A 114,895-nucleotide genomic window follows, 5' to 3' on the forward strand; every position below is an offset into this window, starting at 1 on the left:
TGTTATCCAGCACCAGCACGCTGAAATCCTTGACCTGACCGTGGGAGCACGTCACCACCGGCTCGATCCCGGTGCCCGGTGGCAGGCGATCCAGGCCGCCGCCCTTGAAGTCCACGGCAAAACGGCGCGCCCACACCGGTGGGTAGTGTTCACCTGGTGCCCAACCTTCGGTAAAGCCTCCCATCCCCGAACGAGTAGCGTCGACTTGCGCCAACGGTGTACTTACCGGTGGCAGCGCGCTCCAGTACAGCTTGTAGCCGTAATTGAGCGAGTCGCCGGCCGCCACGGGTTTTTTCGGGGTCCAGAAGGCCACGATGTTGTCGAGGGTTTCGCCGGTTGTAGGAATTTCCAACAGGTCGATGGAGCCTTCGCCCCAGGCAGTGGTCGGTTCGACCCACAGGCTTGGGCGCTTGCTGTACCAGTCCACAGTGTCCTGGTAGCTGGCGAACTCATGGTCGGTCTGCACCAGGCCAAAGCCTTTCGGGTCTTTGTCGGCGAACGCGTTGAATTGCAACTTGGCCGGGTTGTTCAGCGGGCGGCAGATCCACTCGCCGTTGCCGCGCCACATCGCCAGGCGGTCCGAATCGTGGATCTGCGGGTGGATGGTGTCGCACATACGGCGTTCGTGAGTACCGCAGCTGAACATGCTGGTCATTGGTGCGATACCCAGTTGTTCAATGGTGGTACGCGCATTGATGTGCGCGTCGATCGCCATCACCACCTGGTTGGCCTGGCAGTCGATATCGAAGCGGTAGGCGCCGGTAGCGCTCGGCGAATCGAGCAGGGCATAGACCACGAAGCGTGTGGCGTTCTTGTCCGGGGTTTCAAACCAGAACTGCGTGAAGTCGGGAAACTCCTCGCGTTTTTTTGCGTAGGTGTCGATGGCCAGGCCACGGGCGGAAAGGCCGTACTGCCCGGTACTGTCCACCGCGCGGAAGTAGCTGGCGCCGAGAAACGACAGCACGTCATGACGGTCCAGCTCCGGCGCCTTGAACAGCTTGAAGCCGGAAAAGCCCAGGTCGCCAGTCAGTTGCTGGGTGTCGACGGTGGTCTTTTCATAGTTGAACAGCGACGGCCGGAAATGTACCTCTCGCGCTTCGCGGGTCTTGGGGTCAACACTGTGCATGCGCACCGGGGTCTTGAAGCCCATGCCGACGTGGAAGAACTGCACGTCCAATTGGCCGTTCAATTCCTTCCACAGCGAATGGTTACCGTCGTAGCCGATGGCGTTGAAATTCTGGGGCGTCATGGTCGCCAGTGTCGGCGGCAGTACCTGTTTGGTGTCCTTGTAAGCGGTCCCGGCGAGTTGTTTGGCCTGGGCCTTGAGCGATTCGAAGTCGAACGCCACGGCCTTGCCATCGGCAGCACGGTTCCCCGCCCAGGCTTGGGCGGCGAGCAGGCCGCTGGCCGACAAACCGGTGTAAGCCGCAATGGCCATGGACGCTTTGAGCAAATTCCTGCGGTGCATAGAGACAACCTGTCGTGAGCAAATCCCGCGCCGTTCCTGGCACGTGCTGGATCAGAAATTACGGTTCGGACATGCCTTCGACCAAACGCAACGGACATTAAACAGACGCTGGATAGCTTAAGCGGTTCGATGACGTAGGAAAATTGATTGATGGCGGGGTGATGGCGTTGCAAGTGAAACAAGGTGTTGCAGGGGGGGCGAGCGAACACACTCCTCAGGAAAGAAGACGACCCCATGTAGGAGCGGGCTTGCCTGCGATGGCATCAGCTCGGTCAGACTGGAGGCCGAGTCGACCGCATCGCAGGCAAGCCCGCTCCCGCATTGGGTTCAGGCGTCAGGTCACGTTCAGGCCACTTCGCCCGCTGCCCTGTACGCCTCATCAATCGCCGCATGGGCATACGCACTCCACGCCGCATCCGAGTTAGCGATACTCACATGCCCCACCGGCTTTTTCGCCAGCTTCATCAACGCTTCGCTTTCATCGGCATCATCGAACAAGCTGTTGGAGAAGGTCGCATAACCGTGTGACCAGCGGTTGACAGTGATCGCCAGGATGTCGGTCTCATGGTTGAACCCACCCGGCCCGAGCATACGTTGCAACTGATCGCGCAACTGCGCCTCCAACTGCTCGAACGTCTGCCCATACAGTTTGCCCCGCCCGGCACGGGCCTGGTCGCGGGCGTTCATGCCGCTGTTGGGGCTGGTGGGCACGTAGACCATGTGCAAGCCGATCGGCTGTGTCGGGTCGCGCGGGTGGTCGTAGCCTCCCATGCTCACCGGGTAGTCCAACTTGATGCGGCTGTAAGGCTGGGTCGCCGCGTAGATCTCATGCACGCCCAGTGTCTGGAACGACTGCCAATTACGGATCACCACCTTGGTGTACACCAGCGGGTATTTTACGTTCTGGCTCAGGGCATGGGCCTGCGGCGCCGGCAGATCCTTCAACAGGTACGGGATCATCATGTTGTAGCAGGCCAGGATGCAGCGTTTGCCGCGCACCTGTGCGAGTTGTCCGCCACGGCTGTAGCCGATATGCACGCCGTTGTCGACGTTACGCACGCTGACCGCCGTGCTGTTCAAGCGCAATCGCACGGCTGCCTTGGGCTGGTCGAGCTTGGCGTAGTCGAACGTCGCCAGCACGATATCGTCCATGGTATGCCCTGGCGCCACGCCCGGGATCAGGCTGCGCACCAGCAAGCGCGCCACCGAGGCATTTCCATCGGGGAAGTGGTAGATGTAGGGCTCTTCCATTTCCGCTGCCGCTTCTTCGCTGATGGGCGCCAGGTTCATCCCGGCAAAGCCTGGGAAACCCACGCTGTAGGCGTCAGCCGAAGCGACGGCATCAATGCTCAACGCCATGAAGTCATTGGTGCGGCTCTGGAAATACTTCACCGCGCCTTCCGATAATCCTACGTTCTTGAGCAGAAAGTCGCGGTAGCTGGTTGCTGCCAAGTAGTCGGCCTTTTCTTCGGCAGTCTTGCCCGGCAGGTAATCCTTGGGCGCCATGTGCAGCTCGATCAGGGCCTGGCGGTCTGCCGCTGGCAATGGGAAGTCATTGATGAAATCGCGGATGGCGCGGGCATTCAGCTGGCCTGGTGCAACATCGTCAGCCACCATCGGGGTCGGGTCGCCGGTCACCAGTTTGTCTTCGCCGAAGTTTTCCTTGTCGAAGAACACCCCGCGCGAGAGCCCCAGGCCTGGGTAGAACTGGCGATCGAAGGCGGTTTCAAAGCGCTTTATATTCACCCCGAGCGTTTTCAACAGCCCGTTCACTTCCTTGCTGTACAGGTGGTTGGGCGACTGGAAAGCCTCGCTCCCGCCGTAGCCGATGATCATGCGGCCACCGGCCTGGAATTCGTTGCGCTTGGCGTGGCCGCCGAAGTCGTCGTGGTTTTCCAGGATCAGGATCTTCGCCTTGGGGTGTTTTTCGCGGTAGAACCACGCCGCCGACAAACCACTCAAGCCACCACCGACCACCACCAGGTCGTAATCCTCGGTGATCGGCAGTTTGTCGGTGTCGAACACCTTCTTTTCCCAGCCCATTTGGTGCGCCACTTCGAACGAGCCGGCATGGCTGCCGCGCAGGCCGGTGAGGGCAGGTGGGTAGTAACGGCCATCGGGGGCGGCTTGCAGGATTTGCAGCGGGGTCATGCCAGCGGCAATCGTGATGGCGACGCCGTTGAGGAAGTCGCGGCGGGTGATATCCATGGGAGATCCTGAAAATTATTGTTATAGGTTCCCGGCATCCAGAACGGATGCCGGGTTAAATCGTCAGTGCTTGAACATCACATGGCGCACGCTGGTGTAGTCCTCCAACCCATACATGGACATGTCCTTGCCATACCCGGACAGTTTCTGACCGCCGTGGGGCATTTCGCTGACGAGCATGAAGTGGGTATTCACCCACGTGCAGCCGTACTGCAGGCGTGCGGCCAAGCGGTGGGCGCGTCCTACATCGGCGGTCCACACGGACGACGCCAGGCCGTAGTCCGAATCGTTGGCCCAACCGAGCACCTGCGCTTCATCAGTGAACCGGGTCACCGATACCACCGGCCCGAACACTTCGCGGCGCACGATCTCATCGTCCTGCTGCGCGTCGGCCAGCACGGTCGGTTCAAAGAAGAAGCCATTGCCTTCCACCGCCTTGCCGCCGGTGACCAGGCGAATGTGCGACTGCGCCACGGCGCGTTCGACGAAACCTGCGACACGGTCGCGATGCTGCGCGGTAATCAATGGGCCCAGCTCGGTGGCCGGGTCATCCTGCAAGCCGTACTTGATGCTGGCGACCGCCGCGCCGAGTTTCTCGACAAACTGCTCGTAGATCTCCGCTTGCGCGTAAATCCGACAGGCTGCGGTGCAATCCTGACCGGCGTTATAGAAGCCGAAGGTGCGGATGCCTTCCACGGCGGCGTCGATGTCCGCGTCGCTGAAGATGATCACTGGCGCCTTGCCACCCAGCTCCATGTGCATGCGCTTCACGCTGTCGGCGGTGCTGGAGATGATGTTTGCGCCGGTGGCGATGGAGCCGGTCAGCGACACCATGCGCACTTTCGGGTGGTTCACCAGCGGGCTGCCGACGGTTGGCCCGCGGCCGAACACCAGGTTGAGCACACCGGCCGGGAAGAGGTCAGCGGCCAGTTCGACCATGCGCAGGGCCGTCAGCGGGGTTTGTTCCGACGGCTTGAGCACCACGGTATTGCCGGCGGCGAGGGCCGGGGCGATTTTCCAGGCAACCATCATCAGTGGGTAGTTCCACGGTGCGATGGACGCAATCACGCCCACCGGGTCGCGGCGGATCATCGAGGTGTGGCCGGGCAGGTATTCACCGCCTGCCGAACCGCTCATGCAACGGCTGGCGCCGGCAAAGAAACGGAATACATCGGCAATCGCCGGGATCTCATCATTCAAGGCGGCGCTGTAGGGCTTGCCGCAGTTGTCCGATTCCAGCTGGGCCAGCTCTTCGCCGTGGGCTTCGATCACGTCCGCCAGTTTCAGCAGCAACAGCGAGCGGTCTTTGGGTGCGGTTTGCGACCAGCTTTCGAACGCCGCATCGGCTGCGCGCACGGCGGCGTCGACCTGGGCTTCGCTGGCTTCGTTGATTTCCACCAGCACGCGGCCGAGCGCCGGGTTGAATACAGCCTGGGCCGGGCCTTCGCCTTCTACCAGTTGGCCGTTGATCAGCAGTTTGGTTTGCATGGTTCAGCTCTCCTAAAACGAGTGTTTACCCCTGAGCAAATGCGGTTCAAATGTGGGCGCTGGCTTGCCCGCGACAGCGGTGGATCAGCCAGCCGATTCATCAACTGACAGCCTGCGATCGCAGGCAAGCCAGCTCCCACACTGATCCGTGTTTCTTCAGTGGCAGGGTCTTGTCAGTTATTTACCGCCACTCCCCGCCACGCTTTCACCGCCGCGGGTCAGGTAATAGGCACCGAGAATCGGGAACATCGTCACCAGCATCACCAGCATGGCGACCACGTTGGTCACCGGCACATCCCGTGGGCGGCTGAGCTGGTTGAGCAGCCACAAGGGCAAGGTGCGCTCGTGGCCGGCGGTGAAGGTGGTGACGATGATTTCGTCGAACGACAGCGCAAAGGCGAGCATGCCGCCGGCCAGCAGTGCCGAGCCCAGGTTGGGCATGATGATGTAGCGGAAGGTCTGCCAGCCGTCGGCACCCAGGTCCATCGACGCTTCGATCAGGCTGTGGGAGGTGCGGCGCAAGCGTGCGATGACGTTGTTGTAGACGATCACTACGCAGAAGGTCGCGTGGCCGACGATGATGGTGAACATCCCCGGCTCGATGCCCAGCGTCTTGAAAGTCGCCAGCAACGCGATACCGGTGATGATCCCCGGCAGCGCAATCGGCAGGATCAACATCAGCGACACACCTTGCTTGCCGAAGAACTCGCGGCGATACAGCGCAGCCGAGGCCAGGGTGCCGAGCACCATGGCAATCAGGGTAGCGATGGCCGCAATCTGCAACGACAGCTTGATGGCTTCCAGCACGTCCGGCCGGGCGAACGCCACGCTGAACCACTTCAGGGTGAAGCCCTGGGGCGGAAAGCTGAACGCGGCTTCTTCGGTATTGAAGGCGTAGAGAAAGATGATCAGGATCGGGAAGTGCAGAAACACCAACCCGCCCCAGGCTGCAATCTTCAGACTCATACTTGATTTTTCAGAGTGCATCGAAGGCCCCCAGGCGTTTGACGATGGACAGGTAAACCGCGATCAGCACGATCGGTACCAGAGTGAACGCCGCCGCCATGGGCATGTTGCCGATGGCGCCTTGCTGGGCGTAGACCATGCCGCCGACGAAGTAGCCGGGCGGGCCCACCAATTGCGGCACGATGAAGTCGCCCAGCGTCAGCGAGAAGGTAAAGATGGAGCCGGCGGCAATCCCCGGAATCGACAGTGGCAGGATCACCTGCATGAAGGTCTGACGCGGCTTGGCGCCAAGATCCGCCGAGGCTTGCAGCAACGACGGCGGCAGTCGTTCCAGGGACGCCTGGATCGGCAGGATCATGAACGGCAGCCAGATGTAAACGAACACCATGAAGCGCCCCAGGTGCGAGGTGCTCAAGGTGCTGCCGCCCACGCCGGGAATGCCCAGCACGAACTGCAACACCGGCTCCAGGCCCAGGTGCTGCACGAACCACTGCGCTACGCCGCCCTTGGCCAGCAGCAAGGTCCAGGCATAGGCCTTGACGATGTAGCTGGCCCACATCGGCATCATCACCGCGATGTAGAAAAACGCCTTGGTCTTGCCCGTGGTGTAGCGCGCCATGTAGTAGGCAATCGGGAAAGCAACGATGGCGCTGGCGATCGACACCGCGATCGCCATGCTCAGGGTGCGCACGATGATGTCGAAGTTCGACGGCTGGAACAGCGCGGCGAAGTTGGCCAGGGTCAGGTCCGGCGTGACCGCCATGGTGAAGTCGTCAAACGTATAGAAGCCTTGCCACAGCAGGGTCAGCAGCGAACCCAGGTAGATCGCGCCGAACCAGATCAACGGCGGCACCAGCAGCATCGCCAGGTAGAGGTTGGGCTTGCGGTACAGCAGGTTGGAAAACCTGCGCATCGGCGGTTGGGAAAGGGCCAGGCTCATGTCACACCTCGCCTGCGATATCGGTCAGCGGCACCATGGCTTCACGGGCCCAGCGCGCGGTGAGGGTCTGGCCGACCTGGTGCCCGGCAGTGGTGTCCAGCCACTGGTTGTTGGCGCGGCTGATATTCAGGGCCTGGCCGTTTTCCAGCTTCAATTCATAGCGGGTGGCGCTGCCCTGGTACTGGATATCGTGGAGCAAACCGCTGATTTCCACTTCGCCGGTGCCCAGCGGGCCTTCGGCAAACCGCACATGTTCCGGGCGGATCGAGAAGGGTTGCGCGGTGCCGCCGAGGCGCTGGGCCAGCTCGCCACGAATCACGTTGGAGGTGCCGACGAACTCGGCGACGAACGACGTGGCCGGTTTCATATAGAGGTTGCGCGGCGTGTCGACCTGTTCGATGTGGCCTTTGTTGAACACCGCTACGCGGTCGGACATCGACAACGCTTCGGTCTGGTCGTGGGTCACGAAGATAAAGGTGATGCCCAGTTGGCGTTGCAGCTTCTTCAACTCACTTTGCATCTGCTCGCGCAGCTTGAGGTCGAGGGCTCCCAGGGGTTCATCGAGCAGCAACACCCGTGGGCGGTTGACCAGAGCGCGAGCCAGGGCGACACGTTGGCGTTGGCCGCCGGAGAGCTGTACCGGCTTGCGGTCGCCATAGCCGCCGAGGGCGACCATTCCCAGGGCTTCTTCGGCACGGTTCATACGCTCGGTCTTGCCCACGCCCTTGACCTTGAGGCCGTAGGCCACGTTGTCGCGCACATTCATATGGGGGAACAGTGCGTAATCCTGGAATACAGTGTTGACGTCACGCTGATACGGCGGCAACCCCGCGGCTTCCTCGCCATGGATGCGGATCGAGCCCGCGCTCGGCTGCTCGAACCCGGCTATCAGGCGCAGGCAGGTGGTCTTGCCCGAGCCGGAAGGGCCGAGCATGGAAAAGAACTCGCCGTCCTGGATATCGATGGAAACCCGGTCAACGGCTTTCACTTCGCCGAACTGACGGGAAACGTGAGTGAATTGGACTGCAAGCGTCATGGTGCGGTGCTCCAAAAAGGCGCGGGTCGTCGCAGCGGCCCGGCCTGGACTTCTGAAAAAACGGGGTAGCGGTGTACGCGGTCAAAATGTGGGAGCGGGCTTGCTCGCGAATGTGGTGTTTCAGCCAACACATCTGTAACTGACCCACCGCTTTCGCGAGCAAGCCCGCTCCCACCTTTTGTCCTGCGTTGTCAGGAAGGCTTAGCGGCCACCCATGATCGCGATGTAATCCTGGGTCCAGCGGCTGTACGGCACGAACTTGCCGCCTTCAGCCTGCGGGGTTTTCCAGAAGGCGATCTTTTCGAACTGGTCGAAACCGTTGGTCTTGCAACCCTCGGCGCCGAGCAACTCGCTTTCCTTGCACGCCGCGGGCACCGCCGGCAGCGAACCGAACCAGGCGGCAACGTCGCCCTGGACTTTTGGCTGCAGCGACCAGTCCATCCACTTGTAGGCGCAGTTCGGGTGCTTGGCCTCGGTGTGCAACATGGTGGTGTCGGCCCAGCCAGTGGCGCCTTCCTTAGGAATGGTCGAGGCAATCGGCTGCTTCTCGTTCTGCAGGCCGTTGACCTGATACGGCCAGGCGCTGGAGGCCACCACACCTTCGTTCTTGAAGTCACTCATTTGCACGGTGGTGTCGTGCCAGTAGCGGTGGATCAGCGGTTGCTGGGCGCGCAGCAGTTCGAGCACGGCCTTGTACTGGGTTTCGGTCAGTTCGTAGGGGTTCTGGATGCCCAGTTCCGGCTTGGTCGATTTGAGGTACAGCGCCGCATCGGCGATGTAGATCGGGCCGTCATACGCTTGCACGCGGCCTTTGTTCGGCTTGCCGTCCGGCAGGTTCTGCGGGTCGAAAATGACATTCCAACTGGTGGGCGCGGTCTTGAACACGTTGGTGTTGTACATCAACACGTTCGGGCCCCACTGGTACGGGGTGCCATAGGTTTGTTGGCCGACCACGTACCACGGCGCATCTTTCAGGCGTGGGTCGATGTTCTTCCAATTGGGAATCAGCGCGGTGTTGATCGGCTGCACGCGCTTGCCGACGATCAACCGCAGTGACGCATCGCCCGACGCGGTCACCAGGTCATACCCGCCCTTGGCCATCAGGCTGACCATTTCGTCAGAGGTGGCGGCGGTTTTCACATTGACCTTGCAGCCGGTTTCCTTCTCGAAACCGGTGACCCAGTCGTAGGCCTTGTCACTTTCGCCACGTTCGATATAGCCGGGCCAGGCGACGATATCCAGCTGGCCTTCACCGGCGCCCACCGCTTTGAGCGGTTCGGCGGCCTGGAGGCTGGCGCTGGCCAGCAGCGCGGTGGTCAGGGCACTGAGCAGTGCGGTCTTGTGCGCAGACATGGGGGTTCCCTCTTCTTTAATTATGGTCGGGGCAGTGTTTGAAGCCGGTAACGCAAAAGCTTAATTGTTGTTTTAAAGATGCTGGCCGTGGCGCGCCATGATGTGGCGCACCACGCTGTAGTCCTGCAGCGAATCGCTGGACAGATCTTTCCCATACCCCGAGCGCTTCAAGCCGCCGTGGGGCATTTCGCTGACCAGCATGAAATGGCTGTTGATCCAGGTGCAGCCGTATTGCAGGCGCGCCGCCACCTGCATGGCCTTATCAAGGTTCTGGGTCCATACCGAGGACGCCAGGCCGTATTCGGAATCGTTGGCCCAGTCCACCGCCTGTTCCAGCTCATCGAAGCGCGTCACCGTGACCACCGGGCCGAACACTTCGCGCTGCACGATTTCGTCGTTCTGTTTACAGCCGGCGAGCAGGGTGGGCTGGTAATAGAAGCCCGCGCCGGAATGCACGGCGGCACCGGTGATGCGTTCGATATGCGGTTGGCCGAGGGCACGCTCGACAAAACTGGCGACCCGGTCGCGCTGGCGCGTGCTGATCAGCGGGCCGAGTTCATTGTCGGCATCACGTTTACCGGCAAAACGCAGGCTGCTGACCGCTGCGCCCAGCTCGGCGACCAGTTTGTCGTGGATACCGGCCTGGGCGTAGATGCGGCACGCGGCAGTGCAGTCCTGACCGGCGTTGTAATAGCCGTAGGCGCGTACCCCGTCGACCACGGCGTGCAGGTCGGCGTCGTTGCATACGATCACCGGGGCCTTGCCGCCCAGTTCCAGGTGCGTGCGTTTTAGGGTTTTTGAGGCGGCTTGCAGAATCTTCTGCCCGGTGACGATATCGCCGGTCAACGAAACCATGCGCACTTTGGGATGGCTGACCAAGTGACTGCCAACGCCTTCGCCGCCGCCGCACAGAATGTTGATCACGCCGCGTGGCAACAGTTCTTTCAGGACCGGAGCCAGGGCCAGGATCGACAGCGGCGTGTGTTCCGATGGTTTGAACACCAACGTATTACCGGCGGCCAGGGCTGGGGCGATTTTCCACGCAGCCATCATCAGCGGGTAGTTCCACGGCGCAATGGATGCCACCACGCCAATCGGGTCGCGACGCACCATGCTGGTGTAGCCCGGCAGGTATTCACCGCTCAGTTGTCCGGTCTGGCAGCGCACGGCGCCGGCGAAGAAACGGAACACGTCGACGGTGGCGCTCAAGTCATCCTGGCGGGCCAGGTGCAACGGCTTGCCGCAGTTCAGGGACTCCAGGCGGGCCAGGTAGTCGGCTTGTTTTTCGATGGCGTCGGCAATGCCGAGCAGGATGTTCGAGCGTTGCTGCGGCGTGGTACGCGACCAACCGGCAAAGGCGCGGTGGGCGGCGAGGATCGCGGTTTCCACCTGCTCGGCGCTGGCTTCGGCGATTTGGGTAAGCACTTCACCGGTGGCCGGGTTGAGAATCGGCTCGGCAAAACCCTGGCCATGAACCAGTTCGCCGTCGATCAGCAACGCAGTGAGTAGCGGGGTGGGCGCGCCGGGCATTTTTCGCGATCTCTTTTCTTGTGTGGCCATGGGCGTTCTCTTACAAGGCGCCTGACCTTCTCTTATGGGATGAACAGAGACTAGAGGTCAGGCGCGAGGTCAACAAATACTAAATACTGAATGCAGCATTCGATTAAATAGATGGCTTGCGTGGGTGCGGCTGTTCGCGGGCGACGGTCAGGAACGGGTCCACCAGCGTCGGACGCGCGGTGCCACGGCGCCACGCCAGGCCGACATCAAGGGTCTGGCTGAGGTCGGCAATCGGCCGCGCTTCAATGATGTCGCCCTCAAGCGACCAGGGCCGGTAGGTCATGTCCGGCTGGATCGACACGCCCAGGCCGGCGGCCACCAGGCTGCGAACGGCCTCGGTAGAGGCGGTGCGCAAGGTCACGCGGGGTTGCAGGCCCGCACTCGTCCACATGCGCTGGGCGTTGTGGCCCATTTCGTCGACGTTCAGCTGAATCAGCGGCTCACGCGCCACATCGGCCAGATTGATACTGTCGTGTTCCAGCAATGGATGTTGCGCCGGTAGCCACAAACGGTGGGGCGAATGGGTAAGGACTTCGGTCTGCAGGGCGTGGCGGTCTTCCAGGTTGGAGAGAATCAGCACGCCCACGTCGATTTCGCCGCTGACCAGCAAATGCTCGATATACGGGCGTTCATCCTCCATCACGCGGATTTCCACATTAGGATAGGCGCGCTGGAAGCGGGTCAGCAGGTCCGCGAGGTAATAGCCCGCCACCAGGCTGGTCACGCCGATGGTCAACTGTCCGGCGACTTGATCGGTGCTCTGTTGCAGGCTGCGCTTGGCGTTGTCGACGGTGGCCAGAATGAGGTGTGCCTGGCGCAGGAATTGATGGCCCTGGTGGGTCAGGGTCATGCCCTTGGCGTGACGGTTGAACAGGTTGACGCCGATTTCCTGCTCCAATTGCTGGATCGCCAGGGTCAGGGTGGACTGGGAAATAAACGCGGTCTGCGCGGCGGCAGAGATCGAGCCGGTCTCGGCCACTGCAATAAAGTGCCGGATTTGACGCAAGGTCATCATGCTGGAATTACCAGTGAGCTATTTTTATAGATGTGTTCGAGTGTATATCGATTTAAGCGAAGGGCGGCTGCGTTACATCTGGAAGCACTCTAGATCGGGGCTTTTTGGCACTTAGTTTTACGCTGGGAGCCTATTGGTCTTATGAACCCTAGTGTCTGGAGGCTACGAATGAATACCCGTGGATTGCTCGATCAGTTGCTCAAGTCCGGCCAGGACATGTTGCAAAACAAGGCTGGCGGCCAGCGTAAACAGGACGACAAAGGTGCGTTGGGCGGTTTGCTTGGCGGTGGTGGCCTGGGCAGCCTGCTCGGTGGTGCGGGCGGCGGCGCCCTGGCGGCCGGCGCGATGGGTCTGCTGCTGGGCAACAAGAAAGCCCGCAAGTTCGGCGGCAAGGCCCTGACCTACGGCGGCTTGGCGGCATTGGGCGTTATCGCCTACAAAGCCTACGGCAACTGGCAGGCCAGCCAGGCCAATGCGCCCCAAGGCGAACCGCAGACCATCGACCGCTTGCCACCGGCGCAGGTCGAGCAACACAGCCAGGGCATCCTCAAGGCGCTGGTCGCCGCCGCCAAGGCCGACGGCCATGTGGATGAGCGCGAGCGCGAACTGATCGAGGGCGAATTCACCAAGCTGGATAACGACCGCGAGTTGCACAGCTGGCTGCATGCCGAACTGAACAAGCCCCTGGACCCCGCCGACGTGGCGCGGGCCGCCGGCACGCCGGAAATGGCGGCCGAGATGTACATCGCCAGCGTGATGCTGGTGGACGAGGAAAACTTCATGGAGAAGGCCTACCTCGACGAGCTGGCACGCCAACTGAAACTGGAGCCAGGCTTGAAGCTGGAGCTGGAAAAACAGGTACGCCAAGCCACCCTCTGAGACTGCCGCCTGACCACCAACACCCCGGTTGCCAGCATGGCCCGGGGTGTTTTTGCATTCTGTGAGCGCTACATCAAAACCCGTTGATAAATGAGGGCTTGCGCTCAGCTATACTCCCCCCATTTGAATGGCCCTTCGAGGAATTACTGTGAAGAACTGGACCTTGCGCCAACGGATCTTGGCGAGCTTTGCGGTCATTATCGCGATCATGCTGCTGATGGTCGTGGTGTCCTACTCGCGGTTGCTGAAGATCGAAGCCAGCCAGGAAGCAGTCCGGGACGATGCGGTGCCGGGGGTCTACCTCAGTTCGATGATCCGCAGCGCCTGGGTCGACAGCTATTTGGAGACCATCGATATCATCGGCCTGCGCGACGAAAAAGACCTTACCAATTCGGATAAGTCGGACTACAAGTCCTTCGAGGCGCGTATTGCGCAGCAGATGGCCACCTATGAAAAAACCATTCATGGTCAGGCCGACCGAATGGAGTTCGATAACTTCAAGGCAGCGCATATCACCTACAACAAAGTGCTCGCGCAACTGCTGGAGCGTGTCGATGCCGGTGACCTGCCGGGTGCGCGTACGTTGCTGGAAGAGCAATTGACGCCGATCTGGGTCGAAGGGCGCATGAAGCTCAACGACATCATTACCGAAAACAAGAACGTCTCCGACCGCGCCACCGCGGCAATCGACGAGTCGGTGCTGTCGGCCAAGGTCAGCATGGCCGTGTCGTTGGTCATCGCCGTCCTCGCCGCCGGCCTGTGCGGCCTGCTGCTGATGCGCGCGATCATGGCGCCGATGCAGCGCATCGTCGACATCCTCGAAACCATGCGCGACGGCGACCTGAGCAAACGCTTGAGCCTGGAGCGCAAAGACGAGTTTGGCGCAGTGGAAACCGGCTTCAATGACATGATGACCGAGCTGACCGCCCTGGTCTCCCAGGCTCAGCGTTCGTCGGTGCAGGTCACCACCTCGGTGACCGAGATTGCCGCCACCTCCAAGCAGCAACAGGCCACCGCCACTGAAACCGCGGCCACCACCACCGAAATCGGCGCCACCTCCCGCGAGATCGCGGCCACGTCCAAGGACCTGGTACGCACCATGACCGAAGTGTCCACTGCCGCCGACCAGGCGTCGGTTGCCGCCGGTTCCGGCCAGCAAGGCCTGGCGCGCATGGAAGAAACCATGCACTCGGTCATGGGCGCCGCCGACCTGGTCAACGCCAAGCTGGCGATCCTCAATGAGAAGGCCGGCAACATCAACCAGGTGGTGGTGACTATCGTCAAGGTCGCCGACCAGACCAACCTGCTGTCGCTCAATGCCGCGATCGAGGCCGAGAAAGCCGGTGAATATGGGCGTGGCTTCGCCGTGGTGGCCACCGAAGTGCGTCGCTTGGCCGACCAGACGGCTGTCGCCACCTACGACATCGAACAAATGGTGCGCGAGATCCAGTCGGCGGTGTCCGCTGGCGTGATGGGCATGGACAAGTTCTCCGAGGAAGTGCGTCGCGGCATGTTCGAAGTGCAGCAAGTGGGCGAGCAGTTGTCGCAGATCATCCATCAGGTGCAGGCCCTGGCGCCGCGGGTGTTGATGGTCAATGAAGGTATGCAGGCCCAGGCTACGGGCGCCGAGCAGATCAACCACGCCCTGGTGCAACTGGGCGATGCCAGCAGCCAGACTGTCGAGTCCCTGCGTCAAGCCAGCTTTGCCATTGATGAGCTGAGCCAGGTCGCGGTCGGTCTGCGCAGCGGCGTGTCGCGTTTCAAAGTCTGATGAGCGACCTCGCGGCTAAAAGCGGCGCCGTCCCGGCAGCGAAGAAAGCGTTGTTTCTGGTGTTCCACATCGGCGACGAACGTTACGCCCTCAAGGCCACGGAAGTGGCCGAGGTGCTGCCGCGCCTGCCGCTCAAACCCATTGCCCATGCACCGGTATGGGTGGCGGGCATCTTTGCCCACCGCGGCACGCTGGTACCGGTCATTGACCTCAGCGCCCTGACGTTCGGCAAGCCGGCCCAGGCCCGCACCAGTACGCGCCTGGTGCTGGTCAATTACCAGCCGCAGCCTTGGGTTGAACCCCGCAGGTTGGGACTGATCCTGGAGCAAGCCACCGACACCCTGCGTTGCGACCTGGGGGAGTTCAAGCCCTACGGCCTGGACAACCGCGAGGCGCCGTACCTGGGGCTGGTGCGTGAAGATGCCTTGGGCTTGATGCAATGGATTGGCGTCAACGAACTGCTCACTGATGACGTGCGCGCCTTGCTGTTTTCTGCCGAGCTGAGCCTATGAGCAGCGATCCGCGTTTCTTTGCCTTCCTCAAAGAGCGCATCGGCCTGGATGTCGCGTCGGTCGGCGAAGCCATCATCCAGCGTGCGGTGCGCCAACGCAGCCAGGCCGTTAATGCGCAAACGACCGGTGAGTACTGGCAGCACCTGCAAAGCTCCGAGGATGAGCAACAGGCGCTGATCGAAGCGGTGATCGTTCCGGAAACCTGGTTTTTCCGTTATCCCGAATCGTTCGCGACCCTGGCCCGTCTGGCCAAGGCGCGACTTGCCGAGATCAAGCAGATGCGCGCCCTGCGCATCCTCAGCCTGCCATGCTCTACCGGTGAAGAACCGTATTCGATTGCCATGGCCTTGCTGGATGCTGGCCTGGCGCCGCACCAGTTCAAGGTGCTGGGCCTGGATGTCAGCCCGCTGTCGGTAGAGCGCGCGCGGCGCGGGGTGTATGGCAGAAATTCTTTCCGTGGTGGCGATATTGCCTTTCGCGACCGCCATTTCACCGAGTATGACGACGGTTACCACATTGCCGAGCGCGTGCGCGAGCAGGTGCGCCTGCAAGTGGGCAATCTGCTCGATCCTGGCCTGCTGGCGAATGAGGCGAGCTATGACTTCGTGTTCTGTCGCAACCTGCTGATCTACTTCGACCAACCGACCCAGAAGCAAGTGTTCGATGTGCTCAAGGGCCTGACGCACGTGGACGGCGTGCTGTTCATCGGCCCGGCCGAGGGCAGCCTGCTGGGGCGTCATGGCATGCGTTCGATTGGGGTGCCGCAGTCCTTTGCGTTCAGTCGGCATGCCGAGCCGGTCAAGCCGGAACCCGTGTTTGTGCCGATCGCCGCGCCCATCCCGCCACGCAGTGCGGCTCCGATTCCGACCAAGCCTCGGCCGTTCAGCACGGCCAGGGCCCAGGTGGTGCCGATCAAGGCGCCGCACACCGACGCGGGCGACCTGCTCGGTCGCATCGCCACCCTGGCCAATGAAGGCAAGAGTGCCGAAGCCCGTGCCGCGTGCGAACAGTATTTGAGCAATCACCCGCCGGCCGCCCAGGTGTTCTACTGGCTCGGGTTGCTCAGCGACGTGGCCGGCAGCGCCCTGGAAGCCCAGGGCTATTATCGAAAAGCCTTGTACCTGGAACCCCAGCACCCGCAGGCCTTGATGCACTTGGCGGCATTGCTCGAATCCCAGGGCGACAGTGCGGGAGCGCGCCGCTTGCAGGCGCGGGCCGCCCGTAGCGAGCGAGCTGACAGTGAGTCCAAACGATGAGTAACACCGACGCGCTCGACACCGGGGGCCTGGACCTGACCCTGGCCGACACCCAAGCCATCGATGACTGCTGGAACCGCATCGGCATCCATGGCGACAAATCCTGCCCGCTGCTGGCGGACCATATCCATTGCCGCAACTGCTCGGTGTACTCGGCGGCGGCCACGCGTTTGCTGGATCGCTACGCCTTGCAGCAGGACGCGCATCGCCCGCATGCCGCTGTCGAGTTGGGTGAAGACGTGGTCACCCGTTCGTTGCTGATATTCCGTCTCGGCGAAGAATGGCTGGGCATCGCCACGCGTTGCCTGGTGGAAGTGGCGCCGCTGCAACCGATCCATTCCCTGCCGCACCAACGCTCGCGCGCCTTGCTTGGCGTGGCCAACGTGCGCGGCGCGCTGGTGGCGTGCCTGTCGTTGGTGGAACTGTTGGGCCTGGACGTGACCAGCAACGGCGCCAGCGGTGGGCGCATCATGCCGCGCATGTTGATCATTGCGGCAGAGGATGGCCCGGTGGTGGTGCCAGTGGATGAAGTCGACGGTATCCACGCCATCGATGAGCGCACCTTGAAGGCGGCTTCGGCCTCCGGCCCTCAGGCCAGCGCACGCTACACCCAAGGCGTGTTGCAGTGGAAAGGCCGCAGCCTGCGTTGGCTGGACGAGGCGCAATTGTTGTCCGCCGTGACCCGGAGCCTCACATGACCCCCGACCAGATGCGCGATGCCTCGCTGCTGGAACTGTTCAGCCTGGAAGCCGACGCGCAGACCCAGGTACTGAGCGCGGGCCTGCTGGCCCTGGAGCGCAACCCCACCCAGGCCGACCAGCTCGAAGCCTGCATGCGCGCCGCCCACTCGCTCAAGGGCGCGGCGCGTATCGTCGGGGTAGATGCCGGGGTCAGCGTCTCCCATGTCATGGAAGATTGCCTGGTCAGTGCCCAGGAAAGCCGCCTGTACCTGCAACCTGAACATATTGACGCGTTGTTGCAAGGCACCGACCTGCTGATGCGCATCGCCACGCCCGGCAATAATGTGGGGCCGGCCGATATCGAAGCCTATGTGGCGTTGATGGAGCGCCTGTTGGACCCGTCCCAGGCGCCGGTCAAGGCGCCGCCGCCGGAGCCTGTGCCTGTCGTTGAAGCACTGCCGCCGGAGCCTGAGCCCGCGCCGCCGGTGGTCGCCGAGCCGCCGCGTCACAACAAACGCATGACCGAAGGCGGCGAGCGCGTGCTGCGTGTGACGGCCGAGCGCTTGAACAGTCTGCTGGATCTGTCGAGCAAATCCCTGGTGGAAACCCAGCGGCTCAAACCGTACCTGGCTAGCCTGCAGCGCCTCAAACGCATTCAAAGCCAGAGCGTAAGGGCCCTGGACACGCTGGACGGGCAACTCAAGACTGAGAATTTGAACCTCGAAGCTCAAGAGGCCCTGGCCGATACGCGTCGCCTGCTCAGCGAAGCCCAGGCCTTGTTGGCGGAAAAGACCGCCGAACTGGATGAATTCGGCTGGCAGGCCGGGCAGCGCGCCCAGGTGTTGTATGACACCGCGCTGGCCTGCCGCATGCGTCCGTTTGCCGATGTGCTGGCCGGTCAGGTGCGCATGGTGCGTGACCTGGGCCGCAGCCTCGGCAAGCAGGTACGCCTGGAGATCGAGGGTGACAAGACCCAGGTCGACCGTGACGTGCTGGAAAAACTTGAAGCGCCGCTCACGCATTTATTGCGCAATGCCGTCGACCACGGCATCGAAATGCCCGAACAACGCCTGCTCGCAGGCAAGCCGGCTGAAGGCCTGATCCGCCTGCGCGCGTCCCATCAGGCCGGTCTGCTGGTGCTGGAATTGAGCGATGACGGTAATGGCGTCGACCTGGAACGCCTGCGCGGCACCATCGTCGACCGGCATCTGTCGCCGCTGGAAACGGCCCAGCGCCTGAGCGAAGAAGAGTTGCTGACGTTCCTGTTCTTGCCGGGGTTCAGCCTGCGCGACAAGGTCACCGAGGTGTCCGGGCGCGGCGTCGGCCTGGATGCGGTGCAGCATATGGTCCGCCAGCTGCGCGGTGCGGTGGTGTTGGAGCAGACGGCAGGGCAGGGCAGTCGTTTCCACCTGGAAGTACCCTTGACCCTGTCGGTGGTGCGCAGTCTGGTGGTGGAAGTCGGCGAAGAAGCCTACGCGTTCCCACTGGCTCACATCGAGCGCATGTGCGACCTGGCGCCGGACGACATCGTGCAACTGGAAGGTCGCCAGCATTTCTGGCACGAGGGCCGGCATGTTGGCCTGGTTGCCGCCAGCCAGTTGTTGCAGCGCCCGACGGGGCAGAACCCGTCGGACACTTTGAAAGTCGTGGTGATCCGCGAGCGCGATGCTGTGTATGGGATTGCCGTGGAGCGCTTTATCGGCGAGCGTACCCTGGTGGTCTTGCCGCTGGATGATCGCCTGGGCAAGGTCCAGGATATTTCCGCCGGCGCGTTGCTGGATGACGGCTCGGTGGTGTTGATCGTCGACGTTGAAGACATGCTGCGTTCGGTGGATAAGCTGCTGAACACCGGCCGATTGGAACGGATTGCCCGGCGCAGCCAACAAAGCACCGAGGCTCCGCGTAAACGGGTGTTGGTGGTGGATGACTCACTGACCGTGCGCGAGCTGCAACGCAAATTGTTACTTAATCGTGGTTATGAAGTGGCCGTGGCGGTCGATGGCATGGACGGCTGGAACGCCTTGCGCTCCGAAGACTTTGACCTGTTGATCACTGATATTGATATGCCTCGTATGGACGGTATTGAATTGGTCACACTCTTGCGCCGTGACAGTCGCCTGCAATCGTTGCCGGTGATGGTGGTGTCCTACAAGGATCGCGAAGAAGACCGACGCCGTGGACTGGACGCCGGCGCCGACTATTATTTAGCCAAAGCCAGTTTTCATGATGACGCCCTGTTGGACGCCGTGATGGAACTGATCGGAGGCGCGCGGGCATGAGGATTGCGATCGTCAATGACATGCCCCTGGCGGTGGAGGCCTTGCGCCGCGCCTTGAGCTTCGAGCCCGCGCATCAAGTTGTCTGGGTGGCCGCCAATGGCCTGGAAGCGGTGCAGCGCTGCGCTGAACTGACGCCGGACCTGATCCTGATGGACCTGATCATGCCGGTGATGGACGGCGTGGAAGCCACCCGCCAGATCATGGCCCAGACCCCGTGCGCCATCCTTATCGTCACCGTCGACCGCCAGGCCAACGTGAGCCGAGTGTTCGAAGCCATGGGCCACGGCGCCCTCGACGTAGTGGACACCCCGACCCTGGGCGTGGGCAACCCCAAGGATGCGGCGGCGCCGCTGTTGCGCAAGATCCTCAACATCGGCTGGCTGATCGGTCAGCGCGGCAGCCGCGTGCGTGCGGAAGCTTTGGCCCCGCGCATCACCGGCAAACGCCAGAGCCTGGTGGCCATCGGGTCCTCTGCGGGCGGCCCGGCCGCCCTGGAAATCCTGCTCAAGGGCTTGCCCCGTGACTTTCCCGCGGCCATCGTGCTGGTGCAGCATGTCGACCAGGTGTTCGCTGCCGGCATGGCCGAGTGGCTGAGCAGCGCCTCCGGCTTGCCGGTGCGCCTGGCCCGCGAAGGTGAGCCACCGCAAAGCGGCGTGGTGCTGCTGGCCGGCACCAACCACCACATTCGTTTATTGAAGAACGGCACGCTAGCCTATACCGCAGAGCCGGTGAACGAGATTTACCGGCCTTCGATCGACGTGTTTTTCGAAAGCGTGGCCAGCCACTGGAATGGCGATGCCGTCGGCGTACTGTTGACCGGCATGGGGCGCGACGGGGCCCAGGGCCTCAAGTTACTGCGTGAACAAGGTTATTTGACCATCGCCCAGGATCAGCAAAGCTCGGCGGTGTATGGCATGCCCAAAGCGGCGGCGGCGATTGATGCTGCTGTTGAAATTCGCCCACTGGATAGAATTGCGCCCCGACTGCTGGAGGTATTCGCCAAATGAACACGACCTCCCGCAGCACCGGCTTGCCGGCAGTAATTCAGGTGACTGCACATGAATGATTTACAGATCGACGACATCAAGACCGACGAAAATGCTGCCATGGTGTTGCTGGTCGACGACCAGGCCATGATCGGCGAAGCCGTGCGGCGTGGCCTGGCTCATGAAGAAAACATCGACTTTCACTTCTGCGCCGACCCGCACCAGGCGATTGCCCAGGCGATTCGCATCAAACCGACCGTTATCCTGCAGGATCTGGTGATGCCCGGCCTCGACGGCCTGACCCTGGTGCGTGAATACCGCAATCACCCGGCCACGCAGAACATCCCGATCATCGTGCTTTCCACCAAGGAGGACCCGCTGATCAAGAGCGCGGCGTTCTCGGCGGGTGCCAACGACTACCTGGTCAAGCTGCCGGACAATATCGAACTGGTGGCGCGGATCCGCTATCACTCGCGCTCGTACATGACCTTGTTGCAACGGGATGCAGCCTATCGCGCGCTGCGGGTCAGCCAGCAACAGTTGCTGGACACTAACCTGGTGCTGCAGCGGTTGATGAACTCCGATGGTCTTACCGGGCTGTCCAACCGGCGTCATTTCGATGAATACCTGGAACTGGAATGGCGCCGTGCCATGCGTGACCAGACTCAATTGTCGCTGCTGATGATCGACGTGGACTTCTTCAAGACCTACAACGACAGCTTTGGGCATGTCGAAGGTGACGAGGCCTTGCGCAAGGTTGCCGCCGCCATCCGCGAAGCCAGCAGCCGCCCCTCGGACCTGCCGGCGCGCTACGGCGGTGAAGAGTTTGCTCTGGTGCTGCCGAATACCTCGCCGGGCGGTGCTCGGTTGGTAGCCGAAAAGCTGCGCATGGCGGTTGCCGCGCTGAAAATCCCGCATAACGCACCGACCGAGGGCTCAAGTCTGACCATCAGCATTGGGCTCTCGACCCTGACGCCGGTGCAGGGCACGGACTGTCGTCAATTGATCATGGCGGCGGATAAGGGGTTGTATACGGCCAAGCATAATGGGCGCAATCAGGTGGGGATCGAGTGACCTGAAGGCACTGGACATCTAAATGTGGGAGCGGGCTTGCTCGCGAATGCGCTGGGTCGGTTGATATATCCGTGACTGACCCGCCGCATTCGCAAGCAAGCCGGCTCCCACATTTGATCCGTATCGTTCTACGGATCGTGTACAAACCCCACGCCTTTTCGCCAAGCGGACTGCCGTTCCCCCCCATTTGCCGTTATACTCGCCGGCTTTCAAAAGTTCGCCAACGAGTGCTGCCCGCCATGGAAATCAACCCGATCCTTAACACCATCAAGGACCTGTCCGAGCGCTCCGAAACTATTCGGGGGTATCTTTGACTACGATCAAAAGCATGAGCGTCTGACCGAAGTCAATCGCGAGCTTGAAGATCCTGCTGTCTGGAACAAACCTGAATACGCCCAGGAACTGGGTCGCGAGCGCGCTGCGCTGGCGCAGATCGTCGACACCCTCGACGAACTGAACACCGGCCTGGCCGATTGCCGTGACCTGCTGGACATGGCCGTCGAAGAAAACGACGAAGGCGCAGTGGGCGATGTCGTCGCCGAGCTGGCCCGTCTCGAGGAAAACCTCGCCAAACTCGAATTCCGCCGCATGTTCAGCCACGAGATGGACCCGAACAACGCCTACCTCGACATCCAGGCCGGTTCCGGCGGCACCGAGGCCCAGGACTGGGCCAACATCCTGTTGCGCATGTACCTGCGCTGGGCGGACAAACGCGGTTTCGAAGCGACCATCATGGAACTGTCCGCCGGTGAAGTCGCCGGTATCAAGGGCGCGACCGTGCACATCAAGGGTGAATACGCCTTTGGCTGGTTGCGCACCGAGATTGGCGTGCACCGCCTGGTGCGCAAGAGTCCGTTCGACTCCGGCAACCGTCGTCACACTTCGTTCTCTGCGGTGTTCGTCTCCCCAGAGATCGACGACAAGGTCGAGATCGAAATCAACCCGGCCGACCTGCGCATCGACACCTACCGTTCCTCCGGTGCCGGTGGTCAGCACGTAAACACCACCGACTCGGCCGTACGTATTACCCACGTACCGACCAACACCGTGGTCAGCTGCCAGAACGAACGTTCCCAGCATGCCAACAAGGACACCGCCATGAAAATGCTGCGGGCCAAGTTGTACGAGCAGGAAATGCAGAAACGCAATGCCGCGTCCCAAGCGCTCGAAGACACCAAGTCGGATATCGGCTGGGGTCACCAGATCCGCTCTTATGTGCTCGATGCGTCGCGGATCAAGGATCTGCGCACTAACATCGAACGCAGTGACTGTGACAAGGTGCTCGACGGTGATATCGACGAATACCTGGAAGCCAGCCTGAAATCCGGCCTGTAACACCCTATGTGGGAGCGGGCTTGCCCGCGATCCCCAGGCCGCAGGCCTGGGGGCAACGAACCTGTGATGGAAAATTTAAAGACATGAGCGACCAACAACTCGACCAGGCCCTGCAACAGGAAGAAAACTCCCTGATCGCCCTGCGCAAGGAAAAGCTTGCTGCCGAGCGCGCCAAGGGCAATGCCTTCCCCAACGACTTCCGTCGCGAAAACTACTGCGATGCCTTGCAGAAACAGTACGCGGACAAGACCAAGGAAGAGCTGGCAGAGGCTGCGATCCCGGTCAAGGTGGCAGGTCGCATCATGCTCAACCGTGGCTCGTTCATGGTGATCCAGGACATGACCGGTCGCATCCAGGTCTACGTCAACCGCAAGACCTTGCCTGAAGAAACCCTGGCCTCGGTGAAAACCTGGGACATGGGCGACATCATCGCCGCCGAAGGCACCCTGGCCCGTTCCGGCAAGGGCGACCTGTACGTCGAGATGACCCACGTGCGCCTGCTGACCAAGTCGCTGCGCCCGCTGCCGGACAAGCATCACGGCCTGACCGACACCGAGCAGCGCTACCGCCAGCGCTACGTTGACCTGATCGTCAACGAAGAAGTGCGCCACACGTTCCGTGTGCGTTCGCAAGTGATCGCGCACATCCGTACCTTCCTGATGCAGCGCGACTTCCTGGAAGTGGAAACCCCGATGCTGCAAACCATCCCAGGTGGTGCCGCAGCCAAGCCGTTCGAAACTCACCACAACGCACTGGACATGGAAATGTTCCTGCGTATCGCGCCGGAGCTGTACCTCAAGCGCCTCGTTGTTGGCGGCTTCGAAAAAGTGTTCGAGATCAACCGCAACTTCCGTAACGAAGGCGTTTCGACGCGTCACAACCCAGAATTCACCATGTTGGAGTTCTACCAGGCCTACGCCGACTACGAAGACAACATGGACCTGACCGAAGAACTGTTCCGCGAGCTGGCGCAACTGGTCCTGGGCAGCACCGACGTACCGTATGGCGACAAGGTGTTCCATTTTGGCGAGCCGTTCGTGCGCCTGTCGGTATTCGACTCGATCCTCAAGTACAACCCTGAGCTGACCGCCGACGACCTGAACGACATCGACAAGGCCCGTGCGATCGCCAAGAAAGCCGGTGCCAAGGTGCTGGGCTTCGAGGGCCTGGGCAAACTGCAGGTGATGATTTTCGAAGAGCTGGTGGAGCACAAGCTGGAGCAGCCGCACTTCATTACCCAGTACCCGTTCGAAGTGTCGCCGCTGGCCCGTCGCAACGACGACAACCCGAACGTCACCGATCGTTTCGAACTGTTCATCGGTGGTCGCGAGATCGCCAACGCCTACTCCGAGCTTAACGACGCGGAAGACCAGGCCGAGCGTTTCATGGCCCAGGTGGCCGACAAGGACGCCGGCGACGACGAAGCCATGCACTACGACGCTGACTTCGTCCGCGCCCTGGAATACGGCATGCCGCCAACGGCCGGTGAAGGTATCGGCATCGACCGTCTGGTGATGCTGTTGACCAACTCGCCGTCGATCCGCGACGTGATCTTGTTCCCGCACATGCGGCCGCAAGCGTAACCGAAGCGAAATCCGAAGCCGCCTTTTATAAGGCGGCTTTTTTATGTGGCGTCAATAAGCGTCAAGCAAACAGCGCCAGGTTTTGATCTATTCAAGGATGTGAGTCGTGAACCGCGTAACCGCTCAAGAAGGCGCCGCCGGCATTGCCGCTGCCGTGGCTGAAAGCGTCCAGTACCAGGGCCGCAAGGCCAGCCGTCGGGGTAGCGAGCAACGCAGGCAAGACATTCTCGATGCAGCCATGCGCATCGTAGTGCGCGATGGCGTGCGCGCCGTGCGCCATCGCGCGGTGGCGGCCGAGGCGGGGGTGCCCTTATCGGCCACCACCTACTATTTCAAGGACATCGACGATCTGCTCACCGACACTTTCGCCCAATACGTCGAGCGCAGTGCAGCGTTCATGGGCAAACTGTGGGTGCGTAACGAAGGCCTTTTGCGCGAGATGGTTGCCTATGGCGATGGCAGCCCGCAGTCACGCTCGCAACTGGCCGATGACATTGCGCGGCTGACCGCCGATTACGTCTTGCGGCAACTGACCAACCGTCGTGAACACCTGATGGCCGAGCAGGCGTTCCGTCAGGAAGCCTTGCTCAACCCGCGCCTGGCCGAGTTGGTGCGTTCCCACCAGCAGATTCTGTTGCAAGGCACCGGGCAGTTTTTCCAGGTGTTGGGCTCCCGCGAGCCACAACAGGATGCCAAAGTGTTGACGGCGATAATCAGTCGGATGGAATATCAGGGCCTGCTGGGCGGCGCAGAGCCTCTGACCGGTGAAGAAATGCTTGAGATCCTCAAGCGTTACATGCATTTGGTCTTGGCCTCGGTGTAGTCATTTACGGAACGTGCTTTATGTGGGAGCGGGCTTGCTCGCGAATGCGCGGTGTCAGTCGATACACATTTGGCTGAGCCACCGCTTTCGCGAGCAAGCCCGCTCCCACACAAAACGGTTCCACCCATACCCCCGTGGAGTACTCGATGAAAGCCTGGCGAATCGCGGTAATTGCCTTGTCATTCCTGCTGCTCAGCGGCTGCCTGGTGACCTTCAAGGACCCGATGCCGGCCCGTGAAGCCGCACCCGCGGGCTTGCTGGGGAAATGGTCGAGCAAAAACGCCTGGGGCGAGCCGCTCAACCTGCGAATCACGCGCGTCGGTGAACACCGTTATAAAGCCGTGAGCTACCCTACAGCCAAGCCGAACCAGCGTGATGAGTACTTGTTTACTGTGTCCCGGCATGGCAACCGCTGGTACTTGTCGGCGCCGCTGCCGGCCAAGCTCGGCGGGCATTTCATCCTTGCGGGCTTCGAAATCAACGAAAAGCATGAATTGGTGGTCTACAACCTCGACCTGGAGCAGATCCATCAAGCCATAGGCCAAAAGGCGTTACAGGGCAGCACGGTGGAAACCGTCGAAGGGCCCGGGGTGCTGGTCGACGGCCCGCTGGACCAGGTGTTTGCCTACCTGGATGACCCGGCCAACGCCGATGTATTCGTGGAAGCCGTGCGCTACCAGCGTGCGGGCAAATAACGTTTAAAGAGGAAGCACCGGGTGGACGATTACCAGCAGACGATACGCACCTTGTCTGATCGCATTGTGCTGGCGCAAACACCGATTCGCGTCCTCGACGCCGTGAAGTGGGACGAGAACATTCGCCAGGGGTTCCTCAAGGCCAAGGGCAAGGAAATGCCGGCGGTCAGCCGCGACTACTACCTCAACCGGCCGCTGTCGTTCGATTCCAGCGCGGTGAAGCTGGAGTTCCAGAACATCGAGCGCGACATCACCCGTCGTCTCGGCCAGTTCAGTCCGGTGGGGCAGATCATGCGCCGCATGTGCAAGGAATACCGCATGGTGGTGCGCATGCTCGAAGCACGCGGCACCGAGGATTTCGGCCTGATTTCACAAGAGCTTTATGGCGCTGCTTCCGATGCGTTCCACGCGGGTGACCCGACCCTGGCCGATCTGGGCCTGATGCTTTCGGACTATCTGAACAACATCGATGGCCGTGGGGACTTGAAGGATGAGGCCAAGACCCTCACCGCCAAGGACGCCGTGGCCCTGCTGCAAACCCGCCTGAACAAGGTGTTCGGCGAGGCCGAAGAGACTATTCGCGTGTTTGAGTCCGACGGTATCGTCGCCGACGCGGCGGCGGGTGCGGACTACATCAAGATCCGCGCCGATGCGATGTTCAACGACCGCGACGTACGCGCCCTGGAAGTGCATGAAGGCCTGGTGCACGTGGGCACCACGTTGAATGGCCAGAACCAGCCGATCTGCACGTTCCTGTCCAAAGGCCCGCCGTCGTCTACCGTGACCCAGGAAGGCCTGGCGATCCTGATGGAAATCATCACCTTCGCCTCCTACCCGAGCCGTCTGCGCAAGCTGACCAACCGCACCCGCGCTATCCACATGGTGGAAGAGGGGGCCGACTTCCTGCAGGTGTTCGAGTTCTTCCGCGAGCAAGGCTTTGAGATGGCCGAAAGTTACGGCAACGCCAGTCGGGTTTTCCGAGGTTCAGTGCCGACTGGTCTGCCGTTTACCAAGGACCTGTCCTACCTCAAGGGCTTCATCATGGTCTACAACTACATCCAGCTCGCCGTGCGCAAAGGCAAGCTGGAACAAGTGCCGCTGCTGTTCTGCGGCAAGACCACCCTGGAAGACATGCGTACCCTGCGCCAACTGGTGGACGAAGGCCTGGTGGTGCCGCCCAAGTACCTGCCAGAGCAGTTCCGCGACATGAACGCACTGGCGGCGTGGATGTGCTTCTCCAACTTCCTCAACCATTTGAGCCTGGATCGGATCGAGGCGGATTACTCGAATATCCTTTGACGAAACCGGATCGACCGGTGGGAGCGGGCTTGTTCGCGAAAGCGGAACATCAGATATACATAAGTTGACTGACACACGGCTTTCGCGAGCAAGCCCGCTCCCACCTTTGAATCGCTGAAAGATTTAAAATTTCGAATAATAGCGAGGCTTCAACGGATGAGAATCCTCGGCATTTTGTGCCTGCTACTCACATTGAACGGCTGCAGCTCATTGCTGTTCTATCCCGAACCCGGCCTGCCGTTCACGCCGGAAAAAGCACACCTGCAGTACCGTGATGTCACCTTGACCAGCGCCGACGGCGTGAAGCTCCACGCCTGGTGGTTGCCGGCCAAGCCCGGTGTGCCGCTCAAGGGCACGGTGCTGCATTTGCATGGTAACGGCGGCAACCTAGCCTGGCATCTGGGCGGCAGTTGGTGGCTGCCAGAGCAGGGTTACCAAGTGCTGCTACTGGACTATCGAGGCTACGGCTTGTCGGAAGGCAAACCCTCGCTGCCAGCGATCTACCAGGATGTGGATGCGGCCTTCAGCTGGATCGACAAGGCGCCTGAAACCCAGGGCCAGCCGCTGATCGTCCTCGGTCAAAGCCTGGGCGGGGCGCTGGCGGTGCACTACCTGGCCGCTCACCCGGAGCGCCAATCCCAGCTCAAAGCCCTGGTGCTGGACGGCGTGCCTGCCAGTTATCGTGACGTAGGACAATTCGCCCTGAGCACCTCCTGGTTAACATGGCCATTGCAGGTGCCCCTGTCCTGGCTGGTGCCGGATGCTGACAGTGCAATCCATGCCATGCCCCGGCTCACTGGCGTGCCCAAGCTGCTGTTTCATAGCCTGGATGACCCGATCGTGCCGGTGGCAAATGGCATCCGCCTGTACCAGGCCGCACCGCCGCCACGGGTGTTGCAGTTGACCCGGGGCGGGCATGTGCAGACTTTTGCCGACAAGACCTGGCAAACCGTGATGCTGCGCTACCTGGATGACCCGCAACACTTCAACGGCCTGCGCCGCCTGGGCGAAATTCCGAACTACCCCATTCCTAAAGTTGATTCATCAGAGAGCCCGCAATGAGCGAAGAACGCAACATGATCCCGCTGATCCTCACCGGCATTGGCACCATCATCGGCACCGTCGGTTGCCTGTGGTTCTACGGTTACCTGCACTTCGCCAAGCCGGAAGACGCCCTGCTGCTCAGCGATTTCACCATGCTCAAAACGGTGCCAGGCGAGGACTACAAGATCTCCTTGACCCCGGCCGCGCAAGTGGCGCAGTGCGTGGATGGCGTGCTGGTGATGTTCGACACCGAGCAGAAAGGCCTCAGCGGTGTGCTGGTGAACAACAAGAAGCAGGCCGTGCGTTGCATGGGGCAGGAAACCCCGCAATTACAGGAGTGAACGCTGTTTTTCCCACTGTGGGAAAGCTCCGTTTTGAGTACCGACTAATGATTTAACGCATGCCAGGCGCTCGGCCGACCGGAACCGGCCGGGTGCGCTCACCACAGATCATGGACTGATTGGCTTTGCTGATCGGTCCATTTTTTCATTAGTCTGGAGTGAGCCTATATGGCGGGTATAAACGGAGTATCGGGTGTAGGAAACATGGGCAATGGTGGGAATGTCGGCGGGGGTGCCTCATCAGGCCAAGGCCTCGATCAGCAGATCCAGGACGTCCAAAGTAAAATCAAAGATATGCAGTCACAAGGTGCTAAAGGTGGTCAGGGTAGCCAGGGCGGAGGTGAGCTCGACGAACTGATGAAACTACTGGAAAAGCTGCTTAAGCAAAAAAATGATCAAGGCGCACAGGGCGCGCAAGGTGATCAAGGCGCCCAAGATGGTCAAGGTAGCGGCCAGGGACAGGGCCAGATCCAAATGCCGGAGACCCAGGGCACCGGTAAGGTCGGTGGTTGAACGGCACCTCTCAAAAACCGCCCTTTCGGGGCGGTTTTTTCGTGCTGATCAGCTATTCAGCCTGTAGCGACGTGGGGGGCGTAATGCAGGCTGCCGCATGTCATGCAACTGAAATGGAAATGTCTGGAACCGCTTCGACTTAAATGCCACATAAAATGCTGAAACCTACCTAGATTGGGTCGAGGATGAAAATACACATTCCTGTGTTGGAAAACATGTTGGCCATGGCAAGGCAGCATGTAGCGCTGGAACAGGAAGCCGCTCGCAAGTACAAGCGCGATCAACGGGTGGATGAGCAGGCGGGCGCGAAGATTGAAATGCCAGCCGAGGACACGAATCGCACTATTCAGTTTGATGAGCCAAAAAAAAACCCACCGTGAGGTGGGTTTTTTTAACCAATGCCAATCAATCAGTTAGCAACGGAAGACCGTGGCTTGACCGGCTGGTTGTCGTTGGAGATAGTCACTTCAACGCGACGGTTCATGGCACGGCCCGACACGCTGCCGTTGTCGGCAACCGGGTATTCCTTGCCGTAGCCCTGGGTCACGATGCGCGAGATATCCACGCCTTGTTGAGCCAGTGCGCGTTGTACCGAAGCCGCACGACGCTCGGACAGGCTCTGGTTGTACGAATCGGAACCGGTGCTGTCGGTGTAGCCTTCGACGATCACTTTGCGATCCGGGTTGTCGCGCAGGAACTGAGCCAGTTTGGTGATGTTCACCAGGCCGCTGGATTTCAGGTCAGACTTGTTGGTGGCGAACAGCACGTCACCGAAGGTCACCAGCGTACCGCGATCGGTCTGCTTGGCGTTCAGGCTGTCCTGCAGTTGCTTGATCTGCGCATCGCGGGCATCCAGCAAGGCGCGGGCACGCTCGTCGCCAGCGTTTTTCAGCTTGGCTTCGGATTCACGCAGCACGATGGTGTCTTTGGCCACTTCAACGCGCTGGTTGGTCAGGTAAGCCAGTTGGTCGACTTTCTTCTCGTCTTCCTTGTCGCGGTAGGCCTTGTCAGCCTTGTCCAGCCATTCGCTGGCGTCCTTGGTTTCCAGGGCCGCGAGCTTAGTGGCTTGCGGGTTGGTCTGCAGGGACGAGAAGTTGGTCCGTGCATTTTCCAGGTTCGCGTTTGGCGGGGTGGAGCAGGCCGCCAGTGCAACGCTCATCGCCAGCAGGGCAGGGATCATCAATTGTTTACGCATAGTCGTGTCGTCCTTTCAATTCGATATCAGGTGCGATTTGGTCACAGGAAGCGTCTTACTTCTGCTGGATAGCAGCCGGACGCATGCCTTCCTTACGCAACTCATCAACAGCCTTCTGGGAATCCTTCACAGCCTGTTCAGCCTTGGCGGCTTGAGCCTTGCGTTCTGCGACGCGAGCGTCCCACTCGGCTTGTTCAGCCAACTGGCGAGCTTTGTCGTAGTTCTTGTCGTGCATGGCAATTTCGGCTTCTTTGAGCTTGTCCTGGGCCGACTTCATTTCCACAGCCGCGTACTCAGTGCCGCCAGCGCTGACGGCGCTGTTCACGGCGGACTGGGTGACCGCGTACTGCTCGGTCGGAGGGTTGCCGGCGCAGCCCGCCAGGACGAAGCTGGTGCCGATTGCCAGCGCGGCCAATTTAAGCCCGCGCAGGTGGTTAAACGAGGATTTGGCAGTGCTGGTCTTCATCGTCTTCAACTCCATTGGATAACTCCTGAAAAACATTAAAATCCATGTCACTGGTCTGCGGCGGCGGGGCTGGCACTGGTGCACAAATTGCCCTTTAAAACGACCGTTCCAAGTGATGGCTTACTGGCTGTGACCGGAGGCTTTTTTCAAAAGTTCAGAGAAGATGGCGATTTGCCTAAAAAAATATCTGACTGATTGGTCAGCATAAAAAATTGGAACTTCTGCGTTGCGCAGTGGTACGCCGGGCCCGTCAGGAGCCCGGAATACAGGGGTTTGGTAGGGGTGTCAGTGTTTCTGCTCGTCAGCGCTCGCCGACAAATCATGCAGATAGCGGCGCGACAGCGTCAGAAAACGTGGGGTAGGGCCGACGTCCTCGTACAGCGGATCGCCTTCTTCATCGGTGGCAATCACCTGCTGGCCCTTGATGTAAGGGAAGCTGGCTTCCAGCTCTTCAAGGGCGGCACCGATCAACTCACCGAGCAATTCTTCAGGGTGGCGTTTGGGGTACATCTCGGTAATGGCCGCCAGCCGCGCGGCGGACTCCATATCCAGATGGATGGCGTATTCGGTCTTGGTCAGGCGACCCTTGGCGTTCTCTTCCCAGTGCTGGGCCAGTTCTCGAATTTTCATGGCAACCTCAATGAAGCCCGCGTTTAGCAGGCGGTGATGAGTGTCCAGTCGCCTGCGTGGATAAACGCGACGACTTAACCTTGAGACTAGCCGCAACTCACAAGGTTTAAAGTCTTGTCATAAATTGATGCTGGCGGCACTCTGGCAAACCTGCGCGTCCCGGATTTCTGGCTGGAGATTGGCTGATGAGTGATATCGATGCACGCTTGCGTGAGGATGTTCACCTGCTGGGTGAGCTGTTGGGCAACACCATTCGAGAGCAGTACGGCGATGATTTCCTCGACAAGATCGAGCAGATCCGCAAAGGCGCCAAGGCGGACCGTCGGGGAGCCGGGGATGAGCTGAGCACCCGCCTCAACCAGTTGCAGGAAAATGAACTGTTGCCGGTAGCACGGGCGTTCAACCAGTTTCTCAACCTGGCCAACATCGCCGAGCAGTACCAACTGATCCACCGGCGTGATGAGTCCCAGCCGGCACCGTTCGAGTCCCGCGTATTGCCCGAGTTGCTGGCGCGCCTGCAAAGCGAAGGCCACAGCAACGAATCCCTGGCCCGCCAGTTGGGCCGCCTGGAGATCGAACTGGTGCTCACCGCCCACCCTACCGAAGTGGCGCGTCGCACCCTGATCCAGAAATACGATGCCATCGCCGCCCAACTGGCGGCGCAGGATCACCGCGACCTCACCACCGCAGAGCGCGAGCAGATCCGCCAGCGCCTGCAACGCTTGATCGCCGAGGCCTGGCACACCGAAGAAATCCGCCGCACTCGGCCCACGCCGGTGGACGAAGCCAAGTGGGGCTTTGCGGTGATCGAGCATTCGCTGTGGCACGCGATACCCAATTATCTGCGCAAGGCCGATCAGGCGCTGCATGCCGCCACCGGTTTGCGCTTGCCCCTGGAAGCCGCGCCGATCCGCTTTGCCTCGTGGATGGGCGGCGACCGTGACGGCAACCCGAATGTCACGGCGCCGGTCACCCGTGAAGTCTTACTGTTGGCGCGTTGGATGGCTGCCGACCTCTACCTGCGCGATATCGACCACTTGGCCTCCGAGCTGTCGATGCAGCAAGCCAGCCCGGCGTTGCAGGCCAAGGTCGGTGATAGCGTCGAACCTTATCGCGCCTTGCTCAAGCAACTGCGCGAGCGCCTGCGGGCGACGCGCCAATGGGCGCACACCGCGTTGAGCAGCAGTACCCCGGCGCCGGCCGACGTATTGCAGAACAACCGTGACCTGCTGGAGCCGCTGGAGCTGTGCTATCACTCGCTACACGCGTGCGGCATGGGGGTGATTGCCGATGGCCCGTTGCTCGACTGCCTGCGTCGGGCGGTGACGTTCGGGCTGTTCCTGGTGCGTCTGGATGTGCGTCAGGATTCCAGTCGCCATTCGGCAGCCATGACGGAAATCACCGATTACCTCGGCCTGGGTCGGTACGAGGACTGGGACGAAGAGGCCCGTATCAGTTTCCTGATGAAGGAACTGGCTAACCGTAGACCCCTGCTGCCGGGCTATTTCAAGCCGTCGGCGGACACTGCCGAGGTGCTCAACACCTGTAAGGAAATCGCCGCCGCACCGGCTGCATCGTTGGGCTCTTATGTCATCTCCATGGCCGGCGCTGCCTCGGACGTGCTTGCGGTGCAACTGTTGCTTAAAGAGTCGGGCGTGCAACGGCCGATGCGTGTGGTGCCGCTGTTCGAAACCCTGGCCGACCTGGATAACGCCGGCCCGGTGATCGAGCAACTGTTGCTGTTGCCGGGCTATCGCACGCGTTTGCAAGGGCCGCAGGAAGTGATGATCGGCTACTCGGACTCGGCCAAGGACGCCGGCACTACCGCGGCAGCCTGGGCACAGTACCGCGCGCAGGAACGGCTGGTGGATATCTGCCGTGAGCAGCAGGTGGAGCTGCTGTTGTTCCACGGTCGGGGCGGCACCGTTGGCCGTGGCGGCGGCCCGGCCCACGCTGCGATCCTGTCGCAGCCACCGGGTTCGGTGGCGGGGCGGTTCCGCACCACCGAACAGGGCGAGATGATCCGCTTCAAGTTCGGCCTGCCGGATATCGCCGAGCAGAACCTCAATCTCTATCTGGCTGCGGTATTGGAAGCGACCCTGCTGCCACCACCGCCGCCAGAGCCGGCCTGGCGCCATTTGATGGATGAATTGGCGGCAGACGGTGTCAGCGCTTACCGCGCCGTGGTGCGGGAAAATCCGCAGTTCGTCGAGTATTTCCGCCAATCCACGCCGGAACAGGAGCTGGGTCGCTTGCCTCTGGGCAGTCGCCCGGCCAAACGCCGTGCGGGTGGAATTGAAAGCTTGCGTGCGATTCCCTGGATCTTCGGCTGGACCCAGACTCGCCTGATGCTGCCGGCCTGGCTCGGGTGGGAGGCGGCGCTGAGCAAGGCGCTGGAACGCGGAGAAGGCGAGCTGCTGGGGCAGATGCGCGAGCAGTGGCCGTTCTTCCGTACCCGCATCGACATGTTGGAAATGGTGCTGGCCAAAGCCGATGCCGATATCGCCCGCCTGTATGACGAGCGCCTGGTGCAGCCGGACCTGCTGCCATTGGGTGCACATCTGCGCGACCTATTGTCGCAGGCGTGCAGCGTGGTGCTTGGCCTGACCGGCCAGTCGCAACTGTTGGCCCATAGCCCGGACACCCTGGAGTTCATCCGATTGCGCAACACCTACCTTGACCCCTTGCACTTGCTGCAGGCCGAGTTGCTGGCGCGCTCACGCCAGCAGGAAGCGGCACAGGACAGCCCTCTGGAACAGGCGCTGCTGGTCTCCGTGGCCGGTATCGCCGCTGGTTTGCGTAACACTGGCTAGGGTTTTTTGCGTGTTCTCAATAGCTTGCAGATAAACCACGGCGGCCGCCCTGAAACGGGCGGCCGGCGTTTATGGGGCCGGGTTGCACCCAGGCACACCCTACCTATGACGTAAGCGCTGCGCGGGTTCCTGCGACTTTTGGCGGCTTGTGTGGTTAAGGCCTGCTGTGTATCTTGATCAGCCTTTGGCCGTTTGGGCGGCCCGAATTCTATTTTTACGAGCCACACTTCTACGAGATTTGCCCCCACGCGGCGAATCCGAGCGTCATCTCTATATAAAAAATTGAGGAGCACATCGATGCGCGTCATTCTGCTGGGAGCTCCCGGGGCCGGTAAAGGTACTCAGGCAAAGTTCATCACTGAAAAATTCGGCATTCCACAAATCTCCACCGGCGACATGCTGCGTGCGGCCGTCAAGGCTGGTACCGAGCTGGGCCTGATCGCCAAGAGCGTGATGGACAGCGGTGGCCTGGTTTCCGATGACTTGATCATCAACCTGGTCAAGGAACGCATCAGCCAGGAAGACTGCAAGAACGGTTTCCTGTTCGACGGCTTCCCCCGCACCATTCCCCAGGCTGAAGCCCTGGTGAAGGCCGGCGTTGAGCTGGATGCCGTGGTTGAAATCGCGGTGGAAGATGAAGAGATCGTCCAGCGTATTGCCGGTCGTCGCGTTCACGAAGCCTCTGGCCGCGTGTATCACACCGTCTACAACCCGCCAAAAGTGGAAGGCAAGGACGATGTGACCGGCGAAGACCTGGTGCAGCGCAAGGACGACACCGAAGAAACCGTGCGTCATCGCCTGTCGGTCTACCATTCCCAGACCAAGCCGCTGGTGGATTTCTACCAGAAGCTGTCCGCCGCCCAGGGCAAGCCGAAGTACAGCCACATTCCTGGCGTCGGCTCGGTTGAAGCGATCACCGCCAAAGTGCTGCAAGCACTCAGCTGATCCCTCTGCCGGCTACACGGATAACGGCCCGCTTGCGGGCCGTTGTTGTTTATACTGGCGCACTTTTTTTCGACTTGGACACCTACACCGATGAGCACCCTGCTGGCCCTGGACACCGCGACTGAAGCTTGCTCCGTTGCCTTGCTGCACGATGGCAAGGTAACGAGCCACTACGAGGTGATCCCGCGCCTGCATGCGCAGAAGCTGTTGCCAATGATCAAGCAACTGCTGGAAGACGCCGGCACTACGCTGGCAGCGGTAGATGCCATCGCCTTCGGCCGTGGCCCGGGTGCGTTTACCGGTGTGCGTATCGCTATCGGCGTGGTGCAGGGCCTGGCGTTTGCCCTGGAGCGCCCGGTGCTGCCGGTGTCCAACCTTGCCATGCTGGCGCAGCGCGCCTTGCGTGAACACGGCGCCCAGCAGGTGGCAGCGGCCATCGATGCGCGTATGGATGAAGTCTATTGGGGCTGCTACCGCGAAACAGCGGGTGAAATGCGCCTGGTCGGTGTGGAAGCCGTGCAGGCACCGGAGTCATCGGTATTGCCTGTCGATGCCAGCGGCGACTGGTTCGGTGCTGGCACCGGCTGGGGTTATGGCGAGCGCATCGCTGTGCCGTTGGTGGGCCAGGATGCGGCGATGTTGCCCCACGCTGAAGACTTGTTGACCCTCGCGCGCTTCGCGTTCGAACGCGGCGAGGCGATTCCTGCAGACCAGGCTGCACCTGTGTACCTGCGCGATAAAGTGGCGCAGACCAAGGCCGAACGCGGGATTATTTGACGCCAAAAATGATGGCAGTTTGGGGCTAACTTCACCAATCGTCAGAATTTGCCCCCGATTTAAAACCTTTTTCAAATTATGTGTTCTAGTTATCACCAGAGTATTTGCGCACCACGGATGATGCTGCCAAAATGCCACTACTGATAGCGAGTTCGCGCCCATGCGTATTGATGGCTTTTCCTCACAGTCCTACCCAATCAAGCGCAAGCCGCGTAAGGCAAACGTCACGGTAGACGAGTCCGTCGAGGATTCGCCGGACTTCATCGAGGTCCAGTCCGACGCGCAGGCCAACGCTCAAGCACGCATCAGTGGTCTTCCCGCCCGTCAGCAAGACATGGTCTTCCCGCGCTCCATGAGCAAAAGCGTCGCCACCGCCCTGGCCAGCTACCTGACCACCGCCGGTTTTGTCGAATGGGATATGGAAGTGCTGGGCCTCGACATCCACATCTGATGCGTCTGCCTTACTACCTCGGTTGCCCGTCCTGGAGTGAAAACGCCTGGCGAGAGTACCTGTACCCCGCCGATGCCCGTTCCAGCGACTACCTTGCGCTTTACGCCCAGGTCTTCAACGCCGTTGAAGGCAACACCACGTTCTATGCCCGCCCATCGACCGCCACGGTGCAACGCTGGGCTGAGATCATGCCCGACGATTTCCGTTTCACGGCCAAGTTTCCCGGTGATATCAGCCACAGCGGCAACCTGATTGAACAGCTACCGGCTGCGGAAAGCTTTGTCGGCTTGATGAGCCCATTGGGTGAGCGCGTATCGCCGCTGTGGTTGCAGCTGCCCGCGACGTTCACACCGCAGCGTCTGGGGGAGTTGGCAGGCTTCATTGATGGTTTGGAGCGGCCCCTGGCGGTGGAAGTACGCCATCAGGCGTTCTTCGCCAAAGGCGACGCGGAGCGCATGCTTAACCGCTTGTTACGGGATCGGGGCGTGGAGCGTATCTGCCTGGACCCGCGCGCGTTGTTCAGTTGCACCTCTACAACGGCTGCCGTACTGCACGCCCAGTCGAAAAAACCCAAGGTGCCCCCCCGGCCGGCGGCACTGACGCAGTTTCCTCAGGTGCGTTTTATCGGTCATCCCGAACTGGAAGCCAACGATCCGTTTCTGGTGCCTTGGGTGGAAAAAGTCGCAGGTTGGATCGAAGAAGGCCGCACCCCCTACGTATTCCTGCACACCTCGGATAACCGCCTCGCCGCCCAACTGGCCCTGCGTTTTCATGACCAGTTGATGGCGCGTCTGCCCGGTCTGCCAGCCTTACCTGTGCTGGATCGTGCCCCCGCCGTGGAGCAACTGGGGTTACTCTAGGGCTCCTTTCCCCGCCAGGAGCCAGACATGGATGCCCAAACCCTTCGCGCCGAAACCTTCAAGGCCCTGCATGAGCGTGACCGTGCGTTCGTGATGCCCAACCCGTGGGATGCAGGCTCTGCAGTGATGCTGGCCAGCCTGGGGTTCGAAGCCCTCGCCACCACCAGTGCGGGCTGCGCGTTCAGCCTGGCGCGCCCGGATGCGGAAGGGGCGTTGTCCCTGGAAGACACCTTGATCAATGCCAGCATGATTGCCAAGGCCACGGCGTTGCCGGTATCGGCGGATCTGGAGAACGGCTTCAGCGACACCCCGAAAGGCTGCGCCCAGACCATCCTGCGTGCCGCTGCCACCGGTATCGTCGGCGGTTCCATCGAAGACGCGACGGGCATTGCCGCTGACCCGATCTATCCTTTCGACCTGTCCGTGGAGCGCGTCGAAGCTGCGGTGGCCGCCGCGCGCAGCTTGCCATTTCCCTTTACCCTGACCGCCCGCGCGGAAAATCTCCTGCATGGTCGCCTGGATTTACCCGACACCATCCGCCGTCTGCAAGCCTACGCCGAAGCCGGTGCCGACGTGCTGTATGCGCCGGCCCTGCGCAGTGCCGAGGAAGTGCTGGCGGTGGTCGAGGCGGTGGCGCCCAAACCGGTGAACGTATTGATGTCTGGCGGCTTGAACCTCAGCGTCGCGCAGCTCAGCGCGATGGGTGTGCGGCGCATCAGCGTCGGCTCGGCCCTGGCGTTGGCTGCCTATGGTGAGTTCTATCGCGCAGCCCAGGAAGTGTACGAACTGGGCACGTTCACCTTTACCGAGCGCAAGATGCCGTTCAGGCAGGCCAATCAGTTCTTCAAGGGCTAAGGGGTGAGTTTTTTCAAAGTGACAGGCGTGTTGCTGATCCTGGCCGGCGCCTGTGCCGTTGGCGTTTGGCGTGGCTGGGTGCCGCTGCCGGCCGATTGGAACCCGTGGGCACCGTTGGATGTGCGCGCTAGCCCGAATCTGTTGACGCGCTACAAGCTGGGGCGTCTGCAGGATGACCCGGCGTTGTGCGACCAGGTGCTGGTAACCTCGGGCCTGCGCGTCAGCCATCAAGCCGATACGCCCGCCGATGCCGCGTGTCCGCTGCGCAATACTTTGCGCGTTCAGGGGGCGGCAGTTGGACTCAGCAGCAGTTTTCTCGCCAGTTGCCCGCTGGCGGTGGCATTCGCGCTGTTCGAGCGCCACAGCCTGCAACCGGCGGCCCAGGCCGTGTTCGGCCAGGCGGTGACGCGGGTCGATCATCTAGGCAGCTTTGCCTGCCGCAATATGTATAACCGCGCCGAAGGGCGACTCAGCCAGCATGCGTCGGCCAATGCCCTGGACATTGCCGGTTTCCGCCTGGCGGACGGTCGCACTGTCAGCGTGCTCAGGGATTGGCCGGGGGAGGGGGAGAAGGCGCGGTTCTTGCGAGAGGTCCGCGATAGCGCCTGCGATGATTTCAACGTGGTGCTGAGCCCGGACTACAACGCCGCGCACCGCAACCATTTTCATCTGGATATGGGGCGTTGGTGGGTGTGTCGCTGACTGTCAGGCGGCCAGACGCAGGTTTTGGGTGACCAGCGGGCGAGCCCAGTAGTAGTCGAAGTCCAGCGCCTTTTGTTGCGCAACCAGTTCTTCGGTCGGGTACGGCGTGGCAGCGGGCGGCAGCAGGTCGAGTTCGAACTCGGCGATAGGCAGGTGCAGCGGGCGTGGCTCCGGCGCCGGGCCAGGCTCCGGCAATGGTTGGCCGGCGGTCAGCACGATCGGGCGCACCCAACCGCTTTCGAAGTTCTGCTGGCGCTGCTGGGCGACGATTTCTTCTTCAGGGAACGGCGGGGAGGCGGGTGGCAGCAAGTCGGTCTCGAGCTCGGCGATCGGCAGGAACAGCGGTTCCGGTGGGGCGATCTCGGTGTCTCTCACATCGCATTCGCGCTGGGTGAGGATCTGCGCCAACAGATCGGCGCCTTCGCTGGGCTCTACCGCTGGATCCGCCGGTACCGGCGCCTGCACAGCCAGCGCGTCCGGCGTATCGCCGAGCTGCTCGGCCAATGCACGGGCGAAGAAGTCCTGCCACACATGACTCACCCCGGCCAGCGCTTGAGTATTGCGCAGGCCGTAGTGGTTATGGGTCGGCAGTACACCGATGGTTAGGGGAAGAATGTCTGACATTTTTCTCGGTCGACGCTCAGCTCTGGCAAAATACCTGACTGTTGTTTTTATCGGCCGCTGTTTGCCGATCCTTAATATTTTTGAGCGTAGTGATTGATGAGCGAACAACCAGCGGCCAGCCGCATCCAGGTCGAGGCCTTGGGCGAAGGTTTCCAGGGCCGTGCCGAACAGTGGGCGTCACTGCTGGGTTTGCCGATGCACGTGGCGGATGCGGACTTTTCCTTGCAAGTGGGAGAGCACGGCCTGCAGCTGCAACAGCTCGGGCCTGACGCGCCTGGACCGGTGCGTGTGGACTTTGTCGAAGGCGGGGCAGCGCACCGGCGCCTGTACGGTGGTGGCAGCGGGCAGATGATCGCCAAGGCCGTGGGCATCGCCCAAGGCGTGCGCCCCAGGGTGATGGACGCCACAGCCGGCCTGGGCAAGGACGCTTTTGTGCTGGCCAGCTTGGGCTGCGAGATGAGCCTGATCGAGCGCCAACCGTTGATCGGCGCCTTGCTCGAAGACGGTTTGGCGCGTGGCGCGGATGATTTTGAGGTGGCACCGATTGTGGCGCGCATGAAGTTGCTCAAGGGCAACTCCATCGACGTGATGCTCAACTGGGAAGGCGAGCCGCCCCAGGTGATCTACCTCGACCCGATGTTCCCGCACCGTGAGAAAACCGCCCTGGTGAAGAAAGAAATGCGCCTGTTCCGACCGCTGGTGGGCGATGATCCGGACGCGCCGGCGCTGTTGGCTGCGGCCCTGGCCCTGGCCAGCCACCGTGTGGTGGTGAAGCGCCCGCGCAAGGCACCGTGCATTGACGGGCCCAAGCCGAGCCATGCGCTGGATGGCAAGTCCAGCCGGTATGACATCTACCCCAAGAAAGCACTCAAACCCTGAAGCTGCTCTTGGTTTGAGGGCCTCATCGCTGCATAGATGTCTACACACTTGTCGGTGTGGCGATGGGCCCGTGGCGAGGGAGCTTGCTCCCATGACGGCCTGATAGTCGCCTGAGCCCTGTCAGGTGTAAATCGGTCGAAAATGTGGGCGCTGGCTTGCCTGCGATGAGGCCCTAAAGGTCAATGAAGATTCAGGGCCGATAAGCCCGCATAAACAACCCCACCACGTCCTGCACATGGGCTTCGGCAGCTTCTTCGCTCAGTTGCCCGCCGCAGCCATACAGCAAGCAAAAGTTCGCCGTGCCCTTGAGCAGGCAGAAGAAGTGCTCGGCTGCCGTGAACGGTTTGTCGATGCTCAGGGCGCCGCTCTGGTCGATTTTGCCAAGCAGGCGCTCCATGCCTTGCAACATGCGCATCGGGCCCGCCTCGAAGAAGATCTGCGAGAGTTTCACGTCCTGATTGCCAGTGGTCATCATCAGGCGATGCAGGTTGACCGACTCCTCGCTGTTGATCAGGCGGTGGAACCCCCGCGCGATATTCAGCAACACAGTCTCCACGGGCATGCCCGCAGGCAACTCGAAGTACATCACCGGCAGTTGTTCTTCGCACTTGGCCACCACCGCGGCGGTGAACAAGGTCTCTTTATCGTTGAAGTGGCTGTACACGGTCAGTTTCGACACGCCGGCCTCAAGGGCCACGGCATCCATGCTGGTACTGGCGTAGCCATTGCTCAAAAACAGGATTTTCGCTGCTTCGAGGATTGCCTGGCGTTTTGCCATGTCCTTGGGACGCCCGGGGCTATTGGTGTTCACAGGATTGTCGGACATTTTCACCTTTAATACTGGACTGGTGAGTTTGGTATTAATAACATACCCGCCAGTATAATTATTCTTAGCTCCATTTGCGAAAGGTCCTACAGCATGCGCAGTACTTTCCTGCCCTTTGCGTTGCCTGTCAGTCTGGTCTTCCTGTTGGCCGGATGCGGCCATGAAGAAGCGGCCCAGACCACCATCCGTCCGGCCATGGTGGTGCAGCCACAGCCTTCTTCACAGTCGATGGACAGCTACCCCGGTGAAGTGCGCGCCCGTTATGAACCGGACCTGGCCTTTCGCATCGGTGGCAAAGTCAGCAAGCGGTTAGTGGAAGAGGGCGAGCGGGTCAAGGCCAACCAGGCGCTGGCCGAACTTGACCCGCAAGATGTGCGCCTGCAACTGGAAGCCACCCGTGCCCAAGTCGCCGGCGCCGAGGCCAACCTGAGCCTGGTGCGCGCCGAGCGTGACCGCTACAAGACCCTGATGGACCGTCAGATGGTCAGCCGCTCCCAGTACGACAATTCCGAAAATCTCTACCGAGCCGGTGTTGCTCGTCTCAAGCAGATCAAGGCCGAGTTCGACGTGGCCAGCAACCAGGCCGGCTATGCGGTGCTGCGTGCGCCACAGGATGGGGTGGTGGCCAAGCGTGTGGTAGAAGTTGGCCAAGTGGTGTCCGCCGGCCAGACCGTGTTTACCTTGGCGACCGATGGCGAGCGCGAAGTGCTGATCAGCCTGCCGGAGCAGGGTTTTGGCCGTTTCAAGATCGGCCAGCCGGTGTCGGTCGAGCTGTGGAGCCAGCCCGACCAGCGCTTCACCGGCCGCATTCGTGAACTGTCACCGGCCGCCGATCCAAAGTCGCGTACGTTTGCTGCCCGCGTGGCATTCACCGGCGGCAAAGTCCCGGCGGAACTGGGCCAGAGCGCACGTGTATTCATACAGGTCGACGGCGATATTCCTCTCTCGGTCCCACTGTCGGCTCTCAGTGCGGAGAACGGTGCGTCCTACGTCTGGCGTGTGCAGCCCGACAATACCCTTAAGCGCACACCGGTACGCATCGGTGCTTTCGGTGAAAAAACCGTACCGGTACTGGAAGGGTTAAGCCCTACGGATTGGGTCATTGCTGCGGGTGTGCATGTGCTCCACGACGGCCAGCAGGTGCGCCCGGTGGATCGCTCCAACCGTGTGGTGAATCTGGCGGCCAAGGAGTAGTCCCCGATGGGTTTCAATCTTTCCGAATGGGCGTTGCGTAATCGCCAGATCGTTCTGTTCCTGATGATCCTGCTGGCAGTGGTTGGCACCTTGTCCTACTCCAAGCTGGGACAAAGCGAAGACCCGCCGTTCACCTTCAAGGCCATGGTGATCAAGACCAATTGGCCTGGCGCCACGGCCCAGGAAGTGTCGCGGCAAGTCACCGAGCGCATCGAGAAAAAACTCATGGAAACCGGTGAGTACGAGCGCATCGTCTCGTTCTCGCGCCCCGGCGAATCCCAGGTCACCTTTATCGCCCGTGACTCCATGCATTCAGCGCAGATTCCTGAGCTGTGGTACCAGGTGCGCAAGAAGATCAGCGATATCCGCCAGACCTTGCCGCCGGATATCCAGGGGCCGTTTTTCAATGATGAGTTCGGCACCACCTTCGGCAATATCTATGCCCTGACCGGCGACGGCTTTGACTACGCCGTACTCAAGGACTACGCCGACCGTATCCAGATTCAGCTGCAGCGCGTGGCGGATGTGGGCAAGGTCGAGCTGCTAGGCCTACAGGACGAAAAAATCTGGATCGAACTGTCCAACCTCAAGCTGGCGACCCTCGGTTTACCGCTGGCGGCAGTCCAGCAGGCGTTGCAGGAGCAGAATGCTGTTTCCACGGCCGGTTTCTTTGAAACCCCGAGCGAACGTGTGCAACTGCGCGTGTCGGGTAACTTCAAGACGGTGGAAGAAATCCGCAACTTCCCGATTCGCGTGGGCGACCGTACCTTCCGCATCGGCGACGTAGCCGACATCCACCGCGGCTTCAACGACCCACCGGCACCGCGCATGCGCTACATGGGGGCAGACGCGATCGGTCTGGCCGTGGCCATGCGTGATGGCGGCGACATTCTGGTGTTGGGTAAAGCCCTGGAAGGTGAATTCGCACGCCTGCAGAAGAACCTTCCGGCCGGCATGGAGCTGCGCAAGGTGTCAGACCAACCGGCAGCGGTGAAAACCAGCGTCGGCGAATTCGTGCAAGTGCTGGCCGAAGCACTGGCCATCGTGTTGCTGGTGAGCTTCTTCTCCCTCGGTGTGCGTACCGGCATGGTAGTGGCCCTGGCGATTCCGCTGGTGCTGGCGATGACGTTTGCCACCATGTACTACCTCGGCATCGGCTTGCACAAGATTTCCCTCGGCGCTCTGGTGCTGGCGTTGGGTTTGTTGGTGGACGACGCGATCATCGCCGTGGAAATGATGGCGATCAAAATGGAGCAAGGTTACGACCGGCTCAAGGCCGCGAGTTTCGCCTGGACCAGCACCGCGTTCCCGATGCTCACCGGTACGCTGATCACCGCAGCGGGCTTCCTGCCGATTGCCACCGCGCAATCGAGCACTGGCGAATACACCCGTTCGATCTTTCAGGTAGTGACCATTGCGTTGCTCGCCTCCTGGGTGGCTGCGGTGGTGTTCGTGCCCTACCTGGGGGAAAAGCTCCTGCCGGACCTGGCGAAGATTCATGCGGCCAAGCACGGCACCGATGGGCCGGATCCCTACGGCACACCCTTCTATCAGCGCGTAAGACGCATGGTGGAGTGGTGCGTGCGCCGGCGCAAAACCGTGATCGTCCTCACCCTGCTGCTGTTTATCGGCTCGGTGGCGCTGTTCCGTTTTGTGCCGCAGCAGTTCTTCCCGGCATCTGGCCGTCTGGAGCTGATGGTGGATCTGAAGCTGGCGGAAGGCGCCTCCCTGAGCAACACCGCCGACCAGGTCAAGCGCCTGGAAGCCTTGCTCAAGGAACACGCGGGCATCGACAACTACGTGGCCTACGTCGGCACCGGTTCGCCGCGTTTCTACTTGCCGCTGGACCAACAACTGCCGGCCGCCAGCTTTGCCCAGTTTGTCGTGCTGGCCAAAACCATCGAGGAGCGCGAAAGCCTGCGCACCTGGCTGATCCAAACCCTGAACGAACAGTTCCCTGACCTGCGCTCACGGGTCACACGCCTGGAGAACGGCCCGCCTGTGGGCTATCCGGTGCAGTTCCGCGTGACTGGCGAACATATCGAGGAAGTCCGCGCCCTGGCTCGGAAAGTCGCGGTGAAGGTTCGCGAAAATCCCCACGTGGCCAACGTGCACCTCGACTGGGAAGAGCCGAGCAAGATCGTCTACCTCAATATCGATCAGGACCGCGCCCGCGCCCTCGGCGTGAGCACGGCCAACCTGTCGAAATTCCTGCAGAGCTCGTTGACCGGTTCCAGCGTCAGCCAGTACCGCGAGGACAACGAGTTGATCGAAATCCTCCTGCGCGGCACCGTGCATGAACGCACCGAACTGTCGTTGCTGCCCAGCCTGGCGGTGCCGACCGACAATGGCAAAAGCGTAGCACTGTCGCAGATCGCCACCCTCGAATACGGTTTTGAAGAAGGCATCATCTGGCACCGCAACCGTCTGCCCACGGTGACCATCCGCGCGGACATCTATGGCAAGGAGCAGCCGGCGACGCTGGTCCAGCAGATCCTGCCGACCCTGGAAGGCGTGCGTGCTGAACTGCCGGATGGTTACCTGCTGGATGTCGGCGGTACGGTGGAAGATTCCGCCCGTGGCCAGAACTCGGTCAAAGCCGGCGTGCCATTGTTTATCGTGGTGGTGCTGACCCTGTTGATGCTGCAACTGCGCAGTTTCTCACGCACTGCGATGGTGTTCCTGACAGCGCCGCTGGGCCTGATTGGCGTGACGCTGTTCCTGCTGGTATTCCGCCAGCCGTTCGGCTTCGTGGCCATGCTGGGCACCATCGCGCTGTCCGGGATGATCATGCGCAACTCGGTGATTCTGGTCGACCAGATCGAACAGGACATCAAGGCGGGCCTGGCGCCCTGGCAGGCGATTATCGAAGCCACGGTCCGACGCTTCCGCCCGATTGTGCTGACAGCCCTCGCAGCAGTGCTGGCCATGATCCCACTGTCACGCAGTGTGTTCTTCGGGCCAATGGCCGTGGCCATCATGGGCGGTCTGATTGTGGCGACGGCGCTGACGCTGTTGTTTTTGCCGGCCTTGTACGCAGCATGGTTCCGGGTCAAACCACAGGCTGGGTAAAGAGTTGTCGTAGGGTTTTTCACAAAGGGGATGCGGAGGCGGGAACGCTTCCAAGGTGTGGGGCCACTCATTGATTACCTGATTGTCAGGTCTTTCGCCAATCAGGGTTCACGCCTGTTGGTGGACGCTTCAATTCAATGATTCAAGGAGTGCTTATGGGAATGCTTAATATCAATATCAGCGCGTCTAAGTCGAGCTGGGGTTGTAATCCTTGCGGGCCTAGCAAGCCTGAACCTGCCAAGCCTACCAACCCTTGCAAGGATCCTTGCAAGGACGCTTGCAAGCCCAACAAGAGTATGACCATAGGCTTCGGTGTGATGCCCCTAGGCATGATCGCATTCGGTGGTTTTGGTTTAGGAAAGTTCTTCTGATCGTAGAAGAACTGCTTGGAACCGGGCAGGTGAGCCCCCCACACCTGCCTGGATTCATTCCCGGTTTTACAGTGCGCCGAAGACTTTCTTCGCCAGGCTGGTCGCGGCGGCCGCAGGGTTCTCGCGAATGGTTTCTTCCTGCTTTGCAATCATCTTGAACAACCCATCCAGCGCCTGTTCGGTCACGTAGTTTTCGACGTTGGCGCTCTTGGCGTCCACTGCGCCAAAGGCAGCGGCTTTGCCGGCCAGGGCATTGTATTGCTGGGCGACGCCGACCTTGTCGGTCGCGGCCTTGACGATCGGCAAGAACTTGGCGCGGATCTGTTCGCGGCTGCTTTTGTTCAGGTACTGGGTGGCCGAGTCCTGGCCACCACTGAGGATGCCCTTGGCGTCAGTCACGCTCATGTTCTTCACGGCGTTGACCAGGATCGGCTGGGCCTGGGTCACGGCGGTTTCGGCGGCCTTGTTCATGCTGGTTTCCAACTGGGTCACCTGGTCACCCATGCCGAACATTTTCAGTTTGTCGGCGACTTTGCCCAGCTTGCCAGGCAGACCGATCTTCACTTCCGGGTTGTTGCTGAAACCACCCGGTACGCCCAGTTGCTTCACGGCGATCTGCGCGCCTTGGGTCAGGGCGTCCTTGAGGCCGCCACTGGCGTCGCCCTGGGACAGGCTGCTCAAGTCCAGGGCCATGGCGTTTGCACCGAGCAGCAGGCCGGCACACAGGGCAGTGAAACGAAGGGAGTTACGGAGCATGGGCGCTTCCTTTTTAATCTGGCTTAAGTTCTGGAGACTATCAGTGGGCGACAGCATCAACCCGCAGGCGCAGGGGTTGCGCGTCTTGGCCATTGAGCTGCACAGCGTGCCGTTCGGTGGTGATAAACAGTAGCTTGCCATCCACTTCGATGCGAGCGCTCACCGAATAAGTGTGGCCAGGTTTGACTTGCGCCGGGTCATAGCTCAGGTGAAACGGCAGCGGCACCTGGCCTTTGACCGGGCCTTTCTGCTCAGCCAGGGTCACGGCCGGCGCATCCATCAGCGACACGTCCTGCAGGCTGACGCTCAAGGTCGCGGTGGGCGGCAGGGCGATGCGTTGCAGATAGAACACTTCGCCGTCGAGGCTGGCTTTGGGGGCGGGGTTCATGGATTGGCAGGCTCCGAGCAGGGCAGTCAGGCCCAGGAGGATGATTTTTTTCATGGTGTTGCTCCTTTTCAACGGCGCCGGAATCCATCCGGCGCCTGTTTAAATCTAGCGGGTTTCTTCAGGTGCAGTGGCTTCGGGGTCGACGGGTGCCTCGGCGGCGCCGTCCACGCGATGCAATGCCACTTGGCGGATCGACAGGCGAATCTCCGCCGGCAGCACGCGTTTGGCCGCGCCTTCGGCCAGTTCGCCGAGCAGGTCGTGATAACTCAGTTTGCCGGCCTCGTCGCGGCGCAGCACATCTTGCTCCAGCAAGGTCTGGATGAAATGTCGGAAAAGGCTCTTGTCGAAGAATTCCGGGGCGTTGAGGCCATGCAGGATCGACAGGCGCTGGGCCATGATCGTGCACAGGTCTTCCAGTTCTTCGGCGCTGATGCTGTTCTGGCCGCTGTTGAGCAGCAGCGAAATCGCCATGTAGAAGCGTTGCAGGGTTTGCGCGATGGTTTTGGACAGCAGGGTCAACAGCACAAAATGCCGCGAACTCGGCGCCGGGCGCAGGTACACGTTGTTCTCGAAGCGCAGCAGCCCTTGCTCGACAAAGGCCTCCAGCCATTGGTCGATCACCGTGTCCAGCTCTTCCAGCGACCAGCGAATGAACAGTTCCGATTGCAGGTACGGGTACAGCGCGTGGGTGTAACGCAGGATCTGCTCGCGGCTCATCCGCGAGCTGCTCTGGAAGAAGCTCGCCAGCAGCGCCGGCAGGGCAAAGATGTGCAGCACGTTGTTGCGGTAATAGGTCATCAGGACGGCATTCTGCTCGTCCAGGTACAGAATCTTGCCCAGGGCGTCGCTCTGCTCCGACAGCAGGTCCATGTCCTTGACGTGCTTGATCAGCGCCAGACCATCGCCGTCGGGCAGGGTGGTGTGGGGCGAGTAGGGCACGCGGCGCAGCAGCGCCAGGTACAGGTCCAGTTGGCGCGCCATGGCTTGTTCGTCCAGGGCCAGGCGGGTGGTGGACAGCAATGCCAGGGCCACCAGGTTGACCGGGTTTACCGCCGCGGCTTCGTTCAAGTGGCGTGCCACTTGTTCGCCGAGGCGGTTGGTGGTTTCGTTGAGCCAGGCCGGTTTGTAGTTCGGGCCCAGGTCCTGGGCGCGCCAGCCCGGTTGTTCGCTGTCGAGGAATTCGGCCAGCTTGATGGGTTCGCCGAAGTTGACTGCAACCTGACCAAAACGCTGCTTGAGCGCGCCGACCACCTTGAAGATGTCGAAGATCGACTCTTTCTTCTTGCTCGCACCGCGTAGCTCGCCCAGGTAGGTGCGGCCTTCCAGTACGCGTTCATAACCGATGTAAACCGGCACAAATACGATGGGCATGCGCGAAGAACGCAAGAAGCTGCGCAGGGTGATCGCCAGCATTCCGGTCTTTGGTTGCAGCATGCGCCCGGTGCGCGAACGGCCGCCTTCGACGAAGTACTCCACCGGGAAGCCCTTGGTGAACAAGGTGTGCAGGTATTCGTTGAACACTGAGGTGTACAGCGGGTTGCCCTTGAAGGTGCGGCGCATGAAAAACGCACCGCCACGGCGCAGCAGGCTGCCGATCACCGGCATATTCAGGTTGATGCCGGCGGCGATGTGCGGTGGGGTCAGGCCATTCTTGAACAGCAGGTAGGACAGCAACAGGTAGTCGATGTGGCTGCGGTGGCACGGTACGTAGATCACCTCATAACCCTGGGCAACCTTTTGCACACCCTCGATGTTGTTGACCTTGATGCCGTCGTAGATCTTGTTCCAGAACCAGCTCAGCACCACTTCGAGGAAGCGGATTGCGGTGTAGGTGTAGTCCGAGGCGATCTCGTTGCCGTAGCGCAGGGCCTGGGCCTTGGCTTTTTCCGGGCTGATCTTCTCCCGTTCGGCCTCATCGGCAATGGCCTGGCGCACCAGCGGCATGTTGACCAAGCCCTTCACCAGGTTGCGGCGGTGTGACAAATCGGGACCGATCACCGCCGTCTTCAGGTTACGAAAGTGCACGCGCAGGATGCGTTGGGCCATGCGCACGGTACGTTCGTGGCCTTTATTGTGCTCGATCAATTCACGCAGGTTGATAGGCGCGGAGAATTGCACCCGAGTCTTGCGACCCAGGATCAGGATGCTTAACAAGCGGCGTAGACGCCCGGTGACCGCCCAGCTGTCGGCAAACAACAGCTTCCACGGGCTGGACTCGCTCTCGGGGGATTGGCCCCAGAACACGCTGACCGGAATGATTTGTGCATTCTCTTCGGCGTGCTCGGTGAGGGTGCCGACCAAACGGGTCAGTGTGGGCGGCGCGCCGCGCTTGTCCTGGCGGCCGAGCCAGTCCGGCTCCGGCGTCAGGTAGAAGAACGCCGCGGGTTCCATCAACGGGCCGACCGAGACCGGCAGCACCGGGCGCGGCAGGCCGGCCTTGGTGCACTCGGCATCGACCACGGCCAATTCGGTGAGGGAGGGTGATTGCAGGACATAGAACACCGGCCGGCTGCGGTCCAGGTTAAGGGTCAGGGACGACTGGTTGATCGTCTCCGAGCGGACCCAGAGGTACAACAGTCGGCGCAAGGTGCCGAACACTAGACGGCGAAACGGGGAACGGGTCATAGGCGTGCTGCTTCAAGTGGAAAAAACCGAGCAGGCGCTCGGGCGAGTAGTGTGCCGTATTCGCCGAAAATCGGCAAAAAAGCAGCGATGTAAACTTGAGTTGATCGTTTTTGAGCCTGTCTTATACTCGGCAGTTCAATGCGAGCGACTCAACAATAAAAATGCATGTGGGAGTAAGACAGATGGCAACGCGTGAAACCGGCAATGTGAAGTGGTTCAACGATGCAAAGGGCTATGGGTTTATCCAGCGCGAAGACGGTAAGGACGTGTTTGTGCACTATCGCGCCATTCGCGGCGAAGGCCACCGCTCCCTGGCCGAGGGCCAGCAGGTGGAATACGCCGTGGTGACCGGCGAGAAGGGGTTGCAGGCGGAGGATGTGGTCGGTCTATAAAGCCCCTGGCTGGGTAACCCAACCAACTGTGGGAGCTGGCTTGCCTGCGATGCAGACACCTCGGTCTATCGGTAAGACCATGGTGATGCCATCGCAGGCAAGCCAGCTCCCACAGTTTGATTAGGTTCACAATTCAGGATCAGGCAGTTTTCCAGGTGATCTGTTCTTCACCGTCTTCGCTGATCCGAATCCAGGTGTCAGCGCTTTCCTCACCTTCTTCCTCAACCCAGGTCCCCGGTGCACAACGCACTTCCACGTTCAGCGCAACAAATGCAGCGCGGGCGCAGGCGATGTCGTCATCCCATGGGGTCTGGTCGCTTTCCAGGTACAGACTGTTCCATTTGCCGACAGCTTTCGGCAGCCAGGTGACAGGCACGTTGCCGGCCTTGCATTTGTACGTCTGGCCTTTCTGGACCCAGTCGGAGCACGGACCCAGGGCGGCGCCCAGCCAGGCGGCGATGGCCTTGTGGTCGACGTCGGCGTCCTTCAGGTAAATCTCGATATCGGGTTGGCGCATGGATGTTCCTCGTTGCGGGATTCGAAAATCCATTCGCGGATGCTGGAAAGTTATTTATTGAAGCACGAAATAGTCGTAGCGCATCGACACAGTGACCACCAACGGCTCGGCCGCCTCGATCACCTGTGCGCGGCGCTCGGCGCTGGCACGCCAGCCGTGCGGGGTCATGGCCAGCAGGTTGGCGCGGTCCTGGGGCTCGGCCAGGCTCAGGGTGAACGCCAACGTCTCGCTGTGCGCCAGGCTCATACCGTCCGGCACCAGGGCCAGGTGCTTGTCGTCGGTGTACTCACGCACTTCGTCGTACAGACGCTCGCGCAGCTCCATCAGGTGGCCGCTGGTCGGGCCGACTTTCATCAAGCCGCCACCGGGGCTGAGCAGGCGCTTGGCCTCTTCCCAGTCCAGTGGGCTGAACACGCTGGCGAGGAACTGGCAACTGCCTGACGCCAACGGCACACGGGCCATGCTGGCGATCAACCAGGTCAGCGCCGGGTTGCGCTTGCAGGCACGCTTGACCGCTTCCTTGGAGATATCCAGTGCATAGCCGTCGGCGTGGGGCAAGGCGTCGGCGATCTGCGCGGTGTAGTAACCCTCGCCACAGCCGATGTCGACCCAGCGCGCCGGCGCACGTTCAGCGGCCAGCTCGGCCAGGCGCTGGGCCACTGGCGCGTAGTGCCCGGCGTTGAGGAAGTCGCGGCGCGCTTCCACCATCGCCAGGTTATCGCCGGGGTCGCGGCTGTTCTTGTGCTGCACCGGCAACAGGTTCAGGTAACCCTGGCGTGCGCGGTCGAAACGATGCCCTGCCGGGCACGCCACACCATTGTCCACCGCGTTCAGCGGTGCGCTGCAAATGGGGCAGGCCAGCATCAGGCGAGCAACTTGATCAGGGTCTGGTAGTAGATTTCGGTCAGCACATCGAGGTCGCTGGCGAGGATGCGTTCATTGACCTGGTGGATCGTCGCGTTGACCGGGCCCAGCTCGACCACTTGGGTGCCCAATGTGGCGATGAATCGCCCATCGGAGGTACCGCCGCTGGTGGACGCCTGGGTTTCGCGACCGGTGATCGCCTTGATGCTGGCCGACACGGCATCCAGTAGCGCACCCGGTTCGGTGAGGAACGGCAGACCCGACAGCGCCCACTCCACGTGCCAGTCCAGGCCGTGTTTGTCGAGAATCTCGGCAACCCGCTGCTGCAGGCCTTCGACGGTGGATTCGGTGGAGAAGCGGAAGTTGAACACCGCCTTCAGGTCACCGGGGATCACGTTGGTCGCGCCGGTGCCGGAATTGAGGTTGGAGATCTGGAAGCTGGTGGGTGGGAAGAAGGCGTTGCCGTCATCCCAGTGCTCGGCGGCCAATTCGGCCAGGGCCGGCGCCGCCAAGTGGATCGGGTTCTTCGCCAGGTGCGGGTAGGCCACGTGGCCTTGGATACCGCGTACCGTCAGCGTGGCACCGAGGGAACCGCGACGACCGTTCTTGACCACATCGCCCACCAGCGTGGTGCTCGACGGTTCGCCAACGATGCACCAGTCCAGGCGCTCCTTGCGTGCGGCCAGGCGTTCGATCACGGCCTTGGTGCCGTGGTGCGCCGGACCTTCTTCATCGCTGGTGATCAGGAAAGCCACCGAGCCCTTGTGGTCCGGGTAATCGGTGACGAAACGTTCAGCCGCCACCAACATGGCCGCCAGGCTGCCTTTCATGTCCGCCGCGCCACGCCCGCAGAGCATGCCGTTTTCATCGATCAGTGCGTCGAACGGATCGTTCTGCCACGCCTGCACCGGGCCGGTCGGTACCACGTCGGTGTGGCCGGCAAAACACAGCACCGGGCCATCGTGTTTGCCATGGGTGGCCCAGAAGTTGTCCACGTCCTCGATGCGCATCGGTTCCAGCGCAAAACCGGCGTCGCCCAGGCGCTGCATCATCAGCTTCTGGCAATCGGCGTCGATCGGCGTCACGGAGGGGCGACGGATCAGGTCGATGGCAAGTTGAAGGGTCGGCGAAAGGTCGGCATGGGCCGTCATGGGGAAACTCCGGAAAGCGTGTAATGGGCGCAGGACGAATGTGGAATACAACCTGTGAAGTGGCGCAGAGCCAGGTGGGAGCTGGCTTGCCTGCGATGCAGACACCTCGGTCTATCAGTCAGAACGCGGTGATGCTATCGCGGGCAAGCCCGCTCCCACGTGAAAGCAGTGGTCCAGGCCAAGTCTTGCAAAACGGCCGTTATCTTATAGCAAAACGGCGGCCAGAGGCCGCCGTTTAGTGCATTGCGCAAGTTTTTACGCGGCTGTGACGGGCTCAGCCTTCGCCGAAGGTTTCGGCAGCGACGACAGGAACGCCATGATCAGCGCCGCCACGTACGGCAGCGACTGCACCAGCAGCATCACCACCCAGAAGCGGATGTCATTGCTTGGCAGGCCCTGCACCAGGTAGATCCCCAGTGCCGCGCCCCACAACAGCAGCATGATGAACATCTCTTCGCGGGCTTCGGAGATGGCTACCCAGAAGCCGTGGTTATCCGCGTTTTTCGGTGTGCGGAAGAACGGAATGCTGGTGGTGAAGAAACCGTACAGCACCGCTTTGGCGATGGTGTGCGACAACGCCAGACCGGCCAGGGCCGCACAGAACGCATCCTTCAAGTTCACGCCTACCGCTCGACGGTAGAGGAAGATGATCTTGCCCACCTTGAACACAAACAACGCCAACGGCGGGATTGCGAAAATCAGCAGCGGCGGATCAACCCGCGTCGGCACAATGATCATTGCCGCCGACCATAACAACGCGCCAACGGTGAAGAAGATATTCATGCCATCCGCCACCCACGGCAACCAGCCCGCGAGGAAGTGGTAGCGCTGGCCACGGGTCAGCTCGGTGTCCTTGCCGCGCAGCAGGCTGGCGGTGTGGCGCTTGATGATCTGGATCGCGCCGTAGGCCCAGCGGAAACGCTGTTTTTTGAAGTCGATAAAGGTATCCGGCATCAAGCCTTTGCCGTAGCTGTCGTGGTAATACGCCGCCGACAGACCCTTCTCGAATACGCGTAGGCCCAGTTCGGCATCTTCGCAGATGCACCAGTCAGCCCATCCCAATTCCTCAAGCACCGAGCGACGGGTCATGGTCATGGTGCCGTGCTGGATGATCGCGTCACGGTCGTTGCGGGTGACCATGCCGATATGGAAGAAGCCCTTGTATTCCGCGTAGCAGAGCTTCTTGAAGGTGCTTTCGTTCTGGTCGCGGTAGTCCTGCGGCGATTGCACCACGGCGATTTTCGGATCGGCGAAGTGCGGCACCATGTGCTTGAGCCAGTTTGGCGACACGCAGTAGTCGGAGTCGATCACTGCGATCACTTCGGCATCCTTGGCGGTGTGCGGGATCAGGTAGTTCAGCGCGCCACCCTTGAAGCCAGCCAAAGGCGCGACGTGGAAGAACTTGAAGCGCGGGCCCAGGGTTTCGCAGTAGTCGCGCACCGGTTCCCATACCGCCGGGTCCTTGGTGTTGTTGTCGATGATCAGGACTTCGTAGTCCGGGTAATCGAGGGCGGCCAGGGCGTCGAGGGTCTGTTTGACCATTTCCGGCGGCTCGTTGTAGCACGGCACATGGATCGACACTTTCGGGCGGTAGTCCGAATCCCCTTCAACCGGCAGGAATTCACGCCGACGCTTGTGGGTCCACACCGCTTCCGCCAGTTCGTGGGCTTCGGTCAGCAACACGATAAACACACCCAGGGCGCCGAGCGCGAGAAGGATGCCCACGGTGACACTGAACCAGGTGCTGTATTGCTGGCTGTAGTCGTAGCCGATCCACACCAGCACCGAACCGCAGAGGAACGCGATAAAGGTCAGGAAGGTGCGACCACGCTGGCGCAAGGCCGAGCCGTCGATCATCAACAGGGTCAGGGACAGCAGCGCGAGTACCACCGAACCGATGGCCAGCACACGCCATTGCGGAATCGCGACCACGGGCCCTTCAAAGTTGAATTTCTGCTGGCGTGCAGCGTTGTACACGCCCCAGTAAGCACCCGCCGAGCCTTCGTCGCTGACTTTCCACGGCTGATCGAAGGCCTCGATCACGAAGTAGTTGAAGCCCTGGCGGTTCAGTTTGTTCACCAGCGTACGCAGGTAGATCGCCTGGTCGGCCGGGGAGGTTTCATTGCCTCCGCGCATGCGGCCGTTGCTCGGCCAGCCTACTTCCGAGAGCAGCAGCGGCTTTTTCGGGAACAGTTTCTTCAGGTCCCGGGCGCGGTCGAGTACGTACTGGCCGGCCTTGTCCATCGGGATGTATTCCCAGAACGGCAGGATGTGCGCGGCGATCAGGTCGACGTGCTTGGCCAGTTGTGGGTTCTTCTCCCAGATGTCCCATTGCTCGGAGGTTGTCACCGGCACTTTTACAGCGGCGCGCACTCGATCCAGCAGCACGATCAGCGCTTCTGGCGTGATGTCCTTACGGAACACCGCCTCGTTACCGACCACCACCCGCACTACGCTGCGCGAGGTGTTGGCGATTTCGATGGCTCGCTGGATTTCCCGCTCGTTGCGCTCAAGGTCCGGGCTGATCCAGATCCCGAGGGTCACGCGCAGGCCGAATTCTTCCGCCAACTTGGGGATATCCCCCAGGGTGCCGTCGACCGAATAAGTACGGATGTTGTCCGTCAGCTTGCTCATGATCTCAAGGTCACGACGCATCTGATCGTCGGTCGGGAATTGATTTTTCTGGGGGTACTGGCCTTGCTGGAACGGCGAGTAGGAAAAACCGGAGATCTGTTCAGGCCAGTTGGGGGTGGTGACGGGGCGGTTGATCAGCGCCCAGAAACCGGTGAACAGCGCGGCAATTGCCAACACGATCACCAGGTTGAGTCCAAATTTACGCGATGCCATGGCTATTTCGGGTTCCAAAGGGTGTGGAACGAAAAGAGGTGTCGGCCTGCGCCGAACGGCGCGCATCCTACACCGGCCCCTCCCTGACCGTACAGCAAGCAGAGAAAAACCGGACATTAGTCAGCGAAAGGCCATCTAAGTTCTTTACTTGTAGCTTGTCGCTTCGAACTTGTCGCTCTGTAGTCCATAATGCGCGCCAGTTTTTGGGGTAATGGTCATGAGTACAGAAGATCCACGGTTTGCAGGCGTCGCCCGCTTGTATGGCATTGAAGGCCTGGAGCGCTTGAAAGCAGCCCATGTGGCGATCGTCGGCGTCGGCGGCGTGGGCTCGTGGGCGGCGGAAGCCATCGCCCGTTGTGGGGTGGGTGAGATCTCGCTGTTTGATTTGGATGATGTCTGCGTCAGCAACAGCAACCGCCAGTTGCACGCGCTGGACAGCACCGTGGGCAAGCCCAAGGTCGAGGTGATGGCAGAACGCCTGCGCGGCATCAATCCGGATTGCACGGTGCATGCGGTGGCGGACTTCGTGACCCGCGACACCATGGCTGAATACATCACGCCCACTATTGATTGCGTGATCGACTGCATCGACGCGGTCAACGCCAAGGCTGCGTTGATCGCCTGGTGCAAGCGCCGCAAGATCCAGATCATCACCACCGGCGGCGCCGGCGGGCAGATCGACCCGACACTGATCCAGGTCTGCGACTTGAACCGTACGTTCAATGATCCGCTGGCCTCGAAAGTGCGTTCCACCTTGCGTCGCGACTATGGGTTCTCACGTACCGTGACTCGCCATTACAGCGTGCCGTGCGTGTTTTCAACCGAACAACTGCGCTATCCCAAGCCGGACGGCAGCATTTGTTTGCAGAAGAGTTTTGTCGGGGACGGCGTGAAACTGGACTGCGCGGGTGGGTTTGGTGCGGTGATGATGGTGACGGCCACCTTCGGCATGGTCGCGGCCACCAAGGCGGTCGATAAGATCGTGGCCGGTGTACGCAGGCCATCCGAGCGGGTCAAGCCCACTTAAATCTTAATGCCGTGCACCGCTTGAAATGTGGGAGCTGGCTTGCCTGCGATAGCATCACTGCGGTCTGACTGACAGACCGAGTTGCCTGCATCGCAGGCAAGCCAGCTCCCACTTAGTTTGGTGTATGGCTTAGTGCTCGCATGCGCTGCAGCACGGCATTCAGGCCATTGCTGCGCGACGGTGAGAGTTGGCGGGACAGGCCCAACTGGTTGAACCAGTCAGGCAGATCCACCGCCTGCAATTCTGTGGCGGACAACCCATTGACCCGCGCCAACAGCAACGCCACCAACCCGCGGATCATGCGTGCCTCGCTGCTGGCGGCGAACTGCCAGTGGCCATCGTGCAAGCGGCCGACCAGCCACACCAGGCTCTCGCAGCCCTGCACGAGATTAGCCTCGACTTTATCCTCATCGGCCATGGCAGGCAGACGCTCGCCCCATTGCATCAGCATCCGCGCGCGTTGCTCCCAACTGCCGACGGCCTGAAAAGCTTCCAGTGCAGCCACTGCATCAACCGGCAGGCTCATCGCAACATATCCAAGGCTTGGTCCAGCGCCTCAAAGAAACGCTCCAGATCGTCGGAATCGTTATACAGCGCCAGGGACACACGGATCGCCCCCGACAAGTGCATCGCTTTGAGCAGCGGCATGGCGCAGTGATGACCGGCGCGCACGGCAATGCCTTGCTCGGTGAGCAGGTGCGCGAGGTCGGCGTTATGCACACCTTCGACGACAAAACTGACCAACGCCACTTGGGGCGAACCCAGCACGTGTACGCCATTGCGGGCTTTCAGCCCGCGCAACAGGTAGTCATGCAACGCCGCCTCATGGGCGATCACTGCCTGCTGATCCAGCGAACTCAGGTAATCCAGGCTGGCGCCCAGGCCAATCACGCTGGCAATCGGCGGTGTGCCGGCCTCAAAACCCAGCGGCGCGGGGCGGAAGCTGGCGCTGTGGTAATCGGCCTGCTGCACCATCTCGCCGCCGAACTGCCAGTGGCGCAGGTGGTGCAGGGCTTCATTGCGCCCAAACAGCACGCCGACGCCGTCCGGGCCGTACAGCTTGTGGCTGGAAAACACATAGAAGTCGCAACCCAGGGCCTGTACGTCATGGCGGCCATGAACGATGCCTTGGGCGCCGTCGATCACGGTCAGGGCACCGTGTGGCTGGGCCAATGCCAGCAGGGCTTCCAGCGGCTGCCAGGCGCCGAGCACGTTGGACAACTGGCTCACTGCCAGCAGGCGCGTGCGCGGGCCGATCAACTCGGCGGCGGCGTGCAGGTCGATGACGCCGTCATCACCCAGTGGCAACACCACCAGCGTCAGTGCGCGTCGCTTGGCCAGTTGCTGCCAGGGCAACAGGTTGGCGTGGTGTTCCAGGGCGCTGATGACAATTTCATCGCCCGCATTGAATAAGTGCTCAAGGCCATAAGCCAAGAGGTTCAGCGCAGACGTCGCGCCGTGGGTAAACACAATCTGCCCGCTGTCGCCTGCATTCAACCACTGCGCGACCTTGCTGCGGCTGTCTTCGAACGCCTGGGTCGCATGGGCACCTGGCAAATGCTGGGCACGGTGCACATTGGCTGCGCCGTTTGCGTAGTAATGGCTGATGGCATCCAACAAGGCCTGGGGCTTTTGCGTGGTGGCGGCGTTGTCCAGGTAAGTCTGGTCTTGCCGCTGCAGGGTGGCGATGGCCGGGAAGTCGGCGCGCCAGGGGGAGGGCACTAGCATGGTGTTCAAGACTCGTATAAGCGAGCCCCAGGGTCGGGGCCCGCTAGTGGCATCGAGTGGCTGCTTAGTTGTGAGCGTGCAGCGCTTCGTTCAGTTCGATGGCCGATTTGTGGGTTTTGCACTCCACGGCACCGGTCTCGGAGTTGCGACGGAACAGCAGGTCCGACTGGCCGGCCAGCTCGCGAGCCTTGACCACTTTGACCAGTTGGTTCTGCTCGTCCAGCAGCGCAACCTTGGTGCCGGCGGTGACGTACAGGCCCGACTCCACGGTGTTACGGTCGCCCAACGGGATACCGATACCGGCGTTGGCGCCGATCAGGCAGCCTTCACCGACCTTGATCACGATATTGCCGCCGCCCGACAGCGTGCCCATGGTGGAGCAACCGCCACCCAGGTCCGAACCCTTGCCGACGAACACGCCTGCCGATACACGGCCTTCGATCATGCCCGGGCCTTCGGTGCCGGCGTTGAAGTTGACGAAGCCTTCGTGCATCACGGTAGTGCCTTCGCCCACGTAGGCACCCAGGCGGATACGCGCGGCATCAGCGATACGCACACCGCTCGGCACCACGTAGTCGGTCATTTTCGGGAACTTGTCCACCGAGAACACTTCCAGCAGTTCGCCACGCAGGCGCGCTTCCAGCTGGCGTTCGGCCAGTTCGGCGATGTCGATCGCGCCCTGGCTGGTCCAGGCTACGTTCGGCAACTGCGGGAATACACCGGCCAGGCTCAGGCCATGGGGCTTGACCAGGCGGTGGGACAGCAGGTGCAGCTTGAGGTAAGCCTCAGGCGTGGAGGTCAGTGCGGCGTCTTCGGCCAGCAGGGTGGCGACCAGCGGCGTGTGGCTTTCGGCCAGGCGATTGAGCAACGCGGCTTGGGTAGCGTCGACATTCTTCAGTGCATCAGCCAGTTGCAGCGCTTGGCTGATGGTGAAAGTGATGGCCTGGTTGCCTTCGGTGTAGCCGAGGATCGGCGCAACGGCGGCGACGATTTCTGCCGACGGGTTGAGCAGCGGTTGTGCGTAAAACACTTCCAGCCAAGCACCTTGGCGGTTCTGAGTGCCAACGCCGAAGCCCAGGCTGAACAGGGAATGGGACATGCTGTTACCTCTACAAAAATGGTAAGGGCTGGCCTACTTGAGGGCCGCCGAATAACTATCTGGCTTGAAGCCAATCAGGGTTCTGTCACCGAGATCAAGCACCGGGCGCTTGATCATCGAGGGTTGTGCGAGCATCAATTCAATGGCTTTCGACTGATCGAGATCGGCTTTGCGTTCGTCTTCGAGTTTGCGAAAGGTGGTGCCCGCACGGTTCAAAACCACCTGCCAACCGTGCTCGTTGCACCATTGGGTCAAGTGTTCGCGGTCGATACCGGCCGTTTTGTAATCGTGGAACTCATAGTTGACGCCGTGCTCATCGAGCCAGGTGCGCGCCTTTTTCATGGTGTCGCAGGCTTTGATGCCGAAAAGGTGCAACGTTTTGCTTGAAGCGGTCAAGGAATTGCCCCCCTTTGGACCAAGTGGAAACGAAAGGTCACGGATTATGCCATGACCAGCGGGCCGGTGCCCCTCGTCATGCTGGTGTGCGACGTATGTGCAAATGCCGGCCGGCAGCATGGGCGGTAACATAGCTGGGTAATATGGCACTTCAAAGGCGAGTTGTTGCCTGATGTGTGTCGTTGCAAGTCGATTGTCCGGGAAACCCGCTTTATGCAAACCGCCTACACCGTTCTTATCCTGCTGATGCTGGTCAGCGTTTCGCGTCTTGTCGGGCGTGTCATTCCTCTGCCGTTGCCTCTGGTCCAGATTGCCGCCGGTGCCTTGCTCGCCTGGCCTACGCTTGGCCTGCACGTAGCGCTGGACCCCGAGTTGTTCCTGTTTCTGTTTCTGCCGCCGTTGCTGTTCTCCGATGGCTGGCGCATGCCCAAGCGGGAATTGTGGCGGCTGCGCGGGCCGATCCTGACGTTGGCGGTGGGCCTGGTGCTGTTTACGGTGGTCGGCGCCGGTTACTTCATCCATTGGCTCTTGCCTACGATCCCGCTGCCGGTGGCCTTCGCCCTGGCGGCCGTGTTGTCGCCGACGGATGCCGTGGCAGTGTCGGCCATTTCCCAGAATCGTTTGCCCACGCCGCTGATGCACATGCTCCAGGGCGAGGCCTTGATGAATGATGCATCGGGCCTGGTGACCTTCAAGTTCGCCCTGGCGGCAGCGCTGACAGGTGTGTTTTCCCTGGCGGATGCCAGCCTCACGTTTGTCTTGGTGGCGGTGGGTGGCCTGGCGGTAGGCGTGGCCCTGAGCTGGCTGGTCGGCCGCCTGCGCGCATGGATGATCGCCCGCGGCTGGGACGACCCGGCGACCCACGTGGTGTTCATGTTGTTGTTGCCGTTTGCGGCCTATGTGCTGGCCGAGCGCCTGGGGGCATCGGGCATTTTGTCGGCGGTGGCGGCGGGCATGATGCAAAGCTGGCTTGACCTGCTGCCACGCCAGACCAGTACGCGCTTGCTCAATCGCAGCGTGTGGTCACTGCTGGAGTTTGCTTTCAATGGTTTGATTTTCCTGCTACTGGGCCTGCAACTGCCGGACATCATCAAGGCGGTGGTCAGCCATGAGCCGACGCTGTGGCCGACCTTGTTTTATCGCTGCCTGGATGTGGTCGCGATCTTCCTGGTGCTGGTGGTGTTGCGCTTTATCTGGGTGCAGAGCATCTGGCGGCTGTCGGGCTTGCTGCGCAGGCTGCGTGGGAAAAGTGAATTGACGCTGGTGCCGACGGCCCGTTCCTGCTGGTTGTTGACGGTCGGTGGGGTACGCGGTGCGGTGACGTTGGCGGGTGTGATGTCGGTGCCATTGTTGCTGGCGCCTGGACAGGATTTTCCGGAGCGTGACTTGCTGATCTTTATCGCCGCCGGGGTGATTCTGTTATCGCTGATCGCCGCCTGTATCACCTTGCCATTGTTGCTGCGGGGCATTGAAAAGAGCCCGGACGAGAAGCGCCACAAGGAGGTGCGTGAAGCCTGGAAGAAAACTGCCGTCGCGGCAATTCACGCGCTTGAAGCGGAGGAACCCGCAGAAGTCGAAACCCAGGACGCCGCCCAGGCCGCGCTCGCCACTGAGCTCAAGGCACGGCTGATGTCGGAATATCGCCATCAGTTAGAAGTGTTCAACGACTCCGCCGAAGCCCAGGCGCTGGCGCAGCAGATGGACTTGCTGGAGCGAAAGCTGCGCCTCAAGGCCCTGCGGGCGCAGCGGTTGGAGTTGTACAGCCTGAGCCGTCATCACCAGATTGGTGATGACGTGCTGAGGGAGGTGTTGGCGGAGCTGGATATGAGTGAGGCGAATCTGGGCCAGGTGAAGTGAACCCGGTCAGGTCTTAGCGGCGACGCTGGATGAAATCCCGAATCCGCTCCGCCGCTTCCACACACTCCGCCAACGGCGCGACCAGTGCCAGGCGCACACGGCCGGCGCCAGGGTTGAAGCCGTCCACTTCCCGCGACAGGTACGAACCCGGCACTACGGTCACGTGTTCTTCCACAAACAGGTCACGGCAGAACCCGGCGTCGTCGCCATTCACATTCGGCCACAAGTAGAAGCCGCCATCCGGGCTCTCGACGTCCAGCACCGGTTTGAGAATCGCCAGCACCGCATCGAACTTCTCGCGGTACAGGTCACGATTGGCGAGCACGTGGGCTTCGTCCTGCCAGGCAGCAATACTGGCCAGTTGCGTTTGCACTGGCATCGCACAGCCGTGGTAGGTGCGGTACAGCAGGAAAGCCTTGAGGATGTCTGCGTCGCCGGCCACGAAACCGGAGCGCAGGCCCGGCAGGTTGGAGCGCTTGGACAGGCTGTGAAACACCACGCAGCGTTTGAAGTCCTGGCGGCCCAGTTCGACGCAGGCACTCAACAGGCCCGGCGGCGGGCTTTGTTCGTCGAAGTACAACTCGCTGTAGCACTCGTCGGCGGCGATGACGAAGTCGTATTCGTCGGCCAGGGCGATGAGTTTTTTCAGGGTGTCGACCGGGATCAGCGCGCCGGTCGGGTTGCCGGGCGAGCACAGGAACAGAATCTGGCAGCGTTTCCAGATGTCCGGTGTCACGGCCTCGAAGTCCGGGTTGAAGCCGTTGGCGTCCAGGCACGGCAGGTAGTGCGGTTTGGCCCCGGCCAGGAACGCGGCGCCTTCGTAGATCTGGTAGAACGGGTTCGGGCTCACCACCAACGCGTCGTCGCCACGGTTGACCACGGTCTGGGTGAAGGCGAACAGTGCTTCACGGGTGCCATTGACCGGCAGGATATTGCGCGCCGGGTCGAGCCAGCCCTTGGGCACGTTGAAGCGACGCTCACACCAGGCACCGATGGCTTCGCGCAGGGCCGGGATGCCCAGGGTGGTCGGGTACACGGCCATCTGGTCGAGGTTGTTGCTCAGCGCTTCGGCCACGAAGGTTGGCGATTTATGTTTCGGTTCGCCGATGGAGAGCGCGATAGGGCGCTTGTCCGGGTTGGGCGTGACGCTGCCCAGCAGGGCGCGCAGTTTCTCGAACGGGTAGGGCTGTAGCTGGTTCAGGGCGTTGTTCATGAGGGCCTCGATCAGGAGGAGGACGGCTTTTTTGTGGGAGCTGGCTTACCTGCGATGCGTACACTCGGAGTATCAGCCATACCGAGTCGATGCCATCGCAGGCAAGCCAGCTCCCACAGGGACCGTGCCCACTGGGACGTTAAATTAATTCAAATGGTCAGTCTGGTCAGCTCGACGCCGGGTTCCTGGGTAACGCTCAGCTGCTGGACGATGGCTTCCTGCAAGCGCAGGCACAGTTCCGGGTCGGACAACGGCTGGTTGTCGGCATCGGTGATGAAGAACACGTCTTCCACACGCTCGCCGAGGGTCGCGATCTTGGCGTTCTGCAACGACAGGTCGAACTCCAGGAAAATCCCGCCGATGCGGGCCAGCAGGCCTGGGCGATCCGGGGCGCTGAGCTCCAACACCGTCACCGGTCGTTGGGCGTCGTTGGAAATGGTCACCTGGGGCGCAAACGCAAAGTGCTTGAGTTGGCGCGGCACCCGACGCTGGATGATGGTCGGGTATTCGTCAGGGTTGCGCAGGGCCTCGGTCAGGCCTTCGCGGATCTTTTTCACCCGTGCCGGATTGTCACCAATCGAGTCGCCATCGGTGTCGAGCACGATATAGGTGTCGAGGGTGAACTGGCTGCTGGAGGTGATGACACGGGCGTCATGGATGTTCAGGTTGAGCTGGTCCATGGCTGCCACGGTCACGGCGAAGAAGTCGTGCTGGTCGGGCGCATAGATGAAGATCTGCGTACCGCCTTCGAATTCGCGCTGGGTGGTTTCCTTGATCAGTACCAGCGGGCCGCCATCGGCGGGCTGTTGCAGGATTGCGTCAGTGTGCCAGGCGACATCGCCCGCGGTGTGGCGCAGGAAGTAGTCATCCCCCAACTGCGACCACAACTGCTCGACGTCGTCCGGATCGTTGCCGCCGCGTACCAATATGTCCAGGGCCGCGCTCTGGGTGCGGCGGATCTGCTCTTCGCGGTCCACCGGGTTTTCCAGGCCTCGGCGCAGGGCGCGCTTGGTCTCGGTGTACAGCTGGCGCAACAGGCTGGCGCGCCAGGAGTTCCACAGCGTGGGATTGGTGGCATTGATATCCGAGACGGTCAGCACGTACAGGTAGTCGAGACGGGTTTCATCGCCGACGGTCTGCGCAAAGTCGTGGATCACCTGCGGATCGGACAAGTCCTTGCGCTGGGCTGTGGTCGACATCACCAGGTGGTTCTGCACCAGCCAGACGATCAGGCGGCTGTCCCACACGGGCAACTGGTGGCGTTGGCAGAAAGCCTCGGCGTCAACTGCACCCACCTCTGAGTGGTCGCCATGCCGGCCCTTGCCGATATCGTGGTAGAGGCCGGCCAGGTAGATCAGCTCGGGCTTGGGCAGTTTGGCCATGAGTTTGCTGGCCAGCGGGAATTTCTCTGACACCTGGGTGTACTGCAGCTTACGCAGGTGCTTGATCAGGTTCAGGGTGTGGGCGTCCACGGTATAGATATGGAACAGGTCGTGCTGCATCTGCCCGACGATAAAGCCGAACTCTGGGAGGTAGCGCCCGAGGATGCCGTAACGATTCATGCGCCGCAGGTTGCGGTGGATACCGATCTTGCATTTGAACAGCTCAATAAACAGGCTGGTGTTGCGGATATCGTTGCGGAAATCGTCGTCGATCAGGTGACGGTTCTCCCGCAGCAGGCGAATGGTGTCGGCGCGCACGCCTTTGATTTCCGGCTGCTGGGCCATCAGTACGAAGATTTCCAGCATGGCGAACGGCGTGCGGCGGAACACGTTGTCGTTGCGTGCCTCGATATAGCCGTCATGCAGTTGGAAGCGTGCGTTGATCGGCTGCGGCGGCGCTTCGTCTTCGGGGGCCAGGATCACCTCTTCGAAGTGCTGGATGATCAGGTCGCTGAGCTGGGCAATGCTCATGACCACCCGGTAATACTGCTGCATGAAGCTTTCGATGCTGGTCTTCGCGTCCTCGCCTTCAAAGCCCAGCAGGGTGGCGATGGAGCGTTGGTGGTCGAACAGCAGCCGGTCTTCGGAACGCCCGGCGAGCATGTGCAAGGCGTAGCGCACCTTCCACAGGAATTCCTGGGACGAGGCCAGCAGGGCGTTTTCGCTCTCTACCAGAAAACCTTCGCCAGCCAGGGCGCGCAGGTTAAGGGTGCCGTATTGGCGACGGGCCACCCACAAAATCGTCTGGATATCCCGCAGGCCGCCGGGCGAGCCTTTGACGTTGGGTTCCAGGTTGTATTCGGTGTCGTTGTACTTGTGGTGCCGGGCCTTCTGCTCGGCACGCTTGGCCAGGAAGAAGTCCTTGCTCGGCCACATGTGCGCGGTGCTGGTGACTTCGAGCATGCGCTGGCGCAGGCGCTCGGGGCCGGCGATGGTGCGGCTTTCCATGAGGTTGGTGATGACGGTGAGGTCGGCGCGGGCCTCTTCGGCGCACTCGTCGACCGAGCGCACGCTTTGGCCGACTTCCAGGCCAATGTCCCACAACAGTGTCAGAAAACGCTCGATGGAATCGCGAAAGATCTCGTGGTCGGCGCTGTCCAGCAGAATCAACAGGTCGATGTCGGAATAGGGGTGCAACTCGCCACGCCCGTAGCCGCCGACCGCCACCAGGGCGATGTCGGCGTCTTCGCTCCAACTGAACTGCTCCCAGGCCTTTTGCAGAATGTTATCGACGAACCAGGCGCGGTCCTCGATCAGTCGGCGGATATCCCGGCCACTGCGAAAACGCTGATCAAGCACCTCGCGGGCCTGGCGGATGGCCTTCTTGAACGCGGCGATAGGGCTCGCCTTCAGGGCCAGTTCGGCCTGGAACTGGCCACGGTCGAAGAGTTCGGGATCCACCTGGGGCATTGATCGGCTTTCCTTTCTATCTATCAGTCAGTCACAACACGGCGTGGGAAAACCAAAGCAACGTTGCCTACACTTAAGCGGCACCCGAGACGCGTGGGATCGTATCGTCGGCGCGCAGGGTGAAGATTTCGTAACCGGTTTCGGTGACCAGCAGGGTATGTTCCCACTGGGCCGAGAGCTTGCGGTCCTTGGTGATGGCGGTCCAGCCGTCGCCCAGTACCTTGGTGTCGGCCTTGCCCTGGTTGATCATCGGCTCGATGGTAAAGGTCATGCCTGCTTTGAGCTCCATGCCGGTGCCGGCGCGGCCGTAGTGCAGGATCTGCGGCTCTTCGTGGAACACGGTGCCGATACCGTGGCCGCAGAATTCGCGCACCACCGAGAAACCATTCTTTTCAGCATGCTTCTGGATCACTTCACCGATGTCGCCCAGGCGGCAGCCGGGTTTCACGATCGAGATGGCCTTGTACATGCATTCCTGGGTCACCTGGGACAGGCGCTCGGCCCAGACCGGCACGTTGCCGACGTGGAACATGCGGCTGGTGTCGCCGAAGTAGCGGTCCTTGATCACGGTGACGTCGATGTTCAGCGTGTCGCCGTCCTTCAATGGCTTGTCACCTGGAATCCCGTGGCAGACCACGTGGTTGACCGAGGTGCAGATCGACTTGGGAAAGCCCTTGTAGTTCAGCGGCGCAGGGATGGCGCCCTGTACGTTGACTATATAGTCGTGGCAGATCTGGTTCAGGGTTTCGGTGGTCACGCCGGGCTTGACGTGTTCGGCGATCATCTCCAGCACGTCGGCAGCCAGTTTGCCGGCGATGCGCATGCCAGCGATGTCTTCGGCGGTTTTCAAACTAACGGTCATACAGGCTCTCTCTAGCGCGACGCGCTGAAATCAATACGGTTTACGGGCGTGCGACAAAAGGTTGCAGAATTCGCACAAGCCACAGAAAACGCGATTCTAACAGACGATGGCGTCAAATCATGAGCCTCTGATGATCGCTTCTCTCTATAAGGTAGGGCTATGTTGGCTCTATTCAAGGGGTTACACGACCGCGGACGGCGGCAAATGTGATTGCGTGTTCCGTTTTTGCCGATGCTGTGGTATAAAATGCGCCGCTTTCCGGGGATACCCCGAAAGGCTTAAATCCACACACGTGTCGACACGATGACCTGGGTGCCGGAGGCTTTGAAGCCGCTGGTTGGTCATTGGGATACGTGGAGGCCAAACCCGACTTATTAAGGAACTATCATGTCCCAAGTCAACATGCGCGATATGCTGAAGGCCGGTGTGCACTTCGGTCACCAGACCCGTTACTGGAACCCGAAAATGGGTAAATACATTTTCGGCGCGCGTAACAAGATCCACATTATCAACCTTGAAAAAACCCTGCCAATGTTCAACGAAGCTCTGACTTTCGTAGAGCGCCTGGCCCAGGGCAAAAACAAGATTCTGTTCGTCGGCACCAAGCGTTCCGCTGGCAAGATCGTTGCTGAAGAAGCAGCACGTTGCGGTTCGCCGTACGTCGATCACCGCTGGTTGGGCGGCATGCTGACCAACTTCAAAACCATCCGTGCTTCCATCAAGCGTCTGCGTGACCTTGAAGTACAAGCCGAAGACGGTACTTTCGCCAAGCTGACCAAGAAAGAAGCGCTGATGCGCTCCCGTGACCTGGAAAAGCTCGATCGTTCCCTGGGTGGTATCAAGGACATGGGCGGTCTGCCTGACGCACTGTTCGTTATCGACGTTGATCACGAGCGCATCGCGATCACCGAAGCCAACAAGCTGGGCATCCCTGTTATCGGCGTAGTCGATACCAACAGCAGCCCGGAAGGCGTTGACTACATCATCCCAGGCAACGATGACGCAATCCGCGCTATCCAGCTGTACATGGGTTCGATGGCTGACGCTGTAATCCGTGGTCGTAACCACGTTGCTGGTGGTACCGAGCAGTTCGTTGAAGAAGCTCCGGTAGCTGCCGCTGAGTAATTGACGCCCTGGCGTTGACTCAGTAAGCAAAAAGGGGGCTTGGCCCCCTTTTTGCCACCTCGAAAACCGTTTGTCGGCGCTCACGTATGATGGCGCAACCTAGCGACTGTAACGTGCAGCAGCCTACAACGGAGATTCGGGAAGAATTGATCGCCCGTTTGATCGGGTGGAATGGTTGAAAACCTATCCAAGAGGATTTTGAAATGGCAGAGATTACTGCAGCGTTGGTTAAAGAACTGCGTGAGCGTACCGGCGAAGGCATGATGGATTGCAAAAAGGCCTTGACCAAGGCCGGCGGCGACATCGAAAAAGCCATCGACGACATGCGTGCCTCGGGCGCCATCAAGGCCGCCAAGAAAGCCGGCAACGTCGCTGCTGAAGGCGCTATCGCCCTGGTAGAAGACGGTAAAGCCGCCGTTCTGCTGGAAGTGAACTCGCAGACCGACTTCCTTGCCCTGCAAGACGACTTCAAGGCATTCGTTGCTTCCAGCGTCAAGAAAGCATTCGACGAGAAGCTGACCACTGTCGAGCCTCTGATCGAAGCTCAAGAAGCTGATCGCCTGGTACTGGTCGGCAAGGTTGGCGAAAACGTCAATATCCGTCGCCTGACTCGCGTTGAAGGTGATGTTGTTGGCGGTTACCTGCACGGCAACAAGATCGGTGTAGCTGTTGTTCTGAAAGGCGGCAACGTTGAGCTGGCCAAAGACATCGCTATGCACGTTGCTGCAAGCAACCCTGAGTTCCTGCTGCCTTCGGAAGTTTCCGAGGAAGCAATCGAGCGCGAAAAAGCTGTGTTCCTGAGCCTGAACGCCGACAAGATCGCCGGCAAGCCAGAAAACATCGTTGAAAACATGATCAAAGGCCGTATCAGCAAGTTCCTGGCTGAAGCGAGCCTGGTTGAGCAGGCGTTCGTCAAGAACCCTGAAGTCAAGGTTGGCGAACTGGCCAAGAAAGCCGGTGCTGAAATCGTTTCCTTCACTTACTACAAAGTAGGCGAAGGCATCGAGAAGCCGGTCGACAACTTTGCTGAAGAAGTTGCTGCCCAGCTGGCTGCCGCCAAGCAATAAGACAGTTTTAAACTGTCGCCCAAGAGAGGCTGCCCGCTCACGCGCGCAGCCTCTTTTCAAATGGGAAGGCCGATTTTAATTGGCTTCCCTTCGGAACTGGCTTACAAAGCCGTGTTCCGATGGCGCTGTAGCAGCGTCCAGCTAGAGTGAACGCAAGCCGTAAACGGCTCGCCAAGAATTTTTGAAAAATACGCCGCAGGAGAGATTCGCAATGGCTCAGCAGGGCAGTGGTTATCAGGCTCGCTATAAACGCATTCTACTCAAGCTTAGCGGCGAGGCCCTGATGGGCTCGGAAGAGTTCGGGATCGATCCCAAAGTCCTCGACCGCATGGCGCTGGAAGTCGGCCAACTGGTCGGTATCGGCGTACAGGTCGGCCTGGTGATCGGCGGCGGCAACCTGTTCCGTGGTGCGGCACTGAGCGCTGCTGGCATGGATCGGGTCACTGGCGACCACATGGGCATGCTGGCCACTGTGATGAACGCCCTGGCCATGCGCGACGCCCTGGAACGCGCCAATATCTCGGCTATCGTGATGTCGGCTATTTCCATGGTCGGCGTGACCGATCACTATGACCGCCGCAAAGCCATGCGCCACCTGAACGCCAAGGAAGTGGTGATCTTCGCCGCTGGCACGGGTAACCCGTTCTTCACCACCGACTCGGCAGCGTGCCTGCGCGCCATTGAGATCGATGCTGACGTGGTGCTCAAGGCGACCAAGGTCGATGGCGTGTACACCGCAGACCCATTCAAAGATCCGCATGCCGAGAAGTTCGATCATCTGACCTACGATGAAGTACTGGATCGCAAGCTGGGCGTGATGGACCTGACGGCTATTTGCCTGTGCCGCGACCACAAGATGCCGCTGCGCGTATTTAACATGAACAAGCCCGGCGCCCTGCTGAACATCGTACACGGCGGCGCAGAAGGGACTCTGATCGAGGAAGGCCAACAATGATCAACGAAATCAAGAAAGACGCCCAGGCGCGTATGCACAAATCCCTGGAATCCCTGAGCCATGCATTCGGCCAGATCCGTACCGGCAAGGCGCACCCAAGCATCCTGGGCAGCGTGATGGTGCCTTACTACGGTTCCGATACCCCTATCAGCAGCGTTGCCAACATTACCGTTAAAGACTCGCGCACCCTGCAAGTCGTAGCGTTCGAGCGCAACATGCTGGGTGCTGTCGACAAGGCCATCCAGAGCGCCGGTTTGAACCTCAACCCGACCAACCTGGGTGAGCTGCTACTGATCTCCATGCCGGCCCTGACCGAAGAAACCCGTAAGGGCTTCACCAAGCAGGCGCGCAGCGCAGCCGAGGACGCGCGTGTTGCCGTGCGCAACATCCGTCGCGATGCCCTGGGTGACCTGAAGAAGCTGGTCAAGGACAAGGAAATCAGCGAAGACGAAGAGCGTCGTGCCGTCGCTGATATCGACAAGCTGACCAAAGATGCCGAGGCCCAGATCACCAAGGCCACGGAAGAAAAAGAAAAGGACCTGATGGCCGTATAAGGGGTCAGGACGCCTTCATGGAAAAGACCAAGCAGACTGTGCCCTCTGTGGTGCCGCGCCACGTCGCGATCATCATGGATGGGAATAATCGCTGGGCGAAGAAACGCTTTATGCCGGGTGTTGCCGGGCATAAAGCGGGTGTCGATGCGGTTCGGGCTGTGATCGAGGTATGCGCCGAGGCCAAGGTCGAAGTGTTGACCTTGTTCGCCTTCTCCAGTGAGAACTGGCAGCGGCCCGCCGAAGAAGTCAGTGCCTTGATGGACCTGTTCTTCAAGGCCTTGCGTCGTGAAGCCAAGCGGCTCAACGACAATAACATCAGCCTGCGCATCATCGGCGATCGCTCCCGCTTCCACCCCGAACTGCAAACCGCCATGCGCGAAGCCGAGGCGATTACAGCGGGTGCCAACCGATTCGTGCTGCAGATCGCCGCCAACTACGGTGGCCAGTGGGATATCGCCCAGGCTGCACAGCGTCTGGCGCGCGAAGTGCAGGCCGGTCATCTACGGCCGGACGACATTACGCCCGAACTGTTGCAAACCTGCCTGGTGACTGGCGACCTGCCGCTGCCTGACTTGTGCATCCGTACCGGGGGTGAGCACCGCATCAGCAATTTCCTGTTGTGGCAGCTAGCCTATACCGAATTGTACTTCTCCGACCTGTTCTGGCCGGACTTCAAACACGATGCCATGCGTAAAGCACTGGCCGATTTCGCTTCCCGTCAGCGTCGCTTTGGTAAAACGAGCGAGCAGATCGAAGCTGGAGCCCGGGTTTAAATGCTTAAACAACGAATCATCACAGCACTGATCCTGTTGCCGATCGCCTTGTGTGGGTTTTTTCTGCTCGACGGTTCTGCCTTTGCGCTGTTTATTGGCCTGGTGGTCACCCTGGGGGCCTGGGAGTGGGCGCGCCTGGCGGGTTTCAACACGCAATTGCCGCGCGTTGTGTATGCCGCTGTGGTGGCTGCCTTGGCATTCCTCCTGTACATCCTGCCGGACATTGCGCCGTGGGTGTTGGGGGCGGCGGTGCTGTGGTGGGCGCTGGCGACATTCCTGGTGTTGACCTATCCACGCACCAGTGGGAAGTGGTCCAGTGTGGCCTGCAAGCTGGTGATTGGTTTGCTGATCTTGTTGCCGGCGTGGCAAGGGTTGGTGGAGATCAAGCGTTATCCAATGGGTAACTGGCTGATCCTGGCGGTCATGGTGCTGGTATGGGGTGCTGATATCGGTGCCTACTTCTCCGGCCGGGCCTTCGGCAAGCGCAAGCTGGCGCCGGCGGTCAGTCCGGGCAAGAGCTGGGAGGGCGTGTATGGCGGGTTGGCGTTGACGCTGGTGATCGCGCTGGTGGTCGGTGTGGTGCGTGGCTGGTCGGTGAAGGACATCTTCCTGGCGCTGCTGGCCACTGCCATTGTGGTATTTATTTCGGTGGTGGGTGACCTCACCGAGAGCATGTTCAAGCGTCAGGCCGGGATCAAGGACAGCAGCAACCTGCTGCCGGGTCACGGCGGCGTGCTGGACCGTATCGACAGCCTGACCGCTGCCATTCCGATCTTCGCCGTACTGTTGTGGATGACTGCTTCGTGAGCCGCCTGCAGCAAGTCACCGTGCTGGGTGCAACCGGCTCGGTGGGGTTGAGCACCCTGGACGTGATTGCTCGTCACCCTGATCGCTATCAAGTCTTCGCCCTGACCGGGTTTACCCGTCTGAGTGAGTTGCTGGCCTTATGTGTGCGTCACGCGCCGCGCTTCGCCGTGGTGCCTGAGGGCGCAGCGGCCCGTGGCCTGCAGGATGATCTGCGGGCTGCCGGGCTTGCCACTCAAGTGCTGGTAGGGGAGCAGGGGTTGTGCCAGGTCTCGGCCGACGCCGAGGTGGATACCGTGGTCGCCGCTATTGTCGGCGCTGCGGGCCTGCGCCCAACCTTGGCTGCCGTGGATGCTGGCAAGAAGATCCTGTTGGCCAATAAAGAAGCGCTGGTCATGTCCGGTGCGCTCTTCATGCAGGCGGTGCGCAAGAGCGGTGCGGTGCTGCTGCCACTGGACAGCGAGCACAATGCAATTTTCCAATGCATGCCCGGCGATTTTGCGCGTGGCCTGAGCCAGGTGGGGGTGCGTCGGATCCTGCTGACCGCCTCCGGTGGCCCATTCCGGCAGACTCCACTGGCCGAGCTGGAGCATGTATCGCCCGACCAGGCGTGCGCTCATCCGAACTGGTCCATGGGGCGTAAAATCTCCGTGGATTCGGCAAGCATGATGAACAAGGGGCTGGAGCTGATCGAGGCGTGCTGGTTGTTCGATGCGCGCCCGGATCAGGTCGAGGTGGTGATTCACCCGCAAAGTGTGATTCATTCCCTGGTCGACTACGTGGACGGGTCGGTCCTGGCGCAGTTGGGTAACCCCGATATGCGCACGCCGATTGCCAATGCCCTGGCCTGGCCGGAGCGGATCGACTCGGGCGTAGCGCCATTGGATCTGTTTGCGGTGGCCCGGCTGGACTTTGAGGCCCCGGATGAGCAGCGCTTTCCTTGCCTGCGCCTGGCGCGGCAAGCGGCTGACGCGGGTAACAGCGCACCGGCGATGTTGAACGCGGCCAATGAAGTGGCTGTGGCAGCGTTTCTCGAACGGCGCATCCGCTTTCCGCAGATCGCGAGTATCATCGAAGACGTCCTGGCGCTTGAGCCTGTCGTGGCGGTCAATGATCTGGCGGCGGTATTCGAGGCTGACACCAAGGCCCGAGCCTTGGCAGAACAATGGTTGAACCGCAACGCGCGTTAGTCTGTGGGCAGGTTTGAGCCTTCAGGCACTGGATTGGAATGCGGAGAAATTAGATGAGTGCGCTTTACATGATTGTCGGCACCCTGGTTGCTCTGGGTGTGCTGGTTACCTTCCACGAATTCGGCCACTTCTGGGTGGCGCGTCGTTGCGGCGTCAAGGTACTGCGCTTTTCCGTCGGTTTCGGCATGCCGCTGGTGCGCTGGCACGACCGTCACGGCACCGAGTTCGTGATTGCGGCCATTCCTTTGGGCGGCTACGTCAAGATGCTCGACGAGCGCGAAGGCGAAGTGCCGGCAGATCAGTTAGACCAATCGTTCAATCGCAAGACCGTTCGTCAGCGCATTGCCATCGTCGCCGCCGGTCCGATCGCCAACTTTCTGTTGGCGATGGTGTTTTTCTGGGTCTTGGCCATGCTGGGCAGCCAGCAGGTGCGTCCGGTCATCGGTGCGGTCGAGTCGGACAGTATTGCCGCCAAGGCAGGGTTGGTTGTCGGGCAGGAAATTGTATCTATTGATGGCGAACCCACCACGGGCTGGGGTGCGGTCAATTTGCAGTTGGTGCGTCGCCTGGGTGAAAGCGGCATCGTCAAGGTGGTGGTGCGCGAGCAGGATTCCACCCGCGAAACCCCGCGTGAGCTGGCCCTCGACCATTGGCTCAAGGGCGCTGATGAGCCTGATCCGATCAAGTCTCTGGGCATACGTCCATGGCGTCCGGCCTTGCCACCGGTCCTCGCGGAGCTGGACCCGAAAGGTCCGGCCCAGGCTGCCGGCCTGAAAACCGGTGATCGCCTGTTGGCCCTCGATGGTCAGCCGCTGGGCGACTGGCAGCAGGTGGTCGACCTGGTCCGTGTACGTCCTGATACTAAAATTATGCTGAAAGTTGAGCGCGACGGTGCTCAAATCGACGTCCCCGTGACCTTGTCGGTTCGTGGGGAGGCCAAGGCGGCCGGGGGTTACCTGGGTGCCGGGGTCAAAGGTGTCGATTGGCCGCCATCGATGGTGCGTGAGGTGAGTTACGGGCCGTTGGCTGCAATTGGCGAAGGTGCAAAACGCACTTGGACCATGAGTGTGCTGACCCTCGAATCCCTCAAGAAAATGTTGTTCGGCGAGCTCTCGGTAAAAAACTTGAGTGGACCGATAACCATTGCTAAAGTGGCGGGCGCTTCTGCCCAGTCGGGTGTCGCGGATTTCCTGAATTTCTTGGCTTATCTGAGTATTAGCCTGGGTGTTCTGAATTTGTTGCCCATTCCTGTACTGGATGGGGGGCATCTGTTGTTTTATCTGGTCGAGTGGGTGCGTGGTCGCCCCTTGTCGGATCGGGTGCAGGGTTGGGGGATACAGATCGGTATCAGTTTGGTGGTCGGGGTGATGTTATTAGCCTTGGTCAACGATCTGGGTCGACTGTAACGCTTCGCTGAATTGCGAATCTGCCGCATTTTGCGGCAGTTTGTTTATTGCCAGTTGGAATAAGAAAGGACTTCATGAAACGTCTGCTGCTAACTGCGGTTCTCACCGTATTGATGATCGCCGAAGTTCACGCCGAGTCCTTCACCATCTCCGATATTCGCGTCAATGGCCTCCAGCGGGTTTCCGCGGGTAGCGTCTTTGGTGCATTACCGTTGAACGTCGGTGAACAGGCTGATGACCGTCGCCTGGTGGAATCCACTCGTGCGCTGTTCAAAACCGGTTTCTTTCAAGACATCCAACTGGGTCGCGAAGGCAACGTCCTGGTCATCACCGTGGTCGAGCGACCTTCCGTCGCCAGTATCGAGATCGAAGGTAACAAGGCGATCTCTACTGAAGACCTGATGAAAGGCCTGAAACAGTCTGGCCTGGCCGAAGGCGAGATCTTCCAGCGCGCCACCCTCGAAGGTGTGCGTAACGAACTGCAACGCCAGTACGTTGCCCAGGGTCGCTACTCCGCAACCGTGGAAACGGAAGTGGTCCCGCAACCGCGTAACCGTGTCGGCCTCAAGGTCAACATCAACGAAGGCACCGTGGCGGCGATTCAGCACATCAACGTGGTGGGTAACACCAAGTTCGCTGATGAAGACCTGATCGACCTGTTCGAGCTCAAGACCACCAACTGGTTGTCGTTCTTCAAGAACGATGACAAGTACGCCCGTGAAAAGCTGTCCGGTGACCTGGAGCGCCTGCGTTCCTACTACCTGGACCGTGGCTATATCAACATGGATATCGCTTCGACCCAGGTGTCCATCACCCCGGACAAGAAGCACGTCTACATCACGGTCAACGTCAACGAAGGCGAGAAGTACAAGGTTCGTGACGTAAAACTGAGCGGTGACCTTAAAGTACCTGAAGACCAGGTCAAGGCGCTGCTGCTGGTGCAGAAGGACCAGGTGTTCTCGCGCAAGCTGATGACGACCACCTCTGAACTGATTACCCGCCGCCTGGGCAACGAAGGCTACACCTTCGCCAACGTCAATGGCGTGCCGACGCCTCATGATGATGACCACACCGTGGACATCACTTTCGTGGTCGACCCCGGCAAGCGTGCTTATGTGAACCGTATCAACTTCCGCGGCAACACCAAGTCTGCGGACGAAGTGTTGCGTCGTGAAATGCGTCAGATGGAGGGCGGCTGGGCGTCGACTTACTTGATCGACCAGTCCAAGACCCGTCTTGAGCGCCTGGGCTTCTTCAAGGAAGTCAACGTCGAAACCCCGGCCGTACCGGGTGTGGATGACCAGGTTGACGTGAACTACGCCGTGGAAGAGCAGGCATCGGGTTCGATCACCGCCAGCGTCGGCTTCGCACAGAGCGCCGGTCTGATCCTCGGTGGTTCGATCACCCAGAACAACTTCCTGGGTACCGGTAACCGCGTCTCCATCGGCCTGACCCGAAGCGAATACCAGAGCCGATACAACTTCGGCTATACCGACCCCTACTGGACTGCTGATGGTGTGAGCCTGGGCTACAACGCCTTCTACCGCACCACCGACTACAAAGACCTCGACGTTGACGTTGCAAGCTATGCGATCGACAGCCTCGGTGCCGGTGTCAACGTGGGTTACCCGATCAGCGAAACGTCGCGCCTGACCTTCGGCCTCACTGCACAGCAGGATGAGATCAAGACCGGTGTGTACACCGTGGACGAAATCTTTGACTTCACCCGTCGTGAAGGTGACAAGTTCCTGAACTTCAAGGCGTCTGCCGGCTGGTCCGAGTCGACCCTGAACAAGGGCGTACTGGCGACCCGTGGCCATTCCCAGAGCCTGACCCTGGAAACCACCACGCCGGGCAGCGACCTGTCGTTCTTCAAGCTCGACTACCGTGGCCAGTTGTTCACGCCGTTGAGCGACAACTACACCATGCGCCTGCACACTGAGCTGGGTTATGGCGATGGTTATGGCTCCACCAATGGTCTACCGTTCTACGAGAACTACTATGCGGGTGGCTTCAACTCCGTACGTGGTTTCAAAGACAGCACCTTGGGCCCACGTGGTACTCCAAGTCGTGGTGTTGGCGTAACCGGTAACCAGGGCACTGTGGCTGACTCGGACAATGACCCGCTGCCATTCGGTGGTAACGTCTTGATCCAGGGCGGTGCGGAAATCCTGTTCCCGCTGCCGTTCGTGAAGGATCAGCGTTCCCTACGGACTTCGGTCTTCTGGGATGTGGGTAACGTGTTCGATTCCAAGTGCGAGCAGATCAAAAACCCGAGTGGTGTGAAGTCCAACACCCAGTGCAACGATGTGAGCCTGAGCAACCTGGCAAGCTCCGTGGGTGTGGGTGTGACCTGGGTGACTGCGCTTGGCCCATTGAGCTTTGCTCTGGCCATGCCGATCAAGAAACCGGATAACGCTGAAACCCAGATTTTCCAATTCTCCCTCGGCCAGACGTTCTAAGCGTCTGACCCAAGATAACGACAACGGATTCTGTAGGAGTACATCGTGCGTAAGTTGACTCAATTGGTGCTGCTGGCAACTGTGTTGGTAGCGACCCCGGCCTTCGCCGAAATGAAAATCGCCGTCCTGAACTATCAGATGGCCCTCTTGGAATCCGATGCGGCCAAGAAATACGCCGTGGATGCCGAGAAGAAATTCGGCCCGCAACTGACGAAGCTCAAGACCCTGGAAAGCAGCGCCAAGGGCATCCAGGATCGTCTGGTGGCCGGTGGCGACAAGATGCAGCAAGGCGAACGCGAGCGTCTGGAGCTTGAGTTCAAGCAAAAGGCCCGTGACTACCAGTTCCAATCCAAGGAACTGAACGAAGCCAAGGCTGTTGCTGACCGTGAAATGCTGAAACAACTGAAGCCGAAGCTCGATAGCGCTGTGGAAGAAGTCATCAAGAAAGGTGCCTTTGACCTGGTGTTCGAGCGTGGCGCTGTGATCGACGTCAAGCCTCAATACGACATCACCCGTCAGGTGATCGAGCGCATGAACCAGCTGAAGTAAGCCATGACCGCGACTATCAAGCTCGGCGAGTTGGCCGAGTTCCTGGGGGCCACCTTGCGTGGCTCCCCGGAGAAGGAAATCACTGGGCTAGCCACCTTGCAGGAGGCTGGCCCAGCTCAGTTGAGCTTCCTCGCAAACCCCCAATACCGTAAATACCTGGTCGACAGCCAAGCTGCAGCCGTGTTGCTGAAAGACGCTGACGCCGAAGGGTTTGCCGGGGATGCACTGGTGGTGCCCGATCCGTACCTCGCGTATGCGCGGGTTTCGCATCTGTTCGATCCCAAACCCAAGGCTGCCGCCGGTATTCATCCGTCTGCGGTGGTTGCCGACGATGCCCAGGTTGATCCTGCGGCCAGCATCGGTGCCTTTGCGGTGATTGAGAGCGGTGCACGCATCGCGGCCGGTGTCACGGTCGGTGCCCATTGCTTTATCGGTGCGCGCTGCGAAATCGGCGCCGGCGGTTGGCTGGCTCCCCGCGTGACCCTGTACCACGATGTGCGTATCGGTGAGCGCGTGGTCATTCAGTCGGGTGCCGTAATTGGCGGTGAAGGCTTCGGCTTTGCCAACGCCAAGGGTATCTGGAACAAGATCGCCCAGGTCGGTGGCGTATTGATCGGCGACGACGTGGAGATTGGCGTGAACACCGCTGTCGATCGCGGGGCCCTGGCCGATACCGTGATCGGCAACGGCGTGAAGCTCGACAACCAGATCCAGATCGCCCACAACGTGCAGATTGGCGATCACACCGCCATGGCGGCCTGCGTGGGTATCTCCGGCAGTACCAAGATCGGCAAGCATTGCATGCTCGCCGGTGGCGTCGGGTTGGTCGGGCATATCGATATTTGCGACAACGTCTTCATCACCGGCATGACCATGGTCACTCACTCGATTACCGAGCCTGGGGCCTACTCTTCCGGTACCGCCATGCAGCCCGCGGCTGAATGGCGCAAGAGTGCAGCTCGGTTGAGGCAGCTTGACGACATGGCTCGACGTCTCAAACAGCTGGAAAAGCGTGTTGGGGACGTGACCCCTGGCGGTAATGCTTCATCAGAAGGCTGATACCATTTCCATATCAAGTGTGCACAGCCGCTAGACTGCCTCCTTGATTTGCTAGCGGGGCGTGCTTTTAGTTCGCCCGCCCCCAATCTTTATTACAGGCTTCCCCCCGAAATGATGGACATCAACGAGATTCGCGAATACCTGCCTCACCGTTACCCGTTCCTGCTGGTGGATCGCGTAGTGGACCTCAACGTCGAGGAAAAGCGCATTCGTGCCTACAAGAATGTCAGCATCAACGAACCGTTCTTCAACGGTCACTTTCCCGCGCATCCCATCATGCCGGGTGTGTTGATCATCGAAGCGATGGCCCAGGCTGCCGGTATCCTTGGTTTCAAAATGCTCGACCTCAAGCCTGCCGACGGCACGCTTTACTATTTCGTGGGCTCCGACAAGTTGCGTTTCCGCAATCCGGTGACCCCTGGCGACCAGTTGATCCTGGAAGCCAAGTTCATCAGCTGCAAGCGCCAGATCTGGAAGTTCGAATGCCAGGCCTCGGTGGACGGCAAGCCGGTGTGCTCCGCTGAGATCATCTGTGCGGAACGCAAACTATGAGTTTGATTGACCCTCGCGCAATCATCGATCCGTCGGCCGTTCTGGCCGCCGACGTTGAGGTCGGCCCCTGGTCGATCATCGGCGCAGGTGTGGAAATCGGCGAGGGGACTGTCATCGGGCCGCACGTGATCCTCAAAGGTCCGACCCGCATTGGCAAACACAATCGCATCTACCAGTTCTCCTCGGTAGGCGAAGACACCCCGGACATGAAGTACAAGGGCGAAGAGACTCGCCTGGTCATCGGTGATCACAACATCATCCGTGAAGGCGTGACCATTCACCGTGGCACCGTTCAGGATCGGGCCGAAACCACCCTGGGTGATCACAACCTGGTCATGGCTTACGCGCACATCGGTCACGACAGCGTCATCGGCAACCACTGCATCCTGGTCAACAACACCGCGTTGGCCGGGCATGTGCACGTTGACGATTGGGCGATCCTGTCCGGGTTCACCCTGGTGCATCAGTACTGCCATATCGGCGCCCATAGCTTTTCCGGCATGGGCACGGCCATTGGCAAAGATGTTCCGGCATTCGTCACGGTATTCGGTAACCCGGCGGAAGCGCGCAGCATGAACTTCGAAGGCATGCGCCGTCGCGGGTTCAGCGAAGACGCCATCCATGCCCTGCGACGTGCCTACAAGGTGGTTTACCGCCAAGGGCTCACCGTTGAGCAGGCATTGACCCAACTGGCCGAGCCGGCAGCGCTGTTCCCGGAAGTCGCGGTGTTCCGTGACTCAATCCAGGCGTCGACTCGCGGCATCACCCGCTAATCATGGCCAATCTGCGTATCGCACTGGTGGCCGGGGAAGCTTCCGGCGACATTCTGGGCGCAGGTCTCATGCGGGCCCTCAAGGCCCAGCATCCGGCGGTGGAGTTCATTGGCGTCGGCGGGCCGCTGATGCAGGCTGAAGGGCTTACGTCCTACTTTCCCATGGAACGTTTGTCGGTCATGGGGCTGGTCGAGGTGCTGGGTCGCCTGCGCGAGCTGCTGGCCCGTCGCAAGCTGCTGATCCAGACGCTGATCGAAGAAAAACCCGACGTGTTCATCGGCATCGACGCGCCGGACTTCACCCTCAATATCGAACTCAAGTTACGTCAGGCCGGGATCAAGACCGTGCACTACGTCAGCCCGTCTGTGTGGGCGTGGCGGCAGAAACGCGTGCTGAAGATCCGCGAAGGTTGTGATCTGATGCTGACTCTGCTGCCGTTTGAGGCCCGGTTCTATGAAGAGAAGGGCGTGCCGGTGCGGTTTGTCGGGCATACCCTGGCCGACGCGATTCCGCTGCAGGCTGATCGCGCCGCTGCGCGTGCCGAGTTGGGCTTGCCCGATGGCCCGCTGGTCGCGCTGATGCCTGGCAGCCGTGGCGGCGAAGTCGGCCGTCTGGCCTCGGTGTTTTTTGATGCTGCCGAACGCCTGCTGGCCTTGAAGCCGGGTGTACGTTTCGTGCTGCCTTGCGCCAGCCCGCAACGGCGCGCGCAGATCGAAACACTGCTGGAAGGCCGCAACCTGCCGTTGACCTTGCTCGACGGCCAGTCACACCTGGCCCTGGCGGCCTGTGATGCGGTGCTGATCGCTTCGGGTACCGCTACCCTGGAGGCCTTGCTGTACAAGCGCCCAATGGTAGTGGCCTACCGCCTGGCGCCGCTGACGTTCTGGATTCTCAAGCGCATGGTCAAAAGTCCTTACATCTCCCTGCCCAATCTGCTGGCCCAGCGCCTGTTGGTGCCGGAGTTGTTGCAGGACGATGCAACGCCCGAGGCGCTCGCACAAACGCTATTACCCTTGATCGACGGTGGCGAAGAACAGACCCGTGGTTTCGACGATATTCACCGCATACTGCGCCGTGATGCCTCGAACCAGGCGGCCGACGCCGTGCTGACCCTGATCGGCCATAAACAGGAAAGCCTATGACGATGCAAATGGGCCTGGATTTCAGCCTGGTCGCACAAGCCCATGAGCTGGTGGCCGGCGTTGACGAAGTCGGGCGTGGGCCTTTGTGCGGTGCGGTGGTCACGGCGGCGGTGATCCTCGATCCGAACCGCCCGATCCTCGGCCTCAACGACTCGAAGAAACTCACCGAAGCGCGCCGTGAAAAGCTTTACGACGAGATCATTGAGAAAGCCCTGAGCTGGCATATCGCCCGGGCTGAAGTCGAAGAAATCGACGAACTGAACATTCTCCACGCCACCATGCTCGCGATGCAGCGTGCGGTTGAAGGCCTGCATATCACGCCAAAAATGGCGATGATCGATGGTAACCGTTGCCCCAAGCTGGCCATGCCTTCTGAGGCGGTGGTGAAGGGGGATAGCAAGGTGCCTGCTATCGCGGCCGCCTCGATCCTGGCCAAAGTCAGCCGTGATCGTGAAATGGCCGCGTTCGAACTGATCTATCCAGGCTACGGCATTGGCGGCCATAAAGGCTATCCGACGCCCGTTCATCTGGAAGCCCTGGCTCGCCTGGGTCCGACGCCGATTCACCGCCGCTCGTTCGCCCCGGTTCGCCAGGCCTACGAGTTGCGCGAGAGCCTCAACGAGGTGTAGTCGCAAGGCTGATGTTTTGCTCAAGGCCCGGTACAATCCGGGCCTTGTTGTTTTCCACGTATAAGAGATCACTATGCCGGCTTCATTCGTTCACCTACGCCTGCACACTGAATACTCCCTGGTCGACGGCCTGGTACGGATCAAACCGCTGGTCAAAACCCTGGTGGGTATGAACATGCCTGCGGTCGCGGTGACCGATCAGAACAACATGTGTTCCCTGGTCAAGTTCTACAAGAACGCCATGGGCGCCGGTATCAAGCCGATCTGCGGCGCTGACCTGTGGCTGTCCAACAAAGACCCGGATAACCCCCTGAGCCGTATCAGCCTGTTGGCGATGAACGGCGTGGGTTATCGCAACCTTACCGAACTGATTTCCCGCGGTTTCATCGATGGCCAGCGCAATGGTTCGATCATCATCGAGCGCGAATGGGTTGCCGAGGCCAGCGAAGGCCTGATCATGCTGTCGGCCGCCAAAGAGGGCGAGATCGGTATCGCGCTGCTGGGTGGCAACCCCCAGGAAGCTGAAGTACTGGCCAAGGAGTGGATGCAGGTCTTCCCCGATCGCTTTTACCTGGAAGTCCAGCGCACCAATCGCCCCAACGATGAAGAGCACCTGCACGCCGCCGTGGCCCTGGCCGACAAGCTGGGGGCGCCACTGGTCGCCACCAACGACGTGCGCTTTATCAAGAAGGAAGATTTCGAGGCCCACGAAACCCGCGTGTGCATCGGTGAAGGCCGGGCCCTGGATGACCCGCGCCGCTCCAAGAACTACAGCGAAGAGCAGTACCTCAAGAGCGCGGAGGAGATGGCCGAGCTGTTCAGCGACCTGCCCGAGGCCCTGGAAAACTCCGTCGAAATCGCCAAACGCTGCAATATCGAAGTGAAGCTGGGCAAACACTTTTTGCCCAACTTCCCGATTCCCGATGGCATGACCATCGATGAGTACTTCCGCAAGGTGTCGTTTGATGGTCTGGAGGAGCGTCTTTCCGTCCTGCTGCCCAAGGACACCACCGAAGATTACGAGGCCAAGCGCCAGGTTTATGTCGATCGGCTGAATTTCGAGCTGGATATCATCATCCAGATGGGCTTCCCCGGTTACTTCCTGATCGTAATGGACTTTATCCAGTGGGCCAAAAACAACGGCGTACCGGTAGGGCCGGGCCGGGGGTCGGGTGCCGGCTCGCTGGTGGCCTACGTGCAGAAGATTACCGACCTGGATCCGCTGGAATATGACCTGCTGTTCGAGCGGTTCCTGAACCCGGAACGGGTTTCCATGCCCGACTTCGACGTCGACTTCTGCATGGACGGCCGTGACCGCGTGATCGAATACGTGGCCGAGAAATACGGCCGCAACGCGGTAAGCCAGATCATCACCTTCGGTTCCATGGCGGCGAAGGCTGTAATTCGCGACGTGGCGCGCGTTCAGGGCAAGTCCTACGGCCTGGCGGATCGTCTGTCGAAGATGATCCCGTTCGAAGTCGGCATGACCCTGGAAAAAGCCTACGAGCAGGAAGAGATCCTGCGCGACTTCATCAAGATCGATGAAGAGGCCGCCGAAATCTGGGACATGGCCCGCAAGCTTGAAGGCGTGGTGCGTAACGTCGGTAAACACGCCGGCGGTGTGGTGATCGCGCCTACAAAACTCACCGACTTTTCGCCGATTTATTGCGATGAGGAAGGCGGCGGCCTGGTCACCCAGTTCGACAAGGACGACGTGGAGGCGGCCGGCCTGGTGAAGTTCGACTTCCTTGGCCTGCGAACCCTGACGATCATCGACTGGGCGCTCAAGACCATCAACCGCGACCGCGCCAAGGTCAATGAAGAGCCGCTGGATATCGCGTTTATCCCGCTGGACGACAAACCGACTTACACCTTGCTGCAAAAAGCCGAAACCACGGCGGTGTTCCAGCTTGAGTCGCGGGGCATGAAAGAGCTGATCAAAAAGCTCAAGCCCGACTGCCTGGAAGACTTGATCGCACTGGTGGCCCTGTTCCGTCCGGGTCCGCTGCAGTCCGGCATGGTGGACGACTTCATCAACCGTAAGCACGGTCGCGCCGAGCTGGCGTATCCGCACTCCGACTATCAGTACGAAGGCCTCAAGCCAGTACTGGCGCCGACCTACGGCATCATCCTGTATCAGGAACAGGTGATGCAGATCGCCCAGGTGATGGCCGGCTACACCCTCGGCGGCGCGGACATGCTGCGTCGAGCCATGGGTAAGAAAAAACCCGAAGAGATGGCCAAGCAGCGCGGCGGTTTCATTGAGGGTTGCGCGACCAACAATATCGACGCGGACCTGGCCGGTAACATTTTCGACCTGGTGGAAAAATTCGCCGGTTATGGCTTCAACAAATCCCACTCCGCCGCGTACGGCCTGGTGTCGTACCAGACCGCCTGGCTAAAAGCGCACTACCCGGCGCCTTTCATGGCGGCGGTACTCTCGGCGGATATGCACAACACCGACAAGGTCGTGACCTTGATCGAGGAAGTGCGCACCATGAAGCTGCGTCTCGACGCACCGGACGTGAACGCCTCGGAGTTCAAATTCACGGTAAACGACGAAGGCCGCATTATTTATGGGTTGGGCGCGATCAAGGGGGTGGGTGAAGGCCCGGTGGAAGCCATCACCGAAGCGCGCCAGGACGGACCCTTCAAGGATCTGTTCGACTTCTGCGCGCGGGTTGACCTCAAGCGCATCAACAAACGGACCCTCGATGGTCTGATCCGTAGCGGTGCGCTCGACCGTCTCGGCCCGTATTTTTACGACGAGCCCAAGGCTTACCAGGCGAATATCGACCGGAACCGTGCGGTATTGCTCACCGCCATGGAAGAAGCGATCAAGGCCGCCGAACAAACCGCCCGTACCCACGACAGCGGCCACGCCGATCTGTTTGGCGGTTTGTTCGTCGAAGAGGATGCCGATGTATATGGCAACCATCGCAAGGCCAAGGAGCTGACGCTCAAGGAGCGCCTCAAGGGTGAGAAAGACACCCTGGGCCTGTACCTCACCGGCCACCCGATTGACGAATACGAAGGTGAAATCCGCCGTTTCGCCCGTCAGCGAATCATCGACCTGAAACCTGCGCGGGATACCCAGACCGTCGCCGGCATGATCATCGCCCTGCGGGTGATGAAGAATAAAAAGGGCGACAAGATGGGGTTCATCACCCTCGACGACCGTTCGGGGCGCATCGAAGCCTCGCTGTTCGCCGACGCGTTCCACTCCGCGCAGTCGCTGTTGCAGACCGACGCCATGGTGGTAGTGGAAGGGGAGGTCAGCAACGATGACTTCTCCGGCGGCCTGCGCCTGCGGATCAAGCGGGTGATGAGCATGGAAGACGCGCGCACCAATCTGGCCGAAAGCCTGCGCTTGAAGGTGAAAACCGAGGCGCTCAAGGGCGATCAGCTACGCTGGTTGGGTGAGTTGCTCAAACGCCACCGTGGCGCGTGCCCGGTGACCATGGAGTACACCGGCAGTGACGCCAAGGCCATGTTGCAGTTTGGGGAGACCTGGCGAATCGATCCGGCTGATGGCTTGATTCAAGCATTGCGTGACCAGTTCGGCCGTGACAACGTCTTCCTCCAATACCGTTGACGGCCAGGCACCGCAATTCGCCTGTTCTCGACGAAACATTTAATCTCGACCTGGACGCGCCTCTCCCTTAAGGTAGGGCGCGAACAGACAACCGGCTGGCCAGGCACTCCCTGGCCGTCGACCCAAGACGGACGCTTATGAACCCGAATTTTCTTGATTTCGAACAGCCGATCGCTGACCTGCAAGCCAAGATCGAAGAGCTGCGCCTGGTCGGCAATGACAATTCGCTGAATATCGGCGATGAGATCGCTCGCCTGCAAGACAAGAGCAGCTCGCTCACCGAAGACATCTTCGGCAAGCTGACCAGTTGGCAGATCGCGCGCCTGGCTCGCCACCCGCGCCGTCCGTACACGCTGGACTATATTCAGCACATCTTCACCGAGTTCGACGAGTTGCACGGCGACCGCCACTTCTCCGACGACGCGGCCATCGTGGGCGGTATCGCTCGCCTGGACGACCAGCCGGTGATGGTGATCGGTCACCAGAAAGGCCGTGAAGTGCGCGAGAAGGTCCGCCGCAACTTCGGCATGCCGCGTCCTGAAGGCTACCGCAAGGCGTGCCGCCTGATGGAAATGGCCGAGCGCTTCAAGATGCCGATCCTGACCTTCATCGACACCCCGGGTGCCTACCCAGGTATTGACGCTGAAGAGCGCAACCAGAGCGAGGCTATCGCCTGGAACCTGCGCGTCATGGCCCGCCTGAAAACCCCGATCATCGCCACCGTGATTGGTGAAGGGGGATCCGGCGGCGCTCTGGCCATCGGCGTCTGCGACCAGCTGAACATGCTGCAATACTCGACCTACGCGGTGATTTCGCCGGAAGGTTGCGCCTCGATCCTGTGGAAAACCGCCGAAAAAGCGCCGGACGCTGCCGAAGCCATGGGCATCACCGCCGATCGCCTCAAAGGCCTGGGTATCGTGGACAAAGTGATCGCCGAGCCTTTGGGCGGTGCCCATCGTGACCCGGCTGCGGCTGCCGCGACTATCCGCGCTGAACTGGGTTCGCAGTTGGCGATGCTCAAGAAGCTGGATAACGAAGCGCTGCTGGCTCGTCGTTACGAGCGTCTGATGAGCTACGGTCTCTAAGCCGACGCTGTACCCAATGTGGGAGTCGGCTTGTGTGGGAGCTGGCTTGCCTGCGATAGCATCACCTTGGTATCACTGATAGACCGAGGTGCCTGCATCGCGGGCAAGCCCGGCTCCCACATTTGTTTTGTGTATGCTGACGAACGTATTCCAGCTTTGCAGCGGTGACGTGTGATGAAACCAACCCTGCCGGCCACACTCCTGCGTACCCTGGCCCCCTGGCGTAACGCGCCGGCCTGGCATATCGCATTCTCCGGCGGTCTCGACTCCACCGTCCTGTTGCACCTTCTGGCCTCGCTGGCCAAACTTGAAAATCTGCCTGTTCTCAGTGCCGTCCATATCCACCATGGCCTGCAAGCTGCTGCCGATGCGTGGCCCGCGCATTGCCAATCGGTCTGCGACAGCCTGGGCGTGCCCTTGCGGGTCATGCGCGTGAAGGTGCAACCCGGCGCCAGTCTTGAGCAGGCAGCCCGCGATGCACGCTATCAGGCGTTTGCCGAGGTGACCGGGGCAGGGCACGTATTGTTCACTGGCCAGCATCGCGACGATCAGGCCGAAACCCTGATCTTTCGTCTCTTGCGCGGGGCAGGGGTGCGAGGGTTGGCGGCCATGCCTGGGTATCGCCCATTGTCGGGCGGGCATGTGGTACGGCCATTGTTGAATGCCTCCCGTGGTGAATTGGAGGCCTACGCCCACCAGCATCAATTGAAGTGGATCGAAGATCCCTCCAACGCCGATCCACGTTTTTCCCGCAATTACCTGCGCCATCATGTATTCCCGACCCTGACGCAACGCTGGCCCCAGGCAGTCTCCAGCCTGGCGCGCACGGCCGAACACTTGGCCGAGGCACAGGGTCTGCTTGACGAGTTGGCGCAGATGGATCTGCGGGCTGCCGATCAGCCTTCAGCGTTTGCCTGGTTGCCTTTGCCTTCATTGGCGCTTGCGCCATTACGAGAACTTTCCGATGCCCGCCAGTGCAATGCCTTGCGGCATTGGTTGGCTCCGCTGACTCGAATGCCTGACACCGACCACTGGGCCAGTTGGTATGCCCTGCGTGATGCCAAAGGCGATGCACAACCCGTGTGGCACCTGGCCGACGGACAACTGCATCGTTGTGGTGAGCGCATCTGGTGGTTACCTTCAGCGTGGTCGGCGTTTTCTGACGCATCGGTGCGCTGGCCCGATCCGCAAAACCCACTAGAGTTACCGGGCAACGGTCAGCTGAGATTTATCGGCAACGTCCCCGAATGCCCATTGGTGATCCGCTATCGCCAGGGGGGCGAAATCGTCGAAGTGCCAGGTCGAGGCCGGCGCGACCTGAAGCGCCTGCTGAATGAAAGTGGTTTGCCGGGCTTCGTCCGTGGCAGATTGCCGCTGGTCTATCGGGGCGAGCAATTGCTGGCTGTCCCAACCGTCGCGGGGGCATGGGCCAGCTCAACGGATGACCGGCAATTACATTGGATGCCACAGACCTGCGATCAAGGTTTGAGCTGATAGAGCCTTTCCGGTAGACTACGCTCCCTTCTTGATACAACTTCTGTGGATTCAACTGAATCGCAGTAGTTGCCGATTACCAAGCAGTCTTTGCTGGGCGATTCCAAAAAATGTGTAGCGATCAACGTACCGGTGTTCCATTGCTGGTCTGTCACAACGCGGCGGTTTTTTTGAAAGGTGCACTGTGATTAATGCAGGTGATCGGGGGCTTCGGCCTTCCTTCGCTTTCCCCGGCGGCTCGGACCGCTTTAACGCAGACTTCTAGGGTTTTTCATGACGCGCTACATATTCGTCACGGGCGGTGTTGTTTCTTCATTGGGGAAAGGCATTGCCTCCGCTTCATTGGCGGCCATCCTGGAGGCGCGGGGACTTAAGGTCACCATGCTCAAGCTGGACCCGTACATCAACGTTGACCCGGGCACCATGAGCCCGTTCCAGCACGGTGAAGTGTTCGTCACCCACGACGGCGCCGAGACCGACCTGGACCTGGGCCACTACGAGCGGTTCATCCGCACGACCATGACCCAGAACAACAACTTCACCACCGGCCGTGTCTACGAGCACGTGCTGCGCAAGGAGCGCCGTGGTGACTACCTGGGTGCAACCATCCAGGTGATCCCGCACATCACCGACGAAATCAAGCGCCGCATCATCAAGGGTGCAGGCGATGCCGACGTGGCGATGGTCGAGATCGGTGGCACCGTGGGTGACATCGAATCCCAACCGTTCCTCGAAGCCATCCGCCAGCTGCGTTTCGAAGTCGGCGCCAAGCGCGCGATGCTGATGCACCTGACGTTGGTGCCGTACATCGCCACGGCCGGCGAAACCAAAACCAAGCCTACCCAGCACTCGGTCAAGGAACTGCGTTCCATCGGCCTGCAGCCGGACGTGCTGGTATGCCGCTCCGATCACCCGATCGACATTTCCTCGCGTCGCAAGATCGCGCAATTCACCAACGTTGAAGAACGTGCGGTGATCGCGCTGGAAGACGCCGACACCATCTACAAAATCCCGGGCATCCTGCACTCCCAAGGCCTGGACGATTTTGTGGTCGAGCGTTTCGGCCTGCAATGCAATGGCGCGGACCTGTCCGAGTGGGAAGCCGTGGTCGACGCCAAGCTCAACCCTGAGCATGAAGTCACCATCGCCATGGTCGGCAAGTACATGGAGCTGCTGGACGCTTACAAGTCGCTGATCGAAGCGATGAGCCACGCCGGTATCAGCAACCGTACCAAGGTCAACCTGCGCTATATCGACTCTGAAGACATCGAGAACCAGGGCACTGCGCTGCTCGAAGGTGTGGACGCTATCCTCGTGCCAGGCGGTTTCGGCCTGCGTGGCGTGGAAGGCAAGATCACGGCTGTTCAATATGCTCGCGAGAACAAGGTGCCGTACCTGGGTATCTGCCTGGGCATGCAAGTGGCCGTCATCGAGTTCGCCCGAAACGTGCTGGGTTGGAAAGACGCCAACTCCACCGAGTTCGACAGCAAGAGCGGCCACCCGGTCGTGGGCCTGATCACCGAGTGGGAAGATGCCACCGGCGCGGTCGAAACCCGTACCGAAGCCTCCGACCTGGGCGGCACCATGCGCCTCGGCGCGCAAGACTGCTTGCTGGAGCCGGGCTCGCTGGTTCACGACTGCTACGGCAAGGACGTGATCGTCGAGCGTCACCGTCACCGCTACGAAGTGAACAACAACCTGTTGCCGCAGATCAAAGAGGCTGGCCTGAAAATCTCCGGTCGCTCCGGTGATGGCGCGCTGGTTGAAGTGGTTGAGGCGCCGGATCATCCGTGGTTCGTGGCGTGCCAGTTCCACCCTGAGTTCACCTCGACGCCGCGCGACGGTCACCCGTTGTTCAGCGGTTTCGTCAAAGCAGCACTGACGCAACATCAGAAGAAGGCGTAACCCTGATGGCCCAGAAGATCATTCGCGTAGGCGACATCGAGATTGCCAACGACAAGCCCATGGTGCTGTTTGGCGGCATGAACGTGCTGGAAAGCCGCGACATGGCGATGCAGGTCTGTGAAGAGTACGTAAAGGTCACCGAGAAACTCGGTATCCCTTACGTATTCAAGGCCAGCTTCGACAAGGCCAACCGTTCGTCCGTGACCTCCTATCGCGGCCCGGGCCTTGAAGAAGGCATGCGGATCTTCCAGGACATCAAGCAAGCCTTCGGCGTGCCAATCATCACCGACGTCCACGAGCCTGAACAGGCTGCCGTGGTCGCCGAGGTGTGCGACATCATCCAGTTGCCGGCCTTCCTGTCGCGCCAGACCGACCTGGTCGTTGCGATGGCCAAGACCGGCGCTGTGATCAATATCAAGAAAGCCCAGTTCCTCGCGCCCCAGGAGATGAAACACATCCTGAACAAGTGCGTGGAAGCGGGTAACGACCAGTTGATCCTCTGCGAGCGGGGTTCGAGCTTCGGCTACAACAACCTCGTGGTGGACATGCTCGGTTTCGGCATCATGAAACAGTTCGAATACCCGGTGTTCTTCGACGTGACCCACGCATTGCAAATGCCCGGTGGTCGCGCCGACTCCGCTGGCGGGCGTCGTGCCCAGGTACTGGACCTGGCCAAGGCGGGCATCAGCCAGTCTCTGGCGGGCCTGTTCCTGGAAGCCCACCCGGATCCGGACAACGCCAAATGCGACGGCCCATGCGCCCTGCGCCTGGACAAACTGGAGCCATTCCTGGCCCAGCTCAAGCAGTTGGACGAACTGGTCAAGAGTTTTCCGACGGTAGAGACCGCGTAAGCGTCGTTTCTCCGGTAGACTTTCCCACGCTTTACGCTCAGGCCTGCGGGCCTGAGCCTTGTCGCCTGCAAGCCTGCCCCGTTGTTCCACCCTTGCGGTCGGTCAAAAGATTCCCTTCAGCTGCGTCGTTTTCGTCAACTTTGGAGTGTTTACAACAATGGCAAAAATCGTCGACATCAAAGGTCGTGAAGTTCTCGACTCCCGTGGCAACCCCACCGTCGAAGCCGACGTGCTTCTCGATAACGGCATCATCGGCAGCGCCTGCGCGCCGTCCGGTGCTTCTACCGGTTCGCGCGAAGCGCTGGAACTGCGTGATGGCGACAAGAGCCGTTACCTGGGCAAGGGTGTACTCAAGGCGGTAGCCAACATCAATGGCCCGATCCGTGACCTTCTGCTGGGCAAGGACCCGCTGGACCAGAAAGCCCTGGACCACGCGATGATCAAGCTCGACGGCACCGAAAACAAAGGCAGCCTGGGCGCCAACGCTATCCTCGCTGTGTCCCTGGCCGCTGCCAAGGCCGCTGCCCAGGACCAGGACCTGCCGCTGTACGCGCACATTGCCAACCTGAACGGTACTCCGGGTGTGTACTCGATGCCGGTGCCGATGATGAACATCATCAACGGTGGCGAGCACGCCGATAACAACGTCGACATCCAGGAATTCATGGTGCAGCCGGTGGGTGCCAAGTCCTTCTCCGAAGGCCTGCGCATGGGCACCGAGATTTTCCATCACCTCAAAGCCGTACTGAAGGCCCGTGGCCTGAGCACTGCCGTGGGTGACGAAGGTGGTTTCGCACCGAACCTGGCGTCCAACGAAGATGCACTGAAAGTGATCTCCGAAGCCGTGGCCAACGCTGGCTACAAGCTGGGCACCGACGTGACCCTGGCCCTGGACTGCGCGGCCAGCGAATTCTACGAGGACGGTAAATACAACCTGTCCGGCGAAGGCCAGGTGTTCAACTCCGAAGGTTTTGCGGAATACCTGAAGGGCCTGACCCAGCGCTACCCGATCATCTCGATCGAGGACGGCCTGGACGAGTCCGACTGGGACGGCTGGAAAATCCTCACCGACAAGATCGGCGAGAAAATCCAACTGGTGGGCGACGACCTGTTCGTGACCAACACCAAGATCCTGAAAGAAGGCATCGATAAAAAGATCGCCAACTCGATCCTGATCAAGTTCAACCAGATCGGCACCCTGACCGAAACCCTGGAAGCGATCCAGATGGCCAAGGCTGCGGGCTACACTGCCGTGATCTCCCACCGCTCCGGCGAAACCGAAGATTCGACCATTGCCGACCTGGCCGTGGGCACCTCGGCGGGCCAGATCAAGACCGGTTCCCTGTGCCGTTCCGACCGTGTTTCCAAGTACAACCAATTGCTGCGTATCGAAGAGCAACTGGCAGGCAAGGCCAAGTACAACGGTCGCGGCGAGTTTCGCGGCTGATCGCTACTTGATGGTAAAACATGCTAAAAAGTCGGCGGATTGCGTCGGAAAACTCACGACAGTGTGTATTTCGACGCTAATCTGATGGCTATCAAGCACAAGCCTGGTTCTTCCAGGCTTCGTGCTATCAGTTGTTTCAAAAGTTTTGAATGGCTGTCTTTTTTCACTGGATACCCGATATTCGATGCGCAGTCCCAATTGGTTGTTCCTCGTCTTGCTCTTGTTGCTGGCTGGCCTGCAGTACCGCCTATGGGTGGGTAATGGCAGCTTTGCGCAGGTAAAAGACCTGACCGAGCAAATTGCTGCACAGCACGCCGAAAACGAGATCTTGCTGGAGCGCAACCGCGTCCTCGATGCCGAAGTGCTTGAGCTGAAAAAAGGTACGGAGACCGTTGAAGAGCGGGCCCGTCATGAACTGGGCATGGTCAAGGAGGGCGAAACCCTCTACCAGTTGGCCCAATGAATCGCAGTTTGCCGGCCTTCTGGGCCGTGATTCCTGCCGCGGGCGTCGGTGCCCGTATGGCCGCGGACCGTCCCAAGCAATATTTGCAGTTGGGCGGGCGCACTATTCTCGAACACAGCCTTGGCTGCTTTCTTGATCATCCAGACCTTAAAGGGTTGGTGGTCAGTATTGCTGTAGATGATCCTTATTGGCCAAACCTGCCTTGCGCCAACGACCCACGCATTGTGCGTGCGGACGGAGGCGACGAGCGTTCGGGGTCTGTGCTCAATGCGTTGCTGCAGCTCAATGCCCTAGGTGCCAGCGATGACGATTGGGTGTTGGTGCACGATGCTGCGCGCCCCAATTTGAGTCGTGAAGACCTCGACAAACTTCTGTTTGATCTGGCGGATGACCCGGTGGGCGGCTTGCTGGCCGTGCCGGCCCGCGACACGCTCAAGCGCGTCGACAAGCACGGTCGTGTGGTCGAGACCGTCGATCGCAGCCTGATCTGGCAGGCTTATACACCGCAGATGTTCCGCCTGGGTGCTTTGCATCGTGCTTTGGCTGACAGCCTGGTGGCCGATGCCGTGATTACCGATGAAGCTTCGGCCATGGAATGGTCCGGCCAGGCTCCGCGCCTGATTGAAGGGCGCTCGGACAATATCAAGGTGACCCGGCCGGAGGATTTGGAGTGGTTACGGTTGCGGTGGGCGAACCGGCGGTAGTCAGTGACATCGAGTCGACCCCTTCGCGAGCAAGCCCGCTCCCACTTCTGACCGTGTTACCACTGGGGAAACGCGGCCAAGTGTGGGAGCGGGCTTGCTCGCGAAGAGGCCAGTGCAAACACTGAGTAATCAACTGCTGTACTCCGGCTTTTCAGCCAACCCTACCTTCAAAAAATCCACCAGCTTGCGAACTTTCGGCGACAAATGCCGCTGCTGCGGATACAACGCCCATACCGCCGTATTCGGCGGCTGATGCGCCTCCAGCAACGACACCAACGCGCCACTGTGCAGATGCTCCAGCACGTAATAGTCCGGCAGTTGGCACAATCCCACGCCCTGCAACGCCGCATCCAACACAGCCTGCCCACTGTTGCAGCGCCAGTTTCCCTGCACGCGCTGGGAAAATTCCCGCCCGTCCTGGGCCAGTTGCCAGATATCCGAGCTGCCGATCAGGCAGTTATGCCGGCTCAATTCCGACAAGCTATGCGGCCGACCGTACCGAGCGAGGTAGGACGGTGATGCACACAAGTACATGCGCCGAGGTGCGAGGCGGCTGGCGACCATGCGCGAATCCTGTAGACGCCCCAGGCGGATCGCCAGGTCGAGGCCCTCGTGTACCAGGTCCAGCTGGCGGTTGCTCAGCTCGATATCCACCCGCAACTGCGGATAGAGCCCCATGAACCGCGTGACCAGCGGCACGATAAAGCGCTCGCCGTAAGCCACGGCGCAGGTCATGCGCAACATGCCCTTGGGTTCGCTGGTGAGGTCGCCGACCGCGCGCAAGGCTTCTTCGCGACCGTCCTGCAGGCGCTGGCAATGTTGCAGGAAGGTCTGGCCCGCTTCAGTCAGGGTCACCTTGCGCGTACTGCGGTACAGCAAACGTGTTTGCAGGCGTTCTTCCAGGCGCGCCACCTGCCGGCTGATGTGAGACGACGACACTCCCAGTCGCTCTGCCGCGGCCGTGAATTGGCTGCATTCGGCCACGGCGACAAACTCATCGATACCTTCCCAGCGGTTCTCAAGCACGTCGATTGTCCCTGTACAGCAATAAAGTTTTGCTTTTGTCTGGATTATTCATCAGTCAGCCATGTTTTACACTCACCTTCTCAGTTTTCAACTCCCTGGAGAAACCCGGATGATCAAGTCCCGCGCCGCCGTAGCCTTCGAAGCCAAAAAGCCCCTTGAGATCGTCGAAGTGGATGTCGCCATGCCCAAGGCTGGCGAAGTGCTGTTGCGCGTGGTCGCTTCCGGCGTGTGCCATACCGACGCGTATACCCTGTCGGGCGCCGACCCGGAAGGCATCTTCCCATCGATCCTCGGCCATGAAGGCGGTGCGGTGGTTGAAGCGATTGGCGAGGGCGTAACGTCGGTGGCCGTGGGCGATCACGTGATCCCGCTGTACACCCCGGAATGTGGCAAGTGCAAATTCTGCCTGTCGGGCAAGACCAACCTGTGCCAGGCCATTCGCTCCACGCAGGGCAAAGGCCTGATGCCGGACGGCACCACGCGTTTTTCCTACAAAGGCCAGCCAATTTTCCACTACATGGGCACCTCGACCTTCTCCGAGTACACCGTGCTGCCGGAAATTTCCGTGGCCAAGATTCCTAAAGAAGCGCCGCTGGAAAAAGTCTGCCTGCTCGGCTGCGGCGTCACCACCGGTATCGGCGCGGTGATCAACACCGCCAAGGTCAAGCCGGGCGACACCGTGGCGATCTTCGGCCTTGGCGGCATCGGCCTGTCGGCGGTGATCGGCGCGGTCAAGGCCAAGGCTGGCCGCATCATTGCTATCGACATCAACCCAGCCAAGTTCGAAATCGCCAAGCAACTGGGCGCCACCGACTGCATCAACCCGAAAGACTACGATCGCCCAATCCAGGACGTGATCGTCGACCTCACCGACGGCGGCGTGGACTTCTCCTTCGAATGCATCGGCAACGTGCAACTGATGCGCGCCGCCCTTGAGTGCTGCCATAAAGGCTGGGGCGAGTCGGTGATCATTGGCGTGGCCGGTGCAGGCCAGGAAATCGCCACCCGTCCCTTCCAGCTGGTGACCGGTCGCGTCTGGCGCGGTTCGGCATTCGGCGGCGTGCGCGGCCGCAGCGAACTGCCGAGCTACGTGGAAATGGCCCAGACCGGCGAGATCCCGCTGGACACCTTCATCACCCACACCATGGGCCTGGAAGACATCAACAAAGCGTTTGACCTGATGCATGAAGGCAAGAGCATTCGTACCGTCATCCACTTCTGAGGTCGGCCATGAGTCTGGAAAACCTGTCGTGCCAGAAAAGCTTCGGCGGCTGGCACAAACGCTACAAGCATCATTCCGATGTGCTCGGTTGCGACATGACGTTCGCCGTCTACCTGCCGCCGCAAGCGGAGCAGGGCAGCAAGTTGCCGGTGCTGTACTGGCTGTCCGGTCTCACCTGCACCGATGAGAACTTCATGCAGAAGGCCGGCGCCCAGCGCATGGCTGCCGAACTGGGGTTGATCATCGTTGCGCCGGACACCAGCCCGCGTGGGCCGGGTGTGCCGGGCGATCCGGATAATGCTTGGGATTTCGGCCTCGGTGCCGGCTTCTATCTGAATGCCACGCAGGAGCCGTGGGCCAAGCACTATCGGATGCATGACTACGTGGTGCAGGAATTGCCTGCATTGGTTGAAGCGCATTTTCCGGCTTCGGACAAACGCGGCATCAGCGGCCACTCCATGGGCGGCCACGGGGCGCTGGTGTGCGCATTGCGCAACCCAGGACGTTACCTGTCGGTGTCGGCCTTTTCGCCGATCAACAACCCGATGGATTGCCCGTGGGGTCAGAAAGCCTTCTCGCGTTATTTGGGCGAAGAGCGTTCGAAGTGGCGTGAGTGGGACGCCTGCGTGCTGATCAGCGAAGCCTCGGAAAAGCTGCCGCTGCTGGTGGACCAGGGCGATCGCGACGATTTTCTCGCCGTGCAACTCAAGCCTGAAGCCCTGCAGCAAGCGGCCAAGGCGGCCAACCATCCGCTGGAGCTGCGCCTGCAACCTGGCTATGACCACAGCTACTTCTTTATCGCCAGCTTCATCGAAGACCATTTGCGACACCATGGCCGCGCTTTGCTCGGTTAATGTGAGGCAAAAGTAGGTAGAATCACGCCCTGAATTAAATCGGGGCGTTTTTTTATGCGTATTGGCCACGGCTACGATGTGCACCGTTTCGCTGAAGGCGATTTCATCACCCTGGGCGGTGTGCGCATTGCACACCACCAGGGTTTGCTGGCTCATTCCGACGGCGACGTTGTGTTGCACGCCTTGAGCGATGCCTTGCTCGGTGCCGCGGCGTTGGGCGATATCGGCAAGCACTTTCCGGACACTGACCCTACCTTCAAGGGCGCGGATAGCCGCGTACTGCTGCGTCATGTGGTCGGCCTGATCCACGCCAAAGGCTGGAAGGTCGGCAACGTCGACAACACCATCGTGGCCCAGGCGCCGAAGATGGCCCCCCATATCGAGTCGATGCGCGCGCTGATTGCCGCCGACCTGCACATTGAACTGGATCAAGTGAACGTGAAAGCCACCACCACCGAAAAGCTCGGCTTCACCGGTCGTGAAGAGGGCATCGCCGTGCACTCCGTCGCCTTGTTGCTGCGCGCATGAATGACTTGCAACTATTGGGTCCACGGGCCTATGGCGAGGCCTTGGGCCGTGCGGTGCTGAAGGCAACGGCCGAAGACTTCCAGGTCGACGAGGTGCTGGATATCCCGCTGACCGGCGAGGGTGAACACCTGTGGTTGTGGGTGGAGAAGCGCGGGCTCAACACCGAGGAAGCTGCGCGGCGGATTGCCAAGGCGGCTGGCGTGCCGTTGCGCACCGTCAGCTATGCCGGGCTCAAGGACCGCCAGGCGTTGACTCGCCAATGGTTCAGCGTGCAGCTGCCCGGCAAGGCCGATCCGGACATGAGCGCGGCGGAGAATGACACGCTCAAGATCCTCAAGACCGCCCGCCACAAGCGCAAGCTGCAGCGCGGTGCACACTCAGCCAATGGTTTCACCTTGCGCCTGACCCAGTTGGCCGGTGATACCGCAGCCATCGACGCGCGGTTGCAACTGATTGCACAGCACGGCATTCCCAACTATTTCGGCGCCCAGCGTTTTGGCCACAACGGCGGCAACGTGGTGGACGCCCGTGAGTGGGCCGCGCGCAGGGCGTTGCCGGAGCAGCGCAACGTGCGTTCGCGTTTGCTCTCCACGGCGCGCAGCTTCCTGTTCAACAAAGTGTTGGCGGCGCGTGTGGCCGATGGATCTTGGCAGCGTGCCCAGGTCGGCGATTTGCTCGCCTTTACCGACAGCCGCAGTTTTTTCCCGGCGGGGGAGGCCGAATGCAGCGACCCACGCCTGGCGATCCTGGACCTGCACCCGACCGGGCCACAGTGGGGTGAGGGCGATTCGCCGGCCAGTGGTGCAACCTTTGAGCTTGAACAGGCCGTTGCCGCCGGTGAAGCCGACCTGCGCGATTGGCTGGTGAATGCCGGTATGAGCCAGGAACGTCGCATTCTGCGACTGCCCATTGGCGGTTTGACGTGGCATTATCCCTCGCTGGACATTCTGCAATTGGAATTCGTCCTGCCGGCCGGATGCTTCGCCACTGTCTTGGTGCGCGAGCTTGTGGATCTGGTGCCGGTGGGGCAGACGGACAACCCATGCGTATTCTGATATCAAACGATGACGGTGCCACCGCACCCGGTCTTGCCGCGCTCTATGCTGCGCTGGAAGATTACGCCGAGTGCGTGGTGGTTGCCCCCGACCAGGACAAGAGCGGCGCCAGCAGTTCGCTGACGCTCGACCGTCCGTTGCACCCGCACGTCCTGGCCAATGGCTTTATCAGCGTGAACGGCACCCCCACCGACTGCGTCCACCTGGCGATCAACAGCCTGCTGGATCAGGAGCCGGACCTGGTGGTGTCGGGTATCAACCTCGGTGCCAACCTGGGCGATGACGTGCTGTATTCCGGCACCGTGGCGGCGGCTCTCGAAGGCCGTTTCCTGGGGCGTACGGCGTTCGCCTTTTCGTTTGCTTCGCGCCAACTGGATAATTTGCCGACTGCTGCGTATTTTGCGCGCAAGCTGGTGCAAGCCCATGGCTCCCTGAACCTGCCTCCGCGCACCGTGCTCAACGTCAATATCCCCAACTTGCCCCTCGACCATATCCGCGGCATCCAGCTGACACGCCTGGGCCATCGTGCCCGTGCGGCGGCGCCGTTGAAGGTGGTCGACCCGCGTGGCAAGGAAGGTTATTGGATTGCTGCAGCGGGAGATGCCGAAGATGGCGGGGAAGGCACGGACTTTCATGCAGTGATGCAAGGCTATGTGTCGATTACTCCGTTGCAGTTCGATCGCACCTTCAGCGATGCCTTCAGTGGTCTCGATGGCTGGCTGGAGGGGCTGCGCTGATGGGCCGTGAACAAGACGACTTGCTGCGTCGGGGTATCGGGATGACCTCCCAGCGTACCCGCGAACGCTTGATCCAGCGCCTTTACGAAGAGGGCTTGTCCAACGCCCAGGTGCTGGAAGTGATCCGGCGCACGCCTCGGCACCTGTTTGTCGATGAAGCCCTGGCTCATCGTGCCTACGAAGACACGGCGCTGCCCATCGGCCACAACCAGACCATCTCCCAGCCTTACATGGTGGCGCGCATGAGCGAGCTATTGCTGGCGGCGGGTCCATTGGACAAGGTGCTGGAAATCGGCACCGGCTCCGGCTATCAGACCGCCGTGCTGGCACAACTGGTGGAGCGGGTGTTCTCGGTCGAGCGCATCAAGGTGCTGCAAGACCGTGCCAAGGAGCGTCTGGTGGAGTTGAACCTGCGCAACGTGGTGTTCCGCTGGGGTGATGGCTGGGAAGGCTGGCCGGCGCTGGCGCCGTACAACGGCATCATCGTGACCGCCGTGGCCACCGATGTGCCCCAGGCGTTGCTCGATCAACTCGCTCCGGGTGGGCGTCTGGTCATCCCGGTGGGCTCCGGTGAAGTGCAACAATTGATGCTCATTATCCGTGAGGAAGAAGGCTTTTCCCGGCACGTACTGGGCGCCGTGCGCTTCGTGCCGCTGCTCAATGGCCCGCTGGCCTGATCATTTGTTCGCAGGCAGTGAATTCTGTTGGCGTGGATGTGTCTTACGGCGGGGTCTATCGAGTCAACATGATCGGGCGCCGGCATTAAACACGATGAATGTTTCGTTTCAGTCGTATGCCGGTAAAAAGCCAATGCCCAGTTATACTTGCGTCATATTTCAAGCCTGATACAGGCGTTCATATTCAGCCACCACAAAGGGAGCGGCGGGTGAGTCTCACAGGTCTTGCGCAGCGTATGAGTAAAACAAGCTTTCATCGACTGGTGCTTGGCCTCGTCTTCAGTTCCGTGTTGGTCGGGTGCTCCAGCTCGCCAAGCAGCGGCGCACGAGTGGTTGACCGTAACAATGCGGTACCGCAAAAGCCGACGGTGACCACCGGGCAATACGTGGTGCGCAAGGGCGATACGATGTTCTCGATCGCCTTCCGTTATGGCTGGGATTACAAGGCGCTTGCAGCTCGTAACAATATTCCCGTGCCCTACACGATACATCCTGGTCAGACGATTCGCTTCGACGGCCGCACCGGTTCAACCCCTACGACAGTTGTGACAAACACCGGATCTTCGCCGTCGTCTTCGAGCAAAACCACCATTATCACAAGGCCTGCAGGTACCGCCAAACCGGCGTCTGCGGCCAAGCCGGCACCCGCGCCGTTGCCGCCTGCCGGGCCTGCGCCGACCGGTTGGGGATGGCCCTCGAACGGCGTGTTGATTGGAAAATTCTCTTCAAACGGTAGTTTGAATAAAGGCATTGATATCGCCGGGGATTTGGGACAGCCTGTTTTAGCTGCGTCTGATGGGACAGTGGTGTACGCCGGGAGTGGTTTACGGGGCTACGGCGAGCTGGTCATCATCAAACACAGTGATACCTACGTCAGTGCTTACGGCCACAACCGTAGGCTGTTGGTTCGGGAGGGGCAGCAGGTCAAGGTCGGACAGACAATTGCTGAAATGGGGTCAACTGGTACAGACCGGGTGAAACTGCACTTTGAGATTCGCCGCCAAGGGAAGCCTGTAGATCCTCTGCAATTCCTACCCCGTCGTTGATGTGTTGCACAGCCTGTTCCCTCACGTAGAAGGAACAGGCTCCAGCGTTGCCAAGGATAAAGGCGCCGCTTGAGCTTGAGGTCGAACTCACCAAAGGACTATAACAATGGCTCTCAGTAAAGAAGCGCCGGAGTTTGACATCGACGATGAGGTTCTCCTTATGGAGGCCGGTATCGATACGGAATCGATGTCGAATGAGGGACCAGCTGTACCTTCAGTTCGCACCAAATCCAAGAACGCCACCGCATTAAAGCAACACAAGTACATTGACTACACGCGGGCGCTCGATGCGACCCAGCTGTACCTCAATGAAATCGGTTTTTCCCCTCTGCTTACCCCCGAAGAAGAAGTCCATTTTGCGCGCTTGTCGCAAAAGGGCGATCCGGCTGGGCGCAAGCGCATGATTGAAAGCAACCTGCGCCTGGTGGTGAAAATCGCCCGACGCTATGTCAATCGTGGGCTGTCCCTGTTGGACTTGATCGAGGAAGGCAACCTGGGCTTGATCCGGGCGGTGGAGAAGTTCGACCCTGAGCGGGGCTTCCGCTTTTCAACCTATGCCACCTGGTGGATTCGCCAGACCATCGAACGGGCGATCATGAATCAGACCCGCACGATCCGGTTGCCGATCCATGTGGTCAAGGAGCTCAACGTCTACCTGCGGGCGGCACGTGAGCTTACCCAAAAACTCGATCATGAACCTTCGCCCGAAGAAATCGCCAACCTGCTGGAAAAACCGGTAGGGGAGGTCAAGCGCATGCTGGGTCTCAATGAGCGGGTGTCTTCGGTCGATGTCTCGCTGGGTCCGGATTCGGATAAAACCCTGCTGGACACCCTGACGGATGATCGTCCTACCGATCCTTGCGAGCTGTTGCAGGACGATGATCTTTCCCAAAGCATTGACCAGTGGCTGTCGGAACTCACGGACAAGCAGCGTGAGGTGGTGATTCGCCGCTTCGGCCTGCGCGGCCATGAGAGCAGCACCCTGGAAGACGTAGGCCTGGAGATCGGCCTGACCCGTGAGCGGGTGCGGCAGATCCAGGTGGAGGGGCTCAAGCGTCTGCGTGAGATCCTCGAGAAGAATGGCTTGTCGAGTGAGTCGTTGTTTCAATAAGCGACGCAGGACCCAATGTGGGAGCGGGCTTGCTCGCGAAGGCGATGGATCAGTCAGTACATCTGTAACTGACGCACCGCATTCGCGAGCAAGCCCGCTCCCACATTTTTTTGTGCTCGGCCATTACATCGCAAGCAGCACCGAATGACAGGCATAAAAAAACCCCGCTTTTAAGGGCGGGGTCTTTTCGACTAAGTCAGTACAAGTTAGATAACTTGAACTTCTTCAGCTTGCATGCCTTTCTGACCGCGGGTAGCGATGAAAGAAACCTGTTGGCCTTCTTTCAGGCTTTTGAAGCCGTCGGATTGGATAGCTTTGAAGTGAACGAACAGGTCGTCACCGGATTGTGGAGTGATGAAGCCGAAGCCTTTTTCATCGTTGAACCACTTAACGGTACCAGTTTGGCGATTAGACATGGTGTATCTCCTTGGACAAAGTTAACTGCGACTCAGGAAAAGCCCTGGCCGAGACTGAGTGCAAAGAGCAGGAAAAATTCTTGGAGATGGTTGGATCGAAATTCAACATATCGTGTAGAGATTCTCAGTGACACAAGCAGCACAGTGGCGCCACCTTAACCCTTTTTCCGGGACGTGCCAATGATATTTCCGAAGGTTTCTCCAAATTCGTGACTGGCGGTGGTATTTCTGCTCACTGGCATGCCCATACATATCCCGGCCCCGCTAGCTGCGGCTTATGGCAGGCGGCGCATTCGTCAAGAAAAGGCCCGCGGCCTTTGAACCCCAACGCCGGCCCCGGTAAGATGCCCCACAGAATTTTTCCACCTCGCTATTCAGGACACACGCCATGAGCATCAAATCGGACAAGTGGATTCGCCGCATGGCGCAGGAACACGGCATGATCGAACCGTTCGTCGAGCGCCAGATCCGCGGCCAAGGCGATGCACCGGTGATTTCCTACGGCGTTTCCAGCTACGGCTACGATGTGCGCTGCGCCGATGAGTTCAAGGTGTTCACCAACATCAATTCAGCGATTGTCGATCCAAAGAACTTCGACGAAAAGAGCTTCGTCGACGTCAAGAGCGACGTGTGCATCATTCCGCCGAACTCCTTCGCCCTGGCGCGCACCGTGGAATTCTTCCGTATTCCCCGCGACGTGCTGACCATCTGCCTGGGTAAAAGCACTTATGCGCGTTGCGGCATCATCGTCAACGTGACTCCGCTTGAACCCGAGTGGGAGGGCCACGTGACCCTGGAATTCTCCAACACCACCACGCTGCCGGCGAAAATCTACGCCAACGAAGGCGTGGCACAGATGCTGTTCCTGCAGTCCGATGAAGCCTGTGAAGTGTCCTACAAAGACCGTGCGGGCAAGTATCAGGGCCAGCGCGGCGTCACCCTCCCACGCGCTTGATCGAAAGCTCCTACGCGCAAAGGGAATTAGTCTGCATAAAGTGACTCTATCTAGGTGTACTGCCTCGGCACGTGTAAAACGCGCCGAGCCACGCTTGAGGAGTACCTTATGAAGATCGACCCGCGAATCAGCGCAGAACTTGCCCGGCTTGAACCCAATCAGATTGGCGTTCTGGCCTGGTCCCTGATGGCCGATCCTGCTTATGCGGGCGGCATCCCCGGCCAACCCGAGCCGGATTACCCACAACCTACCGAACCTGGTGAGCCGACATTGCCGGACGAGCCACCACCCGCACCGGTTGCCTGATCCCTAGCCCACTGGCCAGACGTCATGATCGCCAATCACATAGATTTGGCGGTCATTGTCCTGTTCCACCCCATGCCCGCCGGTAAATGCGCCGAACGCCGGCAGCAGGCTGACTCGGACGCCGATCACAAAACACGGCAAACGTAAGCTCTGCCGACCCTTGCCACGTAATCGATACACCGGATGCACATGCCCCGCCAGCACGTGGTGGCTGGGATGGGCGTCAGGTTCGTGCTGCAGGGCAAAAGGGCCTATCAGCAGCGGCTCTGTGACCACGTTTATGTTCAGGTCCTCGGGCGGGTCGCCTGCGCGTTTATCGTGATTGCCGCGAATCAAGGTCATGGGCAGGTCAGGATTGAGGGCTCGCCAGCTTCTCAATGCGCCCAGCGTGCCGCTGGCGTGCGAGCCCGGGCCGTGCAGGAAGTCGCCAAGAAAGATCACCTGCGTGCAGGGCAGCGCCGAGAGCAACCGATCCAGGCGCTGCAGGTTTTCCGTGGTGGTCCCTTGCGGCACCGGTTGTCCCAGGCTGCGATACGCCGAGGCCTTACCGAAATGTGCATCGGCGATCATCAGGCATTGGCGCGCTGGCCAGTAGACAGCCTTGTCCGCCAGCAGCCACAGCTCCTCACCCTCTAGCTCCACCGTGCACAGCATCAGCGTTTCCCGTTGTCCGCGACTTTTTCCAGGTCCTTGACCATCCGTGCGATGCGCTCCGAGAGTTTTTCCGAACTCATGCTTTCGCGCATCCGTTCAACCAGCAATGGGAAGGCCAGGGGCGTGGGCCGCTGGATCCGATGCAACTCCAGTTTCAGCGCGCAAAGATGACGTAACGTTTGTTCCAGTCGACGAATGTCCAGCTCATCGCGCAGGACTTCTTCGCCGGCCTGGGTCAGCAACAGGTTCTGCGGGTCATATTGCTTGAACACCTCAAAGAACAACCCACTGGACGCCTGCACCTGCCGGGTACTTTTGGGGGCGCCCGGATACCCGGCAAACACCAGCCCGGCGATCCGTGCGATCTCGCGAAAACGACGCAGGGCCAGTTCCCCGGCATTCAGGCTGGCTACCACGTCTTCCAGCAAATGTTCAGGGCTCAGTAGTGCTTCATTCAGCAATGCCGGCCAATTCACTTCAGTGGCACTCAACAGCTCCAGTCCATAATCATTGACTGCAATCGAGAAGGTGACGGCCTGCCCCTGGCTCACACGCCACGCCAACAGGCTCGCCAGCCCCAAATGCACCTGGCGTCCGGCAAAGGGATAGAGAAACAGGTGCCAGCCTTCCCGTGATTTCAGCGCTTCCGCCAGCAGGTGTTCGCGCGTCGGCAAGCCGGACCAGCGCACCTGCGTCTGCAACAAAGGGCGTACCGCCTGCATCTCCGGCCCCTCGAAGTGCCCCTGAGCCGCTGCATCAAAGCGCTCTACAACCGCTTGCGCCAGCTCGTTGGAAAGCGGCATGCGCCCGCCATTCCAGCGTGGCACGGCAGCTTTTTTCGCGTTGCTGCGGCGCACATAGGCCGTCATGTTTTCTACCCTCACCAGCTCAAGCAGGCGGCCGGCGAACAGGAAGCCATCTCCCGGCTTCAGCCGCGCAATAAACCCTTCCTCGACACTGCCCAGGTTCTTGCCACCTCCGCCTTTGCTCCAGAATTTCAGATGGATGCTCGCATCACTGACGATCGTGCCTACGCTCATTCGGTGACGCCGTGCCAGCCGGGCATCCGGGACACGCCAGATGCCGTGCTCGTCTGGTTCCACGCGGCGGTAATCCGGATAGGCGGTCAACGACAGCCCACCATGACGCACAAAACCCAGGGCCCACGCCCAGTCTTCATCCGTCAGGTCGTGGTAGGCCCTGGCACCCCGCACTTCCACCAGTAAGTCGTCGGGCTTGTAGCCGCCGCCCAATGCCATGCTGACCAAGTGCTGTACGAGCACATCCAAAGGCTTGTAAGGCGATTCCCGTGCTTCGATACGCCGTTGCGCAATCGCATCTTGAGCGGCGGCAGCTTCCACCAGCTCCAGGCTGTGGGTCGGCACCAGCGTCACCCGCGACGGCCGTCCTGGTGCATGCCCCGAGCGACCGGCGCGTTGCATCAAACGCGCCACGCCTTTGGCCGAGCCGATCTGCAGCACGCGTTCCACCGGCAGGAAGTCCACCCCCAGGTCCAGGCTCGAGGTGCACACCACTGCCTTGAGCTGGCCGTCTTTCAAGGCCCGCTCCACCCAGTCACGGGTCTCTCGGGACAGCGAGCCATGGTGCAGCGCAATCACCCCGGCCCAATCGGGGCGTGCGTCCAGCAACGCCTGAAACCAGATCTCCGACTGCGCCCGTGTATTGGTAAACACCAGGCAACTGCTGCTGGCGTCCACTTCAGCCACTACCTGAGGCAACATCTTCAAACCGATATGCCCGGCCCACGGAAAGCGTTCAGTCACGGGTGGCAACAACGTATCGATGATCAACTGTTTAGCCGTTTGCCCCTGCACATTGATCCCGTCACCTTGTGGGACCAAGACTTCCAGCGCGTGAGCTTGATTACCCAAGGTCGCCGAAATCCCCCATACCATCAAATCAGGGTGCCAGCGCCGCAGTCGCGCCAGTGCCAATTGCAATTGCACACCGCGTTTATTGCCAATCAGCTCATGCCATTCATCCACCACCACCATGCGCAGGTGCGCAAGGCTCACTTCGCTGTCGGCGCGGGCGAGCATCAGCGTCAGGCTTTCCGGGGTGGTGACCAGTACGGTGGGCTGGCGCCGGGTCTGGCGTGCGCGCTCGCTGCTGCTGGTGTCGCCAGTGCGCAGGCCGACACTCCAGGGAATCTGTAACGTCTCAAGCGGGGCTTCAAGGGCGCGGGCGGTGTCGGCGGCCAGCGCACGCATGGGCGTGATCCACAACACCGTCAGCGGCTCAGCGGGCGGTTTGCGTTTAGCGGTAACAGGCGGGCGAGCGATGGCGAAGCGATTGAGGGCGGCGAACCACAGCGCATAGGTTTTACCCGCACCGGTGCTGGCGTGCAGTAACCCCGATTGACCGCTCTTGACCGCCGCCCATACCTCTTTCTGAAAGGCAAACGGCTTCCAGCCTTTGGCGGCAAACCAGCGTTTGGCGAAATCGGTGGCTTTTGCCATGGGGCGGCTGACACTCTGGAAGGCCTATTCCACAGACCCTCCAGAGCGACCAAAGGTTTACTTCAAATTGCCACTCAAGAACTGCTGCAAGCGCTCGCTCTTCGGATTGCCCAGCACCTCTTCCGGCGGACCTTGCTCTTCCACCAGCCCCTGGTGCAGGAACAACACCTGGCTGGACACTTTGCGTGCAAAGCTCATTTCGTGAGTGACCATGATCATGGTGCGGCCTTCCTCGGCCAACCCCTGGATCACCTTCAACACTTCACCCACCAACTCCGGGTCGAGGGCTGAGGTGGGCTCGTCGAACAGCATCACTTCCGGTTCCATGGCCAAGGCGCGGGCGATGGCGACGCGCTGTTGCTGGCCGCCGGAGAGGAACGCCGGGTATTGATCAGCCACGCGTGCGGGCAGGCCCACCTTGTCCAAGTAACGACGCGCGCGGTCTTCGGCGTCCTTCTTGCTGCACCCCAGCACCCGGCGCGGGGCCATGGTGATGTTCTCCAGCACGCTCATATGGCTCCACAGGTTGAAGTGCTGGAACACCATGGCCAGGCGCGTACGCAGGCGCTGTAATTCGGCGTCATCAGCCACGCGCATGCCGTGTCTGTCGCTGACCATGCGGATCGGCTGGCCGTCGAGGGTCATGGCGCCGTCGTTGGGGGTTTCCAGGAAGTTGATGCAGCGCAAAAAGGTGCTCTTGCCCGAGCCGCTGGCGCCGATCAGGCTGATCACGTCACCGGTCTTGGCCTTGAGCGAAACACCTTTGAGCACCTCATTGTCGCCATAGCTTTTATGCAGGCCTTCAACGGTCAATTTGTACATGGGGCGTGCATCCTCAAGGCGAAAGTAGATAGCCGCTGCGGTAGGCCTCGGTGCCTGCGACATGGGCGATGACCATCCCGGCAGTGGCCATGCGGCGCAGCGAACGGGCGTAGAGCAGGCCGGCATTGCGGCAATGCACGGGCGTTACGCGGTCGGAAAGGGGGTCGATGATTTCAGCGATCAGTTGTCCGGCTTCCAGGTATTCACCCGGCAGGGCGCAAAATACCAGCAGGCCGCCCACAGGCGTTGCCACGGGTTCAACACCCGCCAGCGGTGTGGCCGGGTAAGGCAGGTCGGGCAGCGGTGCAACGTCACCGGCGATGGCGCCGAAGTGGATCAGGTAATCGATGATCGCCTGGCAGTCGAGGGCGGCCAGGCCGTGGTTGACGTCACCTTGGCCACGCAGTTCCACGGTGACCGAAAAACTGCCCATGGGGATCGGGAAGCGCTCACCGAAGCGTTGCTGCAACTGCCACCACACCAGGGTGAAACACTCATCGAAGGACTGCCCGCCGGAGTCGGTCGCCAGCAGATTGGCCTGCGAACCGATGTAACGCGCCAACGGCTCCACCTGCGGCCAGGCTTCGGGCGTGGTGTACAAGTGCGCCACGGCTTCGAAGTCGCAATGCAGGTCCAGCACCATATCGGCATTGCACGCCAGGCGTTGCAAGACCAGGCGCTGGGAGTGCAATTGGGTCTCAGCGCTTTGTGCGGCGAGGGCGGTAGACAGTGCCGCGCGGATCAACTCGACGTTGTGCTGGGGATCGTCCCCAAGCAGGTCCTCGACTTGATTACCCACCGCTTCACTGAGGTCGACAAACAGACGATTGAAGTTCTGTCCGCTTTCCAGTTCGTAGCGGCCCAGGGGAATATCCATCAGCACCTGTTCCAGGCCCGCGGGGTTGGCAATGGGCACCAGCACAATCTCGCTGCGCAGGCGACCGGCCGCCGCCAGTTCAGCCAGTCGCACCTTGAGGTGCCAAGCCACCAGCATGCCTGGCAGCTCGTCGGCATGCAGTGACGACTGAATGTAGATTTTGCCCGCGGCCTGATCCGGGCCGAAGTGAAAACTGTGAATCTGCCGCGCCGTTCCTGGCACCGGCGCGATCAGTTCATGGACTTGATGTCGCATGAAAGCTCCTGAACATAAAAAACGGCTTAATGGCTCGGCCCGAGGAAGGCCAGCCAGCGACGCTCCGCCAACCGGAACAGACCGACCAGGGCAAAGGTCACGGTCAGGTAGATCAGCGCAGCGATACCGAAGGATTGAAAGGTCATGAAGGTGGCCGAGTTGGCATCCCGCGCCACTTTGAGGATGTCTGGAATCGTCGCGGTGAAGGCCACCGTGGTCGAGTGCAGCATCAGGATCACTTCATTACTGTAGTACGGCAGCGAGCGACGCAACGCCGACGGCATGATCACGTAGGCGTAGAGCTTCCACCCGCTCAAGCCGTAGGCCTTGGCCGCTTCGACCTCGCCATGGGCCATGCTGCGGATCGCCCCGGCGAAAATCTCCGTGGTGTAGGCGCAGGTGTTGAGGGCGAAGGCCAGGATGGTGCAGTTTATCGCGTCGCGGAAGAACGCATCCAGCAACGGCTGTTCGCGCACGGCGGCGAGGCTGTAGATGCCGGTGTAGCAGATCAGCAGCTGGATGTAGAGCGGCGTGCCCCGGAACAGGTAGGTGTAGAACTGCACTGGCCAACGTACCAGGCGCTTGCGCGACACGCGGGCGATGGACAACGGGATCGACACCAGGAAGCCAATGACCAAGGCGGTGGTGAGCAACCACATCGTCATGGCGAGGCCGGTGATGTGCTGGCCGTCGCTATAAAGGAAGGGGCGCCAGTATTCCTGCAAGAGTTCGATCATCGCACGGCCTCCCGGGCGCCAGCGGAGTAGCGACGTTCAAGGCGGCGCAAGACGAAGTTGGACGCGCTGGTGATCAACAGGTAGATCAATGCCGCGAGTACCAAAAAGTAAAACAGCTGATAGGTGCTCTTGCCGGCATCCTGGGCGGCCTTGACCAGGTCGGCCAGGCCGATGATCGACACCAGGGCCGTGGCCTTGAGCATCACCATCCAGTTATTGCCGATACCTGGCAGGGCAAAGCGCATCATCTGCGGGAAGGTCACGTAGCGAAACCGCTGGCCTCGCTTGAGCCCATAGGCCGTGGCGGCTTCCAGCTGACCACGCGGCACCGCGAGGATCGCGCCGCGGAAAGTCTCGGTGAAGTACGCACCGTAGATAAACCCGAGCGTGATCACCCCGGCGCTGAAGGGGTCGATCTCGATGTATTCCCATTCCATGAAGTCGGTGAGGCCGGTCAGCCAAGTTTGCAGGCTGTAGAAAATCAGCAGCATCAGCACCAGGTCGGGCACACCGCGGATCAGCGTGGTGTAGAGCTGGGCGGGAATGCGCAGGAAGGGCAGGCTGGACAGTTTGGCGCTGGCGCCGAGCAGGCCCAGCAACACGCTGACCGCCAGGGACAGCACCGACAACTTGATAGTCATCCAGGTGCCTTGCAGCAACAGCGGGCCGAAACCCTTCAGGCTGAGCGCGCTCAGGCCGAGGGTTTGCAACAGTTCTTCGAACATAAATCGGGACCTATGGCGATAAAAAAGCGCCCCTCCAGGGGAGGGGCGCTCCAGGCATTACTTGCCGCTGTACAGGTTCAGATCGCCAAAGTGTTTCTTCTGAATGGTGGCGTAGGTGCCATCATCGTGTAACGCTTTGATACCTTTATCCAAAAGCGCCTTCAGTTCAGTGTTACCTTTTTTGATACCGATCGCGGTTTTCGACGGCAGCAGCGGGTCGTCAATCGCCGCGCTGACTTCATAACCGGCACCGGCCGGCGACTTCAGGAAGCCCAGCTCGGCTTGCAGCATGTCCTGCACAGAAGCGTCGAGACGGCCGGAGGTCAGGTCGGCATACACCTGGTCCTGGTTGGCGTAGGCCTTGGTGGTCACGCCGGCTTTATCCAGTACGGCCTTGGCATAGGCTTCCTGGATGGTGCCTTGCTCGTAGCCCACAGACTTGCCCTTGAGGGACTCAGGCGTCGAGTAGCCTGCGCCTTTCTTGAACACCAACGAAGTAGGGCCGGAGAACAGTTCGCTGGAGAAGTCGATGGCCTTCTCGCGCACTGGGGTCACGGTCATGGACGAAATCACGCCATCGAATTTGTTGGCTTTCAGGCCTGGAATCATGCCGTCGAAGTCACTTTCTACCCACTTGCACTTCACTTTCAGCTCGGCGCAGATCGCATTGCCCAGGTCGATATCGAAGCCTACCAGGCTGCCGTCGGCGGCCTTGGACTCGAACGGTGCGTAGGACGGATCGACACCAAAACGCAATTCCTTGTATTCCTTGGCCAGCGCGGAACCGGCGGCCATGCACAGGGCCAGTGCAGAAAGGGTCAGCAATGCTTTTTTCATTATGTAATCCCTGGAAACCAAGATAAGCGCTTGTGGCGCGTTTAGGACTGTTACTGAACGGTGTCAGACGGATCACAAGTAGCAATTTCTGCACCATAGTTCCGAATGAGCGTTTTAAAAGGTGAGACAAGGAAGAAGTGAGTGTAGGAGATGCCCGAAAATGGGCGCACAAAAAACACTGCACCAAGTTGGGTCTGGCACACCTCAAGAATGTGGGAGCTGGTATTTGTTGCCAAACAATCAGGTCAGAAGGTTTTGCAGGGTGGCAAGGTTGTCAGCCTCTTCCACGGATTTGTCCTGCCGCCAGCGCAACATCCGCGGAAACCGCACCGCAATCCCACTTTTGTGTCGCTTGGACAGGGCAATGCCCTCGAACCCCAGTTCAAACACCATGCTCGGCGTCACGCTGCTGACCGGGCCGAATTTTTCCACCGTGGTCTTGCGCACAATGGCGTCAACCTTGCGCATTTCTTCGTCGGTCAGGCCGGAGTAGGCCTTGGCAAACGGCACCAGGGTGCGTTCGCTGCCGGGCGGTCCGTCCCACACGGCGAAGGTGTAGTCGCTGTAGAGGCTGGCGCGCCGACCATGACCGCGCTGGGCATAGATCAACACCGCGTCGACGCTGAACGGGTCGACCTTCCACTTCCACCACACGCCCATGTCCTTGGTGCGGCCGACGCCGTAGAGGCCATCCCGCGCCTTGAGCATCATGCCTTCCACGCCGAGGCTGCGGGAGGCTTCGCGTTGTTTGGCCAGCGCTTCCCAGGTCGCGCCGGTCAACAGCGCAGACGCCACTAGTACGGGCTGATTGCACTGGGCAATCACCCGCTCAAGCTGCGTGCGACGCTCAGCCTGGGTGTGGTTGCGCCAATCGTCGCCCTGGTGTTCCAGCAGGTCGTAGGCCAGTACCGCAACCGGAGCATCTTCCAGCACTTTTTTGCTCAGGGTCTTGCGGCCAATTCGCTGTTGCAGCAGCGCGAAGGGTTGCACCGTGTCTTTCCATACCACGATTTCACCGTCGATCACCGTGCCATCGGGCAAGCCGCTCACCAAGCTGTGCAGTTCTGGGAAACGCTCGGTTACCAATTCTTCGCCACGGGACCAGATCCACAGGCGGCCCTCGCGTTTCACCAGCTGCGCGCGGATGCCATCCCACTTCCATTCCACTTGCCAATCGGCGGGGGAGCCCAGCAAATCGTGGAATTGCTCCACCGGTTGTGACAAACCATGGGCGAGAAAAAACGGATAAGGCTGTCCGCCCCGTTGTGCATGTTCGTCGGGCGATTCGGCGGCGATCAACTTGAGGTAGCCTTGGGCCGTAGGACGGTTGGATAAGTCGGTGTAGCCCACCAACCGTTGCGCCACGCGCTTACTGTCCAGATCGGCCATCGCGGCGAGTGCGCGGGTGACCAGCAGTTTGGACACGCCAACGCGAAAGCTGCCGGTGATCAACTTGATGCACACCATCAGGCTGGGCTGATCCAGTTGTGACCATAACGCCGGTAGACGTTCGGCCAATTCCAATGGCGGCAGACCACGCAGGGGCAGGAGTTTTTCCTCCAGCCACACTGCCAAGCCGTCCTCCGAGGTGTAGGTAGATTCCGGCAGCAGCAGGGAAATGGTCTCCGCCAGGTCGCCCACCGACTGGTAGCTTTCTTCGAACAACCACGGCTCGATGCCGGACGCTTCGGTGGCCATATCGCGCAACAGGCGCGTCGGCACCAGTTGCCGAGGTCGCCCGCCGGACAGGAAATACACCGCCCAGGCGGCATCCTCCGGTGCGGCATCCTGGAAGTAGGCTTGCAGCGCGGCAAGCTTGGCGTTGCTGGAGGTCGTGGCGTCTAGGTTGGCGTACAACTCGGCAAAGGCCTTCATGCGCTGGCCTCTTCTTCGTCATCACCGTATTCAGTCGTGAAGCCCTGGGCATCCAGGCCTTTTTCCCGCAGATGGCGCACCAGAACGCCGACAGACCCGTGAGTGACCATCACCCGCTCGGCGCCGGTTTGCTCGATGGCCCACAGCAGGCCAGGCCAGTCGGCGTGGTCCGATAGCACAAACCCCCGGTCCACGCCGCGCCTGCGTCGGGTGCCGCGCAGGCGCATCCAGCCGCTGGCGAAAGCGTCGCTGTAGTCGCCGAAGCGCTTGATCCAACTTCTCCCGCCGGCGGAAGGCGGCGCGATGATCAAGGCCTGGCGCAGCAGCGGGTCGGTTTTCTTGAAGTCACCGGCGTATAGGGTTTCAGGGATATAGATGCCGGCCTCGCGGTACACCCGATTCAATGGTTCGACCGCGCCATGGCTGAGGATCGGGCCGATGCTGGCGTCGATGCCATGCAGGATGCGCTGAGCCTTGCCGAAGGAGTAACAGAACAACACGCTGGCTTTGCCGGCTGCGATATTCGCCTGCCACCAGGCGTTGATCCCGGCAAAAATCTGCGCCTGGGGCTGCCAGCGATAGATCGGCAGGCCAAAGGTGGATTCGGTGATAAAGGTGTGGCAGCGCACCGGCTCGAAGGGCGCGCAGGTGCCGTCGGGTTCGACCTTGTAGTCGCCGGACGCGACCCAGACTTCACCCCTGTATTCCAGGCGCACCTGGGCCGAACCCAATACATGCCCGGCGGGGTGAAAACTCAGGGTGACGCCGTGGTGGAGCAATTGTTCGCCGTAGGCCAGGGTCTGCAGGTTGATGTCCTGTCCCAGCCGCGAACGCAGGATGCCTTCGCCAGGGGCGGCGGCCAGGTAGTGCTGGTTCCCGGTGCGGGCATGGTCGCCATGGGCGTGGGTGATGACCGAGCGTTCCACCGGGCGCCAGGGGTCAATGTAGAAATCTCCGGCGGGGCAGTAGAGGCCTTCGGGGCGGGCGATGACAAGGTCCATGGGCGTGCCGGGGGCGATGGGCTTATCAGGTAGGAGGCGGTTGGCAGAGGAGAAGTTCGATTAACTATTTGCAGTGATCGGGCTTGCTCACCACAGCAAGCCACTCCCACATGTTGATCCGGTTATTTACCGGGCGTCAGGGTCAACCTGGCTTTCCCATATACCTTCTCGAAGTTCTGCGGCTGCATCGGGAAGCTCAGGTATTGGGCCTTGAGCGACGGGTCGATGCCATTGGCATAGTTAGGGCTGGCCGGGTTGCCGGACTGGCCGATGCCAGCCTGGCCCATCATCGGTTCCACTTGGCCGAAGTCGACGATCATGCGCAGGGCCGACACTTGGGTGGTGGTGAAGTCCTGGCCCCAGCTGTAAGGCGCAGGGTTCAGGGTGTTGTGGTCGCCACCGGAGGCCAGCGGGCCGCGGATCGCCTGGCCGTTGGTGTTTTTCCAGGTGGTGGTGTGCAGTTTGCCCCACTGCCAGGCCTTGTGATCGGCGCCCAACTGGCTATCCCCCGCGCTGATCGCGGCGGCCAGGCTGCGGGCGAGGATCGCCGGTTTGTCTTCTTTTTGCGGGGTACGCACGTCATCCCAGAACGGGCTGTCTTCGCGGCCCAGCAAGTGGTCGGCCTGGGCGGCGTAGGACAGGCTGGCATTGCTGACAAACGCCTTCCAGCTGGCGCTGTTTTCCGGGCCGAGTTCGTCAAGGAAGATCTGCTTGGCGCTTTCTTGCAGGAACAGTTCATAAATCGCCGCGTCGGCGGAGGTGGACGCCAGGCGACCGTCAAAGGCCATCAGACGCCCCAGCGCTTCCCGTGCCTTGGTCTGTTCGGGCGCCGGCAGTGCGTCGATCGCCTGTTTCAGCGGCTGGGCCATGCCTGGCGCCTGGAACATTGTCTTGAGCTTGGCGGCGAAGGTGGTGGTCTGGTCGTACTGCATGGCGATCATGCTGCGGCTGTCATGCTTGCCGGCATTGGCCAGTTGCGCCAGGCGCTCACTGCGCTCCGGTGCATCCCAGGAGTTGGACAACTGCATACCATAACCGCGCGGTGCGGTGCGTTGGTTGGCGGTGCCGATCCAGCCTTGGGCCGGGTCCTGGTCATAGGGGTGCAACATCGCGTCGGCGTAGCCATCCCAGTCAAACCGCGTGTCCCAGCCGGGCGACGGCAGCAGGCCTTCGCCTTCGCGACGGTTGGGGAAGCGCCCGGTGACTTGCCAACCAATGTTGCTGGCGTCGGCGAAGATCATGTTCAGGGCAATGGCGCGAATCTCGCGCGTCGCGTCCGAGGCCTTGCCGGCGTTTTGTGCACGGGACAGGTCGAAGAACGCGTCCAGGCTCTTGTCATCCTTGAGTTCGGCGGTTTGCAGCGCCAGACCCAAACCGGTGGTCAGCGCCTGGCTGCTGTTGAGCAGGGCGCCGTGGCGGGTTTCGTACACCACTTCACGAATCGAGCGTTGGCCTTTGACGAAGAAGGTTTCGTTACGCACACCAGCGGGTAGCCATTTTCCGTTGTTCTCGTAATACAACGCGCTGCCCTGGCGTTTGACCTTTTCCAGGAACAGGTCCTGGGTGTCGCCCTTGACCGTGCTCATGCTCCACGCGACTTTGCCGTTGAAGCCGGACAGCAGTGTCGGCAGGCCGGCAATCGAGGCGCCCACGGCCTGGTACTTCGGCGCGCGGATCTGCACGTAGCTCCACGGAGACGGTGCTTGCGGCTGGGCGGCGAGGTCGCCTGCCAACAGGCTTTTACCGCTGCGGCTGCGTTGCGGGCCAATGGCCCAGT

103 protein-coding genes (2 of these 103 cut by a window edge) are annotated in these 114,895 nt (G+C 60.6%); 63 read left to right on the forward strand and 40 right to left on the reverse strand.

Features of this window, described 5'->3' with window-relative positions:
• From BMZ57_RS08580 to BMZ57_RS08620, 9 genes are all read right to left on the reverse strand, one after another.
• On the reverse strand, positions 1–1,468 hold the 5' portion of the coding sequence (locus tag BMZ57_RS08580; RefSeq protein ID WP_010212664.1) for a glucan biosynthesis protein D. The gene continues 158 nt to the left of window position 1, outside the view; the window shows 1,468 of its 1,626 coding nt (coding positions 1–1,468); the start codon lies at positions 1,466–1,468; its stop codon lies beyond the left edge, outside the window.
• 345 nt (positions 1,469–1,813) lie between these two features.
• Positions 1,814–3,676, reverse strand: a complete 1,863-nt coding sequence (locus BMZ57_RS08585; protein ID WP_010212662.1) for a flavin monoamine oxidase family protein — start codon at positions 3,674–3,676, stop codon at positions 1,814–1,816.
• Positions 3,677–3,739: 63 nt separating this feature from the next.
• A complete protein-coding gene (locus BMZ57_RS08590) occupies positions 3,740–5,164 on the reverse strand; it encodes a gamma-aminobutyraldehyde dehydrogenase (RefSeq protein ID WP_010212660.1) in 1,425 nt (474 codons plus the stop codon).
• A gap of 177 nt (positions 5,165–5,341) precedes the next feature.
• Entirely contained in the window at positions 5,342–6,151 is an 810-nt protein-coding gene (locus BMZ57_RS08595) for an ABC transporter permease (RefSeq protein ID WP_021492451.1), read from the reverse strand.
• Entirely contained in the window at positions 6,141–7,070 is a 930-nt protein-coding gene (locus tag BMZ57_RS08600; protein ID WP_010212656.1) for an ABC transporter permease, read from the reverse strand. Before BMZ57_RS08600 ends, BMZ57_RS08595 begins: the two co-directional genes overlap by 11 nt.
• Position 7,071: 1 nt before the next feature.
• Positions 7,072–8,106, reverse strand: coding sequence for an ABC transporter ATP-binding protein (locus tag BMZ57_RS08605; protein WP_069672349.1), 1,035 nt, complete (start codon positions 8,104–8,106; stop codon positions 7,072–7,074).
• A gap of 201 nt (positions 8,107–8,307) precedes the next feature.
• The gene (ydcS, locus tag BMZ57_RS08610; RefSeq protein WP_010212653.1) at positions 8,308–9,459 is read right to left on the reverse strand and encodes a putative ABC transporter substrate-binding protein YdcS; all 1,152 of its coding nucleotides are present in this window, start codon (positions 9,457–9,459) and stop codon (positions 8,308–8,310) included.
• A gap of 72 nt (positions 9,460–9,531) precedes the next feature.
• Positions 9,532–10,989: a gamma-aminobutyraldehyde dehydrogenase gene (locus BMZ57_RS08615; RefSeq protein ID WP_010212652.1), complete on the reverse strand. Its 1,458-nt coding sequence runs from the start codon at positions 10,987–10,989 to the stop codon at positions 9,532–9,534.
• A gap of 133 nt (positions 10,990–11,122) precedes the next feature.
• Positions 11,123–12,034 carry a LysR family transcriptional regulator gene (locus BMZ57_RS08620; RefSeq protein ID WP_010212651.1) on the reverse strand — a complete coding sequence of 304 codons (912 nt, stop codon included), beginning with the start codon at positions 12,032–12,034 and terminating at the stop codon, positions 11,123–11,125.
• A 168-nt stretch (positions 12,035–12,202) separates the two neighbouring features.
• Here BMZ57_RS08620 and BMZ57_RS08625 point away from each other — a divergent pair, with 168 nt between their 5' ends.
• From BMZ57_RS08625 to BMZ57_RS08705, 17 genes are all read left to right on the forward strand, one after another.
• Positions 12,203–12,913 (forward strand): tellurite resistance TerB family protein, encoded by a 711-nt coding sequence (locus BMZ57_RS08625; RefSeq protein WP_010212650.1) that lies wholly within the window; start codon positions 12,203–12,205, stop codon positions 12,911–12,913.
• A 148-nt stretch (positions 12,914–13,061) separates the two neighbouring features.
• The gene (locus BMZ57_RS08630) at positions 13,062–14,684 is read left to right on the forward strand and encodes a methyl-accepting chemotaxis protein (RefSeq protein ID WP_010212648.1); all 1,623 of its coding nucleotides are present in this window, start codon (positions 13,062–13,064) and stop codon (positions 14,682–14,684) included.
• Complete coding sequence (locus tag BMZ57_RS08635; protein WP_010212647.1) at positions 14,684–15,196, forward strand: chemotaxis protein CheW; 513 nt, start codon at positions 14,684–14,686, stop codon at positions 15,194–15,196. The genes BMZ57_RS08630 and BMZ57_RS08635 overlap by 1 nt, the downstream gene beginning before the upstream one ends.
• Positions 15,193–16,452 (forward strand): CheR family methyltransferase, encoded by a 1,260-nt coding sequence (locus tag BMZ57_RS08640; protein WP_021492449.1) that lies wholly within the window; start codon positions 15,193–15,195, stop codon positions 16,450–16,452. The genes BMZ57_RS08635 and BMZ57_RS08640 overlap by 4 nt, the downstream gene beginning before the upstream one ends.
• Positions 16,449–17,150, forward strand: coding sequence for a chemotaxis protein CheW (locus BMZ57_RS08645; protein WP_010212644.1), 702 nt, complete (start codon positions 16,449–16,451; stop codon positions 17,148–17,150). Before BMZ57_RS08640 ends, BMZ57_RS08645 begins: the two co-directional genes overlap by 4 nt.
• Positions 17,147–19,411, forward strand: a complete 2,265-nt coding sequence (locus BMZ57_RS08650) for a hybrid sensor histidine kinase/response regulator (RefSeq protein WP_010212643.1) — start codon at positions 17,147–17,149, stop codon at positions 19,409–19,411. The genes BMZ57_RS08645 and BMZ57_RS08650 overlap by 4 nt, the downstream gene beginning before the upstream one ends.
• Entirely contained in the window at positions 19,408–20,418 is a 1,011-nt protein-coding gene (locus BMZ57_RS08655; protein ID WP_010212641.1) for a chemotaxis response regulator protein-glutamate methylesterase, read from the forward strand. Before BMZ57_RS08650 ends, BMZ57_RS08655 begins: the two co-directional genes overlap by 4 nt.
• Before the next feature lie 51 nt (positions 20,419–20,469).
• A complete protein-coding gene (locus BMZ57_RS08660; RefSeq protein WP_010212639.1) occupies positions 20,470–21,471 on the forward strand; it encodes a response regulator in 1,002 nt (333 codons plus the stop codon).
• A gap of 239 nt (positions 21,472–21,710) precedes the next feature.
• Positions 21,711–22,806 (forward strand): peptide chain release factor 2 gene (prfB, locus tag BMZ57_RS08665; protein ID WP_100215725.1). Its coding sequence is split into 2 segments (ribosomal slippage): positions 21,711–21,782 and positions 21,784–22,806, totalling 1,095 coding nucleotides; the frame shifts between segments, so codons are not numbered across the junction.
• 83 nt (positions 22,807–22,889) lie between these two features.
• The gene (gene lysS, locus BMZ57_RS08670; protein ID WP_010212634.1) at positions 22,890–24,389 is read left to right on the forward strand and encodes a lysine--tRNA ligase; all 1,500 of its coding nucleotides are present in this window, start codon (positions 22,890–22,892) and stop codon (positions 24,387–24,389) included.
• Positions 24,390–24,495: 106 nt separating this feature from the next.
• Positions 24,496–25,212, forward strand: coding sequence for a TetR/AcrR family transcriptional regulator (locus tag BMZ57_RS08675; RefSeq protein ID WP_016979842.1), 717 nt, complete (start codon positions 24,496–24,498; stop codon positions 25,210–25,212).
• Positions 25,213–25,358: 146 nt separating this feature from the next.
• Positions 25,359–25,907, forward strand: a complete 549-nt coding sequence (locus tag BMZ57_RS08680; protein ID WP_021492448.1) for a hypothetical protein — start codon at positions 25,359–25,361, stop codon at positions 25,905–25,907.
• Positions 25,908–25,928: 21 nt separating this feature from the next.
• Positions 25,929–27,206 (forward strand): flavohemoglobin expression-modulating QEGLA motif protein, encoded by a 1,278-nt coding sequence (locus tag BMZ57_RS08685; RefSeq protein WP_010212629.1) that lies wholly within the window; start codon positions 25,929–25,931, stop codon positions 27,204–27,206.
• Between the two features lie 156 nt (positions 27,207–27,362).
• Complete coding sequence (locus BMZ57_RS08690) at positions 27,363–28,268, forward strand: alpha/beta hydrolase (protein ID WP_010212627.1); 906 nt, start codon at positions 27,363–27,365, stop codon at positions 28,266–28,268.
• Positions 28,265–28,591 (forward strand): PA3694 family proteiin, encoded by a 327-nt coding sequence (locus tag BMZ57_RS08695; RefSeq protein ID WP_010212625.1) that lies wholly within the window; start codon positions 28,265–28,267, stop codon positions 28,589–28,591. Before BMZ57_RS08690 ends, BMZ57_RS08695 begins: the two co-directional genes overlap by 4 nt.
• A gap of 168 nt (positions 28,592–28,759) precedes the next feature.
• Positions 28,760–29,104 (forward strand): hypothetical protein, encoded by a 345-nt coding sequence (locus tag BMZ57_RS08700; RefSeq protein WP_010212624.1) that lies wholly within the window; start codon positions 28,760–28,762, stop codon positions 29,102–29,104.
• Positions 29,105–29,289: 185 nt separating this feature from the next.
• Positions 29,290–29,484 (forward strand): hypothetical protein, encoded by a 195-nt coding sequence (locus BMZ57_RS08705; RefSeq protein ID WP_021492447.1) that lies wholly within the window; start codon positions 29,290–29,292, stop codon positions 29,482–29,484.
• Positions 29,485–29,513: 29 nt separating this feature from the next.
• Here BMZ57_RS08705 and lptF read toward each other — a convergent pair whose 3' ends face one another.
• The 3 genes from lptF to BMZ57_RS08720 form a co-directional block, all read right to left on the reverse strand.
• Positions 29,514–30,299 carry a lipotoxin F family OmpA-related lipoprotein LptF gene (gene lptF / locus BMZ57_RS08710; protein WP_010212622.1) on the reverse strand — a complete coding sequence of 262 codons (786 nt, stop codon included), beginning with the start codon at positions 30,297–30,299 and terminating at the stop codon, positions 29,514–29,516.
• Positions 30,300–30,354: 55 nt separating this feature from the next.
• Positions 30,355–30,780: a DUF4398 domain-containing protein gene (locus BMZ57_RS08715; RefSeq protein ID WP_010212621.1), complete on the reverse strand. Its 426-nt coding sequence runs from the start codon at positions 30,778–30,780 to the stop codon at positions 30,355–30,357.
• A 270-nt stretch (positions 30,781–31,050) separates the two neighbouring features.
• Positions 31,051–31,395: a hypothetical protein gene (locus tag BMZ57_RS08720; RefSeq protein ID WP_021492446.1), complete on the reverse strand. Its 345-nt coding sequence runs from the start codon at positions 31,393–31,395 to the stop codon at positions 31,051–31,053.
• Between the two features lie 185 nt (positions 31,396–31,580).
• Between BMZ57_RS08720 and ppc the strand changes: the two genes are divergently transcribed.
• The 7 genes from ppc to BMZ57_RS08755 all read left to right on the forward strand — a co-directional run bounded on the left by ppc (position 31,581) and on the right by BMZ57_RS08755 (position 38,798).
• On the forward strand, positions 31,581–34,208 hold the full coding sequence (ppc, locus tag BMZ57_RS08725) for a phosphoenolpyruvate carboxylase (RefSeq protein ID WP_021492445.1): 2,628 nt from the start codon (positions 31,581–31,583) through the stop codon (positions 34,206–34,208).
• 297 nt (positions 34,209–34,505) lie between these two features.
• Entirely contained in the window at positions 34,506–35,153 is a 648-nt protein-coding gene (gene adk, locus BMZ57_RS08730; protein ID WP_010212617.1) for an adenylate kinase, read from the forward strand.
• 90 nt (positions 35,154–35,243) lie between these two features.
• Positions 35,244–35,930, forward strand: a complete 687-nt coding sequence (gene tsaB, locus BMZ57_RS08735; RefSeq protein WP_042571738.1) for a tRNA (adenosine(37)-N6)-threonylcarbamoyltransferase complex dimerization subunit type 1 TsaB — start codon at positions 35,244–35,246, stop codon at positions 35,928–35,930.
• A 160-nt stretch (positions 35,931–36,090) separates the two neighbouring features.
• A complete protein-coding gene (locus tag BMZ57_RS08740; protein WP_016979856.1) occupies positions 36,091–36,381 on the forward strand; it encodes a hypothetical protein in 291 nt (96 codons plus the stop codon).
• Positions 36,381–37,241: a DUF72 domain-containing protein gene (locus BMZ57_RS08745; RefSeq protein ID WP_010212614.1), complete on the forward strand. Its 861-nt coding sequence runs from the start codon at positions 36,381–36,383 to the stop codon at positions 37,239–37,241. The genes BMZ57_RS08740 and BMZ57_RS08745 overlap by 1 nt, the downstream gene beginning before the upstream one ends.
• Positions 37,242–37,268: 27 nt before the next feature.
• On the forward strand, positions 37,269–38,096 hold the full coding sequence (locus tag BMZ57_RS08750) for an isocitrate lyase/PEP mutase family protein (protein WP_069672348.1): 828 nt from the start codon (positions 37,269–37,271) through the stop codon (positions 38,094–38,096).
• A gap of 3 nt (positions 38,097–38,099) precedes the next feature.
• Positions 38,100–38,798 (forward strand): extensin-like domain-containing protein, encoded by a 699-nt coding sequence (locus tag BMZ57_RS08755; RefSeq protein ID WP_042571742.1) that lies wholly within the window; start codon positions 38,100–38,102, stop codon positions 38,796–38,798.
• Between the two features lie 3 nt (positions 38,799–38,801).
• Here the strand turns inward: BMZ57_RS08755 and BMZ57_RS08760 are convergent, their stop codons facing one another.
• Positions 38,802–39,422 carry an energy transducer TonB gene (locus BMZ57_RS08760; protein ID WP_069672347.1) on the reverse strand — a complete coding sequence of 207 codons (621 nt, stop codon included), beginning with the start codon at positions 39,420–39,422 and terminating at the stop codon, positions 38,802–38,804.
• A gap of 96 nt (positions 39,423–39,518) precedes the next feature.
• On the opposite strand from BMZ57_RS08760, the gene BMZ57_RS08765 reads away from it, so the two are divergent.
• A complete protein-coding gene (locus tag BMZ57_RS08765; protein ID WP_069672346.1) occupies positions 39,519–40,301 on the forward strand; it encodes a class I SAM-dependent methyltransferase in 783 nt (260 codons plus the stop codon).
• Positions 40,302–40,491: 190 nt separating this feature from the next.
• Here BMZ57_RS08765 and BMZ57_RS08770 read toward each other — a convergent pair whose 3' ends face one another.
• The gene (locus tag BMZ57_RS08770; protein ID WP_010212608.1) at positions 40,492–41,127 is read right to left on the reverse strand and encodes a TetR/AcrR family transcriptional regulator; all 636 of its coding nucleotides are present in this window, start codon (positions 41,125–41,127) and stop codon (positions 40,492–40,494) included.
• A gap of 93 nt (positions 41,128–41,220) precedes the next feature.
• Here BMZ57_RS08770 and BMZ57_RS08775 point away from each other — a divergent pair, with 93 nt between their 5' ends.
• Entirely contained in the window at positions 41,221–42,321 is a 1,101-nt protein-coding gene (locus BMZ57_RS08775) for an efflux RND transporter periplasmic adaptor subunit (protein WP_069672345.1), read from the forward strand.
• A gap of 6 nt (positions 42,322–42,327) precedes the next feature.
• Positions 42,328–45,393 carry an efflux RND transporter permease subunit gene (locus BMZ57_RS08780; protein WP_010212605.1) on the forward strand — a complete coding sequence of 1,022 codons (3,066 nt, stop codon included), beginning with the start codon at positions 42,328–42,330 and terminating at the stop codon, positions 45,391–45,393.
• Between the two features lie 437 nt (positions 45,394–45,830).
• On the opposite strand, the gene BMZ57_RS08790 is transcribed toward BMZ57_RS08780, so the two are convergent.
• Genes BMZ57_RS08790 through plsB form a run of 3 tightly spaced genes read right to left on the reverse strand, consistent with a single transcriptional unit; the run spans position 45,831 to position 49,533 of the window.
• Positions 45,831–46,520, reverse strand: a complete 690-nt coding sequence (locus BMZ57_RS08790) for a DUF4197 domain-containing protein (protein WP_010212601.1) — start codon at positions 46,518–46,520, stop codon at positions 45,831–45,833.
• Between the two features lie 40 nt (positions 46,521–46,560).
• Complete coding sequence (locus BMZ57_RS08795) at positions 46,561–46,962, reverse strand: YbaY family lipoprotein (RefSeq protein WP_010212599.1); 402 nt, start codon at positions 46,960–46,962, stop codon at positions 46,561–46,563.
• Between the two features lie 51 nt (positions 46,963–47,013).
• Entirely contained in the window at positions 47,014–49,533 is a 2,520-nt protein-coding gene (plsB, locus tag BMZ57_RS08800; RefSeq protein WP_010212597.1) for a glycerol-3-phosphate 1-O-acyltransferase PlsB, read from the reverse strand.
• Between the two features lie 182 nt (positions 49,534–49,715).
• Here plsB and BMZ57_RS08805 point away from each other — a divergent pair, with 182 nt between their 5' ends.
• The gene (locus tag BMZ57_RS08805) at positions 49,716–49,925 is read left to right on the forward strand and encodes a cold-shock protein (protein ID WP_003219353.1); all 210 of its coding nucleotides are present in this window, start codon (positions 49,716–49,718) and stop codon (positions 49,923–49,925) included.
• 139 nt (positions 49,926–50,064) lie between these two features.
• Here BMZ57_RS08805 and BMZ57_RS08810 read toward each other — a convergent pair whose 3' ends face one another.
• The 4 genes from BMZ57_RS08810 to BMZ57_RS08825 form a co-directional block, all read right to left on the reverse strand.
• Complete coding sequence (locus tag BMZ57_RS08810; RefSeq protein WP_010212596.1) at positions 50,065–50,442, reverse strand: hypothetical protein; 378 nt, start codon at positions 50,440–50,442, stop codon at positions 50,065–50,067.
• 54 nt (positions 50,443–50,496) lie between these two features.
• Positions 50,497–51,306 (reverse strand): putative RNA methyltransferase, encoded by an 810-nt coding sequence (locus tag BMZ57_RS08815; protein WP_010212595.1) that lies wholly within the window; start codon positions 51,304–51,306, stop codon positions 50,497–50,499.
• Positions 51,306–52,457, reverse strand: a complete 1,152-nt coding sequence (gene dapE, locus BMZ57_RS08820; RefSeq protein WP_010212593.1) for a succinyl-diaminopimelate desuccinylase — start codon at positions 52,455–52,457, stop codon at positions 51,306–51,308. Before dapE ends, BMZ57_RS08815 begins: the two co-directional genes overlap by 1 nt.
• Positions 52,458–52,712: 255 nt before the next feature.
• Entirely contained in the window at positions 52,713–55,304 is a 2,592-nt protein-coding gene (locus BMZ57_RS08825) for a glycosyltransferase (RefSeq protein WP_010212591.1), read from the reverse strand.
• A 217-nt stretch (positions 55,305–55,521) separates the two neighbouring features.
• Between BMZ57_RS08825 and tcdA the strand changes: the two genes are divergently transcribed.
• On the forward strand, positions 55,522–56,331 hold the full coding sequence (gene tcdA, locus BMZ57_RS08830; RefSeq protein WP_010212589.1) for a tRNA cyclic N6-threonylcarbamoyladenosine(37) synthase TcdA: 810 nt from the start codon (positions 55,522–55,524) through the stop codon (positions 56,329–56,331).
• A 112-nt stretch (positions 56,332–56,443) separates the two neighbouring features.
• On the opposite strand, the gene BMZ57_RS08835 is transcribed toward tcdA, so the two are convergent.
• From BMZ57_RS08835 to BMZ57_RS08850, 4 genes are all read right to left on the reverse strand, one after another.
• Positions 56,444–56,857 carry a SufE family protein gene (locus tag BMZ57_RS08835; protein ID WP_021492433.1) on the reverse strand — a complete coding sequence of 138 codons (414 nt, stop codon included), beginning with the start codon at positions 56,855–56,857 and terminating at the stop codon, positions 56,444–56,446.
• Positions 56,854–58,059 carry an aminotransferase class V-fold PLP-dependent enzyme gene (locus BMZ57_RS08840; RefSeq protein WP_010212587.1) on the reverse strand — a complete coding sequence of 402 codons (1,206 nt, stop codon included), beginning with the start codon at positions 58,057–58,059 and terminating at the stop codon, positions 56,854–56,856. The genes BMZ57_RS08835 and BMZ57_RS08840 overlap by 4 nt, the downstream gene beginning before the upstream one ends.
• A gap of 64 nt (positions 58,060–58,123) precedes the next feature.
• Entirely contained in the window at positions 58,124–59,158 is a 1,035-nt protein-coding gene (gene dapD / locus BMZ57_RS08845; protein WP_010212585.1) for a 2,3,4,5-tetrahydropyridine-2,6-dicarboxylate N-succinyltransferase, read from the reverse strand.
• Between the two features lie 33 nt (positions 59,159–59,191).
• Positions 59,192–59,500: an arsenate reductase gene (locus tag BMZ57_RS08850; RefSeq protein ID WP_231501198.1), complete on the reverse strand. Its 309-nt coding sequence runs from the start codon at positions 59,498–59,500 to the stop codon at positions 59,192–59,194.
• Between the two features lie 267 nt (positions 59,501–59,767).
• On the opposite strand from BMZ57_RS08850, the gene BMZ57_RS08855 reads away from it, so the two are divergent.
• Positions 59,768–61,411, forward strand: coding sequence for a Na+/H+ antiporter (locus BMZ57_RS08855; RefSeq protein WP_021492431.1), 1,644 nt, complete (start codon positions 59,768–59,770; stop codon positions 61,409–61,411).
• Between the two features lie 13 nt (positions 61,412–61,424).
• Here BMZ57_RS08855 and dapC read toward each other — a convergent pair whose 3' ends face one another.
• The 3 genes from dapC to map all read right to left on the reverse strand — a co-directional run bounded on the left by dapC (position 61,425) and on the right by map (position 66,338).
• Positions 61,425–62,624 carry a succinyldiaminopimelate transaminase gene (gene dapC, locus BMZ57_RS08860; protein ID WP_010212472.1) on the reverse strand — a complete coding sequence of 400 codons (1,200 nt, stop codon included), beginning with the start codon at positions 62,622–62,624 and terminating at the stop codon, positions 61,425–61,427.
• Positions 62,625–62,773: 149 nt separating this feature from the next.
• Positions 62,774–65,476 (reverse strand): [protein-PII] uridylyltransferase, encoded by a 2,703-nt coding sequence (locus tag BMZ57_RS08865; RefSeq protein ID WP_021492430.1) that lies wholly within the window; start codon positions 65,474–65,476, stop codon positions 62,774–62,776.
• A 73-nt stretch (positions 65,477–65,549) separates the two neighbouring features.
• The gene (gene map, locus BMZ57_RS08870; RefSeq protein ID WP_069672344.1) at positions 65,550–66,338 is read right to left on the reverse strand and encodes a type I methionyl aminopeptidase; all 789 of its coding nucleotides are present in this window, start codon (positions 66,336–66,338) and stop codon (positions 65,550–65,552) included.
• 387 nt (positions 66,339–66,725) lie between these two features.
• Between map and rpsB the strand changes: the two genes are divergently transcribed.
• The 23 genes from rpsB (at position 66,726) to ispD (ending at position 92,922) form a co-directional block, all read left to right on the forward strand.
• Positions 66,726–67,463: a 30S ribosomal protein S2 gene (rpsB, locus tag BMZ57_RS08875; RefSeq protein WP_003189158.1), complete on the forward strand. Its 738-nt coding sequence runs from the start codon at positions 66,726–66,728 to the stop codon at positions 67,461–67,463.
• A 203-nt stretch (positions 67,464–67,666) separates the two neighbouring features.
• A complete protein-coding gene (tsf, locus tag BMZ57_RS08880; protein WP_010212467.1) occupies positions 67,667–68,530 on the forward strand; it encodes a translation elongation factor Ts in 864 nt (287 codons plus the stop codon).
• A 211-nt stretch (positions 68,531–68,741) separates the two neighbouring features.
• Positions 68,742–69,485 (forward strand): UMP kinase, encoded by a 744-nt coding sequence (gene pyrH / locus BMZ57_RS08885; RefSeq protein ID WP_003172271.1) that lies wholly within the window; start codon positions 68,742–68,744, stop codon positions 69,483–69,485.
• On the forward strand, positions 69,482–70,039 hold the full coding sequence (gene frr, locus BMZ57_RS08890) for a ribosome recycling factor (RefSeq protein WP_010212461.1): 558 nt from the start codon (positions 69,482–69,484) through the stop codon (positions 70,037–70,039). The genes pyrH and frr overlap by 4 nt, the downstream gene beginning before the upstream one ends.
• A gap of 17 nt (positions 70,040–70,056) precedes the next feature.
• Positions 70,057–70,812, forward strand: a complete 756-nt coding sequence (gene uppS / locus BMZ57_RS08895; protein ID WP_010212460.1) for a polyprenyl diphosphate synthase — start codon at positions 70,057–70,059, stop codon at positions 70,810–70,812.
• On the forward strand, positions 70,813–71,619 hold the full coding sequence (locus BMZ57_RS08900) for a phosphatidate cytidylyltransferase (protein ID WP_010212458.1): 807 nt from the start codon (positions 70,813–70,815) through the stop codon (positions 71,617–71,619).
• A complete protein-coding gene (gene ispC, locus BMZ57_RS08905; protein WP_069672343.1) occupies positions 71,616–72,806 on the forward strand; it encodes a 1-deoxy-D-xylulose-5-phosphate reductoisomerase in 1,191 nt (396 codons plus the stop codon). The genes BMZ57_RS08900 and ispC overlap by 4 nt, the downstream gene beginning before the upstream one ends.
• A gap of 53 nt (positions 72,807–72,859) precedes the next feature.
• Complete coding sequence (gene rseP, locus BMZ57_RS08910) at positions 72,860–74,212, forward strand: sigma E protease regulator RseP (protein ID WP_044286726.1); 1,353 nt, start codon at positions 72,860–72,862, stop codon at positions 74,210–74,212.
• A gap of 74 nt (positions 74,213–74,286) precedes the next feature.
• Complete coding sequence (gene bamA / locus BMZ57_RS08915) at positions 74,287–76,674, forward strand: outer membrane protein assembly factor BamA (protein ID WP_021492426.1); 2,388 nt, start codon at positions 74,287–74,289, stop codon at positions 76,672–76,674.
• 45 nt (positions 76,675–76,719) lie between these two features.
• The gene (locus tag BMZ57_RS08920) at positions 76,720–77,223 is read left to right on the forward strand and encodes an OmpH/Skp family outer membrane protein (protein WP_003219314.1); all 504 of its coding nucleotides are present in this window, start codon (positions 76,720–76,722) and stop codon (positions 77,221–77,223) included.
• 3 nt (positions 77,224–77,226) lie between these two features.
• On the forward strand, positions 77,227–78,282 hold the full coding sequence (gene lpxD, locus BMZ57_RS08925) for a UDP-3-O-(3-hydroxymyristoyl)glucosamine N-acyltransferase (protein WP_042570666.1): 1,056 nt from the start codon (positions 77,227–77,229) through the stop codon (positions 78,280–78,282).
• 111 nt (positions 78,283–78,393) lie between these two features.
• Positions 78,394–78,834 carry a 3-hydroxyacyl-ACP dehydratase FabZ gene (fabZ, locus tag BMZ57_RS08930; protein ID WP_003172281.1) on the forward strand — a complete coding sequence of 147 codons (441 nt, stop codon included), beginning with the start codon at positions 78,394–78,396 and terminating at the stop codon, positions 78,832–78,834.
• Positions 78,831–79,607 (forward strand): acyl-ACP--UDP-N-acetylglucosamine O-acyltransferase, encoded by a 777-nt coding sequence (lpxA, locus tag BMZ57_RS08935; RefSeq protein ID WP_010212450.1) that lies wholly within the window; start codon positions 78,831–78,833, stop codon positions 79,605–79,607. The genes fabZ and lpxA overlap by 4 nt, the downstream gene beginning before the upstream one ends.
• A 2-nt stretch (positions 79,608–79,609) precedes the next feature.
• The gene (lpxB, locus tag BMZ57_RS08940; protein ID WP_021492425.1) at positions 79,610–80,749 is read left to right on the forward strand and encodes a lipid-A-disaccharide synthase; all 1,140 of its coding nucleotides are present in this window, start codon (positions 79,610–79,612) and stop codon (positions 80,747–80,749) included.
• A 2-nt stretch (positions 80,750–80,751) separates the two neighbouring features.
• The gene (gene rnhB / locus BMZ57_RS08945; RefSeq protein WP_031290979.1) at positions 80,752–81,378 is read left to right on the forward strand and encodes a ribonuclease HII; all 627 of its coding nucleotides are present in this window, start codon (positions 80,752–80,754) and stop codon (positions 81,376–81,378) included.
• Positions 81,379–81,451: 73 nt separating this feature from the next.
• Positions 81,452–84,973 carry a DNA polymerase III subunit alpha gene (dnaE, locus tag BMZ57_RS08950; RefSeq protein WP_042570667.1) on the forward strand — a complete coding sequence of 1,174 codons (3,522 nt, stop codon included), beginning with the start codon at positions 81,452–81,454 and terminating at the stop codon, positions 84,971–84,973.
• A 137-nt stretch (positions 84,974–85,110) separates the two neighbouring features.
• The gene (locus tag BMZ57_RS08955) at positions 85,111–86,058 is read left to right on the forward strand and encodes an acetyl-CoA carboxylase carboxyltransferase subunit alpha (protein WP_010212445.1); all 948 of its coding nucleotides are present in this window, start codon (positions 85,111–85,113) and stop codon (positions 86,056–86,058) included.
• A gap of 174 nt (positions 86,059–86,232) precedes the next feature.
• Positions 86,233–87,552 carry a tRNA lysidine(34) synthetase TilS gene (tilS, locus tag BMZ57_RS08960; RefSeq protein ID WP_021492423.1) on the forward strand — a complete coding sequence of 440 codons (1,320 nt, stop codon included), beginning with the start codon at positions 86,233–86,235 and terminating at the stop codon, positions 87,550–87,552.
• Positions 87,553–87,825: 273 nt separating this feature from the next.
• Positions 87,826–89,457, forward strand: a complete 1,632-nt coding sequence (gene pyrG, locus BMZ57_RS08965) for a CTP synthase (RefSeq protein ID WP_010212443.1) — start codon at positions 87,826–87,828, stop codon at positions 89,455–89,457.
• 5 nt (positions 89,458–89,462) lie between these two features.
• Positions 89,463–90,308, forward strand: coding sequence for a 3-deoxy-8-phosphooctulonate synthase (gene kdsA / locus BMZ57_RS08970; RefSeq protein ID WP_010212442.1), 846 nt, complete (start codon positions 89,463–89,465; stop codon positions 90,306–90,308).
• Positions 90,309–90,465: 157 nt separating this feature from the next.
• Positions 90,466–91,755 carry a phosphopyruvate hydratase gene (gene eno / locus BMZ57_RS08975; protein WP_003189193.1) on the forward strand — a complete coding sequence of 430 codons (1,290 nt, stop codon included), beginning with the start codon at positions 90,466–90,468 and terminating at the stop codon, positions 91,753–91,755.
• A 184-nt stretch (positions 91,756–91,939) separates the two neighbouring features.
• On the forward strand, positions 91,940–92,218 hold the full coding sequence (gene ftsB, locus BMZ57_RS08980) for a cell division protein FtsB (RefSeq protein WP_003231201.1): 279 nt from the start codon (positions 91,940–91,942) through the stop codon (positions 92,216–92,218).
• The gene (gene ispD / locus BMZ57_RS08985) at positions 92,215–92,922 is read left to right on the forward strand and encodes a 2-C-methyl-D-erythritol 4-phosphate cytidylyltransferase (RefSeq protein WP_047541367.1); all 708 of its coding nucleotides are present in this window, start codon (positions 92,215–92,217) and stop codon (positions 92,920–92,922) included. The genes ftsB and ispD overlap by 4 nt, the downstream gene beginning before the upstream one ends.
• Before the next feature lie 129 nt (positions 92,923–93,051).
• Here ispD and BMZ57_RS08990 read toward each other — a convergent pair whose 3' ends face one another.
• A complete protein-coding gene (locus BMZ57_RS08990) occupies positions 93,052–93,948 on the reverse strand; it encodes a LysR substrate-binding domain-containing protein (RefSeq protein ID WP_069672342.1) in 897 nt (298 codons plus the stop codon).
• Positions 93,949–94,057: 109 nt separating this feature from the next.
• On the opposite strand from BMZ57_RS08990, the gene BMZ57_RS08995 reads away from it, so the two are divergent.
• The 8 genes from BMZ57_RS08995 (at position 94,058) to rpoS (ending at position 101,178) form a co-directional block, all read left to right on the forward strand.
• Positions 94,058–95,170: an S-(hydroxymethyl)glutathione dehydrogenase/class III alcohol dehydrogenase gene (locus tag BMZ57_RS08995; RefSeq protein WP_010212435.1), complete on the forward strand. Its 1,113-nt coding sequence runs from the start codon at positions 94,058–94,060 to the stop codon at positions 95,168–95,170.
• A gap of 8 nt (positions 95,171–95,178) precedes the next feature.
• Positions 95,179–96,024: an S-formylglutathione hydrolase gene (gene fghA, locus BMZ57_RS09000; protein WP_010212433.1), complete on the forward strand. Its 846-nt coding sequence runs from the start codon at positions 95,179–95,181 to the stop codon at positions 96,022–96,024.
• 54 nt (positions 96,025–96,078) lie between these two features.
• Positions 96,079–96,552: a 2-C-methyl-D-erythritol 2,4-cyclodiphosphate synthase gene (gene ispF / locus BMZ57_RS09005; RefSeq protein WP_010212431.1), complete on the forward strand. Its 474-nt coding sequence runs from the start codon at positions 96,079–96,081 to the stop codon at positions 96,550–96,552.
• Positions 96,549–97,607, forward strand: coding sequence for a tRNA pseudouridine(13) synthase TruD (gene truD, locus BMZ57_RS09010; protein WP_044286730.1), 1,059 nt, complete (start codon positions 96,549–96,551; stop codon positions 97,605–97,607). The genes ispF and truD overlap by 4 nt, the downstream gene beginning before the upstream one ends.
• Entirely contained in the window at positions 97,595–98,344 is a 750-nt protein-coding gene (surE, locus tag BMZ57_RS09015; protein ID WP_021492421.1) for a 5'/3'-nucleotidase SurE, read from the forward strand. Before truD ends, surE begins: the two co-directional genes overlap by 13 nt.
• A 41-nt stretch (positions 98,345–98,385) precedes the next feature.
• Entirely contained in the window at positions 98,386–99,021 is a 636-nt protein-coding gene (locus BMZ57_RS09020; protein WP_010212427.1) for a protein-L-isoaspartate(D-aspartate) O-methyltransferase, read from the forward strand.
• Positions 99,022–99,230: 209 nt separating this feature from the next.
• Entirely contained in the window at positions 99,231–100,067 is an 837-nt protein-coding gene (locus BMZ57_RS09025) for a peptidoglycan DD-metalloendopeptidase family protein (RefSeq protein ID WP_021492420.1), read from the forward strand.
• A gap of 106 nt (positions 100,068–100,173) precedes the next feature.
• On the forward strand, positions 100,174–101,178 hold the full coding sequence (gene rpoS, locus BMZ57_RS09030) for an RNA polymerase sigma factor RpoS (protein WP_042570670.1): 1,005 nt from the start codon (positions 100,174–100,176) through the stop codon (positions 101,176–101,178).
• Between the two features lie 206 nt (positions 101,179–101,384).
• Here the strand turns inward: rpoS and BMZ57_RS09035 are convergent, their stop codons facing one another.
• Positions 101,385–101,594 (reverse strand): cold-shock protein, encoded by a 210-nt coding sequence (locus tag BMZ57_RS09035; protein ID WP_002554837.1) that lies wholly within the window; start codon positions 101,592–101,594, stop codon positions 101,385–101,387.
• A gap of 388 nt (positions 101,595–101,982) precedes the next feature.
• Here BMZ57_RS09035 and dcd point away from each other — a divergent pair, with 388 nt between their 5' ends.
• A complete protein-coding gene (gene dcd, locus BMZ57_RS09040) occupies positions 101,983–102,549 on the forward strand; it encodes a dCTP deaminase (protein WP_010212421.1) in 567 nt (188 codons plus the stop codon).
• Positions 102,550–102,657: 108 nt separating this feature from the next.
• Complete coding sequence (locus tag BMZ57_RS09045) at positions 102,658–102,855, forward strand: hypothetical protein (RefSeq protein WP_010212420.1); 198 nt, start codon at positions 102,658–102,660, stop codon at positions 102,853–102,855.
• 3 nt (positions 102,856–102,858) lie between these two features.
• On the opposite strand, the gene pdeM is transcribed toward BMZ57_RS09045, so the two are convergent.
• The 10 genes from pdeM to BMZ57_RS09095 all read right to left on the reverse strand — a co-directional run.
• Positions 102,859–103,509: a ligase-associated DNA damage response endonuclease PdeM gene (gene pdeM, locus BMZ57_RS09050; protein WP_010212418.1), complete on the reverse strand. Its 651-nt coding sequence runs from the start codon at positions 103,507–103,509 to the stop codon at positions 102,859–102,861.
• Positions 103,509–105,989, reverse strand: a complete 2,481-nt coding sequence (locus BMZ57_RS09055; protein ID WP_069672341.1) for a ligase-associated DNA damage response DEXH box helicase — start codon at positions 105,987–105,989, stop codon at positions 103,509–103,511. The genes pdeM and BMZ57_RS09055 overlap by 1 nt, the downstream gene beginning before the upstream one ends.
• Positions 105,990–106,046: 57 nt before the next feature.
• Positions 106,047–106,811: an ABC transporter ATP-binding protein gene (locus BMZ57_RS09060; protein WP_010212416.1), complete on the reverse strand. Its 765-nt coding sequence runs from the start codon at positions 106,809–106,811 to the stop codon at positions 106,047–106,049.
• Between the two features lie 13 nt (positions 106,812–106,824).
• Positions 106,825–107,943: a succinylglutamate desuccinylase/aspartoacylase family protein gene (locus BMZ57_RS09065; protein ID WP_021492417.1), complete on the reverse strand. Its 1,119-nt coding sequence runs from the start codon at positions 107,941–107,943 to the stop codon at positions 106,825–106,827.
• A 26-nt stretch (positions 107,944–107,969) separates the two neighbouring features.
• The gene (locus BMZ57_RS09070; protein WP_069672340.1) at positions 107,970–108,680 is read right to left on the reverse strand and encodes an ABC transporter permease; all 711 of its coding nucleotides are present in this window, start codon (positions 108,678–108,680) and stop codon (positions 107,970–107,972) included.
• Positions 108,677–109,405 (reverse strand): ABC transporter permease, encoded by a 729-nt coding sequence (locus BMZ57_RS09075; RefSeq protein ID WP_010212412.1) that lies wholly within the window; start codon positions 109,403–109,405, stop codon positions 108,677–108,679. The genes BMZ57_RS09070 and BMZ57_RS09075 overlap by 4 nt, the downstream gene beginning before the upstream one ends.
• A gap of 57 nt (positions 109,406–109,462) precedes the next feature.
• Entirely contained in the window at positions 109,463–110,242 is a 780-nt protein-coding gene (locus tag BMZ57_RS09080) for a transporter substrate-binding domain-containing protein (protein WP_021492416.1), read from the reverse strand.
• A 240-nt stretch (positions 110,243–110,482) separates the two neighbouring features.
• Positions 110,483–112,117 (reverse strand): ATP-dependent DNA ligase, encoded by a 1,635-nt coding sequence (locus BMZ57_RS09085; RefSeq protein ID WP_010212409.1) that lies wholly within the window; start codon positions 112,115–112,117, stop codon positions 110,483–110,485.
• Positions 112,114–113,118, reverse strand: a complete 1,005-nt coding sequence (locus BMZ57_RS09090; protein WP_069672339.1) for a ligase-associated DNA damage response exonuclease — start codon at positions 113,116–113,118, stop codon at positions 112,114–112,116. Before BMZ57_RS09090 ends, BMZ57_RS09085 begins: the two co-directional genes overlap by 4 nt.
• A gap of 122 nt (positions 113,119–113,240) precedes the next feature.
• Positions 113,241–114,895, reverse strand: the 3' portion of a protein-coding gene (locus BMZ57_RS09095) for a penicillin acylase family protein (protein WP_069672338.1). The gene runs 787 nt beyond the window's last position; only the last 1,655 of its 2,442 coding nucleotides appear in the window; its start codon lies off the right edge, out of view — the gene reads right to left on this strand; its stop codon occupies positions 113,241–113,243.

Origin of the sequence: Pseudomonas simiae (assembly GCF_900111895.1) — a bacterium.
In the GTDB taxonomy this organism is placed as follows: Bacteria; Pseudomonadota; Gammaproteobacteria; order Pseudomonadales; family Pseudomonadaceae; genus Aquipseudomonas; species Aquipseudomonas simiae.

Excerpts from the sequence above, each read along its gene's own strand:
- ftsB (WP_003231201.1), top strand. The coding sequence starts at position 91,940 with ATGCGCAGTCCCAATTGGTTGTTCCTCGTCTTGCTCTTGTTGCTGGCT.
- BMZ57_RS08635 (WP_010212647.1), top strand. The coding sequence starts at position 14,684 with ATGAGCGACCTCGCGGCTAAAAGCGGCGCCGTCCCGGCAGCGAAGAAA.
- rseP (WP_044286726.1), top strand. The coding sequence starts at position 72,860 with ATGAGTGCGCTTTACATGATTGTCGGCACCCTGGTTGCTCTGGGTGTG.
- BMZ57_RS09035 (WP_002554837.1), bottom strand. The coding sequence starts at position 101,594 with ATGTCTAATCGCCAAACTGGTACCGTTAAGTGGTTCAACGATGAAAAA.
- ppc (WP_021492445.1), top strand. The coding sequence starts at position 31,581 with ATGAGTGATATCGATGCACGCTTGCGTGAGGATGTTCACCTGCTGGGT.
- BMZ57_RS08770 (WP_010212608.1), bottom strand. The coding sequence starts at position 41,127 with ATGTCCGACAATCCTGTGAACACCAATAGCCCCGGGCGTCCCAAGGAC.
- BMZ57_RS08955 (WP_010212445.1), top strand. The coding sequence starts at position 85,111 with ATGAACCCGAATTTTCTTGATTTCGAACAGCCGATCGCTGACCTGCAA.
- dapE (WP_010212593.1), bottom strand. The coding sequence starts at position 52,457 with ATGACGGCCCATGCCGACCTTTCGCCGACCCTTCAACTTGCCATCGAC.
- ispD (WP_047541367.1), top strand. The coding sequence starts at position 92,215 with ATGAATCGCAGTTTGCCGGCCTTCTGGGCCGTGATTCCTGCCGCGGGC.
- surE (WP_021492421.1), top strand. The coding sequence starts at position 97,595 with ATGCGTATTCTGATATCAAACGATGACGGTGCCACCGCACCCGGTCTT.
- dapC (WP_010212472.1), bottom strand. The coding sequence starts at position 62,624 with ATGAACAACGCCCTGAACCAGCTACAGCCCTACCCGTTCGAGAAACTG.
- map (WP_069672344.1), bottom strand. The coding sequence starts at position 66,338 with ATGACCGTTAGTTTGAAAACCGCCGAAGACATCGCTGGCATGCGCATC.
- BMZ57_RS09075 (WP_010212412.1), bottom strand. The coding sequence starts at position 109,405 with ATGTTCGAAGAACTGTTGCAAACCCTCGGCCTGAGCGCGCTCAGCCTG.
- truD (WP_044286730.1), top strand. The coding sequence starts at position 96,549 with ATGAATGACTTGCAACTATTGGGTCCACGGGCCTATGGCGAGGCCTTG.
- frr (WP_010212461.1), top strand. The coding sequence starts at position 69,482 with ATGATCAACGAAATCAAGAAAGACGCCCAGGCGCGTATGCACAAATCC.
- BMZ57_RS08795 (WP_010212599.1), bottom strand. The coding sequence starts at position 46,962 with ATGAAAAAAATCATCCTCCTGGGCCTGACTGCCCTGCTCGGAGCCTGC.
- BMZ57_RS08780 (WP_010212605.1), top strand. The coding sequence starts at position 42,328 with ATGGGTTTCAATCTTTCCGAATGGGCGTTGCGTAATCGCCAGATCGTT.
- BMZ57_RS08900 (WP_010212458.1), top strand. The coding sequence starts at position 70,813 with ATGCTTAAACAACGAATCATCACAGCACTGATCCTGTTGCCGATCGCC.
- BMZ57_RS08645 (WP_010212644.1), top strand. The coding sequence starts at position 16,449 with ATGAGTAACACCGACGCGCTCGACACCGGGGGCCTGGACCTGACCCTG.
- kdsA (WP_010212442.1), top strand. The coding sequence starts at position 89,463 with ATGGCCCAGAAGATCATTCGCGTAGGCGACATCGAGATTGCCAACGAC.
- BMZ57_RS08865 (WP_021492430.1), bottom strand. The coding sequence starts at position 65,476 with ATGCCCCAGGTGGATCCCGAACTCTTCGACCGTGGCCAGTTCCAGGCC.
- BMZ57_RS08750 (WP_069672348.1), top strand. The coding sequence starts at position 37,269 with ATGGATGCCCAAACCCTTCGCGCCGAAACCTTCAAGGCCCTGCATGAG.
- BMZ57_RS08650 (WP_010212643.1), top strand. The coding sequence starts at position 17,147 with ATGACCCCCGACCAGATGCGCGATGCCTCGCTGCTGGAACTGTTCAGC.
- pyrH (WP_003172271.1), top strand. The coding sequence starts at position 68,742 with ATGGCTCAGCAGGGCAGTGGTTATCAGGCTCGCTATAAACGCATTCTA.
- BMZ57_RS08995 (WP_010212435.1), top strand. The coding sequence starts at position 94,058 with ATGATCAAGTCCCGCGCCGCCGTAGCCTTCGAAGCCAAAAAGCCCCTT.
- fghA (WP_010212433.1), top strand. The coding sequence starts at position 95,179 with ATGAGTCTGGAAAACCTGTCGTGCCAGAAAAGCTTCGGCGGCTGGCAC.
- BMZ57_RS08600 (WP_010212656.1), bottom strand. The coding sequence starts at position 7,070 with ATGAGCCTGGCCCTTTCCCAACCGCCGATGCGCAGGTTTTCCAACCTG.
- lpxB (WP_021492425.1), top strand. The coding sequence starts at position 79,610 with ATGGCCAATCTGCGTATCGCACTGGTGGCCGGGGAAGCTTCCGGCGAC.
- rnhB (WP_031290979.1), top strand. The coding sequence starts at position 80,752 with ATGCAAATGGGCCTGGATTTCAGCCTGGTCGCACAAGCCCATGAGCTG.
- BMZ57_RS08825 (WP_010212591.1), bottom strand. The coding sequence starts at position 55,304 with ATGGCATCGCGTAAATTTGGACTCAACCTGGTGATCGTGTTGGCAATT.
- BMZ57_RS08745 (WP_010212614.1), top strand. The coding sequence starts at position 36,381 with ATGCGTCTGCCTTACTACCTCGGTTGCCCGTCCTGGAGTGAAAACGCC.
- BMZ57_RS08815 (WP_010212595.1), bottom strand. The coding sequence starts at position 51,306 with ATGCTGGCCTGCCCCATTTGCAGCGCACCGCTGAACGCGGTGGACAAT.
- BMZ57_RS08835 (WP_021492433.1), bottom strand. The coding sequence starts at position 56,857 with ATGAGCCTGCCGGTTGATGCAGTGGCTGCACTGGAAGCTTTTCAGGCC.
- tsf (WP_010212467.1), top strand. The coding sequence starts at position 67,667 with ATGGCAGAGATTACTGCAGCGTTGGTTAAAGAACTGCGTGAGCGTACC.
- dapD (WP_010212585.1), bottom strand. The coding sequence starts at position 59,158 with ATGTCCCATTCCCTGTTCAGCCTGGGCTTCGGCGTTGGCACTCAGAAC.
- BMZ57_RS08855 (WP_021492431.1), top strand. The coding sequence starts at position 59,768 with ATGCAAACCGCCTACACCGTTCTTATCCTGCTGATGCTGGTCAGCGTT.
- BMZ57_RS09085 (WP_010212409.1), bottom strand. The coding sequence starts at position 112,117 with ATGAAGGCCTTTGCCGAGTTGTACGCCAACCTAGACGCCACGACCTCC.
- BMZ57_RS09070 (WP_069672340.1), bottom strand. The coding sequence starts at position 108,680 with ATGATCGAACTCTTGCAGGAATACTGGCGCCCCTTCCTTTATAGCGAC.
- BMZ57_RS08605 (WP_069672349.1), bottom strand. The coding sequence starts at position 8,106 with ATGACGCTTGCAGTCCAATTCACTCACGTTTCCCGTCAGTTCGGCGAA.
- BMZ57_RS08715 (WP_010212621.1), bottom strand. The coding sequence starts at position 30,780 with ATGGAGTTGAAGACGATGAAGACCAGCACTGCCAAATCCTCGTTTAAC.
- ispF (WP_010212431.1), top strand. The coding sequence starts at position 96,079 with ATGCGTATTGGCCACGGCTACGATGTGCACCGTTTCGCTGAAGGCGAT.
- pdeM (WP_010212418.1), bottom strand. The coding sequence starts at position 103,509 with ATGCTGTGCACGGTGGAGCTAGAGGGTGAGGAGCTGTGGCTGCTGGCG.
- BMZ57_RS08760 (WP_069672347.1), bottom strand. The coding sequence starts at position 39,422 with ATGTCAGACATTCTTCCCCTAACCATCGGTGTACTGCCGACCCATAAC.
- adk (WP_010212617.1), top strand. The coding sequence starts at position 34,506 with ATGCGCGTCATTCTGCTGGGAGCTCCCGGGGCCGGTAAAGGTACTCAG.
- BMZ57_RS08720 (WP_021492446.1), bottom strand. The coding sequence starts at position 31,395 with ATGAAAATTCGAGAACTGGCCCAGCACTGGGAAGAGAACGCCAAGGGT.
- BMZ57_RS08705 (WP_021492447.1), top strand. The coding sequence starts at position 29,290 with ATGAAAATACACATTCCTGTGTTGGAAAACATGTTGGCCATGGCAAGG.
- BMZ57_RS08620 (WP_010212651.1), bottom strand. The coding sequence starts at position 12,034 with ATGATGACCTTGCGTCAAATCCGGCACTTTATTGCAGTGGCCGAGACC.
- BMZ57_RS08585 (WP_010212662.1), bottom strand. The coding sequence starts at position 3,676 with ATGGATATCACCCGCCGCGACTTCCTCAACGGCGTCGCCATCACGATT.
- BMZ57_RS09060 (WP_010212416.1), bottom strand. The coding sequence starts at position 106,811 with ATGTACAAATTGACCGTTGAAGGCCTGCATAAAAGCTATGGCGACAAT.
- BMZ57_RS09055 (WP_069672341.1), bottom strand. The coding sequence starts at position 105,989 with ATGGCAAAAGCCACCGATTTCGCCAAACGCTGGTTTGCCGCCAAAGGC.
- plsB (WP_010212597.1), bottom strand. The coding sequence starts at position 49,533 with ATGACCCGTTCCCCGTTTCGCCGTCTAGTGTTCGGCACCTTGCGCCGA.
- lpxA (WP_010212450.1), top strand. The coding sequence starts at position 78,831 with ATGAGTTTGATTGACCCTCGCGCAATCATCGATCCGTCGGCCGTTCTG.
- eno (WP_003189193.1), top strand. The coding sequence starts at position 90,466 with ATGGCAAAAATCGTCGACATCAAAGGTCGTGAAGTTCTCGACTCCCGT.
- BMZ57_RS08615 (WP_010212652.1), bottom strand. The coding sequence starts at position 10,989 with ATGCCCGGCGCGCCCACCCCGCTACTCACTGCGTTGCTGATCGACGGC.
- BMZ57_RS08700 (WP_010212624.1), top strand. The coding sequence starts at position 28,760 with ATGGCGGGTATAAACGGAGTATCGGGTGTAGGAAACATGGGCAATGGT.
- BMZ57_RS08850 (WP_231501198.1), bottom strand. The coding sequence starts at position 59,500 with ATGAAAAAGGCGCGCACCTGGCTCGATGAGCACGGCGTCAACTATGAG.
- dnaE (WP_042570667.1), top strand. The coding sequence starts at position 81,452 with ATGCCGGCTTCATTCGTTCACCTACGCCTGCACACTGAATACTCCCTG.
- BMZ57_RS08655 (WP_010212641.1), top strand. The coding sequence starts at position 19,408 with ATGAGGATTGCGATCGTCAATGACATGCCCCTGGCGGTGGAGGCCTTG.
- BMZ57_RS08680 (WP_021492448.1), top strand. The coding sequence starts at position 25,359 with ATGAAAGCCTGGCGAATCGCGGTAATTGCCTTGTCATTCCTGCTGCTC.
- BMZ57_RS09065 (WP_021492417.1), bottom strand. The coding sequence starts at position 107,943 with ATGCGACATCAAGTCCATGAACTGATCGCGCCGGTGCCAGGAACGGCG.
- BMZ57_RS08595 (WP_021492451.1), bottom strand. The coding sequence starts at position 6,151 with ATGCACTCTGAAAAATCAAGTATGAGTCTGAAGATTGCAGCCTGGGGC.
- pyrG (WP_010212443.1), top strand. The coding sequence starts at position 87,826 with ATGACGCGCTACATATTCGTCACGGGCGGTGTTGTTTCTTCATTGGGG.
- BMZ57_RS09090 (WP_069672339.1), bottom strand. The coding sequence starts at position 113,118 with ATGGACCTTGTCATCGCCCGCCCCGAAGGCCTCTACTGCCCCGCCGGA.
- tilS (WP_021492423.1), top strand. The coding sequence starts at position 86,233 with ATGAAACCAACCCTGCCGGCCACACTCCTGCGTACCCTGGCCCCCTGG.
- BMZ57_RS08660 (WP_010212639.1), top strand. The coding sequence starts at position 20,470 with ATGAATGATTTACAGATCGACGACATCAAGACCGACGAAAATGCTGCC.
- BMZ57_RS08810 (WP_010212596.1), bottom strand. The coding sequence starts at position 50,442 with ATGCGCCAACCCGATATCGAGATTTACCTGAAGGACGCCGACGTCGAC.
- BMZ57_RS08640 (WP_021492449.1), top strand. The coding sequence starts at position 15,193 with ATGAGCAGCGATCCGCGTTTCTTTGCCTTCCTCAAAGAGCGCATCGGC.
- tcdA (WP_010212589.1), top strand. The coding sequence starts at position 55,522 with ATGAGTACAGAAGATCCACGGTTTGCAGGCGTCGCCCGCTTGTATGGC.
- fabZ (WP_003172281.1), top strand. The coding sequence starts at position 78,394 with ATGATGGACATCAACGAGATTCGCGAATACCTGCCTCACCGTTACCCG.
- BMZ57_RS08775 (WP_069672345.1), top strand. The coding sequence starts at position 41,221 with ATGCGCAGTACTTTCCTGCCCTTTGCGTTGCCTGTCAGTCTGGTCTTC.
- rpoS (WP_042570670.1), top strand. The coding sequence starts at position 100,174 with ATGGCTCTCAGTAAAGAAGCGCCGGAGTTTGACATCGACGATGAGGTT.
- BMZ57_RS08625 (WP_010212650.1), top strand. The coding sequence starts at position 12,203 with ATGAATACCCGTGGATTGCTCGATCAGTTGCTCAAGTCCGGCCAGGAC.
- BMZ57_RS08690 (WP_010212627.1), top strand. The coding sequence starts at position 27,363 with ATGAGAATCCTCGGCATTTTGTGCCTGCTACTCACATTGAACGGCTGC.
- lysS (WP_010212634.1), top strand. The coding sequence starts at position 22,890 with ATGAGCGACCAACAACTCGACCAGGCCCTGCAACAGGAAGAAAACTCC.
- BMZ57_RS08590 (WP_010212660.1), bottom strand. The coding sequence starts at position 5,164 with ATGCAAACCAAACTGCTGATCAACGGCCAACTGGTAGAAGGCGAAGGC.
- BMZ57_RS08790 (WP_010212601.1), bottom strand. The coding sequence starts at position 46,520 with ATGCTCCGTAACTCCCTTCGTTTCACTGCCCTGTGTGCCGGCCTGCTG.
- lptF (WP_010212622.1), bottom strand. The coding sequence starts at position 30,299 with ATGCGTAAACAATTGATGATCCCTGCCCTGCTGGCGATGAGCGTTGCA.
- BMZ57_RS08805 (WP_003219353.1), top strand. The coding sequence starts at position 49,716 with ATGGCAACGCGTGAAACCGGCAATGTGAAGTGGTTCAACGATGCAAAG.
- rpsB (WP_003189158.1), top strand. The coding sequence starts at position 66,726 with ATGTCCCAAGTCAACATGCGCGATATGCTGAAGGCCGGTGTGCACTTC.
- BMZ57_RS09020 (WP_010212427.1), top strand. The coding sequence starts at position 98,386 with ATGACCTCCCAGCGTACCCGCGAACGCTTGATCCAGCGCCTTTACGAA.
- BMZ57_RS08695 (WP_010212625.1), top strand. The coding sequence starts at position 28,265 with ATGAGCGAAGAACGCAACATGATCCCGCTGATCCTCACCGGCATTGGC.
- dcd (WP_010212421.1), top strand. The coding sequence starts at position 101,983 with ATGAGCATCAAATCGGACAAGTGGATTCGCCGCATGGCGCAGGAACAC.
- uppS (WP_010212460.1), top strand. The coding sequence starts at position 70,057 with ATGGAAAAGACCAAGCAGACTGTGCCCTCTGTGGTGCCGCGCCACGTC.
- BMZ57_RS08765 (WP_069672346.1), top strand. The coding sequence starts at position 39,519 with ATGAGCGAACAACCAGCGGCCAGCCGCATCCAGGTCGAGGCCTTGGGC.
- BMZ57_RS08740 (WP_016979856.1), top strand. The coding sequence starts at position 36,091 with ATGCGTATTGATGGCTTTTCCTCACAGTCCTACCCAATCAAGCGCAAG.
- ydcS (WP_010212653.1), bottom strand. The coding sequence starts at position 9,459 with ATGTCTGCGCACAAGACCGCACTGCTCAGTGCCCTGACCACCGCGCTG.
- BMZ57_RS09045 (WP_010212420.1), top strand. The coding sequence starts at position 102,658 with ATGAAGATCGACCCGCGAATCAGCGCAGAACTTGCCCGGCTTGAACCC.
- BMZ57_RS08840 (WP_010212587.1), bottom strand. The coding sequence starts at position 58,059 with ATGCTAGTGCCCTCCCCCTGGCGCGCCGACTTCCCGGCCATCGCCACC.
- BMZ57_RS09080 (WP_021492416.1), bottom strand. The coding sequence starts at position 110,242 with ATGAAAAAAGCATTGCTGACCCTTTCTGCACTGGCCCTGTGCATGGCC.
- bamA (WP_021492426.1), top strand. The coding sequence starts at position 74,287 with ATGAAACGTCTGCTGCTAACTGCGGTTCTCACCGTATTGATGATCGCC.
- tsaB (WP_042571738.1), top strand. The coding sequence starts at position 35,244 with ATGAGCACCCTGCTGGCCCTGGACACCGCGACTGAAGCTTGCTCCGTT.
- lpxD (WP_042570666.1), top strand. The coding sequence starts at position 77,227 with ATGACCGCGACTATCAAGCTCGGCGAGTTGGCCGAGTTCCTGGGGGCC.